Origin of the sequence: Azospirillum brasilense (genome assembly GCF_008365405.1) — a bacterium.
GTDB classification, from domain to species: Bacteria; Pseudomonadota; Alphaproteobacteria; order Azospirillales; family Azospirillaceae; genus Azospirillum; species Azospirillum brasilense_D.
The window spans coordinates 112,406-225,882 of record NZ_QOKV01000006.1; the positions used below are offsets into that span (position 1 = coordinate 112,406).

Consider the following 113,477-nt stretch of genomic DNA (forward strand, 5'->3'; position numbering starts at 1 on the left):
CCCGACCAAGGCGCTCCTGCGCTCGGCCGAGGTGCTGCGCAACGCCAAGCACGCCGCGGAGTACGGGCTGGTCATCCAGAACCCGTCCTTCGACCTGGACAAGGTCGTTCAGCGGTCCCGCAAGGTGGCGGGGCAGCTCAACGGCGGCGTCAAGCACCTGCTGAAGAAGAACAAGGTCGCCGTCATCGAGGGCGAGGCCAAGCTGCTCGGCAAGGGGCAGGTGGCCGTGACCAAGGGTGGTGCGGCGGTCGGCACCTTCGGGGCGAAGAACATCATCATCGCCACGGGCGCCCGCGCCCGCACCCTGCCGGGTCTGGAGGACGACGGCAACCTCGTCTGGACCTACCGCAAGGCGATGACCCCGAACACGACGCCGAAGTCGCTGCTGGTCATCGGCTCCGGCGCCATCGGCATCGAGTTCGCCAGCTTCTACAACGAGCTGGGCGCCAAGGTGACGGTGGTCGAGGTGATGGACCGCATCCTGCCGGTCGAGGACGAGGAAATCTCGACCTTCGCCCGCAAGCAGTTCGAAAAGCAGGGCATGCGAATCATCACCAACGGCAAGGCCGGCAACCTGCGCAAGGGGGCCGACAGCGTGACGGTGGCGGTGGAAGCCAACGGCAAGACCGAGGACATCACGGTCGATCGCGTGATCCTCGCCGTCGGCATCGCGCCGAACACGGAGAATCTGGGCCTGGAGAACACCAAGGTCCAGACCGACCGCGGCCACATCAAGACCAACGCCAACTGCCAGACCGACGAGCCGGGCGTCTACGCCATCGGCGACGTGACGGGGGCTCCCTGGCTCGCCCACAAGGCCAGCCACGAGGGCGTCATCGCCGTCGAGCACATCGCCGGCAAGCACCCGCACGCGCTGGACGTCCGCAACATCCCGGGCTGCACCTACTCGCACCCGCAGATCGCGTCGGTCGGTCTGACCGAGAAGAAGGCGAAGGAGGCGGGCTACGAGGTCCGCGTCGGTCGTTTCCCCTTCATCGGCAACGGCAAGGCCATCGCGCTGGGCGAGGCGGACGGCATGGTGAAGACCGTGTTCGATGCCAAGACCGGCGAATTGTTGGGTGCCCACATGGTCGGCGCCGAGGTGACGGAGCTGATCCAGGGCTACACGGTCGCCAAGACCATGGAGACCACCGAACAGGAACTGATGCAGACGGTGTTCCCGCATCCGACCCTGTCGGAGATGATGCACGAGTCGGTTCTTGATGCCTACGGCCGGGCCATCCACTTCTAAGTGGCGAGTCTGATCGACGGTCGTTTCCTCCCTCGCCCTTCCGGGCGGGGGAGCAACGATTCCGACCCCGCCATCAAATTGGCGGTGTTGTTTCGTCGCGGCCGATAATCAGACTTGACCGGTCGGTCATTCCGGCCTATCCGGCGGGACCGTGTCCGCCGGCCTTGCGCCGTCCCTTGCGCCGTCGGCGGCGCGTTACCGTTCAGCATCGGCGCTGCCACCGGGCAGCCCGTGGGAGCACTTCAGACCATGACCGTGGCCGATCACCCCGAGAAGCTTCGCCATCCCGAAAAGGCCCACAAGCCCGACAACCCGATCCAGCGCAAACCGGGCTGGATTCGCGTCAAGGCGCCGACCAGCCAGGAATACAACGAGACGCGCAACCTGATGCGCGGGCTCAAGCTCAACACCGTGTGCGAAGAGGCGGCCTGCCCGAACATCGGGGAGTGCTGGAAGCACAAGCACGCGACCTTCATGATCCTCGGCGCCGTCTGCACCCGCGGCTGCGCCTTCTGCAACGTCGGCACCGGCCGCCCCGACCAGCTCGACCCGCACGAGCCGGACAATGTGGCGGAGGCGGTGGCCCAGCTGAAGCTCAGCCATGTCGTTGTGACCTCGGTGGACCGCGACGATCTGGAGGACGGCGGGGCGGAGCATTTCGCCCGGACCATCCGCGCCATCCGCGCGGCGTCGCCGGACACCACCATCGAGATCCTGACCCCCGATTTCCAGAAGAAGAAGGGTGCGGTGGAGGTGGTGGTCGAGGCGAAGCCCGACGTCTTCAACCACAATCTGGAAACCGCCCCTCGCCTCTACCCGACGATCCGTCCGGGTGCGCGCTATTTCACCTCGCTGCAGCTGCTGGCGCGGGTGAAGGAGCTGGACCCGTCGATGTTCACTAAGTCCGGCGTGATGGTCGGGCTGGGCGAGACGCGCGAGGAGGTCGGGCAGGTGATGGACGATCTGCGCGCCGCCGATGTTGACTTCATGACGATCGGCCAGTACCTCCAGCCGACGCCCAAGCACGCGGCGGTGGACCGGTTCGTGACTCCGGAAGAATTCCAGAGCTACGCAACACTTGGCCGCGGCAAGGGTTTCCTGATGGTGGCCTCGACGCCGCTGACCCGCTCCAGCTATCACGCGGGGGCGGACTTCGCGATGCTGCGCGAGGCTCGCCTCCGCAAGCTCGCGGCAGCGGTGGGCTGAGAGGCGGCCGAAAGAGAAACGGAGCGGGTATGCCGACGCACGCGGAAAAGAAGGTTCTTCCCTACACGCCGGAGCAGATGTACCGGCTGGTCGCCGATGTGGAGAAGTACCCGGAGTTCCTGCCCTGGTGCCTCGCTGCCCGCATCCGCCGCCGCGAAGGCGACGTGATGTTCGCGGACCTCGTCATCGGCTTCAAGATGGTCCGCGAACGCTTCACCTCGCGCGTGGAACTGGACGAGGCGAACCGCCGCATCAATGTCCAGTACACCGAGGGGCCGTTCCAGTACCTGAACAACCACTGGATCTTCACCCCGCACGAGGGCGGTGTCTGCGTGGATTTCTACGTGGACTTCGAGTTCCGCTCGAAGATGCTGCAGAAGATCATGGGCGTGCTGTTCAACGAGGCGGTGCGCCGGATGGTGCAGGCCTTCGAGACCCGCGCCAACCAGCTCTACGGTGCCGGCGCCGCCCGGCCCGCCGCGGCGCGGACCGCCTGAGACCAGCCCCCTCAGCGAATCGCGGTTTCCGGGCGGGCCGTTCGCAGCCGCTCCAGCGCGGTCTGAACGGTCGCCAGCCGCACTGCTTCGCGGTCGCCGGGGAAGGTGTATTCCTTGTGCTTGGCGGTTCCGCGGCGGACGGCCGTGGCGATGTAGACGCGCCCCACCGGCTTTTCCGGCGTTCCGCCGCCGGGACCGGCGACTCCGGTCACCGCCACCGTCACGTCGGCCTTCGACTTGGCCAGGGCGCCCACCGCCATCGCCACCGCCACCTCCGGGCTGACCGCGCCGTGGGCGTAGATCAGGCTGGGCGGCACGCCGAGCATTTCGGACTTGGCGACGTTGGAGTAGGTGACGAAGCCGCGATCCACCACCTTGGACGACCCCGCAATGTCGGTCAGAGCCCCGGCGATGAGGCCGCCCGTGCAGGATTCGGCGGTCGCCAGGGTGTAGCCGGCCAGTTCGTACTCGGCGAGCAGCTTGGCGGCGAGTTCGCGGATGTGATCGGGAAACATGCGGGTCCCTTTCGTCGTGCAAAATCCCCCCTCCCCAGAAGAGAGAGGGTTAAGAACACCTATCCCGGCAGGCGGACCGTCGTCACCGCCTGCGCCGCGATGCCCTCGCCGCGCCCGGTGAAGCCCAGCCGCTCCGTCGTCGTCGCCTTCACGCTGACCCGGTCCACCGGTATGCCCAAAATTTCGGCAACGCGTGCGGTCATCGCCTCGCGGTGCGGGCCAACCTTCGGGCGCTCGCAGATGATCGTCACGTCGACGTGGGCGATCCGCCCGCCGCGCGCCGTCACCAGTTCCGCCGCGTGTTTCAGGAACAGCGCGCTGTCGGCGCCGCGCCATTGCGGGTCGCTGGGCGGGAAATGGCTGCCGATGTCCCCGGCGCAGAGCGCGCCCAGGATGGCATCGGTCAGCGCGTGCAGCCCGACGTCGGCGTCCGAATGGCCGTCCAGCCGGTGCGTGTGCGGAACCCGCACGCCGCAGAGCGTGACGTGATCGCCCTCGGCGAAGCGGTGCACGTCGAAGCCCGAGCCGGTCCGGATGTCGGACAGGGCGGAGTCGAGCGCGCGGGTGGCGCGGGTCAGGTCGTCGGGGGTGGTCACCTTGAAATTCTCCTCCCTGGCGGGCACCAGCGCGACCGGCAGCCCGGCGCGTTCGGCGACCGCCGCGTCGTCAGTCAGCTCCAGCCCGGCGGCGGCGCGGTGCGCGGCCAGAATCTCGGGAAAACGGAAGCCCTGCGGGGTCTGGGCGCGCCACAGGCCGCTGCGGTCCACCGTGCCGGCCACCAGCCCATCCTCGCCGCGCTTCAGCGTGTCGGCGACCGGAACGGCGGCCAGCGCCGCAGGGTGGGTGTCCAGCGCCGCGATCACGGCGTCGATGGTGTCGGAATCGATCAGCGGGCGGGCCGCGTCGTGGATCAGCACGCAGTCCGGGGCCGAGTCGGCCAACGCCTCCAGCCCGTTGCGGACCGAATCCTGGCGGGACGCCCCGCCGGTCACCGGCTCGGGCAGGTCCAGCCCCGCGACCGCCGCATCGTAGAGATCGCGAAACGCGGGATTGATGACCACGCGCACCGCGCTCACCTTGGGATGGCGCCGAAAGGCCTCGACCGTGCGGCGCAGAACGGACTGGCCGGCGAGATCGAGATACTGCTTGGGCCGCTCGGCGCCGAACCGCTGGCCGCTTCCGGCGGCGACGATCAGCGCGATACAGGAAGACGCGTTCAAGGAAGACGCGTTTAAGGAAGACATGGGGCGTTTCCCCGCCGTTTGGGCTATGGTATCCGCGCTTGACGGGCCGTCCGCGTGACGCTTACGTCATGGCGGCCGGACGCAGCGGAGCCTAGCCGCTCACCGGCGTTCCGCCAAGAGCTTCAGAGACTTGATCGCCAGCGACTTTGGGTTTCCGCAGAGGGAAGGGCACGGGTCCGCCGCATGTCGCAGAACATCGTCTACAGCCTGACCGCGCTGATGGCGCTGCTGCCGGCGTCCCTCTACCCCTATCACCGGATCGCGGGGCAGGGGGCGGACGGGCGGTCCGCCTATTTCTGGGGCGCCCTGGCGCTGGGCTTCGCTGGACCGGCGGCCTGGGCGCTGACCCAGGTGGCGGGACGCTGGCACACCGGCCTGTCCACCGCGCTGTGGATCACCATCGCCGCCTGCATGCTGCTGTTCATGGCAATGAGCGCGCTGACCCGATCGGCGTGGCGGCTGTCGCCGCTGCTGCTGCCCTACCTGCTGACCGTCGGCGCCTTCGCGACGCTGGCCCAGCAGGCCCCAGCGCCGGTGCTGCGTGGCGGGGCTCCGGGCATCTGGATCGACCTGCACATCGCCGTTTCGGTCATCACCTACGCGCTGCTGACCATGTCCGCCGTGGCGTCGCTCGCCGCCTTCCTTCAGGAGCGGGCGCTGAAGTCGAAACGGCCGACGCCGCTGACCCGTTTCCTGCCTCCGGTGGCGGAAAGCGAGCGGATGCAGCTCCACCTTCTCGCCGCGTCGGAAGCGGTCCTGGGGGCTGGTCTCGCCACGGGAATGGCGGTGCTCTATTACGAAACCGGCGCGCTGTTGCGCGCCGACCACAAGACGCTGCTGTCGGTTGCCAGCTTCGTCGTCATCGGCGGGTTGCTGCTCGCCCACGCCCGCACCGGCGTGCGCGGGCGGATGGCCGCGCGTCTCGTGCTGATCGCCTATCTGCTGCTGACCCTCGCCTATCCGGGCGTCAAGTTCGTCACCGACGTCCTGCTCGGCTAGCTGCTGCGCATGACGGCCACCGTGGCGCTCGCGGTATGTGCACTTGCAACATGCCGAAACGCTGTGCTACTGTGCACAAATTCTCATCATATCGCAGATGTGCCCATCATGTGGGCAGGTGAACATGGCCATTCAGATCGGCACCATCTCGCTTGAGGGTCCGGTGATCCTCGCCCCTATGTCCGGCGTCACCGACCTGCCGTTCCGGCGGCTGGTGAAGCAGTCGGGCTGCGGACTGGTCGTGTCCGAGATGGTCGCGAGCCAAGCGATGATCCGCGAGAACCGGCAGACGCTGCGCATGGTCGAGTGCGAGCCGGAGCAGTTCCCCATGGCGGTCCAACTCGCCGGCTGCGAGCCTGACGTGATGGCCGAGGCGGCGAAGCTGAACGAGGACCGCGGGGCGGCCGTCATCGACATCAATTTCGGCTGCCCGGTGAAGAAGGTGGTCAACGGCCACGCCGGCTCCTCCCTGATGCGCGACGAGGTGCTCGCCGCCCGCATCCTGGAGGCCACGGCAAAGGCGGTCTCGATCCCGGTGACGCTGAAGATGCGCAAGGGGTGGGACGACAGCAGCCTCAACGCGCCCCGTCTGGCGCGCATCGCCGAGGAGTGCGGGATCAAGCTGGTCACCGTCCACGGCCGCACCCGCGAGCAGTTCTACAACGGCACCGCCGACTGGTCCTTCGTCCGCTCCGTGAAGGAGGCGGTGTCGATCCCGGTGGTGGTCAACGGCGACATCACCTCCTTCGACGCCGTGGACCGGGCGCTCGCCGAGTCCGGTGCTGACGGGGTGATGATCGGGCGCGGCGCCTACGGGCGGCCGTGGTTCCCCGCCCAGGTGATGCATTACATCCGCACCGGCGAGCGGTTGCCTGACCCGCCGCTCCACGAGCAGCTCGACACGCTGCTGGAGCATTACGACGCCATGCTGACCCATTACGGCGTCGAGGGCGGGCTGCGTGTCGCCCGCAAGCACATCTCCTGGTACTCCACGGGCCTGCGCGACTCCGCCGAATTCCGGTCGGAGGTCAACCGCATGTCCGATCCCGAACGAGTGCGCGGCTTCATCCGCGACTTCTACGCCCCGGCGATCGAAAGGATGGCTGCCTGATGGCCCGTGCATCTGCCGCTGCTCCATTGCCCCGCCGCCAAGCGCGGCCCCGTGCGCCCTCCGGTTCCTATCGCCCCGTCCGCCCCTGCATCGATCCGTCCGTCATGCTGAACGCTCTTCCGGACCCCGTTCTGGTCGTCGATGGCGCCGGCGACATCCGCTACGTGAATCTGGAGGCGCAGGAGTTCTTCGGCCTGTCCGCCGCCATGATGGAAGGCATGCCTCTGGCGGAGCTTTTGCCGCCCAACAGCCCGGTCAGCCAGCTGATCGAGCAGGTTCAGCAGGGCCGCCACCGCGCCTCCCAGGAAGGGGTCGTCATCGACACGCCGCGCATCGGCCCGCACCACGTCACCGTGCGGGTGACCGCCCTGGGCGAGCCCGCCGACCATGTGCTGCTGACGGTCAACGAGCGCACGCTGGCCCGCAAGATCGACAACTCCCTGACCCACCGCAACGCCGCCCGCTCGGTCACCGCCATGGCGTCGATGCTCGGGCACGAGGTCAAGAACCCGCTGTCGGGCATCCGTGGCGCCGCCCAGTTGCTGGAGGAGAACTGCAGCGAGTCCGACCGCGTGCTGACCCGGCTGATCTGCGACGAGGCCGACCGCATCGTCGCCCTGGTCAACCGGATGGAGGTTTTCTCCGACCAGCGCCCGCTGGAGCGCGACGCGGTGAACATCCACACCGTTCTGGAGCATGTCCGCAAGGTCGCCCAGAGCGGCTTCGCCCGGAACATCCGCTTCGTCGAGCGCTACGACCCGTCGCTGCCTCCGGTTTATGGCAACCGCGACCAGCTCATCCAGATTTTCCTCAACCTGATTAAAAATGCGGCAGAAGCTGCACCGGAATCGGGCGGCGAGATCATTCTCAGCACATCTTATCAGCACGGCGTCCGCATGGCCTTGCCCGGAGGCGACACCCGGCTGCACCTGCCGTTGCTGGTGTCCGTTCAGGATAATGGGGACGGCATACCCGACGACCTGCGCTCCAACCTGTTCGATGCCTTCATCACGACGAAGGTCAATGGGACTGGCCTAGGGCTTGCATTGGTAGCCAAAATCGTCGGCGACCACGGCGGCGTCATCGAATTTGACAGCCAGCCCCGCCGCACCGTCTTCAAGGTCTCGCTACCCATGTTCGATGAAGCGCAGATGAGCGGCGATCCTGCACCGGCCAGAGGCATCCGAGGGGCCATCGGATGAGTGCAGCCACGATCCTGGTTGCGGACGACGACCGCGCCATCCGCACCGTTTTGACCCAGGCGCTCGCCCGCCTCGGGCACGAGGTGCGCACCACCGGCAACGCCTCCACGCTTTGGCGCTGGGTGGCGGACGGGCAGGGCGACCTGATCATCACCGACGTGGTGATGCCCGACGAGAACGGGCTGGATCTGATTCCGCGGATCAAGAAGATCCGGCCCGACCTGCGCATCATCGTGATGAGCGCGCAGAACACGCTGATCACCGCCGTGAAGGCGGCGGAGCGCGGCGCCTTCGAATATCTGCCCAAGCCCTTCGACCTGAAGGAGCTGGTCTCGGTCGTCGAGCGGGCGCTGAACTCCAACACACCGCCGGCGGCTCTTCCCGCCGACGCTGGCGAGGCGGACGAGCAGCTTCCCCTGATCGGCCGTTCGCCGGCCATGCAGGAGATCTACCGCGTCCTTGCCCGTTTGATGGGCACCGACCTGACGGTGACGATCACCGGCGAGTCGGGCACCGGCAAGGAGCTGGTGGCCCGTGCGCTTCACGATTACGGCAAGCGGCGCAACGGCCCCTTCGTCGCGATCAACATGGCGGCCATCCCGCGAGAACTGATCGAGTCCGAGCTGTTCGGCCACGAGAAGGGCGCCTTCACCGGAGCCACCAACCGGTCGACCGGCCGGTTCGAGCAGGCGCAGGGCGGCACCCTGTTCCTCGACGAGATCGGCGACATGCCGCTGGAAGCGCAGACCCGCCTGCTGCGCGTGCTGCAGGAGGGTGAGTACACCACCGTCGGCGGACGTACACCGATCAAGACGGACGTACGCATCGTCGCCGCGACCCACCGCGACCTGCGCACCCTGATCCGCCAGGGGCTGTTCCGCGAGGACCTGTTCTACCGCCTGTGCGTCGTCCCCATCCGTCTGCCGCCGCTGCGCGAGCGTACGGAGGACGTGCCGCTTCTGGTCCGCCACTTCCTGAACCAGTGCTCGGCCCAAGGGCTGCCGGTGAAGAGCATCGACCAGCCCGCCATGGACCGGCTGAAGCGCTACCGCTGGCCGGGCAACGTGCGCGAGTTGGAGAACCTCGTCCGCCGCCTCGCCGCGCTCTATTCGCAGGAGGTCATTGGGCTGGACGTGGTGGAGGCGGAGCTTGCCGACACCACGCCCGCTGCCCAGCCGGTGGAGGAGCCGCAGGGCGAGGGGCTGTCCGCCGCCGTGGAACGGCATCTGAAGGACTATTTCGCCGCGCACAAGGACGGCATGCCGTCGAACGGCCTGTACGACCGGGTGCTGCGCGAGGTGGAGCGGCCGCTGATCGCGCTCAGCCTCTCGGCGACGCGGGGCAACCAGATCAAGGCGGCGCAACTGCTCGGCCTCAACCGCAACACGCTGCGCAAGAAGATCCGCGACCTCGACATCCAAGTGGTGCGCGGGTTGAAATGATCCGACGCCCGGCGGTTCGGCCGGGCGTCGCCGCAATCCCACAGCGTGGTGTTTTTGCGACAGGCTTCCGGTGCCTCTGCCATTCGCAATGCTCCTTAGGGACTGTGCGAAAGGCAGAGGGGTTGCCGCTTGGCAGGACGGCAACAGCTCGTGTATCATTCTGGCAACAGACTGGTTGCCGGATTGATGTCGCCCACACCTCCTGAAACCGCCACGCCGCTTTGGCAACAGTTCCTTCGCTGGGCAACCCGGGTCGGGTTGGCGAAGCGGCTTGCCTTTGCGCTGTCGTTGGCCGCTCTGGTGGCGGGCTTCGCGACCTACACGGCGCTGACGGAGAGCGCGCCCTTCGGGGAAACCAACCCGCGCACCGTCACGTGGCTGCTGACCCTCGATCTGGCGCTCCTGCTTCTTCTCGGCGTGCTGATCGCGCGGCGCATCGTCTATCTGTGGATCGGACGGCGCCGCGGTCTGGCCGGGTCGCAGATGCATGTGCGTCTGGTCGCGGTGTTCAGTCTTCTCGCCGTCGCCCCGGCCATCATCATGGCCATCTTCTCCACGGTCTTCTTCTATGTCGGCGTGCAGTCCTGGTTCAGCGAGCGGGTGCGCACGGCGGTGAACGAATCGCTGGCGGTCGCCAGCGCCTATCTCCACGAGCACCAGCAGAACATCCGCGCCGACGCGCTCGCCATGGCGAACGACCTGAACCAGGAGGCGGCGCGTCTCGCCAGCGACCCGGAGCGGTTCGAGCAGGTGGTCGCCACCCAGGCGATGCTGCGCGCCCTGTCGGAGGCCATCGTCTTCAACGGGACGACCGGCGCCATCGTCGCGCGCTCCGGCTACACCTTTGCGCTCGAGTTCGACCCGATCCCCGATGACAAGCTCGCCACTGCCCGCCGCGGCGAGGTGGCGATGATCGTCAGCGAGAACGACGACCGCGTGCGCGCCCTGGTCCGGCTCGACCGCTTCGCCGACACCTATCTCTATGTCGGCCGCATGGTCGAGCCGCGCGTGCTCTCCCACATGGCCTCTGCGGAAGGGGCGGTGCGGGAATTCGGAGCGCTGGAAAGCCAGCGCGGCAGCCTGCAGATCACCTTCACCCTGATCTTCCTCGTGGTCGCCCTGCTGTTGCTGCTGGCGGCGGTATGGGCGGGGCTGATCTTCGCGACGCGGCTGGCGCGGCCGATCAGCGCCCTGATCGGTGCCGCGGAGCGGGTGCGCGCCGGCGATCTGACCGTGCGGGTGACCGAGCCGCCTGCCGAGGACGAGCTTGGCCTGCTGTCGCGCGCCTTCAACCGCATGACGACGGAGATCGAAAGCCAGCGGCACGAGCTTCTCTCGGCCAACCGCCTGATCGACGAGCGCCGCCGCTTTACGGAAACGGTGCTGGGCGGCGTGTCGGCAGGCGTCATCGGGTTGAACGCCGAAGGGCGCATCACCCTGCCCAACTTCTCGGCCGCGCGCCTTCTCGGCGTCGAGGACGCGGAAAGCCTGATCGGGATGAAGCTGGCCGAACTGTCGCCGGAGATGGGGGAGCTTCTGGACCACGCTCCGGGCCGACCCGGCCGGGTGGTGCAGGACCAGATCCAGATCCGCCGTCCCGGCACGACGCCGCTGACCCTGCTCGTCCGCATCTCCACCGAAGGGCGGGGCAGCGGGGAAATCCGCGGCTATGTCGTCACCTTCGACGACATCACCGAACTGGTCTCCGCCCAGCGCAAGGCCGCCTGGGCCGATGTCGCCCGCCGCATCGCCCACGAGATCAAGAACCCGCTGACGCCGATCCAGCTCTCCGCCGAACGGCTGCGCCGCAAGTACCTGAAGGAGATCACCAGCGACACCGAAGTCTTCACCATGTGCACGGACACGATCGTCCGTCAGGTGGATGACATCCGGCGCATGGTGGACGAGTTCTCGGCCTTCGCGCGCATGCCGCAGCCGGTGATGAAGCCCTGCAATCTCAACGACCTCGTCCGGCAGGCGGTGTTCCTGCAATCCAGCGCGCACGCCGGGAAGATCAAGTTCGACATGGGGCTTCCCCAGGGGCCGCTGACCGTGCCCTGCGACAGCCGGCAGATCAGCCAGGCGCTGACCAACCTGCTGCAGAACGCCGCGGACGCCATCGAAGGGCGCCCGCCGCCTGCCGAGGGTATGGAACTGCCGCCCGGCCACGTGTCCATCCGGGTCGAGGCCGATGCCGAGCGCATCGCCGTGATCGTCGAGGACAATGGCAAGGGTCTGCCGACCGAGGAGCGCGACCGGCTGACCGAGCCCTACGTGACGACGCGCGCCAAAGGCACGGGACTGGGGCTGGCAATCGTCAAGAAGATCATGGAGGACCACGGCGGCGTGCTGACCCTGGAGGACCGCGAAGGCGGCGGGGCGCGCGTCGGTCTGGTCATCCCCAACACGTCCACCAGCTCCGGCACGGCCGCGGGCGACGCCTCCGGCGGCGTTGGCACGCCGGCGGAGACCGGTGAAGAGAAGAGGCACGCAGCCCATGGCGCATGACATTCTGATCGTCGATGACGAAGCGGACATCCGGATGCTGATCGCCGGCATCCTGAACGACGAAGGCATGAAGACGCGCGAGGCCGCCGACGCCGACCAGGCGTTCGCCCAGGTTTCCGCTCGCCGACCGAGCCTCGTGGTTTTGGACATCTGGCTCCAAGGCAGCCGGCTCGACGGGCTTCAGATTCTCGAACAGCTCATGCGCGATCACCGGAATCTGCCGATCATCATGATCTCCGGCCACGGCAACATCGAGACCGCCGTTTCGGCGATCAAGATCGGCGCCTACGACTTCATCGAGAAGCCCTTCAAGGCCGACCGGCTGCTGCTGATGGTGGATCGTGCCATCGAGGCGGCCCGGCTGAAGCGCGAGAACGAGGAGCTGAAGCTGCGGGCCGGCGGCGAGGTGGAACTGATCGGCCGGTCCACCGCCGTCAACCACGTCCGCCAGAGCATCGAGAAGGTGTCGCCTACCGGCAGCCGCGTCCTCGTGACCGGCCCCGCCGGCTCTGGCAAGGAGGTGGTGGCCCGGTTGATCCACGCGCGGTCGCGCCGGGCCGGCGGTCCCTTCGTCGGGCTGAACTGCGCCACCATGCGTCCCGACCGGCTGGAGATGGAGCTGTTTGGAACGGAAGCCGGGGTGGACGGCGGCGGGCGCAAGATCGGCACTTTCGAGCAGGCGCACGGCGGCACGCTGCTGCTCGACGAGGTCGCGGACATGCCGTTGGAAACCCAGGGCAAGATCGTCCGCGCCCTGCAGGAGCAGGTGTTCGAGCGGGTCGGCGGCGGCCAGCGGGTCGAGGTGGACGTGCGAGTCGTCGCGACCTCCAACCGCGACCTCCAGGCGGAGATCGACCAGGGCCGCTTCCGCCAGGACCTGTTCTACCGCCTCGCCGTCGTGCCGATCCGCGTGCCCTCGCTGGCCGAGCGGCGCGAGGACATCCCGCTGCTGGCCCGCCATTTCATGCAACGCTCCGCCGAAGCCGCCGGCCTGCCGGCCCGCGACTTCGGCGAAGACGCCATGGCCGCGCTTCAGGCCTACGACTGGCCGGGCAACGTGCGGCAGCTGCGCAACGTCGTGGATTGGCTGCTCATCATGGCGCAGGGCGACCCCAAGGAGCCGATCCGCGCCGACCAGCTTCCGCCGGAGATCGGCGCCATCACCCCCACGGTCCTGAAATGGGACAAGGGTGGCGAGATCATGGGCCTGCCGCTCCGCGAGGCGCGCGAGGTGTTCGAGCGCGAGTATTTGCTGGCCCAGGTGACGCGCTTCGGCGGCAACATCTCCCGCACCGCCTCATTCGTGGGGATGGAGCGCTCCGCCCTGCACCGCAAGCTGAAATCGCTCGGCGTGCACGGCAGCGAGAAGGGCAAGCTGTTCGTGGAATGAGCGCGTCGGCGACGCCGGCAGGGCAGGGAAGGGTGCAAAGGCCGTGAAGGTCATCGTATGCGGAGCCGGGCAGGTCGGCTCGAACATCGCGCGCTATTTGGCGTCCGAGGGCAACAACGTCACGGTGATCGACCATTCGCCGGAGCTCATCCAGCGGATCAGCGACACGCTCGACGTGCAGGCGATGGTCGGCCACGCCTCGCACCCCGACGTTCTGGAGGCGGCGGGGGCGGGCGAGACCGACATGATCATCGCGGTCACCCAGATCGACGAGATCAACATGGTCGCCTGCGAGGTCGCGCACGCCCTGTTCAAGGTGCCGACCAAAATCGCCCGCGTCCGCAACCAGAGCTATCTGAAGCCGATCTGGGCGGACCTGTTCAGCCGCGATCACATGCCGATCGACGTCATCATCTCGCCGGAGATCGCGGTGGCGCGCGCCATCGCCCGCCGGCTCCAGGTGCCGGGCGCCTTCGACATGATCCCGCTGGCGGACGGCAAGGTCCGCGTCGTCGGCGTGCTGTGCACGGAGACCTGTCCGGTGCTGCACACGCCGCTGCGCCAGTTGACCGGCCTGTTCCCCGATCTCGGGCTGGAGGTGGTGGCGATCATCCGCAACGACCGGTCCTTCATCCCCGGCGGCGACGACCAGATGCTGCCTGGCGACGAGGTCTATTTCGCCTGCGACAACCGCCACCTGAACCGCGCCATGGCCGCCTTCGGCCACGAGGAGGTGGAGGCCCGCCGTATCATCATCCTGGGCGGCGGCAACATCGGGCTGTGCCTGGCGGAGGAACTGGAGGCCAAGTACCCCCAGGTCAGCGCCCGCATCATCGAGATGAACCGCAGCCGCGCCCAGTATGTGGCGCAGCGCCTGTCGCGCACCATGGTGCTGCATGGCGACGGGCTGGACCCGGAGATCCTGGAGGAGGCCAACGTCCGGGCCACCGAAACGGTGGTCGCCGTGACCAACGACGACGAGGGCAACATCCTGTCCTCGCTGCTCGCCAAGCGGCATGGGGCGAAGCGCGCCATCACGCTGATCAACAAGGCGTCCTACACCTCGCTGGTGTCGCCGCTGGGAATCGACGCGGTGGTCAGCCCGCGCGCCATCACCGTATCGAACATTCTCCAGCACGTCCGGCGCGGCCGTATCCGCGCGGTGCACAGCCTGCGCGACGGCTTCGCCGAAGTGATCGAGGCGGAGGCGCTGGAGACCTCCGCGGTGGTGAACACGCCGCTGCGGGAGGTGAAGCTGCCCTCCGGAGTCATCGTCGGCGCGATCGTGCGCGGCGACGAGGTCATCATCCCGCGCCCGGCCACGGTGATCCGCCCGAAGGACCGCGTCATCATCCTCGCCACCGCCGGTCAGGTGAAAAAGGTGGAGAAGATGTTCGCCGTCCGGCTTGAATTTTTCTAAGCGCCTCCCGTATCGTTTATTTTACCAACAAAAAGAATCTCCATGGCTCGATGGGCATACGTCAATGGCCGTTACCTGCCGCACCGGCAGGCCGCGGTCCATGTGGAAGACCGCGGCTTCCAGTTCGCCGATGGCGTCTATGAGGTGGTCACCCTCCTCGACGGGCGCTTCGCGGACCTGGACGGCCATATGGAACGTCTGGGCCGCAGCCTGTCGGAACTGCGCATGGATTGGCCGGCGGCGCCCCGCGTCGTCACGATGATCGCCCGCGAATTGGTGCGGCGGAACGGCGTCCGCAACGGCTCGCTGTACATCCAGGTTACCCGCGGCGTCGCGCCGCGCGACTTCAAGTTCCCGGCGGACATCCCCGCGACCCTGGTGATGACCGTCAAGCGGGTCACCGCCTTCGCCAAGCCGGAGCAACTCGAACAGGGTGTGGCCGTGGTGACGGTGCCCGACATCCGTTGGGGCCGGCGCGACATCAAGACGGTCGGCCTCCTCGCGCCCGTGCTGGCCAAGCAGCAGGCCGCCGAATCGGGCGCCTACGAGGCGTGGCTGATCGACCCGGACGGTACCGTGACGGAAGGGTCCTCCTCCAACGCCTGGATCGTCACGCAGGACGGTGTGCTGGTGACCCGCGCCCCCTCGCAGAAGATCCTGAACGGCATCACCCGCCTGTCGCTCCTGCGGCTGGCCGGCGAGCGGGGCATCCCGGTGGAGGAGCGCAGCTTCACCGTGGAGGAGGCGCTCGCCGCCCGCGAGGCCTTCGTGTCCTCCGCCGGCACCTTCGCGCTGCCGGTGACCCGCATCGACGGGAAGCCGGTGGGCGAGGGCAGGCCGGGGCCGGTCACCCAGACGCTGCGTCAGGCCTATTTGGATTATGTGGCCGCCGGTGTGCCGTCATGAGCGACGCCACCGCCGTCATCGACCGTCTGCCGGTCCTGCCGCGCGCCGTCCTCTACGACTGGGACAACACACTGGTCGATAATTGGGGCACCGTGCGCGCCGCGCTGAACCATGCGCTGCTCACCTTCGGCCATCCGGCCTGGACGGAGGAAGAGGCACGTGAGCGCATCAAGCAGTCGCTGCGCGACAGCTTCCCCCGCATCTTCGGGGAACGCTGGACCGACGCGCGCGACCTGTTCTACGCCTATTTCGAGGCGCATCACCTGGAGCATCTCCGGCCCTTGCCGGGTGCCGAATCCCTGCTGCGCGGCTTCGCCGAACGCGGAATCTATCAGGCGGTGGTGTCGAACAAGACCGGCCGCTTCCTGCGGGCGGAGGCCGACGCGCTGGGCTGGACCGGCTATTTCGGCCGTCTGGTCGGCGCCCAGGACGCCGAATTCGACAAGCCGCACGGCGCACCGGTGCTGATGGCGCTGGAACCGGCGAACATTCCGCCGGGCCCGGACGTCTGGTTCGTGGGGGACGCCGACATCGACATGGAATGTGCCCATGGCGCAGGAATGGTCCCGGTGCTAATAGGGGCGGGCGAGGGCAGCGGCTTCACCCGCTTTCCTCCGGCCCATCGGTACGACACGTGCCATGCATTGTGCGGGTTGGTGGGCGGCGGTGGTGACACCATATCGGATGACCAGTAGTCGAGACGGTTGCGACCAACCATACCTTATCGCTGCAGGGGGCGGGCTTCTAACAAGGAGCCCCAAAAAACACTGAAGAAGGGGGCGACATAAAATGTCTGAAAAAAGCCAAAATGTGCAGGACGTGTTCCTCAACCACGTCCGCAAGAACAAGACTCCCGTAACCGTGTTCCTCGTGAACGGTGTTAAACTTCAGGGAATCATCACCTGGTTCGACAACTTCTCGGTACTGCTGCGGCGCGACGCGCATTCGCAGCTCGTCTACAAGCACGCCATCTCCACCGTGATGCCCGCGCATCCGATCCAACTTTTTGAGCCGCCCAAGGAAGGTGAAAACGTCTGATCTTTCGACCAATGGCAACGGCCGGACGCCTGATGCCTCCGGCCGCGCCATCGTGGTCCACCCCGTTCTCCGCAATGAGGCGGACGGGGTCCTGCGCCATCCCGAATCCTGCCTGGACGAGGCGGTGGGCCTTGCCCGCGCCATCGATCTGGAGGTCGTGCACGCCGAATGCGCGCGGGTCAACCGCCCGCAGCCTTCGATCCTTCTCGGGTCGGGGACGGTGGAGCATTTCGCCCAGATCGTGGAGGAGACGGAGGCATCCCTCGTCATCCTCGACCACGCGCTGTCGCCGGTGCAGCAGCGCAATCTGGAAAAGGCCCTCAAGGTCAAGGTCATCGACCGCACCGGTCTGATCCTGGAGATCTTCGGTGCCCGCGCCCGCACGCGCGAAGGCATGCTCCAGGTCGAGCTGGCCGCCCTGACCTACCAGAAATCGCGCCTCGTCCGCTCCTGGACCCACCTGGAACGCCAGCGCGGCGGCTTCGGCTTCCTCGGCGGTCCCGGCGAATCCCAGCTTGAGATGGACCGCCGGCTGATCGGCGACCGCATCGTCAAGATCAAGAAGGAACTGGAGGAGGTCCGCCGCACCCGTGGCCTGCACCGCAAGGCGCGCGCCAAGGTGCCGTACCCGGTGGTGGCGCTGGTCGGCTACACCAACGCCGGCAAGTCGACGCTGTTCAACCGGCTGGCCAACGCCGACGTCTTCGCCAAAGACCTGCTGTTCGCCACGCTGGACCCGACGATGCGTCAGGTGACCCTGCCGTCCGGGCGCAAGGTGATCCTGTCGGACACGGTGGGTTTCATCTCCGACCTGCCGCACGGCCTGGTCGCCGCCTTCCGCGCCACGCTGGAGGAGGTCGACGCCGCCGACATCATCCTGCATGTCCGCGACGTGTCCCACCAGGACAGCGAGGCCCAGAAGGCCGACGTGCACGAGGTCATGAGCGACATGGGCATCGACCCGGAGGCTGACGACCGCGTGATCGAGGTGCTGAACAAGATCGACGCGCTGGACGAGGAGTCCCGCGAGGCGATCCTGGCCCAGACCGCCCGCAACCCCCGTGCCGTCGCGGTGTCCGCCCTGTCGGGGGCGGGGATCGCCGATCTGGACCGGTTGCTCGACCAGCGGATGAACGCCCACCGCCATGTGGTGGACCTGTCTGTCGAACTGGGGGATGGGGCCGCGCTCGCGTGGCTCTATGAAAAAGGTGAGGTGCTGGAACGGCGGGACGACGAGGCCCAGGCCCACATCCAGGTGGCCATCGACCCGGCGGATCTGGCCCGTTTCGAGAAACGGTTCGTGCACGGCTGATCTTTCGCCATACAGGGATCGGGCGCGTCATAATTCGTTCGTGCACGTGCGACGACATGACGCGCCCGATTTCAGCCCCGTCCTACGACGTCCGAGGTGTAGCCTTTTCCCAACGCGCCCCCGATATTTGAGCCGGGGAGCCGATGGGTTATCCCCGGGAGGAGGCCCGCCTATGCGTTTGCAGACCGATCCAACACACTTTTCGATCACCGCCTTCCTGGCCGATCAGGTGACCCTGGTCGCCCGGCAGGAGCAGTTGTCGCCCGGTGCCGCGGTGCTGCGCATCCAGGAACTGTCGCGCGACAACGCCGGTCGCGCCCGTCTTCTGGAAATCATCAGTGACGCCTGGCGCAAGGAAACCAACCCGACGGAAAGCAGCAAGATTGCCGCCCTGCGGTCCGAACTGGCCGCCTGGGCGCTGCACGCCACCCCGAGCGACAGCCTGCCGCGCTCCTGACGGAGGCGAGGGTGCCGGGACAAGGATTTGTCCGTGGCTATGCAGCGGGCAGGGCGCCATAATGGGTGCTCGGCCCGCTTCTTTTCTTTTTCGGATTCCCTTGCGCGTCCCGATCGCTCTCCTGTCCCTGGCGTTTCTGGCCTTCGCGGGCACCGCCGCCGCCGCCGAGCGGGTGTTGCCACCGGGATTCGTGGAGGAGCCGCCGGTCGCGCCGGAAGATCCCCTGCCGCCTGAGCCCGCGGAGTTTCCTCCCGCCCCGTTCAGCCCGCTGGTCGTGGCGCCGGACCCGAAGGAACTTCTGAAAGCCTGCAAGGAAGCCACCTTCACCGACTGTTTCCGCCTGTGGCGTCCGCCCCCGCCGCCGCCCAAGGAGGAGACGCGGGAAGCGCGCGACGTGCCGCAGCCTCCGCCCGATCCGAACGCGCCGCGCAAGCCGCCGGAACCCGGCCCGCTGACCGGCACGCCGCCGGCCCCGAATCCGACTGCCGATCAGGCCACCTATGATGCGCTGGTCAAAGCGTTGAAAGACAGTGGTTTGGACGGCAAAGTCATGCTGCCGGAACCGCCGAAGGATGGCGGAACGGTTCTGAGACTCGACCCCCGATCCAACAAAGCGGCACCGAAACCGTGACGAATTTTCCGATTCCTGACGTCGACCGCGTCTCCGCGATCATCCGCGAGGTCGCGGAGAGCGAGATTCTTCCCTATTTCCGCGATCTGGCGAACGCCGGCATCCGCGAGAAGACCGGGCCGGCTGATCTGGTGACCCTGGCCGACGAGGCGGGCGAACGCGCCCTGACGCCGCGCCTGCTGGACCTGCTTCCCGGCAGCACCGTGGTTGGGGAAGAGGCCGTTTCCGAGGACAAGTCGCTGCTCGACCGCATCCATGGCGACGCGCCGGTCTGGATCATCGACCCGATCGACGGCACCCTGAACTTTGCGAACGGGCGCCCGCTCTTTGCCGTGATCATTGCCTTGGCCTGCCGCGGCGAGACGGTGGCTGGCTGGATCTACGACCCGTGCGACGGGCGCATCGCCACGGCGGTGAAAGGGCAGGGCGCTTATCTGAACGGCAAGCGCGTCACGGTCGCCCCGGCGGTCCCCTTGGCCGAGATGACCGGAGCCCTGTCGACGCGCTTCTGCGCGGAGGATCTGGGACGCCAACTCGACGAGCGCGGACGCTCCCTCGGCCCTCGCGTCTGCCTGTCCAGCGCCGCGCAGGAGTATCTGCGCCTGCTCGACGGCCGGGCGCATTTCTCGATGTACCACCGTCTGATGCCCTGGGATCACGCGGCGGGCGTCCTGCTCCACGCGGAGGCCGGCGGCTACAGCGCGCTGTTCGACGGCTCGCCCTATCGTCCGACCGCACTCGACGGTGGGGTGATGCTGACCCCCGACCGCGCGAGTTGGGAGGCAATGCACCGGCATCTGTTCGGCTAAGGCGAGGGCGCACCGGACTACCGCACACGTCCTCCGGCGGGGACCGGATTCGGCGGGAACTCCGCGAGCACGGCGGCCTTATAGTGCCAGGATGCCGGAAACGGCCGCCGTGAGGCTTGCGGAGCGCCCGAACATGAAGGCCATTGCCCTGAAGCGCGTGCTGTTGGTGGCGTCTTTGCTGGCGCCCACGGCCTGCGCGGAGCGGATCGCCGATTGTCAGCCCGCAGGCGGGACGGCTTTGGCCGCCGGTTCGGCGCTATGCTCCACAGACGCCGATACCGCGGATGTTGCTTTGGAGCATGAGGAGGTTCGCGCAATCGACGCCGAGCCGGTGCTCAGCGTGGCGCCGCCGCAGCGCCGGAAGGCGCGGCCCGCAACGCACGCGCATTCCATAGAGTGAAATGGCCCGCGGTCCTTCGGAACCTGCAATCGCCAATGTGTGTTGGACCAACGCAACAACGGCGGGTGATCCATGCAGACGGCCAATATCCATGATCCCTTGAGCATCGAGAGCGTCTATCCACGAAGCGCCTTCGACAACGATGCGCGGCAGAACGCGCGGGACAAGGAGGCAGTGGAGCATGGCGTGATGATCCTGTCGATGCCGGACGCCGACGGGAATTTCTCGCTGAAGCCTTCCCAACGTCATGTCGGCGAGCCGGACACGACGACCCATTCGATTTTTCTGTCGCCGACGCTGGAAAGCTCGGAGTATGGAGCGCTCATTCCGAGCGACACCGGCTATGACGGGCCGATCGAACCGGCGGAGGCTCCCAAGACCTCCGGCGATCCTTACCGGTCCTTCGTGGAATCGCTGATCCAGGCCGCCCGTGACGCGGATTTTCCACCACAGCCGCCCGCAGAAAGCCTGAAGGGGTTTCGCGGCGGCTGAGGCAGCGAGGAACGGAGGGTGACCAGCCGCCTCTCCTTACTCCTCCGAGTATGTTTTCCATAATCTCACTTATATGATTTCTGCCGACGGGCGAGGTCTGTCTTCTTTTCTCACTGCCATGGGTCGGCTAAGGTCGCCTTCCCGTCCCATCCCGCTGCCGAAGAAGACTCTCCCATGGCCCGCAACATCGACCGCTTGATCGACGTCATGGCCCGCCTGCGCGACCCCAACGGCGGATGCCCGTGGGATCTGGAGCAGACCTACGCCACCATCGCGCCGCACACGATCGAGGAAGCCTACGAGGTGGCCGACGCCATCGAGAAAGGCGACATGCCGGCGTTGCGCGAGGAGTTGGGCGACCTGCTCTTCCAGGTGGTCTACTACAGCCAGATGGCCCGCGAGGAGAATCGGTTCGATTTCGACGAGGTCGCCGGCGTCATCGCCGACAAGATGATCCGCCGCCACCCCCACGTCTTCGGCGCCGAGGAGGTCAAGGGCGCCGACATGCAGACCTCGCGCTGGGAGGACCACAAGGCCGCCGAGCGCGCCGCCAAGGCCGCCGATGAGGGCCGCGCCCCGTCCGCCCTGGAAGGCGTGATCGCCGGCCTCCCTGCCCTCACCCGGGCCCTCAAGCTGCAGAACCGCGCCGCCCGTGTCGGCTTCGACTGGACCGACGCGCGGGACATCCTCGACAAGATCGAGGAGGAGGTTCGCGAGTTGCGGCATGAGATGGACAGCGGCTCGGCCCCGGACCGGGTGGCCGACGAGCTGGGCGATCTTCTCTTCGCTCTGGTCAACCTTGCCCGCCGCCTGAAGGTCGAGCCGGAATCGGCGCTGCGCGGCACCAACGCCAAGTTCGAACGGCGCTTCCACCGCATCGAGGCGCTGCTGTCCGAACAAGGCCGCACGCCCAAGGATGCGACCCTGGACGAGATGGAAGCCTTCTGGCAGCAGGCCAAGCGCGAAGAACGCGGGGAAGCCTGACCCGTCTTCAGCGCGCCGCGCTGGTCTCCAGCAAGGCCAGCAGGCCGGCCAGCAGATCGGTCGGCCGCGGCGGGCAGCCGGGAATGCGCAGGTCCACCGGAAGCACCTCCTCCACCGGACCGACGCAGGCGTAGCCGCCGGCGAACAGCCCGCCGCTGACGGCGCAGTCGCCGCAGGCCACCAGCCATTTCGGGCCGGGGGTGGCGTCCCAGGTGCGGACCAGCGCCTCGCGCATGTTGCGGGCGACCGGGCCGGTGACCAGCAGGACGTCGGCGTGGCGCGGCGAGGCGACGAAGCGGATGCCGAAGCGCTCCAGATCGTAGATCGGGTTGTTCAGCGCGTGGATTTCCAGCTCGCAGCCATTGCAGGACCCCGCGTCGACCTCGCGGATCGACAGGCTGCGGCCCAGCCGGGCCTTGGCGGCCTTGTCCAGTTTCCCGGCCAGTTCCGCCAAAGCCGGATCGGCGGGGGCCGGGGCGGCTTCGGTGACCGGGCCGCCGGTCAGGGAGGTCAGGATGTGCTTCAGCATCGGCAGCCTCCTTACAGGTCGTGTCCGGCGTAGGAACAGTTGAACGACTTGTTGCACAGCGGGAAGTCGGCGACGATGTTGCCGCCGATGGCCGCCTCCAGCAACGGCCACTGGAACCAGGACGGGTCGCGCGGGTGGCATCGGGTGACGACGCCCTCCCCGTCCAGCCGCACCCAGGTCAGAATCTCGCCACGGAAGGATTCGACCAGGGCCATGCCCTCCCCGCCCCGGCCGGCCAGCGGGACCGACGGATGGTCGAGGCCGCGCGAGATCGCCGGCAGGCGGGCTACGATCTGCTCGATCAGGGACAGGGACTGCTCCACCTCGCGGATGCGGACCCAGACGCGGGCGTTCACGTCGCCCTCGGTCAGCACCGGCACCTCGAAACTCAACTCGTCATAGGGCGCATAGCCGGGGCTGCGGCGGGCGTCCTGGTCGCGGCCTGAGGCCCGCCCGACATGGCCGCCGGCACCGAAGCGTGTGACCAGTTCCGCAGGCACGATCCCCGTCGTGACCGTGCGGTCCTGCAAGGACGCTTTACCGTCATAGATGGCGACCAGCGGCGGGAAGCGTTTGCGCAGCTCCGCCACCAGCTCCTGCAGCAGGCCCGCGCCGCGCTCCGGCAAATCGGTGGCGACGCCGCCGGGGATCACCCGGTCCATCATCAGCCGGTGCCCGAAGCAGGCGTCCGCGGTGCGCAGCACGCGCTCCCGCAACTGGCTGGTCTGGGCCAGCATGAAGGCGAAGGCGGCGTCGTTGCAGATGGCCCCGATGTCGCCCAGATGGTTGGCGATCCGCTCCAGCTCCGCCATCAGGGCGCGAAGCCACACCGCCCGCGCCGGCACCTCGACGCCGAGCGCCGCCTCCACCGCGCGGGCGAAGGCGAGGCTGTGCGCCACCGTCGCGTCGCCGGAGATGCGGGCGGCCAGTTTCGCCGCCTCCGCCACCGGCCTGCCCTGCATCAGCCCCTCCACCCCGCGGTGGACGTAGCCGAGCCGCTCCTCCAGCCGAACGACGGTCTCACCATTGGCGGTGAAGCGGAAATGGCCGGGCTCGATGATGCCGGCATGGACGGGGCCGACCGGAATCTGGTGCAACCCCTCGCCCTCCACCGGCAGGAAGGTGTAGGGGCCGGGGTTGGGCGCCGCTGCCGCCGGCTGTTCGGACAGGGGACGGCGCACGCCCCAGGCGTCGTGGTCCAGCCAGGGGCGCGGATCGGTCGTGCGCTCCGCCGTCAGGCCATAGAGGTCGTGGGCGGCGCGCTCCAGCCGGTTGGCGGCGGGACGCACGGCGCTCAGGCTCGGGAAACGGCCTTGCGGGCAGTCGAGGCTGACCACCGCGACGTCGCCGGAGAAATCCTCGCGGAAGGCGGCGTGGACCGCCCTCGGCTCCCCCCACAGGCCGAGCAGGCTCCAGGCGTTGCCCGCCAGTTCCTCGATCAGGCGCAGCCAGCCGTCGCGACCCAGCCGGTAGCGCGGCCAGGGCCGGTGGCCCTCGACCGGCGTGCCGATGCGGTTCAACAGGCCGAACAGCGGTTCTTCCCCGTACATGCAGCCCCCTACCCCAGCAACGCCGCGACGGTCTGGAACCACGCGACCAGCGGTCCCGGCAGCCAGACCCCCGCCACCAGAACCAGCGCCAGATGCGCGTAGAGCGGAACCAGCGTTCCCTCCAGCGGCACCGTCGCCACTGGAACGTCGCTGCCGTCCACGGTGCCGGGCGCGCCGAAGCACAATTGCTGGACCCGCAGCACCAGCGCCCCGAAGGCGACCAAGATGCCGAGCACCAGCGGCAGGGCCAGCAGCGGCTCCCGCGCGAAGGTGCTGGTGACCAGCAGGAATTCGCTCATGAAGACGCCGAAGGGCGGCAGACCGGCGATGGCCACGACCCCGGCCAGCAGGCCCCAGCCGAGCGCCGGATGGCTGACCGTCAGGCCGGAAATCCGCTCGATCCGCTGCGTGCCCGTCACCTGCACCGCGTGGCCGACCGCGTAGAAGATGGCCGACTTGGTGAGGCTGTGCATCGCCATGTGCAGCAGCCCGGCGAAGTTGGCGAGCGGCCCGCCCATGCCGAAGGCGAATGTGATGATGCCCATATGCTCGATGGAGCTGTAGGCGAAGAAACGCTTCACGTCGCGCCGCCGGTAGAGCATCAGCCCGGCCAGCAGCAGCGAGGCCAGCCCCATGGCGATCATCAGCGGCCCCGGCGCGATGGCCTGCCCGTTCGCCGCCAGCAGCATCTTGAAGCGCAGCACGGCGTAGAGCGCCACGTTCAGCAGCAGCCCCGACAGCACCGCGGAGATCGGCGTCGGCCCCTCCGCGTGGGCGTCCGGAAGCCAGGCGTGCAGCGGCGCCAGCCCGACCTTGGTGCCGTAGCCGATCAGCAGGAAGACGAAGGCGAGATTGAGGATCGCCGGGCTGATCTTGGCGACGTGGCCCATCAGCTCCGTCCAGGTCATCGCCGCCATGCCCGGCCCCATCACCGGCTGGGCGGCCATGTACATCAGGATGGTGCCGAACAGGGCGAGCGCGATGCCGACGCCGCACAGGATGAAGTACTTCCACGCCGCCTCGATGCTGGCCGCGGTGCGGTACAGGCTGACCATCAGGACGGTGGTCAGCGTCGCTCCCTCCACCGCCACCCACATGACGCCCAGGTTGTTGGCCGACAGGGCCAGCAGCATGGTGAACATGAAGGCCTGGTACATGGCGTGGTAGAAGCGCAGCTTGCGCTCGTCCAGCTTCCCCACCGCGATCTCGTGCGCGATGTAGCCGGCGGAAAAGACACTGGTGGTCAGTCCGACGAAGGCGGTGAGCGCGATCAGGTAGATGTTGAAGGCGTCCACCACGAACAGCGCGCCGCTCGACGGCTCCAGCCCGAACAGGACCAGGGACACCAGCAGCGTGACGGCGGAGAACCCGATGTTCAGCCGCGCCCCCAGCCGGTGGCCGGGAACCAGGGCAAGGACGGCGGCGCCGATCAGCGGGGTGGCGACGATGACGGCGACGGCGCTCAATCGCTTTCCCCCCGGAAGCTCTCGATCTTCTGCATGTCGAGCGTGTCGAACCGCTCGCGGATGTGGAACAGGAAGATCCCGAAGATGATGAAGGCGACCATGACGGAGAAGGCCACCGACATCTCGACCACCAGAGGCATGCCGGCCACACCGACCGCCGCCAGGATCAGCCCGTTCTCGATCGACATGAAGCCGACCACCTGGCTGACCGCGTTGCGCCGGGAGATCATCATCAGCAGGCCGAGCAGGACGACCGACAGCGACAGCGCCAGATTCTCGCGGGTCAGGGCGGTGGCGTCGGCGGTCACCGGCAGAACCAGCAGGATCGACAGGGTGACCAGCGACACGCCCGCCACCATGGTCAGCCCGATGCCCAGCGCCGGCTCGATGCTGCGGTGGATCTTCATCTTCACGATGATGCGGTGCAGCGCCACCGGGATCAGAATGGCCTTGAGGACCAGCGTCAGCAGGGCGGTGATGTAGAGGTGCGGCTCCCCGTGGGAATAGGCCTGCCACGCTGCCGTCGCGGTCAGGGCGAGCGCCTGCATGGTGAAGACGTTGAGCAGGGAGAACAGTCGCCGCTGATAGAGCAGAGCGAAGCTCATCAGCAGGACGACCGCCCCCAGCATGTGCGCGGCGTCATAAGCCAGGTCGCTCATCTCACACCCCCCGCGACACGTAGAGGAAGATAGCGCCGAGCAGGCTCAGCAGCAGGGCGCCGCCGAGGAACTCGCCGACCCGGAAGACGCGCATCTTGGCGATGGAGGTCTCGAACAGCGCCAGCAGAACCCCGCCGAAGGCGAGCTTCGTCACGAAGATCAACACGCCCCCCAACGCCGCCATGACGCCTGATCCGGCGGTCGCCATGCCCCAGGGCGCGAAGACGCAGGCGATCAGCGCCATGTAGAGCAGCAGCTTGAGCATGCTCGCCGCTTCGACCAGAGCGAGGTGACGTCCGGAATATTCCAGCACCATGGCTTCGTGCACCATGGTCAACTCCAGGTGCGTGGCCGGATTATCGATGGGAATGCGCGCGTTCTCGGCAATCGCCACCATGACCAGCGCGATCAGCGCGAGCGCCAGGGAGATGCGCAGCCCGACCGCGCCGGACATCATGAAATCAGCGATCTCGGCGAGCGAGGTGCTGCGGACCAGGATCGCCACCGAGAAGACGATCATCAGCATCGCCGGCTCCGCAAGCGCCGCAATCATCATCTCGCGCGACGAGCCGATGCCGCCGAAACTCGTCCCCGTGTCCATTCCGGCGAGCGCCAGGAAGAATCGCGCGGAGCCGAGCAGAGCGATCAGCGCGATCAGGTCCGCTGTCGGGGCGAGCGCCAGTTGCGTGGTGAAGACCGGAACCAGCCCGGCGGCCAGCCAGATCGCCGTGAACATCATGTAGGGCACGGAGCGGAACAGCCAGGAGGCGTTGCGGGCCAGCACCACCTCCTTGCGCAGCAGCCGCAGCAGGTCGCGGTAGGGCTGGAGCACGGACGGCCCCCGCCGCCCGACCAGCCGCGCCTTCACCAGCCGCACCCAGCCGGTCAGCAGCGGCGCCAGGGCCAGCACCAGCAGCATCTGCAGGATCTGATAGAGGGTGGCAAGCAGCAGCGTCATCGTTGCGTCACCGCCACCATCACCAGCAGCACGACCAGCGCCAGGAACATCAGGGTCAGGTAGCGGCGAATGGTCATGAACTGCAACCGGTTGGCCCGGTCGGCCAACCAAGTCACCGCGCGGGACAGCGGCTCCACCACCACGAGCCAGGCCGGGTCGGTCCAGGTCACCGACAGGCGGGCGGGGCGCGTGTCGCCCGGTGCCGGCATGTCCACATGGTCGCGGGCGCGGAACACCGTGCTGCCGAAGGCGCGGCGGATCGGTTGCCCGAAGCTGGAGGCCGTGTATTGGGTGACCGCCGCCGGGTCCGGCCCGTCGAAGCCGCAGCCCCAGGGGATCGACCAACGCACCCGGTCGCTCGCTTTGCGGTGAATGCCCAGCACCAGCACGACCGACAGCAGCGCGATCACCACCAGCATGATCAGGCCGTTGTAGGAGTTGCCGATGGCCGAGGTCGGGGCCAGCCAGAACCAGGGCTGGTAGGCGCGGCCATCGAACGGCCCGGCCTCGACCAGCAGGCGCAGCGCCGGCTCGAACAGGCGGATCAGCGGAGTCGGCAGGACGCCGAGAACGACGCAGAGCACCGCCGGAACCGCCATGCCCAGCCGCATCGCCCGCCCGACCTCCACCGCTTCCGCGGCGGCGCGCGACCGCGGGCGGCCCAAGAAGGCGATGCCGTAGAGCCTCACGAAGCAGGCGCCGGCGAGCGCGGTGGCGAGGGCCAGAGCGGCACCGACCACGGCGATCTCGATCTTCAGCGACCATTCCGACAGGGCCGGGGCGTTCAGGATGGCCTGGAACAGCAGCCATTCCCCGACGAAGCCGTTCAGCGGCGGCAGGGCCGAGATCGCCGCGGCGCCGATCAGAGCGAGGACCGCGGTGGTCGGCATCCGGTGGATCAGCCCGCCCAGCCGGTTCAGGTCGCGCGATCCCGTGGCGGTCAGCATGGCGCCCGCCGCGAAGAACAGCAGGCTCTTGAACAGGGAATGGTTGACCACATGCAGCAGCGCCGCCGCCAGGGCGAGCGCCGCGATCACCGGCGTGTGGGCGGCCTTGAAGACCAGCGCCAGCCCCAGCGCGATGACGATGGCCCCGATGTTCTCCACCGTCGAATAGGCGAGCAGCCGCTTCACGTCGTCCTGCATCAGCGCGTAGAGCACGCCCATCACGGCGGTCAGCGCGCCGAATCCCATGGTCACGCCGCCCCACCACCACTCCGGCTCGCCCAGCAGGTCGAACAGCACGCGGATCATCGCGTAGACGGCGACCTTGGTCATCACGCCGGACATCAGGGCCGACACGTGGCTGGGTGCGGCCGGATGGGCCAGCGGCAGCCAGACATGCAGCGGCACCAGCCCGGCCTTCGACCCGGCCCCCAGCAGGATCAGCACCACGACCAGCGCCGCGGCTCCCGCCTCCGGCGCGTGGGCGCGGATGGCGGCGAAGCTGTAGTCGCCGTGCGCCGTCGCCAGCACCCCGAAGGCCAGCAGCAGGCAGGCCGTGCCGAAGCTCGCCATGAGGAGGTAGAGGCGCGCGGCCTTGGGCGTGTCCGGCTCCCGGTGGGTGGACAGAACCAGCAGCCAAGAGGCCAGCGACATGAACTCCCAGGACAGCAGGAAGGTGAAGGCGTCGGCGGCGATCAGCACCATGTTCATGCCCGCCAGGAACAGCGGGTAGAGCGGCAGGACCGGGCCATCCTGCGATCCGGCATGGCTGTCGTGATGCGCCCGTTCGTACCCCCAGCCGAACAGGCTGGCGGTGATGCCGCCCAGATTGACGACGATCAGGAAAACGGCGGACAGCGCGTCGGTGCGCAGATGGGCCTGAATCCAGGGCAGCCCGATCGGCAAAATCATCGTTGCATCCGGCCCGCCTCCGGCCAGCCCGACCGCCGCCCACAGCGCGATCAGCGCGCAGGCCCCCGCCGTTCCGCCATAGACGACCGTGGGCGCTTGCGGCAGCCGCTTCGCCGCGGCCCCGGCGACGGCCACAGCGAACAGCAAGGCGATTGCCGAAACGACCAGTCCCAAGGTTGCGAATCCACTTGGATTAGACCCACAATCAGTAAGGATGTTTCTCCCGACGAACGCAAGGGGAAAAACTCTGTCGTGTTCATCTCGCGGATGCGCGTGCTTTGGGCGCCACGCGCACAGAAAAAAGGCGGCTCACCAAATGGGGAGCCGCCGAAGTCTGTTCGGGAGGAAACGCAACCAAGTTGCAGGGGAAGATATGCGTCCGTTAAGGTTAACGGCGCGTAAAGGGCGCTGGGTTTTTCTTTGACTATACTTTTTCGCAAGGGCCGGGCTGCGAATTCGCGCGTCCACTCCGGACCGGTCTCCCTGCCCTCTCCCAGATCGGCACTGGCCGGGCAGGCCCGCTTCGCGCTATAGGAGGCCCCCTTCCCTTTCACCAGTCACCGGTCCTCCATGCCGTCCACGTCCATCAGCCAACGCATCGCCGACGAGCTTTCGGTCCGCGAATCCCAGGTCGCCTCGGCCGTCAAGCTGCTCGACGAGGGATCGACCGTTCCCTTCATCGCCCGTTACCGCAAGGAGGCCACGGGCGGGCTCGACGACACGCAGCTGCGTACGCTGGAGGAACGGCTGTCCTACCTGCGCGAGCTTGAGGACCGGCGCGAGGCGATCCTGTCCTCCGTCCGCGAGCAGGACAAGCTGACGCCGGAGCTGGAGCTGCAGATCCGTCAGGCCGACACCAAGACGCGCCTGGAAGACCTCTACCTGCCTTACAAGCCGAAGCGCCGCACCAAGGCGCAGATCGCCCGCGAGGCCGGGCTGGAGCCGCTGGCCGACCGGCTGCTCGCCGACCCGTCCCGCCAGCCGGACGCCGAGGCCGCCGGCTTCGTCAGCGCCGACAAGGGGGTGGCCGATGTCAAGGCGGCGCTGGACGGCGCCCGACACATCCTGGTGGAGCGCTTTGGCGAGGACGCCGAACTGGTCGGCAAGCTGCGCGCGTCGATGGCCGACAAGGGCGTGGTGACCTCCAAGGTGATCGAGGAGAAGCGGGCGGAGGGCGCCAAATTCTCCGACTATTTCGAATTCGACGAACCCTGGGCGAAGGTGCCCTCGCACCGCGCGCTGGCGCTGTTCCGCGGCCGGACGCAGGGCGTGTTGGACATCCGGCTTGACCTGCCGGTCGAGGAGGGCCAACCCCACCCGGCGGAGCGCACCATCGCCGTCCACACCGGCATCCGCGACCAGGGCCGCCCGGCCGACAAGTGGCTGTCCGACGTGGTGCGCTGGACCTGGAAGCTGAAGATCGGCCCGCACGTCGAGACCGACCTGATGGGCGACCTGCGCGAGCGCGCGGAGGACGAGGCCATCCGCGTCTTCGCCCGCAACCTGCACGACCTGCTGCTGGCCGCCCCGGCCGGCCCGCGCACCACCATCGGCCTCGACCCCGGCATCCGCACCGGCGTGAAGGTCGCCGTGGTCGACGCCACGGGCAAGCTGGTCGACACCGCCACCGTCTATCCGCACCAGCCGAGGAACGATTGGGACGGCTCGATCGCCGCCATCGCCGCCCTGGCGGTGCGCCACAAGGCGGAGCTGATTTCGATCGGCAACGGCACGGCGAGCCGCGAGACGGACAAGCTGGTCGCCGACCTGTTTAAGCGCCATCCGGAGCTGAAGCTCACCAAGCTGGTGGTCAGCGAGGCCGGCGCGTCGGTCTATTCGGCCTCCGAGACCGCGGCGGCGGAGTTCCCGAAGCTGGACGTCAGCCTGCGCGGCGCCGTCTCCATCGCCCGCCGCCTTCAGGATCCGCTGGCCGAGCTGGTGAAGATCGAGCCGAAGTCCATCGGCGTCGGCCAGTACCAGCACGACGTGTCCGGCGGCAAACTCGCCCGCTCGCTGGACGCGGTGGTTGAGGATTGCGTGAACGCGGTCGGCGTGGACCTGAACATGGCGTCCGTCCCCCTGCTCACCCGCGTGTCCGGCCTGAACGAGACGATCGCCCGCAACATCGTGGAGCACCGCGACCGCAACGGCGCTTTCCGCTCGCGCAAGCAGCTGCTCGACGTGGCGCGCCTCGGCCCGAAGACGTTCGAGCAGGCCGCCGGCTTCCTGCGCATCCGCGAGGGCGACAACCCGCTGGATACCTCCGCCGTCCACCCCGAAGCCTACCCGTTGGTCGAGCGCATCCTGAAGAAGACCGGCAAGGATCTCGGCAGCGTCATCGGCGACGCCCGATTCCTGCGCGGGCTGAACGCCGAGGATTTCACCGACGAGCGGTTCGGCGTGCCGACCGTCGAGGACATCCTTAAGGAACTTGAGAAGCCGGGCCGCGACCCCCGCCCCGAATTCAAGACCGCCACCTTCCAGGAGGGGGTCGAGGAGTTGAAGGACCTCCAGCCCGGCATGGTTCTGGAAGGGGTGGTGACCAACGTCACCGCCTTCGGCGCCTTCGTGGACATCGGCGTGCACCAGGACGGTCTGGTCCACATCTCGCAGCTGTCCACCAGCTTCGTCAAGGACCCGCACACCGTCGTGAAGGCCGGTGACATCGTGAAGGTCAAGGTGATGGAGGTGGACATCCCGCGCAAGCGCATCGGCCTGACCATGCGCCTGACCGACGCCGCCCCGCGCCCGGAGAAGGGGCAAGGCCGGGGAGAGGGGCAGCGGGGAGAGGGGCAGCGTGGCGATGACAAGCGACGGGACGACCGCCGCGGCCCGCCGCCCGGCAAGAGCGGCTCGGCTCCGAAGCCGGCCCCCAAACCGGTGAAGGCCCCCGAGCCCATCAACAACGCTTTCGCCGAAGCCTTCGCACGGGCGCAGGCCGGCAAGAAGCGGTAGGCTCCTCACACATGGGGAGCGTCCCGCCACACGCCGGCACTCTCCCCATGGACGGTTCGCGCGCCAAAGGCTAGTGTGCACCGACGCCAACCGCATAGGCGCCCATGCTCTCTTCGGCAACCCGAATCGTCGGCCTGTACACGGGCCTCGCCACCGCCTGGGTGGTGGGGTCCGACCGCTTTTTGGACGCCGCCGGTCTGGGCGAGGTGGTGCTGATCCAGAACGTCAAGGGCACCGCCTTCGTCCTGTTCACTGCGCTGGTCTTGTGGGGCTTCCTGCGCCAGGAGTTCCAGCGCCGAACCCGCTCGGAGGACGCCTTGCGTTCCACGCTGGACCGGCTGGCGCAGTCGGAGGCCGATCTCCGCTCGGTCATCGAGAAGTTGCCGGATGCCTTTTTCCGCACGGATCTCGATGGGCGGATCAGCATGGCCTCCCCGCAGTTCGCGCGGGAATTCGGGCTGACACCCGAGGCGGTGATCGGCACCCGCATCGCCGACCATTACGTGGAGGAGGACGGGCGCGCCAAGTTCCTTGCGGCGCTGGAGGAATCGGACGGCGAAGTCCGCGACCACCGCATGCCGATGCGGCGACAGGACGGCACCACCTTCTGGATTTCCGCCAACGCCTACATTCGCCGCGACCCCGCCGGGCGTCGCATCGGCATCGAGGGAATCGCCCGCAACACCACCGCACAGCACCATCTGGAGGAACGGCTGCGCTACCTCGCCGGGCATGACGCGCTGACCGGGCTGTGCAATCGCATCCGCTTCGAAGACCGGCTGGAACACGCCATCACCCGCGCCAAGCGGGAGGACAAGAGCTTCGCCCTGCTTTTCCTCGACCTCGACGGCTTCAAGGAGGTCAACGACACCCACGGGCACCACAAGGGCGACGAGGTGCTGGTGACCACCGCCCAACGCCTGTCCGGCGCGCTGCGCAACAGCGACACCACCGCCCGCATCGGCGGCGACGAATTCGCCGTCCTTCTGGAGGGGGACATCTCCGTCGAGGACGCCCGGGCCGTGGCGGAAAAAGTCATCGACTCCATCGACCGGCCCCTGCCCGGCCTTGACCTGTCGGTGTCGGCCAGCGTGGGCATGGCCTTCTTTCCATCGGACGGCGCCGATGCCGGTGTTCTGCTGCGCTGTGCCGATCAGGCCATGTACCGCGCCAAGCGTCTGGGCAAGAATCGGCTGGAACTGGGCACCGCCTGAGCGGGACTGCGGACGTCAAGACGGCTTGGCCGCGTCCATCACCAACCGAATGCCCAGCGCACCGATGACCGAGGCCGCCAGCCGGTCGATCCACGCCTTGGACCGCAGATAGGCGGCGCGGGGGCGGCCGGCGGAGAAAGCCACGGCGACGATGGCGTACCAGCCCGTCTCGACCAGGAACACGGCGGGCGGCAGGGCCAGCAGAATCCAGGCCGGCGGGGATACCGGCAGAAGGGCGGCGAAGATGCTGGCGTAGACGACGGCGGTCTTCGGGTTGCTGATCTGCGTCGCCAAACCGATCCCGAAGGAGCGCAAGGTGCCGTGGGAATTGGCGGGCCCATCCGGAACGCGTATCGGCTCCGCCGCCCCCCGCCAGATTCGCACCGCCAGATGAACGAGATAAAGGCCGCCAGCGACCTTCAGAATCAGATAGAGCCACCCGACCTGGATCAGCAGGGCGTTCAGACCGAGGAGGGCCAAGGTGGCAAAGGCGACGCCGCCCAAGCCCATGCCGAGGGCGGAGGCGAGCCCGGCACGGCGCGACACGGCGATGGAGGTGCGCGCCACCAGGACGAAGCTGGGACCGGGACTGATGGCGCCGATGGCCAAGGCGCCGAGGATGCTCAAAAGGGCAAGAACGGACCCATCCATGGCTGCGGCTCCGCTGTTCGGGGAAACCGCAGTTTATGAGTGGTGAACGGGATCGTCAGCCGACAAAATGGTCGCGGCGCCCCGCCCGCTCACTCCGCGGCCATCAGAAAGCTCGCGCCGTGGTGGGTGCGCGGGGGCATGTCAGGGAGACCGATCGTCCGCCCGACCTCTTCGGTCGTCGGCTGACGCCGGTAGGTCTCCACATAGCGGTCGAGGGCGGCGAGGCACTCGGCGATCGAACCGGAACCGACGGCCCGGCAGTCCTCGAAGGCATGCGGGTCGGGGCGGAACCAGTGGGTGATGTAGCCGTCCTCGGTCCCGTTCAGGGTGAGTGTCAGGGCAAAGCGTCCCTCATGCCCGATCCGGGCGTGGGCCGCGCGCAGCCGGGACTGGACCTCTTCGATGGTCATGGCGCGTGCTTCCTTCTAAACATCAGGCGGCCTTTCGATCACGCGGCGTGGCGGAGCAGCCGGTCTTCCAGGCTGCGCGCCCATTCGGCGTCGTGGGCCAGCGATTCCACCAGCAGGCGGGCCGGGCCGGCCGCGTCCGCCGGGGTATCGGGGCGGAGCAGCCCGGCCAGCCGCATGGCCAGCGATTCCGCCTCCGCCTCGACCCAGCGGGCATAGTGCTTGCGGCGTTCCGCCTCGTTCCAATACCAGCGCGGAAGCTGGGGGTGGCTGCGCTCCATCTCGCCTTCCCAGGCGCTCATGCGGAACAGACCGCTGGGGGAGCGTTCGGTGGTAGTGCTTGTTGCGGGTGTCATTCAGGGCTTCTCCCTTCCACGCCGCAGAGTAGCGTGGCTCAGGCGGCCTCCAGATCGCCGCCCTCGTCGTCGTCTTGCTCGAGGATTTCCGCCTTCTTCTGGGCGAACAGGCTGGTGATGCGGTGCTGGGCCGTGCGGTCCACCGTGCCGATCTCACGCAGGCGGGTGCCGGCGCCGGTGCGCCACAGCTCCTCCAGGTCGTCCAGGTCCAGGCAGGCGCCGAGCCGCTTGCGGATCTCCTCCTCGAAGGCGGCGATGGCGGTCGGCTGAAGGTCCGGGTTGGACTTGGCGGCATAGAAGGCCTCGGCCTCCTCCCGGTACTTGCTGTCGTCGAACTGGCCCATATGCACGTCGGCGGCGAGACCGAGTTGGACGAGGCATTTGCCCACCGCGTCGGTCATCGACATTTTGAAGCACTCGTCATCGGGCGCCTCGATGCCGTTGCGGCGGCGGACCATCTCCGTGCCGCCCCACTGCGGGCCGGTCCAGCATTTCTCGCCCGTTTCCGGGTCGAGGTACCAGACGCGAGCGCAGATGAAGATCATGCGTTCGGCGATGGTCCAATCCATCTGCTCATAGCCCCAACCCTTGCCGACCGGACCGAACACCTCGGTCATCATCATCAGCCGCCAGGTCGGGTCGATCTGCGTGCCGCGGAAGCCGCCGGAGCGGGTGAAGGGCTTGGTCGCCTTCGGGTCCGTCCGCTTCAGCCGGTTCCACAAATGCATGGGGTCCGGGGCGGCGGGGCCCACGGTGGCGGTCTGGGAACCCGCGATCTTCGGAGCGGCCGTGCTGACGGTCTTCTCGGTTTCGGCAACGGTGTCGGTCTTGCTCATGCGTCCCATGGTCGTCGGGTTCCCCTTTTGGCAAGCATTTTGGTCAGTAGCGTTCGTCTCTCCCCTCACCCCAGCCGCCGCTGAGCACAGCGTCCAGGGTCGGGTCAGGGGACGGATCAGCCGTGGCGGGCTGCCACGGTTCGGCGGTGTCGAGCGCCCGCCGTGGCGGCGCGCCGTAGCGCAGCGACAGGCGTCCCTCGCGGTCACGGGCGAGGTAAAGGCCGCGGCCCGGCTCCTCCCCGGCCACAAAGGCGATGCGCGCGTCGGCGGGCATCAGCGCCTTCAGGGCGGTCTCCGCCTCGCGGACGACGAGGGCGGCGGCGCGGCGGTCCACCAGCTCCGCGGCCAGGGCGGCGAAGCGGTTGTGCCGGGCCATGTCGACCACCCGTCGGGTCTCGTAGGATGGCGCGTCCGCAGGCAACGGATCGCCGGGCTCAACATCGTTGGCGACGTGCCACCAGAAGGCGTCCAGCGTCGCCATCAGCCGCCCGCAATCCGCTTCCCGACGCGGAACGCGGACAAGCGCGTGGCCGGTGGGGCGCAGGATGGACAGCATCGCCCGATCCAGCCCGGTGACCACCAGTTGGTGCTGGACCTGCCAGTGGTAGCGTTGGGCCAGCTCCGCATCCGTTTGGAAGCCGCCGGTGAATTTCGCCTCCACCAGCGTGTCCGGCGCGCCGCTGTCCGTGTCGCCCTCCCAGGTCAGGAAATCCGGGTGAGCAACCATCCAGTCATGCTCCGGATGGACCCAGGTCCGTTCCGCCGGCACGCAGCGAAGGCCGGTGACCTTCTCCACGAAGCGCGGGTGAAGATGCTCGGTCGCGATGCCGATCTGCACCGCGGCGACGAGGCCCAGATCGGCGGGAGCCGACCGTCCCGTCTTCTCGCGCCACAGGTTCAGCCAGTCGCCCGCCATGATGCGGGTGGCGTCGGAAGACCCGATCCGCCCTGCCCGCGCGGCGCGCTGCGCGTCCGTAATCGCCATTCCCCTGCCGGCCCCCAGCCGTTTCTCTGCGTCTCTGGCTTCGAGTCGATGCGTCTTCGCAGCGCCATCGCCGTTAACCATAAACCGTATCGTGAATATGGGCTGCGAACACGCAGGATTCAAGAACAAAAAGAGAACCTGCGGCTTGGCCGTAGGATCGAATCTTCGAACCTTTTCAAAAAACTAAGTAGAATGCAGCGCGGCCGCGGTCTCGCTGTGACCGAATCGGGCGACTCGGCACAAATGGTTATGGATTCGTGGCGTCAAAGGGGGTTGTAAAAAAGAATTTCACCGCCGGGATTGGCGGCTTTTCTTCCAGATTCCCGCCAAATACACGCGATCAGGCGCGCAGGCAGCGCGTGATGTGAACCGCGACCCCCGCGACGTTGGCGCGCTCGATGGGCGTCGGGCGGCAGCCGGGGTCGGTGCTGACCGGCAGCAGATGGGGCGGGAAGAAGCGGTAGCCGCACACCGTTCCGTCGCCCACCGTAACCACCACGTCGCCGGCTTGCGGGGCCAGCACGTCCAACGGTTCCAGCACCACGCAGTCGTCCGGCAGGACTCCGGCGGCGTTGAGGCTCGAGGAGGCGATGGTCAGCGCGAAGGCGCGGCGCGACGCCGGACGGTCCACGGCAATGCCTCGCGCCCCGCCCGTCAGGGCTGCGGCGATGAAGGCTTCCCCGGCCCTTCGCCCCAACTCCAGAAAGTCATGCACCTGTTCGACGGACAGCAGAGGCACCCGTGCCACGGCGGGATAGGCGGCCTCATCGAGAAAGCGCGGCTCGGAACCGGCGACGCGGGCCAAGCGGCCCAGGGTTTCCGCGCTGGGAACGCTGCCCCGCGCCGGGTCGCGCAGGAAGCGCGTGATGTTGGTCGGCGTGACCTCGGCCAGCCGCGCCCAGGCCCCGGCGCTCCAGCCCTGGGCCTCCATCACGCCGGTCATCCAGCGCAGGATCGCCCGCCGCGTGTCGTCCATACTGCCGTCCTCCCGCCGAAAGAGCGCCCTTATAAGAGAGAACGTTGAAGGAACGCGCAAGGTTTCTTCGCTTATGTCGCAATTTCGCCGAGGATGCGCTGCGATTTCGCAGTATCGCGTCCGACTCCCCTCATCTCCCGCTGCGCCCTTTCCCCACCCATTGCGACACGCCGTGCGCGCCGCCATCTGGAAGGCGCGAAACCACATCCGGAGGAACCGATGATCGTCACCAGCACCGACACCGTCGAAGGCCGTCGCATCACCCAGTATCTCGGCATGGTCGCGGGCGAAGCGATTCTGGGCGTGAACATGTTCCGCGACCTGTTTTCCGGCATCCGCGACATCGTCGGCGGTCGGGCCGGCGGTTACCAGAACGCGCTTCGCGACGCCCGCGAAGCCGCTTTCGCCGATCTTCAGGAATCGGCGCGGGCGCTCGGAGCGGACGCGATCGTCGGCGTGGACATCGATTACGAGGTGTTGGGCAAGGAGAACGGCATGCTGATGGTTTCCATCAATGGAACCGCCGTCCGGCTGGGCTGAGTTCCCCCAACCGTTTAGGCCGATTGCCCGCCTGGACGGACGGTCGCACCCCCTTACACTCCCTCCCCGCATCGATAGGGACCTGAGAAACGGGAGGGACGACATGCGTTCTCTGGCGAAACGGCTCGGCGGCCTGGCCCTGGCTGCCGGGCTCTTCTGTGCGGCGCCAGGCCTGGCCTTCGAGGGCCTCGTGGAGAAGAAGGTGTTCGAGATGCCGTCCTACACCACGGTGGGCGGCGGCACGATCAAGAACGTCCGCATCGGCTGGGAAAGCTACGGCAAGCTGAACGACGCCAGGGACAACGTCATCCTCGTCACCCATTTCTTCAGCGGCAACAGCCACGCCGCCGGCAAGTACAAGATGGAGGACCCGGCCCCCGGCTATTGGGATTCCATCATCGGGCCGGGCAAGCCGCTGGACACCGACAAGTTCTTCATCATCAGTTCCGACACGCTGGTGAACCTGTCGCCGAAGGACCCGACCGTCGTCACCACCGGCCCGGCCAGCGTCAATCCCGACACCGGCAAGCCCTACGGCATGAGCTTCCCGGTCGTCACCATCCGCGATTTCATCAATGTTCAGAAGGCATTGCTGGACAGTCTTAATGTAAAGTCACTGCACGCGGTGATGGGCGGGTCCATGGGATCGCTCCAGGCGCTGGAATGGGGGGCTTCCCATCCGGAGCTGGTCAAACGCGTGGTCGCGGTGATCGGCGGGGCCGAGGCCGACCCCTTCCTGATCGGCTGGCTGAACCTGTGGGCGGCCCCCATCCGCGTCGATCCGAACTGGCAGGGCGGCGATTACTACGGCAAGGCGGAGCCCAAGGCCGGGCTGACCGAGGCGTTGAAGCTGGTGACCCTGCACGCCCGCCACTGGAAATGGGCGGACGCCACCTTCGGCCGCGGCTGGGCGGAGGAAGGCAAGGACCCCGCTGCCAGCATGAACAACCAATACGCCATCGAAGCGTGGCTGGACAAGGCGGCGGCGGCCCGCGCCGCGGTCAGCGACGCCAACCACTTCCTGTATCTGGTGAAGGCCAACCAGACCTTCCTGGTGGGCGGCGGCGGGGCTCTGGACGAAGGGTTGGCGAAGATCAAGGCGCCGGTGCTGCTGATCCCCTCCGCCGACGACCTCGTCTTCCCGCCGGAGCGCGCCATGCATCCGCTGAAGGAGCGGCTGGAGAAGCAGGGCGTCGCGGTCACCTACACCGACGCGATCACCACCAGCCTCGGCCATCTCGACGGCATTGCCAACATCGCCAAGGCCGGCGACACGATAGCGTCCTTCATGGCACAGTAAAGAAACCTGCCGCCCCGCCCGGCACGGACCGTCAGGCGGGGCCTTTTCCATTTGTTCTCATGGGCCGACGTAATGCGGCATCAGCTTGGCCTGATCGCCGACATAGACGTTGCACCGGCTGTCTTGGCCGTCGAAGAAATACACCTGACCGGTCTTCCGCTTGTTCTGCGGGTCGGACAGGTTTGCCCCACCGGAGAAGGCGACGCCATAACGCCTGTCCGGCGTCCGAGCCCAGTAAAAGCCGTCCATCTCCTGCCCAAAGGCACCCCGTTGACACAGGTGCGACAGAGCGGCGTCGTAACGGGTCAACCCGTCCAGACCCTTCGGCAGGTTATAAACCGCCTGGCTGCGCACATGGCGGGTGCGGGGCGGAATGACCTCCTGCGGAAGGGATGAGCGATTCAAGGCACGCAAATGGCCGGGATCGGTCCGCTCGACCCGCATCGGGTCCGCCGCCGCGGGCACAGCCAGCAGCACAAGAAACAGCGGAACGGCGGCGATGACCTTCATGGGCTGAGCGGTGAAACGGCCAAGAACGACAGGACTATAGCACGGCCTGCCCGCCGGTGAGGAGCAGTCGCCGACCAAGGAGACAGCGGGAGCTGATAAATTCGTTTCTTTTCAAATGATTAAGGTTGTTTTCCAACTTCCTTTATCAAGAAACTTAGGCTCTCTGATTCTTAAAGTTATGCGTTGTAAAAATAACCTAATTGTCTGTTTTTAAATGGGTTCATATCCGCTCCCCCTTGCCATCCAGATAGCGGGTGATCGTAGCCAGGAAGTCTTTCGGCTGGATCGGCTTGGGCACATGCCCGTCGAACCCGGCGCTGGAAAAGCGCAGCATGTCCGTGGGTGTGGACAGGTTGGTGACCGCAACGACCAGCGTGCGCGCCAACGCCCGGTCAGCACGGATCAGCCGCATCAACTCGACGCCGGACAGGCTGGGCATCACCACGTCCATGATCACCAGATCGGGTTTCAACGCGCGCATCAGATCCAGCACGCCCCGCGGGTCGTCCGTCTCCACCACGCGGTGTCCGCCCTCCTCAAGGCAACGAACCAACAGTTTGCGCATCAGTGCGTTGTCATCGACAACGAGGATGGTCCGCGTCCGGTCCGAAGAATGGGCGTCCATGGATTCGGCCTCCCCCTGGTCACGGCGCCTTGCGTGCGCCGGCGGACGAGGCGTCCGACAGCCACCAAGCGTCGAAAGAGAGCGAATAGGGCGGCACGGTGTCGGGGCGCTTCAACCGGTTCCAATAGGCGACGCGGTAGACGCCGGAGTACCAGTGCGGCACCACGTAATGGTTCCACAGCAGCACCCGGTCCAGGGCCGACACCGCGGCTTTCAGATCCTCCTGGCTGCCGGCGCGGACGATCTCGCCGATCAGGTGATCGACCGCCTCGCTGCGCACCCCGGCCAGATTCTGGCTTCCCGGACGGTCGGCGAAGGCCGATCCCCAATAGCCGGTCTGCTCGTTCCCCGGCGACAGGGATTGCGGCCAGACATGGACCACCATGTCGAAATCGAAGTCGCGCGTGCGGTTCTCGTACTGGGTCGTGTCCACCGTGCGGATGCTGGCCCGGATGCCAAGCCGCTTCAGATTCTCGATGAAGGGCAGCGTCACCCGCTCGAAGGTCGGGCTGTCGAGAAGGATTTCGAAGTCCAGCGGCTTGCCGGTCGCGACGTCGACCCGCACCCCGTTGCGCACGTCGGTCCCCGCCTCGTCGAGCAGCCGCTTGGCCTCCAGCAGGTTGCGGCGCAGCCCGTTCTGGCCCTCCGTGCTGGGCGGATGGTAGGTCTTCTCGAAGACCTCGGCGGGGATCTTCCCGCGCAGCGGCTCCAGAATCGCCAGTTCGCGGCCCTGCGGCAGGCCCCTGGACTGGAGCGGCGAGTTCTCGAAATAGCTCTCCGTCCGCTTGTAGGCGCCGTAGAACAGGGTCTGGTTCGTCCACTCGAAGTCGAAGGCATAGGCGATGGCCTGGCGCACCTTGGGGTTCGCGAAGACCGGGCGGCGCGTGTTGAACACGAAACCCTGCATGCCCGCCGGCACCTCGTTGGCGATCTCCTCCTTCACCACCTTGCCGTCGCGCACCGCGTCGAAGTCGTAGCCGGTGGCCCAGGTCTTGGCGACGTTCTCCTGGCGGAAGTCGTACAGCCCGCCGCGGAAGGCCTGAAGGGCGACGCTGGCGTCCCGGTAATACTCGTAGGCCATACTGCCGAAATTGTTCCGCCCGACATTCACCGGTAGGTCCCGGCCCCAATAGTCAGCGACCCGCTCGTAGGTGATGCCGCGGCCCGGATCGAACGACGCGATTCGGTAGGGGCCGCTGCCCAGCGGCGGCTCCAGCGTGGTCGACTGGAAGTCCTTGCCCTCCCAATAATGCTTCGGCAGCACCGGCAACTGGCCGACGATCATCGGAAGCTCGCGGTTGTCGCCCGGCTTGAAGGCAAAGCGGACGCGGCGCTCCCCCTCCGCCTCGACCTTATCCACGGCGCCGTAATAGCTGCGGTAGAAGGGGTGGCTCTCCGTCAGGATGGTGAAGGAGAACACCACGTCATCCGCGGTGACCGGCTTTCCATCATGCCACCGCGCGCCGGAGCGCAGGTTGAAGGTGATGGAGGAACGATCCTCCGGCATCTCCACGCTTTCGGCGAGCAGGCCGTATTCGGTGAAGGGCTCGTCCGCCGACCCGGTCATCAGCGTGTCGTAGATCAGCGTCGCCCCCGCCGCGGGCACGCCGCGTAGCGTGAAGGGGTTCAGCGTGTCGAAGGAGCCGATGGCCTGGAGGGTCACCTTGCCGCCCTTCGGGGCGTCCGGGTTGACGTAATCGAAATGCCGGAAGTCCGGCCCGTATTTCGGCTCGCCATACAGCGCCATGCCGTGCCGCGCCATGCCGTCCTGCGGCTGCGCGCCCGCCGATCCGGCCACGGCGGCGGCGATCAGCCCGATCAACAGTCCAGCGGCCACACGGCGCATGCCCCATTCTCCCATCGTTCGCTCCGGAGCGCTCGGCCCCGGTTCCGCTCTGATAACATGTGGGTGGGGTGAAGCGGTGCGAAACCCCCTTCCCTCCCCCCGCGGCATCGCGCCCCCGCGATTTGCTCTGGTGTCCCGGCGGGCTTGCGGTCATGGTTTTCGGCAATCCGCGCCGATAAGCGCGACCAGCATGGAGGGTTCTTCGACCGTGTCCGCCGAATTCACCGTCTACGGCAATGTCAATTCACAGCCCGCCACCCGCGTCGTCCTGTTCCTGTCGATGGCCGGCGTGCCCTACGCCTACCGCCATGTCGACCTGCGCGGCGGCCAGCAGAAGTCGGCGGACTACCTCGCCATCAACCGCTTCGGCCGGGTGCCGACCCTGGTCCACGGCGGCCTCAGCATTTCCGAATCGGGCGTCATCCTGACCTACCTCGCCGAGAAGACCGGCCGGTTCGGTGGGCGGGACGAGGCGGAGCGGATCAAGCTGGCGGAGTGGCTGTCCTGGCTGGCCGACGTGCTGCTGCCGGTCCAGCGCGCCCGCGCGGTGCGCAAGTTCCATGGCGACGCCAACGCCCTGCCCTGGATCGACGCCGCGGCGGCCGGCGGGCTCGCCCAGTTCGACCGCCATCTGGCGGGGCGAACCTTCATCGAGGCCGAACGGCTCAGCATCGCCGACATCTTCGCCTTCCCGTGGATCGACCTCGTGGAGGAGTCGAACATCGACATCGCCACCTATCCCAATGTCCAGGCGTGGCACGCCCGCATGCTGGCCCAGCCCGGCGCCAAGCGCCAAATGGAGCTGATGCCGCAGCAGGACGTCGGCTGATCCCAAAAGAAAAGGCCCCCCGCGCGATGCGGATGGGGGCCTTTCTTTAAGCGGACGCTCTTACTTCTTGGTGCCAGCCGACGCCACGAAGCTGTCGTAGGGCAGCTCGGCGACGCGGAACCAGAGCTGGGTCTCGTCCAGGAACGGCTTCCAGCTCTCGTAGATCGTCTTGAAGTTCGGGTTGGTCTTCGCCAGCTCGTCGTAATACTCAAAGGCGATCTTGTGCGCCTGCTCCATCAGGTCGCGCGGGTAGGCGCGCAGGATGGTGCCCTTGGCGACCAGACGCTTCAGAGCCTTGGCGTTCTCCGAATCGTAACGGGCGATCATGTAGGTGTTCGCCTCGGCGCAGGCGGCCGTCAGGATCGACTGATAGGACTTGGGGAGCTTCTCCCACTCCTGCAGGTTGACGTAGAGCGAGACGTTCGGCCCGCCTTCCCACCAGCCCGGGTAGTAGTAGTACTTGGCGACCTGATGGAAGCCCAGCCGCTCGTCGTCGTAGGGGCCGACGAATTCGGTTGCGTCGATGGTGCCCTTTTCCAGCGCCGGATAGACGTCCGCGCCGGCGATCTGGGTCGGGGTGGCGCCCATCTTCGACATGATCTGGCCGGTGATGCCGGCGATGCGGATCTTCAGGCCCTGGAAGTCCGCCGCGGTCTTGATTTCCTTGCGGTACCAGCCGCCCATCTGGGCTCCGGTGTTGCCCGCCGGGAACTGGATGACGTTGTGGTTCTTCATGAAGGCGCGCATCAGGTCGAGGCCGCCGGCCTGGAACCAAGCGGTGGTCTGGCGCGCGTTCGGGCCGAACGGAATGGCCGTATCGAAGGCGAAGGTCGGGTCCTTGCCGACATAGTAGTAGCCGCAGGTGTGGCCGCACTGGACCGAACCGTTCTGCACGGCGTCGAGCACCTGGAGGCCGGGCACCAGCTCACCACCCGGGAAGGCGCGGATCTGGAACTTGCCGTCCGTGCTCTCGGCGACGCGGCGGGCGATCAGCTCCGAAGCGCCGAACAGGATGTCGGTGCTCTTCGGGAAGCTCGACGCCAGGCGCCACTGGATTTCCGGCTGCGACTGCGCAATGGCCGGCGCGGCCACGCCGGCCACCGCCAGCCCCGCACCCGCGGCCGCAGCGCCCGCACCCGCCGACTTCAGAAACGCACGTCTTTTCACGATTCTTCTCCCGTGGACTCCGCCTTCCCTTTTCGTTTCAAGCGGCCCGTCGGACCACTTGTTGCGAGGGAATTTTCACAACTGTAACAAAGCAGCGTTTTCGTTCCGATTCATCGCACAAAAGCGCATGACAGGTCTACCCTGGTCCTACGGATTAGGCGACCGCCTCAGCCGCGCCGCCCCAGGAAGGCGGAGAGCGGCGGCAGGACCAGCGTCCGCCCGTCCGCCGTGACCTCGGGAACCGGCGCGCCCGGCGGACGCGGCAGGTCGAGTGCCGCCATCGGCGGCTTGCGCTTCAGCGCGTATTCCGCCGGCTGGTCGGACAGGTTGAAGACGGCCAGCAGGTCTTCGCCCTCCGCCGCCCGTTCGAAGGCCAGGACGCTGCCGGCCTCTTCCACCGCCGCGACGCCGCCCTGGGTCAGCGCCGGATGACGGCGGCGCAGGCGCAGGGCGCCCCGCCAGACGTCGAGCGGGCTGCCGGGGCGCCGCTCCTGCGCGTCCACGGCCAGGGCGTGGTGGGATTCCGCCACCGGCAACCAGGTCTCGACCGCGCTGGAGAAACCGGCGTTGGCGGCGGCGGACCGCCAGGGCATCGGCGTGCGGCTGCCGTCGCGCCCCTGGAAGTCGGGCCAATAGGCGATGCCGAAGGGGTCGCGCAGATCCTCCGGCTCCAGCACCGCGTTGGGCAGCGCCAGTTCCTCCCCCTGGTAGAGGCAGACGGTGCCGGGCAGCGCAGCGAACAGGGTGGCCAGCAGGGCGTTGAAGCGCTCCGGATCGGCGCCGGGCGGCAGCCAGCGGCTGGCGGCGCGCTCGACGTCGTGGTTGGAGAAGCTCCAGCAAATGGCCTCCGGCTGCGGCGTGCCGGTCAGCGCCCCGGCGAAGTTCCGCGCGGTGAAGGGCTGCTTGGCCAGCGACAGGGTGTAGGCGGCGTGCAGCCCCTGCGGCCCGCAATAGGCGGCGATGCGCCGCGCCGCGCCCGGCTGGCTCGACAGCTCGCCCAGCAGCACCCGGTCGGGATAGCGGTCGACCACCGCGCGCAGCCGGGCCAGCACGCTGTGAATGGCCGGGTGCATCATGTCGTAGAGATGCTGTTGCAGGGCGAACAGCTTGGCCGGCGGTTCCGCCCCGCTCCAGGCCGCCGCTGGATTGGAGCGAAGCTGCGGGTCATGGGCGAAGAAGTCCACCGCGTCGATGCGGAAGCCGTCCACCCCGCGCTCCAGCCAGAAAGCTGCGGTGTCGCCGAGCGCCTGGAGCACCGCCTCGTCGTGCAGGTTCAAGGCGGGCTGGCTGGACAGGAAATGGTGCAGGTAATACTGGCGCCGCCGCGGCTCCCACGTCCAGGCGGGGCCGCCGAACACCGACAGCCAGTTATTGGGCGGCGTGCCGTCGGGGCGCGGGTCGGCCCAAACGTACCAATCCGCGAAGTCCCCGCCACGCGACCGACAGCTGTCGCCGAACCAGGGGTGCGCGTCCGAGGTGTGGCCGCAGACCAGATCCAGGATGACCTTCAGCCCGTGGCCATGCGCCGCCTCGATGATGCGGTCCACCGTCTCCAGCCGGCCCATGCGCGGATCCACCGCCCGGTGGTCGGTGATGTCGTAGCCGAAATCCTTCTGCGGCGACGGGTAGAAGGGGCTGATCCACACCCCCTGCACGCCGAGCGACGCCACATGGCCGATGCCGTCCAGCACGCCGTCCAGATCGCCCCAGCCATCGCCGTTCCGGTCGAGGAAGCTGAGGGGATAGATCTGGTACAGCGCGGCACCGCGCAGCCACGAAGACGCCTGGGACATGAGGACCCTCCACACGAGACTCGTGCAAAGGGTCCGCCCATAGCACTAACGATCGGTTACCGGGCTGCGATTGGTCACGGCTTCCGCGTCGGCGTCAGGCGCAGCCAGGGCGCCCACACCTGCCGCATGGCGTCGCTCCACATCCGCATCGGCGCCGCCCACGGGGCCAGCCACGGGGCCAGCATCGGGTTGGCGTTGGCGAAGGCCGGGTTGAGCAGCGGGTTGGCAGAGGCCAGCAGCGCCGGCCCCATCATCCCGCGCAGCGCGTCGAAGGACGGCGTGGCGGTGATCTGGATGGCGATCGTCTCGGCCCCGCGCTCCGGATCGTCCCGGTGCAGGATCTGGATGTCCAGGTTCGGCAGGGCGGCGGTCAGCTTGGTCTCTTCCATCGTCATCTTCCCTTCGGTGCCGGCGGGCATCACGGCCGAAGCCATGGTCGCCGAACGGCGCGACCGCCGCAACCATGCAACCAAAACGCGGCGCCGATGTTTCCCGCAGGCAGCCGATGGGCTGGCAACCGATGGGATTCCAGCATGGACGGACTGACGGTCACCGATCCCCGCCCCGACGCGGAAGAGGCCGCGGCCTGCGCCGGGCTGAGCTATGTCTGCGACGACGAGCCGGGCATCCGGCGGCGGCGCGCCGGCAAAGGCTTCTCCTATCGGTGGCCCGACGGCACCCGGGTGACCGAGGAGGACACGCTGGAGCGCATCCGCAAGCTGGCGATCCCGCCGGCCTACCGCGGCGTCTGGATCTGCCCGGACCCGGACGGCCACCTCCAGGCCACCGGCCGTGACACGCGCGGGCGCAAGCAGTACCGCTACCATCCCCGCTGGACCGAGATGCGCGAAGGCACGAAGTTCGGGCGGATGCTCGACTTCTGCCACGCCCTGCCGGCCATCCGCCGTCAGGTGGACAACGACCTCGCCCGCCGCGGCCTGCCGCGGGAAAAGGTGTTGGCCGCCGTGGTCCGGCTGCTGGAAACCACGCTGATCCGCGTCGGCAACGAAAGCTACGCGCGGGAGAACAGCAGCTACGGCCTCACCACCCTACGCGACGACCACGCGGACATCGAAGGGACGGAGATCCGCTTCACCTTCAAGGGCAAGTCCGGAAAGGAATGGAACGTCGCGCTGAAGGACCGCCGCCTTGCCCGCGTCGTCGGCGCCTGCCGCGACGTGCCGGGGGACGAGCTGTTCCAGTACATCGACCGCGACGGTCAGCGCCACGCGGTGAGTTCCGGCGACGTGAACGAGTATCTGCGCGCCGCCACGGGACAGGACTTCACCGCCAAGGATTTCCGCACCTGGGCCGGCACCGTTCTGGCCGCCATGGCGCTGCGCGAGTTCGAGACCTTCGACAGCGCCGCCAAGGCCAAGCGCAACGTCACCCACGCCATCGAGCAGGTGGCCGCCCGGCTCGGCAACACCGCCAGCGTTTGCCGCAAGAGCTACGTCCATCCCGAGATTCTGGACGCCTATCTGGAGGGCAACCTGCTGGACTCCCTGACCCGCGAGGTGGAGACCGAGCTGCGCGAGGAGCTTTCCGAGTTGGAGGCCGAGGAAGCCGCCGTGCTGGCCTTCCTGCGCGGCCGGCTGGAGCGCGAACAGCGATCCCGCGCCAGCGAGAGCCGGCGGCGGCGGCGCGCGGCGTAGAGCCTATGCTTCCGGCTGGTCCTGGGCGGACAGGCCGTCGCCCCAGTCCAGCCGGCGGGCGGCCTTGAAGGCGGCGCCGTCGCGCTTGCCGAGAATCCGTTCCGTCCGGGCGCCGTCCCGGCCGCAGAGCTTGAAGCCGATCCGTCCGTTTCCGGCGTTCCAGGGCGGCGCGATGATGCGGGCGTCGGGGCCGGCGCCGGGCTGGCGGGAGGCGGCGAGGTAGACGAACTTCTCGTCCTCCCACGGCACCTCCGCCCCCTTGGCCATGCGGTGCAGGCGGGAACGGGCGACCCGGCGGGAAAAATGGCACCAGTCCGGTGCCGCCAACGGACAGGCGGCGCTGTGCACGCAGGGCGCCACCAGATGGGCGCCGGCGGCGACCAGCCTCTGCCGCGCCCGGACGATGCGCGCCCAGCCGGCGGGCGTGCCGGGCTCGACGATCAGCAGCGTCGCGGCGGTGAGCGACCACAGCCGGTCGACCAACCGGTCGCGCGCCGGCTCCGCCAACTCGTCCAAAACGTAGGCCAGCGTCACCAGATCGCGCGGCTCCAGATCGGGCAGGTCACCCGTGGCGTCGCCGGCCCGCCATACGATCCGGGTGGGCGACGCCGCTTGCGACAGCGTCTCGCCGACCGCGCGGATGGCCGGGCTGCCCTCGATCAGCAGGGCGTCGTCCAGGCTGGCCCAGCAGTCCGACGCCGCCCACAGCGCCGTCCCCGGTCCCGCCCCGACGTCCAGAGCGGTGACCGGCGCGAAATCGGGAAGCGCCTCGGCCACCGCGTCCATGCTGGACCGCACGGCGGCGAAGGTGGCCGGCAGGCGGGTCGCGAGATAGGCCCGCGCCGCCAGATCGTCCGACAGGTGGAAGCGCCCGTCCCGCACCTCCGCCCGGTAGCGTTGGGAGAGGCGGTCCGCCGCGCGCTTAAGGTCGGACAGGGCGATGCCGTCGAGCGCGCGGTCCACCGCGTGGCGGAGCGAAATGGGGAGTTCCATGGGTCCGAAAAAGTGCAGGCGTGGTCGTCGTCCAGCCTGTTAGCACGCCGCCCGCCCCGGGCAAACGGACAAAACAGGGAACGGGCGGCTACGCCCGCACCTGCCGCAGGAAGTCGTCGACCGCGCCGTTCAGGGTGCCGGCCAGCTCCGACAGGCGGTCGGCGGCCCCCATCATGGCGTCGGCGGAACGCCCGGTGTCCACCGCCACCCGGCTGACGTCGCCGATGTTGGACGACACGTCGGTGTTCATGCACTCCACGATGCGCACGTTGTGGGTGATCTCCGAGGTCGCCTGGCGCTGCTGCTCGACCGCCGCGGCGATGCCGGACACGCTTTCGCCGATGACGGCGATGGTCGAGCCGATGCGGGCGATGGCCTCCACCACCCCCATCGTCGATTGCTGGATGCCGTGGACCAGCGTGGCGATCTCCTCCGTCGAGGAGGCGGTCTGGGAGGCGAGCGCCTTCACCTCGGTGGCGACGACGGCGAAGCCCTTGCCGGCGTCGCCGGCCCGCGCCGCCTCGATGCTGGCGTTGAGCGCCAGGAGGTTGGTCTGCTGGGCGATGGCCGTGATGATGGCGACCACCTCCCCGATCTTCTGGGCGGAGTCCGACAGGCCCTTGGTCAGGCCGTCGGCGCGCCGGGATTCGGCGATGGCGTCCTCCGCCACGTTGCGCGACTGGGCAATCTGATGCCCGATCCCATCAATGGAGGCGGAGAGCTGTTCGCTGGCCGAGGCCACGGCGCCGACATTGCTGGTCGCCGTGCCGGCGGCGTCCGCGGCGGCGCGGGTGCGCTGTGCGGTGTCCGACGCCATGCCGGCCACGGCACGGGCGGAGCCGGTGACCTCCGCCGCCGCCACGGACAGCGACCCCGCCACCGCCTGCACGCTGCGTTCCAACCCGTCCGCCAGCGTCGCCATCAGGGCGCGGCGTTCCTCCTCCGCCCGCCGTTCCTGGTCGCGGCGGGTCTCCTCTGCGCGCTGGCGGGCGTCGAGCGCGTCGCGGAAGGCCTCGACCGCACCGTGGATGTCGGCGATCTCGCGCAGCGGGGAGGGGCGCAAGGGCACAGCGCTATCGCCACGGGCCAACGCCTGGAGCGCTTGGCTGGCGTCGCGGACCGGCTGCATGATGAAGCGGTAGCCCAACAGCATGTTCAGGCCGCCGATCAGCCCGATCACCAGGAAGGCGCCCAGCGCGATCAGCGTCAGCCGGTCGAGCACCGCGGTCAGAGCCGCAGCGCCCTCCTGGCTGCGCGCGGTCACCGCGTCGGAGGCGGCGTTCATCCCCTGCACCAGCCCGTCGACCAGCGTCCGGACCTCCTGGTTGTGGGCGTGGGCGTCGGTGGTCAGGCGCAGCGTTTCGGTGCGCTGCGCGAAGGCCTCGTCGAGTGCGGCGAAGGACGCGATGTCGTCGGCAACACTCTCGAACTCGTCGGCGGCCGGCAGATGCCGGCGCAGCTCCATGGCCTTGGCCATGTGCTCGCGAAACTGGCGCAGGTCGTTGCCGACCGCCGGCGGGTAGAGCTGGGACGGCAGGCGGGTCAGCAGGAACTTGGCGTCGCGGATCGTCGAGAAGAGCGTGGCGAGCGCCTGCTCGTCCGCCGGTTGCGTCGTCGCGCGCATCGCCGCCGACAGGCCACGGGCGATGTCGCCCGACAGGCTTTCCGCGCGGCTGATGTTGAAGCCGAATTTCTTGTCCAGCGCGTCGACCTTGGCGCCGATGGCCGCGGCCTCCCGGCTGGCCTCAACCGCCTTGGCGACGGTCTGCGCGATCTCCGGCGCGGCGTTGGCCGACATCCGCGCGGCGTGGGCGTCCAGGCTGGTCAGCGCGTCGCCGCGCGTCGCCTCGTCCCCGCTGGCGATCACCGCCTCGCCCAGCTTGGCGAGCCGTTCGGCCTCCAGCGCGATCCTCTGGTTCTCGGCCACCCGCTGCGCCAGCTCGGCGTTGCCGTCGGCGATCCGCGTCGCTTCCATGGCGGTCATGCCGCCGAACACCGCCAGGGCGGCCACCACGACGCCTGCTATCAGGCAATCCACCACAACGACTTGAAAGGTCGAGCGTTTCGCCCGCTCACCAGCACCGGCTACCATCTCCGCACCTCATCTGCAGCGTTCCCCCGAACTCTTCGTTCTTCCGGATGGGCCGCGCGGGGCGGTTCCTCCGGGGCTTTATTGTTCGAGTACCTATATGCTCGGGGACGCGGGGATGAGGCTATTGTGGAAAACCGAAGACGGCGCCCGACCGTCCGGTGGCGCCGTCTCTGGTTGTTGCCGATGCTGAAAAACGGGAGCGGACGAGGCCGTTACAGGCCCGCGCCTTCCCCTCCGGCCAGGGCGACGCAGACGCGGTCGCGGCCCTCCAGGCTGCCGCAGCCGCCGCTGCGCTGGGACACGAAGCGGATGACCACCCGTTCCCCCTTGCCGACCGCGTGGGGCGGCAGCATCGCCTCGGCGACCAGGGTTTCCACCGTGCGCGACGGCGTCCGTCCTGAGCGGGCAGCGACCGGCGCATCCCGGTCGGTGGCGGCGACGAATTCCGTGGGCGGGCGGACGTCGCCGCGACCCATGGGCTCCACCACCAGAGGCGCCGGGCGTGGCTCCAGAGCGGCCACGGCGACCGGCGCCGGGGTGACCGGGGTTTGCGGCACCGGCGCCACTGGTTCCGGGACCACCGCGGCGACGGCGACCGGTTCCGGAGCCGCCGGCTTGACGGCGGGCTTGGCGGCCACCGCCGCAGACTGCGTCGCGGGGGCGCTCGCCGGAACGATGGCGACCTCGATCGCGCTTGCGCCCGCCGCCTGCGACGGCTCGCGCGGCGCCACGCCGCGCAGGTTCGGCGTCAAGGCCGCGATGTACATCCGGGTTTCCCGCGGCAGCCTCTGCTTGCCCGCAAGGTGCGAGGCGTAGCAGGCCGGGCCGCAATTGTAGGCGGCGAGGAAGCCCGGCGCGCCGAACAGGTCGTACATCTCGCGCAGATAGGCGGTGCCGGCCAGGATGTTGTCGCGCGGGTCCGACGGATCGGAGCCCAGCCCGTATTGCGTGCGCATCATGTCGTAGGTGCCGGGCATCACCTGCATCAGCCCGATGGCGCCGGCATGGCTGGTGATGGTGCGGCCGTTCACGACGGAACGCCCGCCGCTCTCGCGCATCATCACGGCCCTGATCCACTTCTCCGGCACGTCGAACCGCTCCGACGCCTCGCGCATGTGGGGGACCCAGCGGCCAAGCGGGTCGTTCGGATCAATCGGGACGACGGCCACCTCCGGGGCCTTGACGGCAAGCTCCGCCGTTTCCGGAGCGTTCGAGGCGCAACCCGCCAAGCCGAGGGCGAGAATCAGGGCGGCACCGGCGGTGCGAGCCGCGGTGAAGTCACGATAAGCCACGAGGAGGGGTCCGTGCTGATTGCACAAAGATCGAAAGCGTTACCCTCTCTTTGCGATGTAATGGTGCCCGCTGTCAAGCAACAAGGCGGGTGTAATGTCCTGATTCCACGGCCTTTCCCTTTTTCATAGCCCATTGGAATGGTTTTCAGGCAAATGCTGTTCATCCGTATTGGCCCTTTTTCTGTCCCAATCGACACTGTGGCGGTCTTTGGCGATGCAGGCGAGAGACCTATTCCTGTCACGCCCTGAACTTGCAGGGCTGACTTCCGCCGCCCCGCAACCACTTGACTTTTCAGAGACCATTCCATATTGAATGAACGTTCATTTATAGCCACGAATCGATGCCGGACAGCTCTCCCCTTCCCCCGTCGCGCCGGTCCCGGCGCAAGGAGGCCCGCCCCGCCGAGGTGATCGAGGCGGCGCGCGACCTGTTCATCTCGCGCGGATTTGCCGCAACCAAGCTGGAGCATGTCGCCCGCCGGGCCGGAGTCAGCGTCGGGCTGCCCTACCTCTATTTCGAGAACAAGGAAGGACTGTTCAAAGAAGTCGTCCGTCAGTCCATCCTGCCGCAGTTCCAGATGGGCGAAGACCTGCTGGACAGCTTCACCGGCAGCAGCGAGGAGTTCCTGCGCATCCTGACCCGCGGCTTCTGGGAGATGGAGCAGAGTCCCAACGCCGGGCTGTCGAAGCTGGTCATCGCCGAAGCGCAGAACTTCCCCGACCTCGCCCGCTTCTACATGGAGGAGGTCGTCCTGCGCGGCCGCCGCTTCTTCGCGCGCATCCTGCGCCGCGGCATCGAGCGCGGAGAATTCCGGCCCGTCGACGTGGAGCAGATGGCCCGCGTCATCGCCGCCCCGCTCAGCATGCTGTCGCTGTGGAACCACTCGCTGCGCCCCTTCGAGCCGGACCCCGCCGCGGCCTCCGCCGAATCCTACCTCGACGCCTATCTCGACCTCGTCCTCAACGGGCTGAGGGTCGACCCCAAGGACCGCATCCCATGATCGACGCCGCCCGTTCCGATGGTTCCGCCGCCAAGCCGCGACGCCTCCTCCTGCTGCCCCTGCTGATCGTCGGGGCGCTGGCCGCGGGTGGTGTCGCGTGGAAGACCATGGGCCACACGGACGCGGTGCCTCCCGCCGCGGCCAGCCTGCCCCCGGCGGAACGGGCGGTGGAGCTGTCGCCCGTCGAGCTGACCCGCATGGCGCCGCGCCGCCTGACCGAACTGGTGCGGCTCAGCGGCTCCGTGAAGCCGATGGAGCAGTCCATGGTGAAGTCGGAGGTCGCCGCCCGCCTGGTCGAGGTGCCGGTGCGCGAGGGCCAAGCCGTCCGGAAGGGCGAGGTTCTGGCCCGCTTCGACACGCTGGAGCTTCAGGCCAAGCTGGACGAGAAGCTGAGCAATCTGGAGGGCGCCAAGGCGCAGCTCGTCCTGGCGGACAAGACGCGCGCCAAGAATCTGGCGCTGCGCCAGAAGGACATCGTGTCCGAAACCAACATGGACCAGGCGCAGAGCACTTTCCGCTTCCAGCAGGCCGCCGTCGCGGCGCTGGAGGCCCAGGTGGACCTCGCCCGCAAGGCGCTGCGCGACGCGGTGGTGGCGAGCCCCATCGACGGAACGGTGGCCGAACGGGCGGTCAACCCCGGCGAGACGCTGGCCATCAACGCCAAGATGTTCTCCGTCGTCGATCTCAGCCGCGTCGAGGTCGAGGCGGCGGTGCCCGCCGACGACGTGGCCCGGCTGAAGCCCGGGCAGACCGTGCGGCTGCGCGTCGAGGGCTTCGGCGAGCGGGACTTCGTCGGCCGGATCGCCCGCATCAACCCGATGGCCCGCGCCGGCACCCGCGCCATCCCCGTCTACATCGTCCTGGACAACGCCGACGGCAGTTTGCGCGGCGGCATGTTCGCTGCGGGCGACGCCGTCGTGGACGAGGTGGAGGGCGCCTTCGCCCTGCCCCCGGCCGCCGTCCGCCACGACCAGGACGGCGACTTCGTGCTGGTCGTCTCCGGGGGACGGGTGGAGCGCCGCAAGGTCGAGGTGCTCGGCACCTGGGCGCGCGGCGACCTCGTGCAGGTGCGCGGGCTGGCCGACGGCGATCTGGCGGTGACCGCCCCCCTGCCCGGCCTGACCGCCGGGCGGGCCGTCACGGTCGTGGGTTCGTAAGGGAGCGGGCCGCGCCATGCCGATCACCCGCATCAGCGTCGACAACCCCGTTTTCGCCACCATGATGATGGTGGCGCTGATGGTGCTGGGCCTGTTCTCCTACAACCGGCTGGGCGTCGACCAGTTTCCCGATGTGGATTTCCCGCTGGTCGTCATCTCCACCGAGTACCCCGGCGCAAGCCCGGAATCGGTCGAGACCGACGTCACCCGTCCCGTCGAGGACGCGGTCAACACCATCGCCGGCATCAAGACTCTGACCTCCCGCTCCTACGAGAGCCAGTCGGTGGTGATCGCCGAGTTCGACCTGAAGACCGCCTCCACCCAGGCGTTGCAGGACGTGCGCGAGAAGGTGTCGGCCCTGCGTCCCAAATTCCGCGACGAGGTGAAGGACCCGCAGATCACCCGCTTCAACCCGGACGACCAGCCCATCCTCTCCCTCGCGGTCAAGTCGGACATCCGGTCCCTGCGCGACCTGACCACGATGACCGACCAGATCGTCCTGAAGCGCCTGCAGAACGTGCGCGGCGTCGGGCGGGCGACCATCGCCGGCGGGGTCAAGCGGCAGGTCCAGGTGCGGCTGCGCCCCGAACGGCTGGAGGCGCTGGGCGTCGGCGTCGATCAGGTCCTCAAGGCGATCCGCGACGAGAACCAGGACATTCCCGCCGGCACCGTCTCGGGCAACGGGGCGGAGCGCGTCGTCCAGGTCGATGGCCGCGTCATCAACCCGCGGGAGCTTCTCGACATCATCGTGACGCGCCGCGGCGGCGAGCCGGTGCGGCTGCGCCAGGTCGCCGAGGTGCTGGACGGCCAGGAGGAGCAGGAGTCCGTCGCCCTGTTCAACGGGCAGCCGGCGCTGGCCGTCGACGTGGTGAAGATCCAGGGTTCCAACACGGTGGAGGTGGCGCGCGGCCTCTACAAGGCGCTGGACGAGCTGCGCCGCGACGGCTCCCTGCCCTCCGACGTCGCGCTGGAGGTGGTGCGCGACACCTCGCGCGGGATCACCAACTCGCTCACCAACGTGCAGCGCACGCTGGTCGAGGGCGGCGTGCTGACCATCGCCATCGTCATGGTCTTCCTGGGGTCCTGGCGCAGCACGGTGATCACGGCGCTGACCCTGCCGGTGGCGGTGATGGGCACCTTCGGCGTGCTCGCGGCCTTCGGCTTCACCCTGAACACCATGACGCTGATGGCGCTGTCGCTGGCCATCGGCATCCTGATCGACGACGCCATCGTGGTGCGCGAGAACATCATGCGCCATCTGGCCAAGGGCCAGGAGCACCGGCAGGCGGCGCTGGACGGCACCAAGGAGATTGGTCTGGCCGTCCTGGCGACCACGCTGACCATCGTGGCGGTGTTCCTGCCCGTCGCCTTCATGGGCGGCATCATCGGGCGCTTCTTCCTGCAATTCGGCATCACCGTGTCGGCGGCGGTGCTGATCTCGCTGTTCGTGTCCTTCACGCTGGACCCCATGCTGTCCAGCCTGTGGTACGACCCGGCGGCCCACGGGCGGCATGGGCGCGGCGTCTTCGGGCGCTTCGCGGCAGGCTTCCAGGGCGCCTTCGACGCGCTGGCGCGGATCTACGGCCGGACGCTGCGCTGGGCGCTGCGCTGGCGCTGGCTGGTCCTGCTGATGGCGCTCGGGATCTTCGTCGGCAGCTTCTTCCTGGTGCCGCGCATCGGCGTCGAGTTCGTGCCCGCCGCCGACCTCGGGGAATCCATCGTCGATGTGGAAACGCCGGTCGGCTCGTCCCTCGACTACACGGCGGCCAAGCTGCGGCAGGTGGAGGCGGCGATCCGCGAATTTCCGGAGGTCGCCTACACCTACTCCACGGTCAACACGGGCGCGTCGGTCGGCAAGAACCGGGGCAGCGTCTATGTCCGGCTGAAGCCGATCGACCAGCGCACGCGCACGCCCAACACCCTGGCCCCGCCGCTGCGCGAGCGGCTGTCGGCGATCCCCGGCGTCCAGATCGGCATCGGCATCCCCGGCGTCGGCGGCGTGCAGAAGCAGATCCAGGTGTCCGTCCAGGGCCGCGACATCGCGGAGCTGGACCGCATCGGCAAGCAGGTGACCGCCGCCATGGCCGGCATCCGCGGCTTCGTCGACGTGGACGTCAGCCTGAAGGCCGCCAAGCCGACCCTGTCGGTGCGGCTGGAGCGCGATCTGGCGAGCGACCTCGGCGTCGGCACGGCGCAGGTGGCGAACACGCTGCGTCCCCTCTTCGCCGGCGACAAGGTGTCCACCTGGAAGGCCCCGGACGGCGAGACCTACGACGTGCTGGTGCGCCTGCCGGAAAACGACCGGGTGGGCCGCGCCGACCTCGACCGCATCTACCTGACCGGCTCCAACGACGCCGAGGGGGCGCCGCGCATGGTGCCGCTGTCGCAGGTCAGCCGGGTCGAGACGACGCTCGGCGCCTCGCAGATCAACCGCCGCGACCTGTCGCGCGAGGTCAACGTCCAGGCCAACGTGCAGGGCCGCCCGGCGGGCGACGCCGGCAAGGAGCTTCAGGCGGCCATCGCGGAGATCAAGCTGCCGCCGGGCTACCGCATCGTCTTCGGCGGCTCGACCAAGGACATCGCCGAGACGTCCGCCTACGCCACCCAGGCGCTGCTGCTGGCGGTGATCCTGATCTACCTGATCCTGGCCTCGCAGTTCGGCAGCTTCCTGCAGCCCATCGCCATCATGATGTCGCTGCCGCTGTCGCTGGTCGGGGTGTTCCTGGGTCTTCTGGTCGCCGGCTCCACCCTGAACATCTTCAGCGCCATCGGCTTCATCATGCTGATGGGGCTGGTGACCAAGAACGCGATCCTGCTGGTCGACTTCGCCAACCAGGCCCGCGCCCGCGGGGTGGACCTGCGCGACGCGGTGGTGGAGGCCGGCATCATCCGCCTGCGCCCCATCGTGATGACCACCATGGCGATGATCTTCGGCATGATCCCGCTGGCGCTCGGCATCGGCGAGGGCGCTCAGCAGCGGGCGCCCATGGCCCACGCGGTGATCGGCGGCCTCATCAGCTCCACCCTGCTCACGCTTCTGGTGGTTCCGGTGATCCTCACCTACCTCGACGCGCTGTCCCGGCGATTCAAGCGCTGGTTCGCCCACAAGGACCCGGACGCCGTGGCGCACGGCACGGCTGCGGAGTAAGTCACCTCAGGTGCTCCAGCATCAGGAACAGCCCGAGCGCGAGCAGGCCGAGGAAGAAACAGCGCCGGAACACCTCCGCCCGCACCCGCCGGCGGAGGCTCTGGCCGAGCGCCATCCCGGCCAGGGCCGGCAGCAGCGAGGCCAATGAGCCCCAGGCCAGCGTGCCGTCGAACAGCCCGTGCTGCGCCAGCCCGGCGGCCAGAGCCAGCGTGGACACCGTGAAGGACAGGCCGAGCGCCTGGATCAGCCGGTCCCGCTCCAGCTCCAGTGCCTGGAGGTAGGGCACGGCGGGGATGACGAAAACGCCGGTGGCCGCCGTCACCACTCCGGTCGCCACGCCGACAAGAGGCGACAGCCAGGATTCCGCCGGCGGCGGCACGCGCAGCGGCAGTTTCACCAGCCCGACCACCGCGTAGAGCGCCAGCGCCCCGCCCAACGCCGCCGCGGCCTGCCCCGACGAGGCGCCCGCCAGCAGCCCCGCCCCGGCCCAGGTGCCCAGCGTGATCCCCAGCATCATCGGCCAGAACCGCTCGATGGTGGCGCCGAGGCCGGGGCCGAAGGCCAGCTGCCAGAGATTCGTCACCAGCGAAGGCACGATGAGGATCACCGCCGCCTCGGCGGGCGGCATGACGAGGCCGAGCAGACCCATGGCGACGGTCGGCAGGCCCAGGCCGATCATGCCCTTGACGAACCCAGCCAGCAGGAAGGTCAGGGCCATGGCGGCGACGATGAGGAGGGGAAGGTCGGTCATCACGGCAACCTCATGCCAAATCCCCTCTCCCGCCTCGGGAGAGGGAAGGGGCCCACGCAATGCGTGGGAAGGGTGAGGGTGCCGCCGAGGATGAATTCCTTGATCCTTGCGCGACCCTCACCCGCCCGCTTCGCAGGCACCCTTTCCCGGGACGGGAGAGGGATCTGATGCCACTTGAAGCTCTGCCGAGCAGTACGGCAATGTGGATGTCACGCAGTCAGCCTTCGGGATGGACGAAGGCTGATGCTCCGCCGGAGACCCCGCCCATGCGCTTCGACCTGACCGACCTGCGGCTGTTCCTGAACGTGGCGGAGGCGGAGAGCATCACCCATGGCGCGGAGCGCACGCACCTCGCCCTCGCCTCGGCGAGCGCGCGCATCCGCGGGATGGAGGAGACGCTCGGCGTGCCGCTGCTGGAGCGCGGGCGGCGGGGCGTCCGTCCGACCCCGGCGGGGGAGGCTCTGGTCCACCACGCCCGCCTCCTCCTCCAGCAGGTCGAACGGATGCGCGGCGAACTGGGCGATTACGCCAAGGGGCTGAAAGGGCATGTCCGCTTGCTGTCCAACACCGCCGCCCTGGCCGAATTCCTGCCCGAGGCCCTGGGACCCTTCCTCGCCGCTCACCCCAACATCGACATCGACCTGGAGGAACGGCCCAGCCACGAGATCGTGCGGGCGGTGGCGGAGGGGCTGGCCGACGCCGGGGTGGTGTCCGACCACGCCGACCTGTCGGGACTGGAGGTCTTTCCCTTCCGCACCGACCGCATGGTGCTGGTCACGCCGCACGGCCACCCGCTGGCCAACCGCCGCAGCGTCGCCTTGCGCGAGGTTCTGGAGGAGGATTTCGTCGGACTCGCGGCGCGCAACGCCCTTCAGCAGCACATCAACGAGCACGCCATCCGCGCCGGCCGCCCATTGAAGCTGCGCGTCCGCGTGCGCGGCTTCGACGGGATCTGCCGGATGGTCGAGCAGGGGGTGGGACTCGGCATCGTCCCGGAAGCCTCGGCGAAGCGCTGCCGCCGCTTCACGAAGATCCGCGCGGTGCGCCTGACCGACCCCTGGGCGGTCCGCTCGCTGGTCGTCTGTGTCCGCCGGCTGGACGCGCTGCCCAGCCACAGCCGCGAGCTGGTGACACGGCTGGCGGGCGGCGCCACCTAGCCTTCGCCCCTTATTCCGCGCCCGGCACCGGATGCGGCGCCTCCGGCGCGGCGGCGGACCGGCGCTTCCACAGACGGGAGACGGCGTTGCCGGCGTCCTCCATGTACAGATACAGCACCGGCGTGATGTAGAGCGTCAGGATCTGCGACACGCACAGGCCGCCGACCACGGCAAGGCCCAGCGGTTGGCGAAGCTCCGCGGCGGCGCCATGGGCGACGGCGATGGGCAGCGTGCCCACGATCGCCGTCACCGTCGTCATCATGATCGGGCGGAAGCGCAGCAGGCAGGCCTGCTCGATCGCCTCGCGCGGCGACATGCCCTGGTTGCGCTGCGCGTCGATGGCGAAGTCGATCATCATGATCGCGTTCTTCTTCACGATGCCGATCAGCATCAGGATGCCGATGATCGCGATGACGCTCAGCTCCTGCCCGAACACCATCAGCGTCGCCAGCGCCCCGATGGCCGCGGAGGGCAGGCCGGACAGGATGGTCAGCGGGTGGATGAAGCTCTCGTACAGCACGCCGAGCACGATGTAGATCACCAGCACCGCGGCCAGCAGCAGCAGCCCCTGGCTCTTCTGCGCGTCCTCGAACACCTGGGCGGTGCCGGCGAAGCCGGTGGTGATGCCCGGCGGCAAGGCCATCTCCACCTCCGCCTGCCGGATCATGTCCACCGCCTCGCCGAGCGAATGACCCGGCGCCACGTTGAACGACACGGTAACGGCGGGCAACTGGCCCTGATGGTTGACCGTCAGCGGCCCGGCGGTGCGCTGCACGCTGGCGAAGGCGTCCAGCGGCACCAGCTTGCCGGAACCGGAGCGCACGTAGATGCGCGACAGGGCGTTGTCGTCCTGCTGGTACTTCGGCGCCAGCTCGATCAGCACCTGATAATCGTTGGTGGGCGTGTAGATGGTGGAGACCTGCCGCTGGCCGAAGGCGCTGTACAGCGTCGAACGCACCTGATCGACACCGATGCCCAGCGTGGCGGCCTTTTCCCGGTCCACATGGACATAGGCCTGCGGGCTGTTGAGCTGAAGGTCGCTGGTCACGTCCTGAAGGATGGAAATGTCGTTCAGGGCGCGCTCCAGCCGCCCGGACCAGACATACAGCTCCTCCGGGTTCAAGCCCTGGATGGTGTACTGGTACTGGCTCTTGGAGGACCGCCCTCCGATGCGCAGATTCTGGATCGGCTGCATGTAGACCGCGAAGCCCGGTATGCCGGACAGCTGGCGGCGCAACTGCTGGATCACCTCGCCCGCCGGCGGCCGCTCGCTGCGGGGCTTCAAGACGACGAACATGCGGCCGGTGTTGACCGAATTGCCGCCGATGGCGACCGCCGACGTCATGTCCGCCACCGCCGGGTGCGCCGCGACGATCCGCGCCGCCTCCTGCTGCCGTTCGGCCATGGCCGGGAAGGAGATGTCGGGTGCGGCCTCCGTCGAGACGGTGATCTGGCCGATATCCTCCGTCGGGAAAAAGCCCTTGGGAATCGCCTGGAACAGCAGGGCGGAGCCGACCACCGTGGCGATCATGACGAGCCCCATCACCGGGCGGTGCCTCAACGCCAGCCGCAAGGTCGACGCATAGCCGCGGTGCATGGCGCTGAACCCACCCTCCAGGATGCGCCCGAACCACCCCTCCTTGGGCTTATGCGTCTCGTGGGTCAGCAGGCGGGCGCACATCATCGGCGTCAGCGTCAGGGCCACGAAGGCCGACGCGCTGATCGACATGGTCACCACGAGCGCGAAGGAGTGGAAGACCCGCCCGACGACGCCGCCCATCAGCAGGATCGGGATGAAGACGGCCACCAGCGACACGGTGATGGAGATGATGGTGAAGCCGATCTCCCGCGAGCCTTTGATGGCGGCCTCGAAGGGCGGCATCCCTTCTTCGACGTAGCGGACGATGTTCTCCATCATCACGATGGCGTCGTCGACGACGAGGCCGACCGCCAGCGTCAACGCCATCAGCGAGATGTTGTCGATGGAGAAGCCCATCAGATGCATTCCGCCCGCCGTCGCGATCAGCGACACCGGAACGGTCAGGGCCGGGATCATGGTGGCCGTCAGGCGGCGCAGGAACAGGAAGATGACCAGCACGACCAGCGCGATGATCAGGCCCAGCGTGAACTGCACGTCCTCCACCGCCTCGCGGATCGAGGTGGAGCGGTCGTTCACCACATCCACCTTGGCGCTGGGCGGAAGCTGCGCGCGGAAGGTGGGCAGCAGGTTGCGCACCCGGTCGACCACGTCCACCGTGTTGGCGTCGGGCTGGCGCTGCACCGCCATCACGATGGCGCGGGTGCCGTTGTGCCAGCTCGCCGTGCGGGCGTTCTCGACGCTGTCCAGGACGGTTGCCACGTCGCCCAGCCGGACCGGAGCGCCGTTGCGGTAGGCGACGATCAGGCCGCGGAAGGCGTCCGCGTCGGGAAGCTGCGGGTTGGCGGCCAGGACGAGCTGCTGGCGGGCGCCGGACAGCGTGCCGACCGGCGTGTTGGCGTTGGCGGCGGCCAGCGACCTCTGAAGCTCGTCGATGCCGATGCCGCGCACGGCCAGCGCGTTGGGGTCGACCTGGACGCGCACGGCGTATTTCTGCGCGCCGTAGATCTGCACCTGGGCGACGCCCGGCAGGGTGGCGACCTTGGGCTGGACCGCGGTTTCGGCGAAGTCGTTCAATGCCGACAGCGTCAGCGTCGGCGACGAGAGCGCCAGCATCAGCACCGGCTGGTCGGCCGGGTTCACCTTGCGGTAGCTGGGGGCGGTGGTCATCTCCGCCGGCAGGCGGCGCTGGGTGCGGGCGATGGCCGCCTGCACGTCCTGCGCGGCGGCGTCGATGTCGCGCTCCAGGACGAACTGGATGGTGATCGAGGTGTTGCCGAGGCTCGACGTCGAGGTGATCGTGTCGATGCCGGCGATGGTCGAGAATTCGCGTTCCAGCGGGCTGGCGACGGAGGCCGCCATGGTCTCCGGGCTGGCGCCGGGCAACGTTGCGGAGACGTTGATGACCGGGAAATCCACCCGCGGCAGCGCCGCGACGGGCAGTTGGCGGTAGGCGGCGAGGCCCCCCAGAACCAGCGCCGCCGTCAGCAGGATGGTCATCACCGGACGGCGGATGCACAGCTCCGAGAGGGTCATGACGCGCCTCCGGTGAGCGGAGCCTTGCCGTTGACGCCCTCCTTGCCGCCGTTCTTGGCGGCGGCGACCTTGGCGCCGGGATAGAGGCGGGACTGGCCGTCGACCACCACGCGCTCACCGGCCTGCACCCCGTCGGCGATGACCGCGATGCCCTCCTGGCTGCGCGCCACGGTGACGTTGCGGATCTCCACCGTGTCGTCCGGCTTGACCACATAGACGAAGCGGCCCTGCTGGCCGGTCTGCACCGCTTCCTGCGGCAGGGTCAGGGCCTGTGGCTCGACCCGCAGGGTCAGGACCACGTCCACGAACTGGCCGGGCCACAGCCGGGTGTCGGCGTTGGTGAACTGGCCCTTCACCAGGATCGTGCCGGTCTGCTGGTCGACCTGGCTGTCCACGAAATTCAGGACGCCTTCGGCGGGCGGCACGGCGGCGCCGGGAATGCCGGCGGTGACCGCCAGCCGGCTCGTCTCCATCGCCGCGCGGATGGTCGGCAGGTGGCGTTCCGGCACGTTGAAGGCGACGGTGATCGGGCGGAGCTGGGTCAGCGTGACCAGCGGCGTGGCGTCCGCCGCCCGCACCATCGTGCCGGGCTTGGCGTTCACCGCGCCGGTGCGCCCGTCCATGGGGGCGGCGATGCGGGTGAAGCTGAGCGAGACCTTGGCCGCCTCGATGGCTGCCTGCCCGGCCTTCACCGTGGCCTCCAGCGCATCGGCGGCGGCGACCGCGGCGTCGTACTGCTGGCGGGCCACGGTGTTGGAGCGTACGAGCTGCTCGTAACGCTTCACGTCGCCGCGGGCCTTGTCGAGATTGGCACGGTCGCGCTCCAGATTCGCCTGGGCCTGACGGAGCTGCGCCTCCAGCGCGCGGGAGTCGAGGGTGAACAGCAGGTCACCCGCCTTTACCTCCTGCCCCTCGGTGAAGTGGACCGTCTCGACCACCGAATCGACACGCGCCTTGATGGCGATGGCGGCCACCGGCTGGACCGAGCCGATGGTGCCCAGCCGCTCCGGCACCGCGCGCTTCTCGACCGTCTGGATGACCACCGGAAGGGCGCGCGGTCCCGCCGGGGCGGCGGCCTTCGCCGTCTGCGCGTCGGCCCCGCCCGCCCGGTGCGTGTACCAATAGCCGCCGATCAGCGCGGCCAGCAGGAGCGCAAACAGCGCTATGCGTTTCGTCACATCGAACTCCCGGTGGGGCTGCCCGGTCCGGCCGGAGCGCGCCATCTTGCCATAAGGCAATGCGGCCCATTATCGCAGGTGAGGCTTTGCAGGTTAATGTCCATCCTACAGCCATTTGGTAACAGACTGTAACAACGGCTATGGGATGCGGGGCGATTCGGCGATGCTGGACCTGAAGAACCTGGAAGCCTTCGTATGGATCGCCCGTTTGGGCGGCTTCCGAGCCGCGGCGGGACGGCTGAACACCACCCAACCGGCCATCTCCGCCCGCATCGCCCAGCTGGAAAAGGAGCTGGGCGTCCAGCTGTTCAACCGCGGCACGCGGCGGGTGACGTTGACGCTGAAGGGCATGGAGTTGCTGGACCATGCCGAACGGATGCTGACGCTTCAGGCCGAACTGGTCCACGCGGTCGCCGAATCGACGACCCTGCGCGGGCTGATCCGGCTCGGCGTGGCGGAAACCATCGTCCACACGTGGCTGAGCCGCCTGATCGAACGGCTGCACAACCGCTTCCCTCTGGTCAGCCTGGAGATCGAGGTCGACACCTCCATCCATCTGCGCAACGGGCTGCTGGCGCACGACCTGGACATCGCCTTCATGTTGGGGCCGGTGGCCGAGCCGGACATGCGCAACGAGGCGCTGAGCAGCTACCCCATGGCCTGGGTGGCCAGCCCGTCGCTGGACCTGCCCGCCGGGCGGCTGGGGCTGGCCGATCTGGCGCGCTACCCGGTCATCACCTTTTCCCGCCAGACCAAGCCGTCGGTGGCCATCCAGCAGATGTTCAAGCGGCCCGGCCTGCCGCCGCTGCGCTTCTACGGCAACAGCTCGCTCGCCAGCATCGTGCGGATGACCCTGGACGGCATCGGCATCAGCGCCATCCCGCCCGCGGTGATCGAACGCGAACTGGCCGAGGGGTTGCTGCGGCTGATCCCGGCGGAAGACCCGCTGCCCGACCTGGACTTCACCATCTGCCACCCGGTGGACAGCGACAACCCTCTGGTGCCCATCGTCGCGGACATGGCGCTGGAAATCGTTCGGGCGCAACGGCACGGGGCGCCGACTGATAAACGCCGTTTATCGCAAACGATCAAAAATGAAAATTTGACGGATCGGACGGATGCGTGAACCTTTAGGACGCAACAGTTTGGTCACCGAGGTTTTGCCCGCCATGCAGTCCGTGACCCCAAGCACCGCTTTTCCGCCCGGCGCCCCATCCGCCGCCCTGCTGGCGCGTCTGGCGATCCGCCGGGGAGAGCATCGCGGGCCCACCGCCGGACTGGCGCCGGGCCATGTGCAGGCGAACCTCGCCATCGTTCCCGCCGAGGTCGCCTCCGCCTTCGAGCGCTTCTGCCGCGCCAACCCGGTGCCCTGCCCGTTGCTCGCCGTGTCGCAGCCGGGCGATCACCGCTTCGCGGAGCTTGGCGCGGACCTCGACCTGCGCACCGACTTCCCGCGCTACCGCGTCTACCGCGATGGCCGGCTGGCCGAGGAACCGGAGGATTTGCTGTCCGTCTGGCGCGACGATCTGGTCGCCTTCGCCATCGGCTGCTCCTTCTCCTTCGAAGAGGCGCTGCTCGCCGCCGGCCTGCCCGTCCGCCACATCGAGCGCGGTTGCAACGTGCCGATGTACGTGACGGACCGGGACTGCGTGGCCGTCCCGCCCTTCGCCGGCCGGATGGTGGTGTCGATGCGCCCGATGACGCCCGACCAGGCGGAACGCGCCGCCGCGGTGACCGGACGTTACGCCGCCGTGCACGGCGCGCCGGTGCACGTCGGTGATCCGGCGGCGCTCGGCATCCGCAACCTGTCGCAGCCGGAGTTCGGCGACGCCGTTCCGCTCGCCCCGGGCGAGGTCCCCGTCTTCTGGGCCTGCGGCGTCACTCCCCAGGTGGCGCTCGCCGCCGCCCGCCTGCCCTTCGCCATCGCCCACAGCCCCGGCCACATGCTGGTCACCGACCGGCTGAACGCCGAGCTGGAGGGCGTGTCCCCTTCGGTCGCGCAACTTTTCAGACAAGAACAGGGAGCTTCATGACATGACCGCGATCACCCTGCGGACCCGCCTCGCCGCCGCCGCCTTCGGCATCGGCCTCTGCGCTACCCCGGTCACGGCCTTTGCCGAGACTTGGGACATGCCGACCCCCTACCCCGACACGAACCTGCACACCATCACGGTGCGCCAGTTCGCCGAGGACGTGAAGGCGGCCACCAACGGCAAGATCCAGATCACCGTCCATTCCAACGGCTCACTGGTCAAGCATCCGGAGATCAAGCGCGCTGTCCAGTCCGGTCAGGCCCAGATCGGCGAGGTGCTCATCAGCTCCTGGGCCAACGAGGATCCGCTCTACGGCCTCGATTCCGTGCCCTTCCTGGCGACCGACTTCGCCGCCTCGAAGAAGCTCTACGAGGTATCCAAGCCCTACCTGGAGAAGAAGCTGGAGCGTCAGCGCCTGAAGCTCCTCTATTCGATCCCGTGGCCGCCGCAGGGCCTCTACGTGAAGCAGGAGATCGGCTCGGTCGCCGACCTGAAGGGGCAGAAGTTCCGCGCCTACAACCCGGCGACCACCCGCATCGCCGAGCTGGCCGGCGCCGTGCCGACCAAGATCGAGGCCGCCGAGGTGTCGCAGGCCTTCGGCACCGGCATCGTCACCGCCATGATGACCTCCGCCGCCACCGGCGTTGACACCAAGGCGTGGGACTTCGTGAACGTCTATTACGACGTGCAGGCTTGGCTGCCGCGCAACATGGTGTTCGTCAGCACCGAGGTCTGGAAGGGCCTGGACGACGCCACGAAGAAGGCCGTCGAGCAGGCTGCCGCCAAGGCCGAGGCCACCGGCTGGACCGAGTGGGAGAAGAAGACGGCGGAGCTGAACCAGACCCTGTCCGGCAACGGCATGAAGGTGCTGACCCCGTCTCCGGCGATCAAGGACGGCTTCGCCGCCATCGGCAAGACGATGACCGACGAGTGGACCAAGGCCGCCGGCGCCGACGGCGAGGCGATCGTTTCGGCCTTCCGGAAGTAAGCGGCGCCGCTTGCCCCCTTCCCAACCTCCCCCCGCTGCGCAGGGGGAGGAGATTTAAACTCCCTCCCCTGCGTTAGCGGGGGAGGGCCGGGGTGGGGGCAATACGCCCACCACCAAAAAAAACTCCCCCGCCCGCCCTACCCGGAGGTGGTCGCGCCATGCGCACCGCATTGACCTTCCTTTACCGCACCGCCGAGATCCTGGGCGCGGTGTTCCTGGTGCTGATCGCCGTGCTGATCGTGTCCCAGGTCTTCGCCCGGCTGGCCAGCCGCATGGTGCCGGGAGCCGACGAGCTGGCCGGCTACTGCATGGCCGCCTCCTTCTTCCTGATGCTCGGTCCGGCGCTGCGCCGCGGCGCGCACATCCGCGTCGGTGTGCTGGTGGACCGGCTGCGCGGCGGCCCCCGCCGTGTCGTGGAGTTGATCTGCCTCGGCTTCGGCACGGCGCTCAGCGGCTATTTCGCGTGGTACTGGCTGCGCATGACCTACGATTCCTACGATTTCGGCGATCTGGGACAGGGCGTTCTGCCCATCCCGCTGTGGATTCCGCAGGCTGCCATGGGCGTCGGGCTGGTCATTCTGGTGATCGCCTTCCTCGACGACCTGCTGGCGGTGATCCGGGGGCGCGAGGCGTCCTACCAAAGCGCCGGCATGCAGAGCGAGGGCTGACCCATGGACCAGACGACCGCATCCATCGTCGTCGTGGTGACGATGCTCCTGATGCTGGGGACCGGCATCTGGGTGGCGCTGGCGCTGGCCGGCGTCGGCTTCGTCGCCATGGCGCTGTTCACCACCCGCCCCGTCGGCATGGTCATGGCGACCAACATCTGGGGCGCCAGCACGAGCTGGACCCTGACCGCCCTGCCCCTGTTCATCTGGATGGGCGAGATCCTGTTCCGAACACGCATTTCGTCCGACATGTTCAAGGGGTTGGCGCCTTGGACGGGCTGGCTGCCGGGACGGCTGATGCACGTCAACATCGTCGGCTGCACGATCTTCGCCGCCGTCTCCGGCTCCTCCGCGGCGACCGCCGCGACCATTGGGCGGATGACCATCCCGGAGCTGACCCGGCGCGGCTACGACCCGATGATGATCGTCGGCTCGCTGGCCGGCGCCGGCACGCTGGGCCTGCTGATCCCGCCCTCGATCATCATGATCGTCTACGGCGTGGCGGCGGACGTGTCCATCGCCCGCCTGTTCATCGCCGGCGTCATTCCGGGCATCGTGCTGACTGGACTGTTCATGCTCTATGTGGGCGGCTGGTCGCTGTTGAACCCCAACCGGGTGCCGCCGCGGGAGGCGCGCCAGAGCTTCGCGGAGAAGATCCGCGACACCGGGTCGCTGATCCCGGTCATGCTGCTGATCGTCGGGGTGCTCGGCTCCATCTACGCGGGCATCGCCACGCCGACCGAGGCGGCGGGCATCGGCGTTCTGGGGTCGCTGGTGCTGGCCATGGTCACCGGCACGATGAGCTGGGCGACCTTTCGCGACAGCGTGATGGGGGCGGCGCACACCTCCTGCATGATCGGCTTCATCCTGGCGGGGGCGGCCTTCCTGACCGTCGCCATGGGCTACACCGGCATTCCGCGCCTGCTGGCGGAATGGATCACCTCCATGCAGCTCTCCACCGCGGCGCTGCTGGTCGTGCTGACCCTGTTCTTCATCGTCATGGGCTGCTTCCTCGACGGCATCTCGATGGTCGTGCTGACGACCTCGGTCATCCTGCCGATGGTGCAGAACGCCGGGATCGACCTGCTGTGGTTCGGCATCTACATCATCATCGTGGTGGAGATGGCGCAGATCACCCCGCCGGTGGGCTTTAACCTGTTCGTCCTGCAATCGATGACGGGCAAGAGCATCTTCACCGTCGGCAAGGCCAGCCTGCCCTTCTTCCTGATGATGATCGTCATGGTGGCCCTGCTCTGGATCTTCCCGGGCATGGTGACGTGGCTGCCCTCGCTGATGATTGGGTGAGGAGCGGCATCATGGACGTCCGTTTCACCACGGCGGGCGACACGGCCTTCAACGTGGAGTTCGGCGAGGGCATCGACCGCCCCACCAACGCCCGCGTCATGGCTCTGCACGCCCGCCTGAAATCCGCCGCCCCGCCGGGCCTGGTGGAGACGGTGCCGACCTTCCGCTCGCTCCAGGTCGTCTACGACCCGATCGCGACGAGCCGCCGGGAGATCCAGGCCGCCGTCGAGGCGGAACTGGCCCACGCCGATGAGGCGCCGACCGCAGGAACCCTGTGGCGCCTGCCCGTCTGCTACGACCCGGATCTCGGCCCGGACCTAGTGGAGCTGTCCGCGTCGCTCGGCCTGTCGGCGGAGCGGCTGATCGCCCTGCACGGATCGACGGAGTATTTCGTCTACATGCTGGGCTTCATGCCGGGCTTCGCCTACATGGGCGACCTGCCGGAGGAGCTGGAGAAACCGCGGCGCAGCGAGCCGCGGGTCCGCGTGCCGGCGGGCTCCGTCGCCACTGCCGGGCGGCTGACCACCGTCTATCCGTGGGAGAGCCCCGGCGGCTGGCATCTGATCGGGCGCTGTCCGGTGCCACTCTACGACGGCTCCCGCCCCTCCCCGGTCCTGCTCGCCGCGGGCGACCGGGTGCGGTTTGAGGCGGTGGACCGCGCCCGCTTCGACGCCCTGTCGGCCGAGGCCGCCACCGGCCGCTTCGATCCCGACACGCTGAGGGCCACGTCATGAGCGCTTCCCGCCTCACGCCCTGTCTCACCGTTGTCCGGCCGGGGTTGTTCGCCACCATCCAGGACCTCGGCCGCTTCGGCCACCAGGAACTCGGCATGCCGGTGGCCGGCGCGCTCGACCCCATCGCCCTGCGCCTCGCCAACGCGCTGGTCGGCAACCCGCCGGGCACGGCGGGGGTGGAGATCGCCCTGCTCGGCCCGGCGCTGAAGGTGGAGGCCGACGGCGTGCGCGTCGCCGTCGTCGGTCCCATGGCGCTGAGCCTGGAGCGCGAGGGGCAATCGCCCCAACCCCTGGAATCCCACCGCAGCCACACGCTGGCGCGCGGCGACGTGCTGAAGCTGGGCGCCGTCACCGGAGCGGCGGTCGCCTATCTGGCGGTGGCCGGCGGCTTCGCGCTGGAGCCGTTCCTGGGCAGCCTGTCCACCTATGTGCGCGCCGGCATCGGACCGCTCGGCGGCAAGCCGCTGGGCGACGGGACGCGCCTGCCGCTCCACCGCAACGACGCCCCGCCGGGCGCCGACGTGGAGTTGCCGGAGCCGCCGGATTACGACGGCGGGCCGGTGCGGGTGGTGCTCGGCCCGCAGGAGGACCGCTTCACGGCGGAGGCGGTGGAGACGTTCCTGTCCGCCGGCTACCGCGTCGGCAAGGACGCCGACCGCATGGGCCTTCGGCTCGACGGGCCGACGCTGGCTCACACCGGCTCCGCGGACATTCCGTCGGACGGGCTGGTCACCGGCTCGATCCAGGTGCCGGGCAACGGCCAGCCGATCCTTCTGCTGAACGACCACCAGACGGCGGGCGGCTACGCCAAGATCGCCACGGTGATCTCCGCCGACCTGCCCCGCGTCGGCCGGCTGAGCCCCGGCGGCGGCCTCAGCTTCCGCGCCGTCACGGTGGAAGAGGCGGAGGCCATCCGGCGGCGCCAGGAACAGACCATCGCCGCCTGGGTCCGCGCCATCCGACCGGTGCGCCCGGCGGGCGGCGTCGATCTGGAGGCGCTCTACGCGGAAAACCTGGTGTCCGGGGTCGTCGACATCGTCAACGGCAACGGCGACATTCTGAACCAAGAACAGATGTGCGGGAGGGCACCATGACCATCACCGTGAACCTGAACGCCGACCTGGGCGAAGGCTTCGGCGCCTACGATATCGGCGACGATGACTCCATGCTGGGCATCGTCGCCTCCGCCAACATCGCCTGCGGTTTCCACGCCGGCGACCCGCTGGTGATGACGCGGACCGTCCGGAACGCGGTTGCGAAGGGCGTCAGCCTGGGCGCCCACCCCTCCTACCCCGACCTCCAGGGCTTCGGGCGCCGCCCCTTGCGGATGTCGGCGGCGGAGGTCGAGGCGATGGTCGCCTACCAGATCGGCGCGCTGATGGGCATCGCCGCCACCGCCGGCGGTTCCGTCACCCATGTGAAGGCGCACGGCGCGCTAAACAACATGGCGGCGGTCGACGAGTCGCTCGCCCTGGCGATCGGCCGGGCGATCAAGGGCGTCGATCCCTCGCTGATCTACCTCGCCACCGCCGGCTCGGAGATGGCGCGGGCCGGGCGGACGCTGGGGCTTCCCACGGCGGAGGAGGTCTTCGCCGACCGCGCCTATGACGACAACGGAAACCTCGTGCCGCGCGGTCAGCCCGGCGCGATGGTCCACGACCCAGACGTGGCGGCCGCCAACGTCCTGCGCATGCTGGAGGAGGGCGTGATCCTGTCGGTCACCGGCACGCGCATTCCCTGCACCGTCCATTCCGTCTGCGTCCACGGCGACGAGCCGAGCGCAGTCGCCATGGCCGGCAACCTGCGCCGCACGCTGGAGGCCAAGGGGGTCCGCATCGTCCCCCTGCCGGAGTTGCGGGACCGCTTCTAGGAAAAGGCGATCATGCCGGCCGCAGCTTCGCCGCCTGGGCGAGGCTGGCGAGCGTGTCCAGGATGATCTGCGGGCTGACCGGCTTGCGCAGCACCACCAGCGGCTGCCAGCGATCGGACGTCAGGTCGTCCTCTCCCGCCTCCATCGACAGGAAGCCGGTCATCACCAGGATCGGCAGCCCCGCGGCCCTGATCCGCAACTCGCGGATCAGGGCGCGGCCGTCCATCCGCGGCATGCGCAGATCGGTGATGACGAGGTCGGCGGGATCGGCGCTGTAGCGCTCCAGCCCCTCCTGCCCGTCCTGGGCCAGGGTCACGCGATATCCCTTGCGGGACAGGAAATCCTCCAGCGCCATGGCGGCCAAGGCTTCGTCCTCGGCCACCAGAACATGCAACGGAGCGATGACGGGGTCAGGCATGAGCGCGCTCCACGTCCTGAACGGAGGGATGGGACACCGGCACAATGATGGTGAATCGGACGCCGCGGCTTCCGTTCTCGTGGGTCACGTTCGCCGCGTCGATCCGCCCGCCCATCGAATCGATGATGCCATAGCCGATGGACAGGCCAAGGCCGGAGCCCTTCCCGACCTCCTTGGTCGTGAAGAATGGATCAAAAATGCGCGGCAGTACGTTCGGGTCGATGCCGCCGCCGTCGTCGGTGATGGTGATGACCGCCCGCCCGGCGGTCATGTCGCAGCGCATACCCACCGCGATCCGTCCGGCGGCCGGCGACCCGTCGGGGTCAGCGCGCCATTCCAGGATGGCGTCGCGCGCGTTGGACAGCAGATTGACCAGCACCTGCTCCAATTGCAGGGGGCGGCCGCGCGTGACGCAGTCGACGGCCGGGACGTCGCTCACGACCTCGATGTTTTCCAAGGCGAACTGGTTGGACACCAACTCGACGGCGGAGCGGACGCACGCCGCAGGTTCGAAGCGCTGGGTGGCGCCGTCGCGGCGGCTGAAAGTGCGCATATGGTCGATGATGCGGCCCATGCGCTCCGCCTGTTCCGACATGATGGTCAGCACCTTGTCCAGGCGCGCGGTGTCGGTGTCGCCGTCGCGCAGGCGTGACAGGGCGTTCTCGGCCCAGATCCGGATGATGTTCAGGGGCTGGCTCATCTCATGGGCCATGCCGGCGGCGAGCGTGCCCAGCGTCGCCAGCTTGGAGGTCTGGACCAGCTCCTCCTGAAGCCTCTTGCGGTCGGTGATGTCGCGGGAGCTGCCGAGGATCTGGACCACCCGCCCATCCTCGCCGCGCACCGGCACCAGGACGGTGTGCCAGGTGCGCCGCCCGACGGGAAGCTCCAGCGTCTCCTCATAATCGACCGGTCCGCCCGCGGCGACGCAGGCGCTGTAGCGTTCGATCACCGCCGCGGCGGTTTCCGGGGGAACGGCGTCGCGGACCAGCCGACCACGGATGGTCTCCGGGTCGATCCCCGTCGCCCGCGCGTGGGCGGGGTTCAGCGTGTCGAAGGCGAAGTCCCCGTCCGGCAGCACCGTGACGACGAACAGCCCCTCCGCCAGATTGTTGAAGAAGCTGGCGTAGCGCAGTTCGGCCTGGCGCCGGATCTCGATCTCGCGCTGGAGAGCGCCGTTGGCGTCGGCGAGTTGGGTGGCGCTGGGCAGCGCAAGCGCCTTGGGCATCTGCACCCACAAGGCGACGGCGGTCAGCACCGACACCATCGCGGTCAGCGCCTTGACGATGCCCTCCACGGCATAGTCGGGATACCACAAGGTCCACAGGCTGAAGAAATGCGTCGTGCCGCAGGCCAGGATGAAGGCGGCGAACAGCCAGACGATCCAGGTGAAGGCAACGTCGCGGCGCTTGACTACGAAATAAAGCAGCGCCACCGGAATCGAGTAATAGGACAGTCCGGTCAACACATCGGACACGATGTGCAGGGTCAGGATTTCCGGACGCCAGAACAGGCATACGCCGTGAGGCAAGTACGCGCTGGTGTCGAAGAAGGCTTCCACGCCACCGAACATGCCGCCCCTCTTTTATTCGGTCACCGTCCGCGGTCCAGCCGGGTCCGGAAACGCCGCCGTTTCTCTGATCTTGCCACAAAGCTTTAAAGCACAACGCCTTGTGGCACCATGCCGCGATGGCTGCGTCAGCAAACGCTACTCGAATCAGACAGGAGGAGCAACACGCGGAACGCGATCCCAGCGAATGGTCAGCGCGCTCCGCATGGCTTTGTATGAATGTTACGCGGCCGTGTGCACCTTGCGGTTTTGCTCGCGGGTCTTCAGGAAGCGCAGGGCCGGGAAATCTTCCTGCGTGCGGTTCAGGTGCCAGGCGTTGCGGGCCAGGAACACCAGCGCCCCGTCATGGTCCTCCGCCGCCGCCGAGCGGTTGAGGTCGAGGAACTTCTTGAGCTGCTCCTCGTCGTCGGTCTCGATCCAGCGGGCGGCGTCCACCCCCGCCCCCTCGAAGCGGGCGGCGAGACCGTATTCCGCCTCGATGCGGGCGGCCAGAACCTCGAACTGCAGCTGGCCGACCACACCGACCACCCAATCCGCCCCGGTCAGCGGCTTGAACACCTGGGAGGCACCCTCCTCCGCGAAATGCTCCAGCGCCTTGCGCAGGTGCTTCACGCGCATCGGGTCTTCCAGGCGGACGCGCTGCAGCAGTTCCGGCGCGAAGCTCGGCACGCCGGTGAAGCGCAGATCCTCGCCCTCGGTCAGCGTGTCGCCGATGCGCAAGCTGCCGTGGTTGGGAATGCCCATGATGTCGCCGGGCCACGCCTCTTCCGCCAGTTCGCGGTCGCGGGCCAGGAACAGCACGGCGTTGTTCACCGCCATCAGCTTGCCCGAACGGACATGCTTCAGCTTGGCCCCACGCTTGAACTTGCCGGAGCAGATGCGCACGAAGGCGATGCGGTCGCGATGGTTGGGGTCCATGTTGGCCTGGACCTTGAACACGAAGCCGCTGAACTTGCCCTCGTCGGGCTGAACGGAGCGCTGCTCCGCCGGCTGCGGGCGCGGCGGCGGGGCGTTCTCGGCCAACCCCTGGAGAAGCTCGCGCACGCCGAAGTTGTTGATCGCGGAGCCGAAATAAATCGGCGTCAGGTGACCGGCGCGGTAGGCCTCCAGGTCGAAGGGCGGCATCAGCCCGCGGGCCATCTCCACCTCCTCGCGCAGCTTCGCCACCGCGTGGTCCGGCAGCAGCTCGTCGAGGCGCGGGTCGTCAAGGCCATTGCACTCGATGCCGTCGTCGATCTCGTCACCCTTGGTGCGATCCATCAGGATCAGGCGGTCGCGGATCAGGTCGTAGCAGCCCAGGAAGTCGCGGCCCATGCCGATCGGCCAGCTCGCCGGGGTGACCTCCAGCGCCAGCGAGCTTTCGATTTCGGAGATGAGGTCGAAGGGATCGCGCGCTTCGCGGTCCATCTTGTTGCAGAAGGTGATGATCGGCACGTCGCGCAGGCGGCAGACCTCGAACAGCTTCAGGGTCTGGCTTTCGATGCCCTTCGCCCCGTCGATCACCATGACGGCGCTGTCCACCGCGGTCAGCGTCCGGTAGGTGTCCTCCGAGAAGTCCTCGTGGCCCGGCGTGTCCAGCAGGTTGAAGGTGCGCCCCTCGTAATCGAAGGTCATGACGGAGGCGGTCACGGAAATGCCGCGCTCGCGCTCCACCTTCATCCAGTCCGACTTGGCGCGGCGCTGCTCGCCGCGGGCCTTCACGGCGCCGGCCATCTGGATGGCGCCGCCGAACAGCAGCAGCTTTTCGGTGAGGGTGGTCTTGCCGGCGTCGGGGTGCGCGATGATCGCGAAGGTTCGACGCCGGGAAACAGCGTCCAGAAGCTCGGACATGCGCGTTCCCGTAACTCAGCGGTGCAGACAACGGCGAAGAGGGCCGGGAGGCGGAACGCCCCACGGCCCTCTTCGTTCGGACCTATAGATAGCAGCGAAGACCGGCCTGTTCCAGCCTGCCTTACAGGCTCAGCTCGGCGATCTGGACGGCGTTGAGCGCCGCACCCTTCAGAAGCTGGTCACCGCAGACGAACAGGTCCAGGCCGTGGTCGCCGAAGATCAGGCTGGTGCGGATGCGGCCGACCTCGACGTCGAACTGGCCCGTGGCGTTCAGCGGCATCGGGTAGACGCCGTCCGCCGGCACGTCCTTCACCACCACGCCCGGCGCGTCGGCCAGGACGGCGCGGGCGGCGTCTGGGGTGACCGGCGACAGCGTCTCGACCGTGATCGCCTCGGAATGGGCGCGGTAGGTCGGGATGCGGACCGCGGTGCAGCTGACCGGCAGGTCCGGGATCTCCAGGATCTTCCGGGTCTCCCAGGTCACCTTCATCTCCTCCTTCGTGTAGCCGTTCTCCTGGAAGGCGTCGATCTGGGGGATCAGGTTGAAGGGGATCGGGTGGCGGAACACGCTGTTGACGACCGGCTTGCCATCGAGCTGGTTGCGGGTCTGCTCCTCAAGCTCGGCCATGCCCTCCGCACCGGCGCCGCTGGTCGCCTGATAGGTGGAGACGATGACGCGCTTCAGGCCGAAGGCCTTGTGCAGGGGCCCGAGCGCCACGACGGCGATGGCGGTCGTGCAGTTCGGGTTGGCGACCAGCTTGGCGTCGCCCATGGCGTGGGCGTTGATCTCCGGCACGACCAGCGGGACGTTGTCGTCGTAGCGGAAGGCCGAGGAGTTGTCGATCACCAGCGCCCCGCCCGCGGCGATGGCCGGCGCGTGTTCCTTGGCGAAATCACCGGACACGGCGAGCAGGACGATGTCGTAACCCTTCACCTTCTCGACGTCGAACGCCACGAGGGTCTTCTCGCCGAACGGGGTCTCGACCGTGCGGCCGGCGCTGCGCTCCGACGCGAACAGGCCGAGTTCCGCGACCGGGAACGAACGGCGGTGAAGAACATCGACCATCTCGCGGCCGACAGCGCCCGTGGCACCAACGATGGCAACGCGGCGGGGAGAAGGAGAAGAGGTGCTCATGGGTGTGGTCCGTCCTTTGGTCTTGCCCGGATCGAGCGTGGACGGCGGCCCCGGATGCACCAAGGCCCCGTCCGTGTCCGGCGGGGCCTTCGTGGTGGGTGAAGCGTCTTACTCGATCAACGCACGCCACCAGCCGACGGCCCGCCGGAGCGGGTCGTTTTGGTAGTGGTGGTGGTGATGGCGAGCGAGCGATTCATAACCCGGTAGATAAACGAAAGGCGCGGGACTTGTAAAGCGCCCGCGCCTTCGCAACACAATTTTTGTCCGGTACCCGACGGGGCCGCGTCAGGTCTCGGTTTCGGCGGGATGCTCCGGCTTCACGGGATGCACGTCCCAGATCTCCGTCGCGTATTCCATGATGGTGCGGTCGGACGAGAACCAACCCATGTTGGCCGTGTTCAGGATGGCCTTGCGGGTCCATTCCTCCTGGTCGCGGTACAGGTCCATGGCCGCCTGTTGCGCCTCGCAGTACTCGGCAAAGTCCGCCGTCACCAGGAAATGGTCGCCGCCGTCGGTCAGCGCCTGGAGGATCGGATGGTAGCGGTGGGGGTCGTCCGGCGAGAAGACGCCGGTGGAGATCATGTCCAGCGCCCGCTTCAGGCTGGGGTTGGAGGCGATGACGTCGCGCGGGTTGAAACCGCCGCTGGCCCGCAGGTCGTTCACCTCCTCGGCGGTCAGGCCGAAGATGAAGATGTTGTCCTCGCCCACATGCTCGCGGATCTCGACGTTGGCGCCGTCCAGCGTGCCGATGGTCAGCGCGCCGTTGAGTGCCAGCTTCATGTTCCCGGTGCCCGACGCCTCCATGCCCGCGGTGGAGATCTGCTCCGACAGGTCGGCCGCCGGCATGATGATCTCCGCCGCCGTGACGTTGTAGTTCGGCAGCAGCACGATCTTCAGGTTGTCGTGCACCGACGGGTCATGGTTCACCACCTTCGCCACATCGTTGATGAGCTTGATGATGAGCTTGGCCATGTGATAGCTCGGCGCCGCCTTGCCGGCGAAGATCTTGGTCACCGGCACCCAGGACACGGTCGGGTTGTCGCGCATCTCGTTGTACAGCGCGATCGCCTGGAGGATGTTCAGGAGCTGGCGCTTGTACTCGTGCATGCGCTTGACCTGCACGTCGAACAGGCTGTCGACCTGCACGTCCACCCCGGTCTGGCGCGCGATGTAGGCGGCCAGCCGCTTCTTGTTCTTGCGCTTGGCGCGGCGGAACTCCTCGCGGAAGACCAGATCGTCGGCCTTCTCGGCCAGCGCCTTGATCTGACTGAGGTCCTTGATCCAGCCATTGCCGATGCGGCTGGTGATCAGTGCGGCCAGCGGCTGGTTCGCCTGATGCAGCCAGCGGCGCGGAGTGATGCCGTTGGTCTTGTTGTTGATGCGCTCCGGGAATTCCGCGTGGAAGTCGGCGAAGACGGTCTGCTTCATCAGCTCGGTGTGCAGGGCCGACACGCCGTTGACCTTGTGCGAGCCGAGGAAGGCCAGATTGCCCATGCGCACGCGGCGGTCGCCGCGCTCGTCGATCAGCGACAGGCGGGACAGCCGTCCGTTGTCGCCCACCGCCCGCGCCTTGGAGCGGTTCAGGAACTTGGCATTGATCTCGTAGATGATCTGCATGTGGCGCGGCAGCACGCGCTCCATCATGCGCACCGGCCATGCCTCCAGCGCCTCCGGCAGCAGCGTGTGGTTGGTGTAGGAGAAGGTCGCGCGGGTGATGTCCCACGCCTTGTCCCAGGTCACGCCGTGCTGGTCCACCAGCAGCCGCATCAGTTCGGCGATTCCGATGGCCGGGTGCGTGTCGTTGAGCTGGATGGCCGCCTTGTCCGGCAGGCTGTCGAAGTTGGAATGATGCTGCAGATAGCGGCGCAGGATGTCCTGCAGCGAGGCGGAGGTGAAGAAATACTCCTGCTTCAGCCGCAGTTCCTTGCCGCCCTCCGTCGCGTCGTTCGGGTAGAGGACGCGGCTCAGATTCTCGGTCAGCACCTTCTGCTCGACCGCCTTCATGTAGGCGCCGTCGTTGAAGTGGCCGAAGTTGAAGTCGCGCGTGGCGCGGGCCGACCACAGGCGCAAGGTGTTGATCGTGTCCCCGCCGTAGCCGACCACCGGCGTGTCGTAGGCCATGGCCAGCACGCGCTCGGCGTCCACCCAGCGGTAGGCGCGCTCGCCCACCGAATCCCGGAACTCCTCGACGCGGCCGTAGAACTGGACCGGGTACAGAACCTCGGGACGCGGGAATTCCCACGGGTTGCCGAACTGCAGCCACTGCTCCGGATACTCGACCTGCCAGCCATGCTCGAAGCGCTGCTCGAACAGGCCGAACTCGTAGCGGATGCCGTAGCCGTAGCCGGGCAGCGCTTCCGACGCCATGCTGTCGAGGAAGCAGGCGGCCAAACGGCCGAGACCGCCGTTGCCGAGCGCGGCGTCCGGCTCCGCCTCCACCACGTCGTCGAGATTCAGGCCGATGCGGTCGAGCGCCTGACGACACTGGTCGGTGATGCCGAGGTTGGCGAGGCTGTTGGTCAGCAGGCGGCCGATCAGAAATTCCAGCGAGAGGTAGTAAACGCGCTTGGCGTCCTGCTGGTAATAGGTCCGCGTCGTGTCCATCCAGCGGTCCACGAGGCGGTCGCGCACGGCCAGCGCCACGGTGTGGAACCAGTCGCGCCGGGTCGCCGCCCGCGCGTCCTTGCCGACGGAATAAACCAGCCACTCCAGAAACGAGCGCTTCAGCCCGTCGACATCCAGACTGCGGCGTTCGATCTCGCGGGACTTATACCGAGCGTCCATGTCTTGACTTTCTTCTTTCCAGGGCCAACTGGAGCGGCGGTTTCTTAGCCGGTCTTCCATCGGCGGCAGTTTCCGGGGTCCTTGGTTAAGCAACGTTTAAGTCGCTGCGGCCAACCAGTCGAAACGGCTAGGCCGTTCGTCCAGAGCAACAGCCGGGGCTTGCCCTTGTGCCAGACGCGCTGTGTCAAAACGAAGGCCACCTCCGCAGCGCGCCCATACCGGTAATCGCTGCGAAGCCCCGCTGGAGGGAGTAAGATGGCGTCCGTGTCAGCCTCTTTGAACCTCCCGATGCTCGACAATACCGAATCTGCGGACTCCCGCCAGGAGCTGCCCGGCGACGCCACCATCCTGCTCCGTCAGGCCCAGCCGGCGGACATCCCTGCGCTGCTGGCCATCGAGGAGCGGTGCTTCGCCACCGACCGCCTGACCCGACGTAGTTTTCAATATTTGCTCACGAAAGCCAAGGCCACAGGCCTTGTGGAAGTCCACAGCGGCACGGTCGTCGGCTACGCCCTGGTGTCCTTCCACTCCGGCACCTCGCTCGCCCGGCTCTACTCCTTCGCCGTCGACCCCGGCCACCGCGGCCAGGGCGTCGCCAAGCGGCTGCTCGCCGCGGCGGAGCAAGCGGCCCGCTCGCGGGACTGCATCTACCTGCGGCTGGAGGTGCGGCGCGACAACGCCGCGGCGATCGATCTCTACAAGAAGGCCGGCTACCGCGAGTTCGGCGTCTACACCGACTACTATGAAGACCATATGGAGGCGCTGCGGCTGGAGAAGCGCCTCGGCCACAGCGGCCCCAGCGCCCCGCTCGGCGGCCCCCTCGTCCCCTACTACCAGCAAACCCTGGACTTCACCTGCGGCCCGTCGGCCCTGATGATGGCGATGAAGGCGCTGAAGCCCGCGGAGATCGAACTGGGGCGGAAGCTGGAGATCCGCCTATGGCGGGAATCGACGACCGTCTTCATGACCTCCGGCCATGGCGGCTGCGGCCCCTTCGGGCTGGCGCTGGCGGCGGCGCGGCGCGGCTTCGCGGTGGACATCCACATCAAGGACAACGCCACCCCCTTCCTGGACAGCGTGCGCAGCGACGAGAAGAAGGAAGTCATGCGCATCGTGCACGAGGACTTCCTCGACGAGTTGGAGGGCAGCGGCGCCACCGTCCGCCACAACACCCTGACCGCCCAGGACATGGCCGACGCGGTGGCGGGCGGGGCCATCCCCATCGTGCTCATCAGCTCCTACCGGATCTATCACGAGAAATTTCCGCACTGGGTCGTCGTGACCGGTGCCGACGACCGCTTTCTCTATGTTCATGATCCGCTTGTGTACGATCGTCACCACGCTCACATCGACCGGATGAACATGCCGATCCCGAAAGCCGACTTCGAGCGCATGGCCCGCTACGGCAAGGCCCAGTTGAAGGCCGCCCTGCTCCTCCGCCCCCAGTGCTCTGATCGGGCCGCCGATGGGTCCACCGATGGGTCCGCCCACTGATGCCCGCGCATCTCCTGGTCGTCGATCGCCGGGCGGATGTGAAATGGGCGAAGGATGGCCTTCCGGTGGTCAGCGCCCGCGACTACATCGCCCACCCGGAGCAGGCGCCGCGCGGCGCGCGGGTGCTGAACCTGTCGCGCAGCTACCGCTATCTGGGCACCGGCTACTACGTCTCGCTGCTGGCGGAGGCGCGCGGCGAGCGGGTGATCCCCTCCGTCCGGACCATCCTGGACCTGTCGCAGAAGACCTTCTACCGCGCCCAGCTGGCCGAGGTGGAGGAGGCGCTGCGCAAGACCATCAAGCGGATGGACCACCCGCCGGAAGCCTCCTTCAACCTCATGCTCTCTTTCGGACACGCCGACGACGCCCGGTTCCAGGAGATCGCCCGGACGGTCTTCGACCGGTTCCGCTGTCCGCTGCTGAAGGTTCAGGTGCGGCTGAAGGAGGGCTGGACCATCCACGCCCTGGAGCCGCTGTCGCTGGCCGAGCTGCGGCCCGACCAGGAGCCGCTGTTCCAGGTGGCGCTCGATGCCTACACCCGCACCTCCTGGCGGGAGCCGGCGGCGAAGGCGCCGCCGCGCTACACGCTGGCCATCCTGCACAACCCGAAGGAGGAGCTTCCTCCCTCCAGCCCGCGCGCGCTCCAGAAATTCGTCAAGGCTGGGGAAAGCCTGGGCATCGCGGTCGAGCTGATCGAGAAGAAGGACTACGCCCGCCTCGCCGAGTTCGACGCGCTGTTCATCCGCGAGACGACCAATCTCGACCACCACACCTATCGCTTCGCCAAGAAGGCGGCGACGGAAGGCATGCCGGTGATCGACGATCCGAACTCGATCCTGAAATGCACCAACAAGGTCTATCTGGCCGAGCTGCTGCGCGCCAACCGCATCCCGGCGCCGAAGACGGTGATCTTCGACAAGCGCGGCCTGGCGACGCTGGACCAGGAGATCCCCTACCCCATCGTCCTCAAAATTCCGGACGGCTCCTTCTCGCGCGGTGTCTTCAAGGTGCAGACCCGCAGCGAACTGGAGGCGACGGCCGAAAGCCTGTTCGAGCAGTCCGACGTGATCCTGGCCCAGGAGTTCATGTACACGGAGTTCGACTGGCGCGTCGGCGTGCTGAACCGGCAGCCGATCTATGTCTGCCAATATCTGATGGCGAAGAAGCACTGGCAGATCGTCAAGCACGGCGGCAACGGCCGGGCCGAACAGGGCTCCTCCCGCACGCTGGCCGTCGACGAGGCGCCGCGTGAGGTCATCGAGACCGCCGTGAAGGCGGCGGGATTGATCGGGGACGGCCTCTACGGCGTCGACGTGAAGCAGAACGAACGCGGCGTCTTCGTCATCGAGATCAACGACAACCCCAGCATCGACCTCGGCGTCGAGGACGCGAAGCTGAAGGACGGTCTGTACCGCCTCATCATGGGCGAATTCCTGCGCCGCCTGGAAGCGCGGCCGCGCAAACCCGGCTCTGGACCCTAATTCCCCCTTTTGGGCAGTTCCGCCATCCGTTTGGGCGACCCCCGGATTCCAAACACTTCTCCTCCTAAGATGTTTTCGGCTGTGGCCGCCGGGGAACAAGCCCCTTCCCCCCGCGTTATGAAATCAACGTCACCACGAACGGGAGCAACACCGAAGCGCATCAACGCTTTGGAGTTGCCCAGGCTGGAGAGCGGGAGACCGTTGATGACGACGAACTGCTCATTGTGCTGCGCCGGACCGACACCCGGACACTGCTAGGCAGCACCACCGCATTTTAAACCACCGACACGAATCGCAGAACCGGCGCGGCCACAGGACCGGCGCCGGAAGGGACCACACGTCGAAAAAGGGCGCGTCGAAAAAAGGCGCGTCGAATAAGGGATCGTCTCCCACCGAAGCCTCGGGAGTCGGAATCCCGGGAACTGAAATCTCGGGACGGGGGCGCCGTCACCACGGACCGGCAGCCCCGCCGAATGAAGAGAAGCTGGAGGAAGAGCAACAATGGCGTATTGTTTCGAATCCGAACTGATCCGTTGCATGCCGAACCTGCAGCGTTATGCCTGCAAGTTGACGCGCGACGTCAGCGCCGCCGAGGATCTGACCCAGGACTGTCTTGCCCGCGCCCTGTCCCGCCAGCATCGTTTCGAGCCCGGCACCAACATGCAGGCTTGGCTGACCACGATGCTCAAGAATTTGCATTTCAACAACCTCCAGCGTGAAAAGCACGTCACCAAGGTCGAGCTGTGGGACGGCGCCATGTCGGTCGAGGCCTCGCAGATCGCCCGGCTGGTCTTCCGCGACGTGGACCGCGCCTTCGGGGCGCTCACCCCCAGCCAGCGCAAGGTCGTGAAGCTGGTCGCCATCGAAGGCCGCCCCTACCAGGAGGCTGCGGAGAAGCTGAACGTCTCCATCGGCACCATCCGGTCCCGCCTGTGCCGCGCCCGCGAGCGTCTGAACAACCTGATGGCTGCCTAAGGCGTGGCGGGGAACGCGCCGTGGGGTATGGCAGCCGTACAACAGGTTGATTCTTCCATAGCGTCCGGACAATCCGGCACCGGAACAACCGATGGGAGCGGCTGTTACATCCCGCGTGCGAAACGAGTATGGCTGCTGCGGAGTGGCCGAGCATCCACGGGGAGCGATCGGATACGCTTTGCCAACCATTTGGCGGTATCGGCATCATCCCCATAAGAAGAGGTAAGACACCACTCCCGACGCCGTGCCCGCCGCACTATATTGAACTCTGCGTCGCGGATCGTTTCCGTCTCGGGGGGATGGCCTCCGGAGACGTTCCGGGATCAAAAGATATGAAGCGTGTGACGATGAACCATATCAACGCATATCTTGACGGTGCCTTGGACGACAAGGAGCGTCAGGAGTTCGAGCAGTCCGTAGAGGACGACGCCGACGCGAAGGCCGTGGTGACCTTCCACAGAAGCCATGTGGAGGAGCTTCACCGCCTTTACGATCCCGTGCTGGAAGAACCGGTACCGGCGCGCATGCTCGAGCTGCTGAGGCAGCGCCGCAAGAGCTAGCCCTCCGATTCCCGCGTTCCATCGTCACATGAGGGGCGACCGGACGACCCGGCCGCCCGCTTTTTTGTCCGCACCCTGGCTTTCCCACCAGCGTGGCGGGTTCTCCCGCATTTCCATGCGGCATCCCCCTTCGGATCAACGCTTGCCCCTTTTACAGACCGGCGGCTTTTCCCATAAACAGGAGCCGCGGAAACGGAAGCTGGGCCATGGGCGCCCGGACCGGCGGGAATGAAGAGGAAGAACAGCGTCCATGGCGCGCGGCAGGCCGGCACCGAACATCATTCTGGGTCCCGTCCTTTACTTCCGGGGAGAGCAAGGCGACCGCTGGTGGCTGTCCGCCCTCTTCGTGCTGGACGGCGACGCCGAACCCTACGATCTGCGGGTGGATGGCGTGACCCTCCCCGTTCCGCCCCGCCACCTCGCCCAATGGCGCAACCGGCACGTCTGGCGCTTCGATTTCGCCATTCCACGCGGCGCTCGCGATGTCGAGGCCGCCTATGGCTTCACCGATGGCGCATCGCCGGGACACACCTGGGCGGTGACGGTGCCGGGACGCGCCTCGTCGCCACGGATCGCCTACGTCTCCTGCAACGGGGCGGAGGATGAGGAAAAGATCGCCGGGCTGAACGCGCCGCGCAACGCCTTGTGGGGTGATCTGCGCCGCCGTCACGAGAGCGAACGCTTCCACCTGCTGCTGCAAGGCGGCGACCAGCTCTACGCCGATGCGGTGTGGCGTCAGCCGCCGCTGCTCAGCGCCTGGAAGAAGCGGACGGACGCCGCCCGCCTGGACGAGCCTTTCACCGCCGCGATGGCAAAGGAGGCCGAGGACTTCTACTTCGACCTCTACCTGCGGGTCTGGGGCCAGCCGGAAACCGCGGCGGTGACGGCGCGCATACCGTCGGTGATGATGTGGGACGACCACGACATCTTCGATGGCTGGGGCTCCCACCCGGACGAGGAGATGATGTCCCCGGCTTGGCGCGGCGTCTACGCGGCGGCCCGTCGCCACTTCTCGCTGTTCCAACTGGCCGCCATGGAGGACGCCCAGCCGGAATGCGTGTGGGGGGCGCCCTTGGACTCCTTCAGCCAGGGGTTCCGGCTCGGCGATGTCGGCGTTCTGGCGCTGGACATGCGCAGCGACCGCACGCCCCGCCGCGTTCTGTCGGACCGGGTCTGGGACGCCCTTCCGGAGTGGCTGGAGCGCTTCAAGGGTTGCCGGCACCTGATCCTGATGTCCAGCGTGCCGCTGCTCTACCTCGACACCGGGGTGATGGAGCGGGCGGTCGGCCTGTCGCCCGTCCGCGTCGGGATCGAGGACGATCTGCGCGACCAATGGCGCAGCCCGGCCCACGCCGAGGAGTGGTTGCGCCTGATCCTCCTTCTGGCGGAATTCTCGCGGCGCACCGGCTGCCGGGTCACCTCCGTGTCGGGCGAGATCCACGCGGGCGCGCGGGCGGTCCTGCGCGGCGGCGGCGTGGAGATCTGGCAGCTCATCGCGTCGGGGGTCGTCCACCCGCCGCCCGCCAAGGCCACCGCCTTCGCCCTGGAATGGCTGGCCGGCCGCAAGGAAACCTTGTCCAACGGCTATGTCTTCGAAATGCCGGCTTTTCCTGAATCGGGCAAGCGCATCATCCGGCAGCGCAATTGGCTGTCGCTGATCTTCGACGGCAAGGGCCAGATCCACGCCCGCTGGTCGGCCGAAGGCCAACCCAACCGCTACACCCAGGTGATCTGAACCCGAGTGATCCGAACCCGAGTGATCGGGCCGGAGGAGCCAAGCCGGCTCACTCCGACTGCGGCGACCGGCGGCGATTGCGCAGATTGAGCGCGTTGAGGAAGCTGGTGGCCTGCGCCGGTGTGGCCGGGCCGCCGGCTCCCGGCGCCTTGGCCGAGGTCGCCAGGAAGCCTCCGACGCGCGCGCGCAGCTCGACCGAATCGTGGGCCGCCTGATCGGCGGTCTCCGCCACCTGACGGCGCACGTCGGCGTCGAGGGTGTTGAAGGCGCGGGTGGCGAATTCAAAGGCCGGCTGGGACTTGGTGGCGATCACCTGCCGCAGCGCCTTGGAAACCAGAACCGTGTCCAGCCCGCCGGGGCCGTCCACCCCATCCAGAACGTCGGCCAGGATGCCGATGGCCTGCAGGGTCTGGTTGTCATCGAGCGAGATGGGCTCCAGGCCGTCCATGACACTCACTTCCGATGTGGTTTGCCGAAGCGTGGTTGAACCAGCGGACATCGCCGGATCTTTTGCCGGTGCGGGAAAGCATAGTCGGACCGCCCCGCCGAGGCAATGCGCACGGCGTCAAGCGGCGCGCCTGACACGGCGGTTGACGAGGGCGACCCCGGCGACCGCCAGCGCCATGCCGGACAGGGCCAGCAGCCCCAGCCGCTCCCCGAACATCGCCCAGGCGATCACCGCCGTGACCGGCGGAACCAGATAGAACAGGCTCGCCACGCGCGCCGCCGCACCGCGCCGGATCAACAGGAACAATAGGAAAATCGCTCCCACCGACAGCACGAAGCTGAGCCACAGCAGGGCGAAGACGAATTCGCCGGTCCAGTCGATGTGCATCGTCTCGAACAGCGGAGCCAGAACCGCCAGCACCGCTGCGGTCGCCGCGTACTGGATGGCGGTGCCGCTGCGCAGGTCCATCGCCGTGCCGTGACGCTTCTGGTAGAGCGTGCCGAAGGTGATGCCCAGCAGGGCGGCGAGCGCCAGCCCGATGCCCAGCGCGTCCGTCGAATCGAAGTGGAGCTTCTCGCCCACCACCAGCCCGACTCCGGCCAGCCCCATCAGGAAGCCCGCCCACTGCCGCCCGGTCACCCGCTCGCCCAGCAGCGGACCGGAAAGGGCGGCGGTCAGCAGCGGCTGGATGCCGACGATCAGCGCGGTCACCCCCGCCGGCATGCCCTTGGCGATGGCGCAGAACACGCCGGTCAGGTAAACACCATGCACCAGCAGCCCGGCCAGCGCGATGCGCCCGGCCTCGGCCCAGCTCTTCGGCCAGGGGGCGCCGGTGACCAGGGCGACGACGCCGAGGATCACCGCGACCAGCCCCAGCCGGACCAGCAGGAAGGTCAGCGGTTCCGCGTAGGGAAGGCCGTATTTGGCGCCGATGAATCCGGTGCTCCACAGCAGAACGAAGACACCCGGCATCAGGCGCACCCAATCGGGCCGCCCGCCCGCGGCGGCGGTGGTCGCTTGCACGGTCATCGCTTTTCCCCGACTCCTATCCCCGCGCCTGCGCGCTTTCCGCGGTTGGAACCTCGACCGCCAAGGGCGGGGCGTCCGGGGCGGACGCACCGCCGGACAGGTCCGGCTTCGGCGCCTCCACCGCACGCGCGTCCGCCACGGGCGTCACGGCCTCCTCCACAGGCTTCGGCGGCGGGTTGCGCCGCGCCTCGGCCACCGACTGGAGATGGGCGCGCAGGCTTGCGTCCTTCTTCACCAGCCGATGGAAGTCTCTCACATCCAGGACCAGCAGTTGGCAATAGCCCATCGCACGCACATCGGCGTTGCGCCGTTGGCGGGTCAACAGGGCCATCTCGCCGAACACCTCCCCAGTGCCGAGCTGGACCGGCTCGTCCAGACCCGGAACCAGCACCTCGACGGCGCCGGACGCGATGAAGAACATGGCGTCGCCGCGCTCGCCGCGCCGGACGATGGTCTCCCCGGGCAGCACCAGCCGCGGCTTCAGCAGGGTGGCGATGCCGCGCAGGCGGTCGCCCTCCAGCCCCTTGAACAGCGGCACCCGCCCGACGAGGTCCATCAGATCCAGCCGCAGATCGAGCTTCGGCAGGGCGTCGAGCGCGTGGCGGCGATCGTCCAGATCGCGCTGCAGGTCGCTCAGGATCTCCTGGCTGATGATCGATTCGGCGAAGAGCGCCCGGTAATCCGCCTCCTCCAGCCGCAGGGCGGCGCGACTGACGTAGCGGCTCTGAAGGATCAGCGCGTAGTCGGGATATTGCAGCTTCAGCGCCGCCAGGGCCTGCTCGACCATGGCGAGGCGCACCGTCAGGATGCCTTCCAGCTCGCAGGCGACGTCGGTGCCCAGCACCTGCCCCACCTTGTCGTTGATGAACTCCAGAAGTTCGCGCTGCACGGTGCGCACGCCCAGAAGGATCTCGAACCGGAAGGCGAGCCGGCGGGCCAGCGGCGCGTGGATGCCCAGCCGGCGGTGCAGCAGGCTGGCGACCCGCATCCAGGGCGTGAATGAGATGAAGGGCTCCTCGAAGGCGCGGTAACCGGCGCGCCCCTGGGTCTTCACCGCGTCGAGCAGGCGCCCGGTGCGGCGGTTCAGCAGCTCCGCCACCCCGCGCGACAGGATGCCTTCGCGGAAATGCTCGTAATACAGCTCCTCCTCGCGGTTCACCAGGATGACGAGGCCGATGGTCACGCGGTCCTCGTTGCTCAGCGGCGCTTCGGTCGACCGTTCCCGGACGATGGCGTCGAGCCGGTCACTGTATTGCGATACGATGGAACCGACGGCCTGCTCGTCGACCTCGTAGCGGTGGGCGAGCCCCTCCACCCGCTCGCGCACGCCGGCCAGCGACAGGGCGAGCGCGCGGTTGCGCATGGCGTGCTCGACCGGCGACAGCTTGTTCAGGCCGAGCAGGTTGATGACGGCGCGCAGCGTCGTGCCGTTGATGAACAGCGTGTAGAAGACGAAGCCGGTGACCAGCACGGCGACGAAGCCCTGCACCCGATCGGGCACGCGCCCGTTCTCGGTGACGGCCAGGGCCAACGTCAGCGACACCGCTCCACGCAGGCCGCCCCACAGCATCACCGCCTTATAGGGGTGACTGACACGTTGGGCCAGACCAGCACCGGAGAGCAGCGGCAGCAGGCCGAACAGCACCAGCGCCCGCGACACCGTCGCCGCCCCGACCACGACCAGCACCAGCCCGACGTCGCTCCAGCCGATGCCGCCGAGCAGCCGTGGCACCAGGAGCGCCGTCATCAGGAAGATCAACGAGTTCGCCCAGAAGCCGAGCTGCTTCCAGACATGCTCCAGCGCCCCCCAGGTGGCCGGGGAGATGCGCGTGCGCCCCACCGAGCCCACGACCAGCGCCGCCGTGACCACCGCCACGACGCCCGACGCGCCGACGTAATGCTCCGCCAGCACATAGCTGAGATAGGCGAGCGCCACCGTCAGCGTGATCTCGGCCATCGGCTGGTCGCGCACCGGCTCGACGATCATGCAGACCACGCGCCCGCACACGTAGCCGGTCAGCACGCCGCCGGCGAAGTCGCGCAGGAACTCCATCGCTGCTTCCGTCGCCCCGCCATGGGCGTTGCGGGTCAGCATGCCGAGCAGCAGCGTGAACAGCGCGATGGCCGCAGCGTCGTTCAGCAGGCTTTCGCCCTCGACCAGCATGGTCAGGCGGCGCGGAGCGCCGAGGTCGCGGAAGATGCTGACGACCGCCGCCGGGTCGGTGGTGGCGACGATCGCCCCCAGCAGCAGGCAGGCCACCAGCCCCATCGAGGTGAAGAGATTGAGCGCGTAACCGACCGCGAAGGTGCAGACGAACACCGCCACCACGGCCATCAGCAAGATTGGCCACACGTCGTCGAACAGCCGCCGCACGTCCACCGCCAGCGCCGTTTCGAACAGCAGCACCGGCAGGAAGACGTAGATCAACACCTCGGACGAGATGTCCATCTCCGCCAGGGAATTCAGGAAGTCATGGAAGGGGCCGGTGCCGCCCTGCCCGGCGAAGGTCTGGATCGCCAGCCCCAGGGCCACGCCGACAGCGGCCAGAAGCACCGTGTAGGGCATCCGCAGCCGGGCCGCCAAAGGCGGCAGCAGGCTGACCAGCGCCAGAAGGCCGGATACCGCGAGGACATAGATGACGATGACGTGCATGGGGCTGCCTTGCCCTTGGAGGGTCGCGGCGCACGGTATCGCCCGATTGGGGCGGGAGCAAGGTCAGGATAAGGGACAAAGCTCTTCCGTACGTGTGACCGGACGTACGGTCCGGCCACACCCGTACGGATGGGAACGTACAGGGCTTGCGCCCCGTCAGGCCACCGCCCCCATCAGGCCACCGCCAGCGTCACCGTCATGCGGAAGCCGCCGGTGGAGCGGTTCTCGGCGCGGACCTTGCCGCCGAACGCCTCGATGTTCCGCCGCACGATCCACAGGCCGATGCCGAAATGGGTCGCCTCGGCCTGGCTCTGGGCCGCCGCGTCCTCGGGCATGCCCCGTCCCGGCTCGCGCTGGGAGAAGTAGCGTTCGAAGATGCGCGGCAGGTTCGCCGGATCGACGCCCGGCCCCTCGTCCTCGACCACCAGTTCCGCCCAGGCGCCGTTGCGCGACAACCGCACGCTGACCGCGCCGTCCGGCGGGGAGAAGCTGACGGCGTTCTCCACCAGATTCTCGATGACGGTCTCCAGGATGTCCTCGCTGGCCCGCACGACCACCCCGGATTCGATGCGCGAGCGCATGTGAAGCTGCCGTTCGGCGAGCAGGCTGGTGTAGCCGCCGGCCATCCGTTCCACCAAATCGGACAGGTCCACCCGGCGGCGCGGCGGCACCAGAAGATCGGCGGCGGCCTCGTCCATACGCCGCCCGAAGGAGACCAGGCCGTCGAGCTTGTCCACCGACTTCTCGATCATGGTCAGGGCGCGCTGGCTGCGGTTGTCCTCGGCGGGGAGGGAACGGCGCAGCGGCTCCACCGATTGGCGGATGACCGCGATGGGCGTCTTATAGGCGTGGGCATTGTCCTCCGCCGCGCGGCGCAGCGACCGGGCGCTTTCGCGCAGGGTATCGACCAGCCGGTCGAAATCCTCGGCCACCCCGGACAATTCCGGCACGGTGTTGCGGTTGGTGAAGGACCCCTGCCCGCTCTCGCCGATGCCGCCCGACACGATGTCGCGGGCCAGATCGCCGAAACGGTGCAGGTTGCGCCAGACCCCCAGCAGAACGGCCATCACCAACGCCGCCATGACGATGTAGATCATCGCCGCGGCCTGGACGACCGGCGTGCTCCAGTAGGGGCGTCCCAGGGAGGAGTCCAGATAGCCGCCGGCGGTGTGGCTGGTCACCAGCGCCCAGCAGCCGAAGGCCGTGTTGATCGGCGTGACCGAGGTCAGAATCTCGTAGCCACCGGATGCGCGCGGCAGGCGCAAGGCCAGCGGCTCGTTTCCGGCACAGGAGGCGCCCAGCCGGTCCAGCACCCCCTGTTCGAGGAGCTGGTGCCGCTCGGCGTCCAGATCGTCGGTGGGCACCGACGGGGCGGCGGCGACATAGTAGAAGCCGTCGCTGCCCATCAGGTTGTTGCCGGCCAGGGCGCGCGGCCGGACCAGCAGCTTCAGCCGCGTGTTCCCGTCCGCGAAGCGGCGCAGGATGGGGCCGAGCTGCGGCAGGGCCGCGCGGTTGGCGCGGGACAGGTCCGGCTCCAGCGCGCGGGCGATCAGCTCGCCCTGCCGCTGCGCGCTTTGCAACAGCAGGGTCTGCGTCGTGGTGTCGGCGCGCTGGAACTGATCGTAGATCAGCACCGGGACCGCCAGGAAGACGATGGTCAGCAGCGCCAGCCGGCTGGCCAGCGAGTGCCACAGCCACCGCAACCGGCCGCCGGGGAAACCCGCCATGGAGAAGCCTCCCTTGGTGAGTTCCGCACCGTCCCGGGCGCCGTCGGGCCCCTCGCCAAGCACCCCCGCGGACCCGCGGGCCTCAATCGGCAGCAGCGCCATCGACCATCACATCCGCGTCGTCGTCGCGCGTGCGCCCCGTGCCTCCGGTGCCGTTGCCCCAGCGGTAGCCGAAGCCCGGATAGTTCTCGATGCAGTCGAAATCGGAGTCGACCACGCGGAACTTCTGGCGGATGCGCTTGATGAAGGCGCGGACGTTGGCGCGGTAGCCCGACGGGCCGTAACCGGCCAGGAAGCCCTTGCCATGCACCAGATCGTAGATCTCGCGGTAGGACACGTCCTCTTCCGGACGGGTCGCCATCAGCTTGACGATGTTGAACTCGGTCAGCGTCAGGTCGATGCGCTTGCCGTTCCACAGGGCGCGGCTGTTGTCCAGGCGCAGGTCGAGGTTGCCCAGTGCGTAGACGGACTCCTTCGGCCCTTCGGCCTCTTCCGGCGTGCCTTTGGAGCCGTCCACGATGAGGCGCATGCGCTTCAGCAGGATCGACAGGCTGCGCGACTTCTCCACGAAGTCGAGCGCGCCGCCGGCCAGGGCGGCCTCTTCGTAAATCTGGTCCGACAGCACGGTGAGGAAGATCACCGGCAGGTCGATGCCGCGGGAGCGCATCTGGCGAAGGACGTCGATGCCGTCCATCTTCGGCATGCGCCAGTCCAGTAGGACGATGTCCACCGAACCGCCTTCGGCGAAGAAGTCGAGCGCGGGTTCGCCACGGTCGAAGGTGACGACCTCATACCCCTCGTCGGCGAGGTTGAGGCTGAGGGATTCGCGGAACAGGTCGTCGTCGTCGACCAGCGCCACGCGGGCGACGGCGGCCTCAGTCATTGCGGACATCCCAGCCTTGGGCAAGGAGTTGAGCGAAGCATCGTTTATCGACATCTGGGACATTTTCGCTGCTCTTCATATCGTAGGAAAGGGCACGGAAGTCCTGGGAGGACGTCATGTCCATGAAGAAGAAGACTTTGAGCGAGCAATCGCCCTTAGCGTAATGCCACACCTTTGCAGGTGGCGCCTCTTCCGTTGCGGCAGGGGTGCCCAGGAGACGCCGGGTCTGGACTTGGTCCAGGCCGACGAGCGTTTCGGGGGACAGGGTGGCAGGCGGGCTGGCGCCGCCGAACGGTACCGGGGGCAGCCCCGCCACTTCTGTCCCAGCCATGGCGATGACCTCGGCGGCGGGACCGGTCCCCGGACCGTTCACCGCCGGCGTGGCCGCCTGATCCTTGCCCGCGGCCTTGACGCGCGGAGGAGCAGGTTTCGTCTTCGGCACCGGAACGGCCATGGCGGTCGGTCCGGCGGTCTGTGTTTCGAGAGGAACCGTGGTGCCGGGGCACCCGGCCAGCAGAAGAACCGCCAGCACAAGGCCCGCCTTCCGCCGCCGGCACCCCACTCCGGCATTGGTTCCAGCCACTTCGCATATGGTACCCGTCATCGTCATCGTCGGGCCTTTCAAGCATCGTGGTTGAATTCGCGGGCGGTGTTGCTGGCCCCATGCCTGCACTTGCCGCCTCCGTGAGATCAAGGTCAGTCCAGTCTGGTTAATGTGGCGTTAAACCCCTGTTTGATACCCCCTTTTTGCGCACATTTGCGGCCAATTTTTGTTCCTACTCCTATCGATAGGTCGGATTTCGAACTAATTTGCCTATTTGGAGGTTAGGTGGGAGGGTGCCGATCGCCTCAAATACCCATACTTCCCTTTGGCTTATCCTCTGACGGGAAAAGCGCGGGGAGGCCTTGCGCACGGCGCGTGGCACCGCGCGCCCTTGGGCGCGAAAACCGGCGGCTGGGAAGGGAAAAGGAAAGGGCGAAAAAGAGCCCCAAAAACAATCGGCGGCAGAGCCACCCGGGTATGGCCCCACCGCCGGTCAGCCGGACGGGCAACAGTATCGGTAAGATGAGAGCGCCGCACAGGCGTCTCACGGGATGTTGCCGCTTGAACTCCAGCCTTCTATCCGACCGTCGTTACCGCCGGTCGGCGCTGTGCGTACAATGCTTTTCGAGCATCAACCTTCACGCCAATGATCCTGCGCCTGTCTGGCGCCGTCGTCAAGACCGCTTCGACTGCGAAATGGGCTGGATTACCCAGATGGCGATACTTCCGAAGGCGGCCCACTCACGCGCGCGAAGGGGGTGTCCTCCCCATCGGCGCACCGACGCTTCTACGCGAGCAGATTGACCGAACCGGCGAGGGCCGGCATCCCCAAATCCATCCCACCCAGAGCCGATACGCTGTCGACCGAAGGCGTGATCGCGGCATCCTCGCCGGTGCCTTCCGGATCGCCGGAAATGTTGTCCGTGCCGTCCGGGTCGGTCATGGCCTCCACAAAGTCCTTCAGCGTCGTACTGGACCCGAAGGCCGCCTGACGCAGTTCGTTGACGTTGTCCTGCGCCTCCTCGACGATCTTGTCGTAATCCTTGAAGGACTCCCGCCGGGCCTTGCGCCGCTCTTCGGCCTGATCCAGTTCGTTGGCGGCCTTCGCCTCGGCGATGATCGACTTCGCCTCGGCGAGCACGACTTCCACCCGGCGCCCGAACTCGTCAGCCTCGCGATAGCGCGACATCTTCAGATCGTTGTCGGCCATCATCCGCTGGATGAAATTGCGCATCCTGTCGCCCTGCGGGGCATTGGGAGCGGCGTTCAGGCTGGGCGCCATGTCCTTCATCCACCGCTCAAGGTCGCTCCCCTGCCCTTCCATGGCTCCTGCGTTGGCCTTTTCTTCGGCCTCTGCCCTTTCCTTTTCTTCGTCCGTCTTCTCTGTGGCGGTCTTGCCCTCTTCAGACGGTTTGCCATCCGACACCACGCCTTGAGCGTTGGCCTGCCCGGCCAGACCAGCAGCCTCCGCTGCCACCGCCTCGGCGGACAGCGCCTCGCCATCGTCCGCCGCTGCTTCGCCCGCCGCCATGCCCGCCGCCGTGGCGGCGCCCTCTGCGGCCGCGTCATCGACCGGTAGCGGCGAGGGCTGCGCGGCCGCGGCCGGCGGCGCCCCTGCGGCGAAAGCACCATCCGCAGGCGCGCCGTCCTCACGGATGGTCATCGTCACATCGACGGCGATCTCCGTCTGAACGACGGTGACGGAGGTGCGGGTGATCGTCCGCTCGATGGTGATGCCACCAATGGACGGCGCTCCCGCCCCACCGGGAAGCCCCATCTCCGCAGCGGCGGCCACGCCGGCGCCATACTCCTTCGCCGCCCGTCCCGCCTGCTTGGCGAGGATCGCGGCCTCCCGCGCCAGTTGCACCAGCTTTTCCCGGTCGCCCTGGTTGTGGCGCATCATCATCTTGAGTTCGGCGATCTTGCGTTCGACCTCCTCCAGCCGTTGCGCGGCGACAGCCTTCGGCCCCCCGACACGTTTGGCCTCCTCCAGCGCGTTGACCACGGCGGTGAAGTTCTTCTGCTGTTCCGGAGTCATGGCGAACGGCAGCTTCGCCTGTTCGGCCTTTTCGGTAAGGCGCTGCGTGGCGTCCTTACCGTCCATGGCGTCCATCGCCCGCTCCCAGTCCTTCTTGGCCTTCTGGAGCTGGAAAAGGCTGTTTTGGCCGTTGGAGAGAACCGAAAAGATGCCGTTCACGACCCCCTCCTCCGGTTCATCGGAACCATCAAATTCGCGGAGAAGTTTAGCACAGTTTCGTTTCCCGTCCATTTCCGACAGCGGTGTTGGAATCGGCGCCAGCAACTCCGCGTTGCTCCGCAGGAACGCAATACACACGCCGGAACTCCGATGCCGATGAGAGTGTTTGCTTTCCGACATCGGACGCCGCAGAGCGCGGCGAATTGCCGCAGGCTGCTGCCGGGACAGACCCGCAGCCGATCCGGAGGAGGAAAACAGATGGCAGACCGCGATACGTTGGGCACCGGCGAACCGAACCGCAAGTCGCCGGACCCGATGGCGAACCGTGGGGCGAACACGGGAATGGGCGGTGATCGTTCGCAGAACAAGGGTTCCTCGGACGATCTCAACCGAATGGCCGGTGAGGCCACCGATGCCGGCCGCGACACCATCGACGCCGCCCAGGGCCGCATCCGTTCGCTTCTTGAGATGCAAACGGGGCGCGCCGCCGACCAGTTGGGCAGCGTCGCCAACGCGCTGCACAAGGCCGCGGAGCAGTTGAACGAGGAGAACAACGGGACCGCCGCCCATTACGCCGGTCAGGCCGCCGACCGGGTGGAACGGGTGGCCGACATGCTCCGCAACTCCACCGTGGACGACATGGTCGGCCAGGTGGAGCGTTTCGCGCGGCGTCAGCCGGAGGTGTTCGTCGGCGCCGCCTTCGCCGTGGGCTTCCTGTTCGCCCGCTTCGTCAAAAGCTCTGGAGAACGGCGATTTCGCGGCGCGTCGTCATCGCATTTGACCGGCGGCTACAGCCGGTACGACCGTGGCCATCGTGACCATGACCATCACGATTACCGCGATTTCGGCCTGCGTGGCGCCGACCGCGCCGGGCAGGAGGCTCTCCGCACCGACCGGGACCTTGCCGGTCACAGCCGTGGCATGGCTGGCGGAAGCGCCGGCTCGGCATCCATGGAAAGCTCGATGGCGCCGCATCCAAGGTCCGGCCTGTCGTCCGGCATCGCTTCTTCCAGCATGACCTCGACCAGCCTGACGCCGGCGGGGGGCGGGATCGGCCGGAACCAGGAGAGCCCGCGTCCGCTGAACGCCGCAACCGCGGCGACGAGCGCGGCGCGCACCCGTGACGCGGCCGAATTGGTGGCTGGCACCACGCCCACCACCACGCCCAACACCATGTCGGGCGCCACCTCCGACACCAAGCCGGTTTCCGGCACGCCGATCCAGGGGATCAAACCATGAGCGCTGCGGAGGACCGTTCCTACGATCCGCGGCAAGACCGACCCATCGCCGGCCTGTTCGCCGATCTGGCACGGGAGACCACAAACCTTGCCCGCACCGAGATCGAGCTGGCCAAGGCCGAGCTGACCGAAAAGGCCGGACAGGCGGCGGGCGGTGCGGCCTACGTCGTCGCCGGCGGCTTGATCGCCTTCGCGGGCGTTCTGGTCCTGCTGGCCGCGGCGGTGCTGGCCCTGTCGAAGGTGGTCGAACCCTGGCTGGCCGCCGTCATCGTCGGTGCCGTCGTGCTCGTCATCGGCGGCGTGCTGGCGATGCTCGGCAAGAAGCGGCTCAGCCCGGAGAATCTGCAGCCGCAGCGCACCATCGAGACGCTGCGGGACGACAAACGCTGGGCCCGCTCCCAGCTCGCCCGATGAGCGGCCCAAGGAGCAAGGGGCCGATGAACGACGGTGAGAAGGGGCGCGCAACGCCCCGCGACTACGACGCGATGCAACGGGAGATCCGCGAACGCCAAGCCCGGATCGGCGACACGATCCAGGTCCTGAAGCGCAAGACCGCGCGGCTCGCTCCCCGTCACCTGATGGAGCAGACCATGAACCGGATGCACACCACCACCGGCGGCTACGGCGAACGCGCCCAGGACCGCTACTACGAGCCGATCCGCAACCAGACCCACCAACGGTCCCATTCGGTCGGCGAGACCATGCGCAGCAACCCGATCCCGCTCGCCATGATCGGCATCGGGCTGGGCTGGCTGGCTCTGACCGCCTCGGGCTACGACCGGCGCATCGCACGCAGCGGAGCGATGCACAACGTTCGCGACCGCGCCGGCAGCGCCGCGCAATACGCCCGCGACACCTTCTACAGCGCCGGCGGCAGCGTGCGCGACGCCGCAAGCCACGCCTACGAGCGGGCCAGCGATGCCGCGGGCCACGTCTACGAACGGGCAAGCGACGCCGTCGAGGAGGCCGGCGACCGCGTGCGCGGCCTGACCGACCACGCCCGCGACCGGGCTCACGACATGCGCCGGGACATGAGCAGCCGCGTGGACAGCCATATCGGCAATCATGGCAGCGCCAGCCACCTGCGGGCGTCGGACCGGCTGCACAGCGCGACCGGTCGATTCTGGGAGATGGTGGACGACCACCCGGTGGTGGCCGGTGTGATGGGCATCGCCCTGGGCGCCGCGCTGGGTGCCAGCATTCCGACCTCCCGCTACGAGGACCGCTGGGTCGGCGACTACGCCGACGAGGCGACCAACCGCGCCAAGGAAATGGCCCGTGACGCCATGGACCGCGGCACCCGCGCCGCCCGCGCGGCGGTCGAAGCCGCCAAGGAAGAAGTCGGCGATGCGGTGAGCGCGGCCAGCGACGCGGCTCGGGAGGAAGCGCGCAAGCCGGGCTAATCCGGTTTTGCTCACGGCTCCCCTCGGCTCCCTTCGGGTTCCACGCTGACTGCACCGGCCCCGCGGCCACAACCGCGGGGCCGGTTTTTCATTGTCCGACTGCAGCGCAGGGTTTCCCGCGGGTGGAGACCGTCCGCGACAGTTCGCCGCAGCGTGCGCCGCGTGCAGTCCTGCCATCCTTATACCCGAGTGTTTTTCCCGGTTATCCCGCTCCGGTTCCGCTTGACAAAGGTCCTATGATGGCCACTTAATCAGGACCAATTTAGTCCTGTATCGGGGTGGTCATGATCCGGCTGAGCAAGCTGACCGACTACGCCATCGTCGTGATGAGCGAAATGGCGCGCCATGTGGGCACGGTTCACACCGTCTCCCATCTGGCGGAGCGCACGGGCGTGCCCTCCCCCACGGTCGCCAAGCTCATGAAGACGCTGACCCCGGCGGGCCTCACGACCTCGCACCGCGGCGCCGCCGGTGGTTATGCGCTCAGCCGCGCCGCCGACGCAATCTCTATCGCCGAGATCATCACGGCGCTCGACGGCCCGATCGCGCTCACCGCCTGCGTGGAGGGCGGCGACAGCCAGTGCGGCGTGCAGCGCCTGTGCCCGATGCGCGGCGGCTGGGAAAAGGTCAACAGCGCCATCCGCGGCGCGCTCGAACAGGTGACTCTGGCCGACATGATGGGACCGCCCGCCTGGGCGGAGGGCCCACCCGGCCCGCTCGACAGCATTGGAGCCGGCCCAGGTCCGGCACGGCGCGCCGCCGTCTGACGTTTCGGCGCCTTCATCGGAAACGCTTTCAGGGAACGAGAGACAAGCATGGCCGCCACGACCGAAACCGTCGAACAGGTCCGCGCCGTCACGGAGCAGAAGTACAAGTACGGCTTCACGACGGACATCGAATCGGATGTCGCGCCCAAGGGCCTGAACGAGGACATCGTCCGCTTCATCTCCGCCAAGAAGGAGGAGCCGGAATGGCTTCTCGAATGGCGCCTGAAGGCGTTCCGCGTCTGGCAGGAGATGGAGGAGCCGCGCCACTGGGCGAAGCTGTCCTTCCCGCCGATCGACTATCAGGACGCGCACTACTACGCCGCGCCCAAGATGAAGGATCGCCCGAAGTCGCTGGACGAGGTCGATCCCGAATTGCTGAAGACCTACGAGAAGCTGGGCATCCCGCTGCGCGAGCAGGAGATTCTGGCCGGTGTCGAGGGGGCCGAGGGCAAGAGCCCGGCCATCGCCGTGGACGCCGTGTTCGACAGCGTGTCGGTCGCCACCACCTTCAAGGCCAAGCTGGAGGAGATGGGCATCATCTTCTGCGCGATCTCCGAGGCCGTGCACAAGTGTCCGGAGCTGGTCCAGAAGTATCTCGGCTCGGTCGTGCCCTACACCGATAATTTCTACGCGACGCTGAACTGCGCGGTCTTCACGGACGGCAGCTTCGTCTACATCCCGAAGGGCGTTCGCTGCCCGATGGAGCTGTCCACCTACTTCCGCATCAACCAGGCCAACACCGGCCAGTTCGAGCGGACGCTGATCATCGCCGACGAGGGCAGCTACGTCAGCTATCTGGAAGGCTGCACAGCGCCCCAGCGCGACGAGAACCAGCTGCACGCCGCGGTGGTCGAACTGGTCGCTCTGGACGACGCGCAGATCAAATACTCGACGGTCCAGAACTGGTATCCGGGCAACGCGGAGGGCGTCGGCGGCATCTACAACTTCGTGACGAAGCGCGGCGCCTGCCGCGGCCGCAACTCCAAGATCTCCTGGACCCAGGTGGAAACCGGATCGGCCATCACCTGGAAGTACCCGAGCTGCATCCTGCAGGGCGACAATTCGGTGGGCGAGTTCTATTCGGTCGCCATCACCAACAACTTCCAGCAGGCCGACACCGGCACCAAGATGATCCACATCGGCAAGAACACCCGTTCGACCATCGTGTCGAAGGGCATCTCCGCCGGGCGGGCGCAGCAGACCTACCGCGGGCTGGTGAAGATCCTGCCGAAGGCGGATGGCGCGCGCAACCACACCCAGTGCGACAGCCTGCTGATCGGCGACCAGTGCGGCGCCCACACGGTGCCCTACATCGAGAACCGCAACCGCACCGCCCGCGTCGAGCACGAGGCGACGACCGCCAAGATCAGCGAGGACCAGCTGTTCTACTGCCGCCAGCGCGGTCTGTCGGAAGAGGACGCCGTGTCGCTGATCGTCAACGGCTTCTGCAAGGAAGTGCTGAAGGAGCTGCCCATGGAGTTCGCCGTGGAAGCCCAGAAGCTCGTCGGCATCAGCCTCGAAGGCAGTGTGGGGTGATGCTCATCGCTGTTTTCACCCGTCACCCCCGCGAAGGCGGGGGTCCAGGAAACTCCGCAGGTAAGCACTTGAACGGACTGGATTCCCGCCTTCGCGGGAATGACGGATTGGAATGGCGGTAAAACGCAGGGTAAGTGCGGGGATGACGAAGCGAGCAGGACTGGAATGGATAAGAAGTTCTACGTCTATATCCTCGCCAGCCGCCGGAACGGGACGCTCTACGTGGGCGTGACGTCAGACCTCGCGCGACGGGTCGAAGAACACAAATCGGGAGCGGTTCCAGGGTTCACGAGCGATTACGGCGTCAAGGCCCTGGTTTACTACGAGGTCTACGACGACGCGGAAAACGCCATCCTTCGGGAGAAGCGGCTCAAGAAATGGAACCGCGAATGGAAGCTGAATTTGATCGAGAAGGACAATCCGAACTGGCGTGATCTGGCGGAGTTGCTGAATTGCTAGGTTCTGGTTCCCCGCCTGCGCGGGGATGACGCTGATTTGAGAGCATGCGCTTCCGGGGATCGTCATCCCCGCGAAGGCGGGGAACCAGAAAACTCCGATACGCCGGTGGTTGCGGACAGGAAGGAACGGAAGAAACGATGATCGAGATCAAGAACCTGCACGCCACGGTGGACGGCAAGGAAATCCTCAAGGGCATCGACCTGACGATCAACCCGGGCGAGGTGCACGCCATCATGGGGCCGAACGGCTCGGGCAAGAGCACGCTCAGCTACGTGCTGGCCGGCCGCGACGGCTATGAGATCACCGAGGGCTCGGTGAGCTTCTTCGGCAAGGACCTGCTGGAGATGGAGCCGGAGGAGCGCGCCGCCGCCGGCCTGTTCCTGGCCTTCCAGTACCCGGTCGAGATCCCCGGCGTCGCCAACACCACCTTCCTGAAGTCCGCCCTGAACGCCATCCGCAAGCAGCGCGGCGAGCCGGAGCTGGACGCCATGCAGTTCCTGAAGCTGGTGCGTGAGAAGACCAAGGCGCTGAACATGACCGACGAGATGCTGAAGCGCGCGGTCAACGTCGGCTTCTCGGGCGGCGAGAAGAAGCGCAACGAGACGCTCCAGATGGCCGTCCTCCAGCCGACGTTCGCCATCCTCGACGAGACGGACAGCGGCCTGGACATCGACGCGCTGAAGATCGTGGCCGAGGGCGTGAACGCGCTCCGCTCGCCGGAGCGGTCGATGCTGGTCATCACCCACTACCAGCGCCTGCTCGACTACATCGTGCCGGACCATGTGCACGTGCTGGCCTTCGGCAAGATCCAGCGTTCCGGCGGCAAGGAGCTGGCGCTGGAGCTGGAGAAGAACGGCTACGCCGAGTTCGGCGTGAACGAGGCGGCCTGACCATGGCGACGACGACCCTCACCAAGGCGCCGCGGGGCTACGACTCGGCGGCGGCCAAGCCCTTCCTGGAGCAGTTCAACCGGGTCAAGGACGGCCTGCCCGGCGGCGGCCTGTCCTGGCTGACCGACCTGCGCAGCCAGGGCCATGACCGCTTCGCCACGCTCGGCCTGCCGACCGTGAAGAACGAGTCCTGGCGCTACACCAACCTGCGCGCGCTCGACAAGCTGGCCTTCCAGCCGGCCACGGACGCCGGCGAGGCTGTCCGCTTCGACGTGCTGCCGACCGTGCGCGCGAACGGCGCGACCGGCCCGCGTCTCGTCTACGTGGACGGACGTTTCCGGGCGGAGCTGTCCTCCACCGCCGGTCTGCCGGCGGGGGTCGAACTGCTGAACCTCGCCGACGCGCTGACGCGCAAGCCCGATCTGGTCGCCGAGCATCTGGGCCGCATCGCCGGCCCCGACGATCAGCCCCTGGTCGCGCTGAACACCGCCTTCCTGGCCGACGGGCCGGTCCTGCATGTGCCGCGCGGCGTCACGGTGGAGGAGACCATCGAACTGGTCTTCGTCTCCGTCGGTTCCGAGGCGCAGCCGACCGCCTTCCACCCGCGCGGCCTGATCGTCGCGGAGGCGGAGTCCCGCGCCGTGATCGTCGAGCATCACGTCGGCCTGGGCTCCTGCACCACCCTGTCGAACGGCGTGACCGAGGTCTTCGTCGGCGAGGGGGCGTCGGTCCACCATTACAAGGTCCAGCGCGAGCACACGGAGTCCTTCCACCTGTCGCACACCGCGGCGAAGGTGGCCGGCAAGGGCGTGTACGACAACTTCATCCTGACCATCGGCGCCAAGCTGTCGCGCAACGAGGTGAACAGCGTCCTCGACGGCGAGGAAGGCGACACGCATGTCAGCGGCGCCTACATGGTGCGCGGCGGCCAGCATGTCGACACCACGACCTTCATCGACCATGCCAAGCCCTGCTGCACCAGCCGCGAGGTCTACAAGGGCGTGATCGACGATCAGGCCCGCGCCGTCTTCCAGGGCAAGATCATCGTGCGCCCCAACGCGCAGAAGACCGACGGCTACCAGCAGAACCGCGCGCTCCTGCTCTCCGACACCGCGGAGATCGATGCGAAGCCGGAGCTGGAGATCTACGCCGACGACGTGAAGTGCAGCCACGGCGCCACGGTGGGCGAGTTGGACGACGACCAGCTCTTCTACCTGCGCGCCCGCGGCATCGACAAGGATACGGCGCGCGGCCTGCTGATCGGCGCCTTCCTGTCCGAAGCGCTGGAGGAGATCGCCGAGGAGAGCGTCCGCGACGCCTTCCAGAGCTACGTCGCCAACTGGCAGAACGCGCGCTGAGGAGGGACCCGGATATGGACACCCAAATCACGGATACCCTCTCCACCTTTGACGTGGAGCGCGTGCGCGCCGACTTTCCCATCCTGGCGCGCACCGTGCACGAGCGGAAGGGCAAGCCCGGCAAGCCGCTCGTCTATCTCGACAGCGCCGCCTCCGCGCAGAAGCCGCGGCAGGTCATCGACGCCATGACCCGCTTCCTGGAGGAGGATTATTCCAACATCCACCGGGGCGTCCATTTCCTGTCGCAGACCGCGACCGACCAGTTCGAGGAGGCCCGCCGCAAGGTCGCCCGCTTCCTGAACGCCCCGTCGGAGCGCAACATCGTCTTCACCCGCAGCGCGACCGAGGCGTTCAACCTCGTCGCCCACAGCTATGGCCGGACCTTCCTGTCGGAAGGCGACGAGATCATCGTCTCGGTCATGGAGCACCACGCCAACATCGTGCCGTGGCAGCTCCTCCAGATGGACAAGGGCATCCGCATCCGCGTCGTCCCGGTGGACGAGCACGGCGTGCTGGACCTGAACGCCTTCGAGGACCTGCTGTCCGACCGCACGAAGCTGGTGGCGGTGACCCACTGCTCCAACGTGCTCGGCACGGTGACGCCGGCCAAGATCATCGCCCGCATGGCGCACGAGCGCGGCGTGCCGGTGCTGTTCGACGGCAGCCAGGCCGCCGTCCACGGGGTGGTGGACGTGCAGGACATCGACGCCGACTTCTACATCATGACCGGCCACAAGCTGTACGGCCCGACCGGGACCGGCGTGCTGTACGGCAAGTATGAGCTGCTGAAGAAGATGCCCCCCTACCAGGGCGGCGGCGATATGATCGAGAGCGTCAGCTTCGAAGGCACCACCTTCAAGGCCCCGCCGGCCCGCTTCGAGGCCGGCACTCCGGCGATCACCGAGGTCATCGGGTTGGGCGTGGCGCTGGACTACATGGAAAAGCTGGGCCGCGAGGCCATCGCGGCGCACGAGCACGACCTGCTCCAGTACGCCACGCAGCAGCTTTCCCAGATCGACGGCCTGCGCGTCTACGGCACTGCGCCGGGCAAGGGTCCGATCATCTCCTTCACGCTGGAGGGCGTGCACCCGCACGACCTCGGCACCATCGTGGACCAGTACGGCGTCGCCGTGCGCGTCGGCCGCCACTGCGCGGAACCGCTGATGGACCGTTTCGGCGTCGGCGCCACGGCGCGGGCCAGCTTCGCCCTTTACAACACGCGGGCGGAGGCCGACGCTCTGGTCAATTCGGTGATCGCGGTGAAGGAGTTCTTCGGAGCATGATGGACGAACTGCGCGAGCTGTACCAGGAAGTGATCCTGGACCACGGCAAGAACCCCCGGAACTTCCGGCATCCCGACGATGCCAATCGGGAGGCCAAGGGCGAGAACCCCATGTGCGGCGACCGCTTCATGGTCTATCTGAAGCTGAAGGACGGGGTGGTGGAGGACGTGGCCTTCCAGGGCCGCGGCTGCGCCATCTCCACCGCCAGCGCGTCCATGATGACGGAGGTCATCAGGGGGAAGACCGAGGCGGAGGCCAAGGCCCTGTTCGAGACCTTCCACGACCTGTGCACCAAGGACGACCACGACCACGGCCACCACGGCCCGGTGGACGAGGACGCCATGGAACGGCTGATGGTGCTGTCCGGCGTCCGTCAGTTCCCGGTGCGCGTGAAATGCGCCACCCTCGCCTGGCACGCGATGAACGCGGCCATCGAAGGCGAGGACAAGGCGAGCAGCGAGTAAGTTGCAGGAAACGGTGAAACGCGATGCCCGATGACGCGATCTCCAAGGAAGCCGACGCCGCGGAGGCCAAGCCGATGAACCAGACCGAAGCGGACATGGCTGCGGCCAAGGCCGCCTACGACCCGCGTGCCGCGCTGAGCGAGGCGGTGATCTCGGCGCTGAAGAGCTGCTACGACCCGGAAATCCCTGTGGACATTTGGGAACTGGGGTTGATCTACCGCGTCGACATCGGCCCGAACAACGAGGTCGAGATCGACATGACCCTGACCAGCCCGATGTGCCCGGTGGCCGGCGAACTGCCGATGCAGGTGCAGCAGGCGGTTGCGTCCGTCGAGGACGTCACCACATGCAAGGTGGAACTGGTTTGGGAACCGCCCTGGCGCCAGGACATGATGTCCGAGGTCGCGCGGGTCCAACTGGACATGTTTTAAGGAGGCGAAGATCCCCATGGCTATGGCTTCTCTCCCCAAGGCCCTTTCCATCACCGACGCCGCTGCGGAGCGGGTGCGGCTGCTGATGGCCAAGGCGACCGACGATTACATCGGCCTGCGCATCGGCGTGAAGGCAAAGGGCTGCTCCGGCCTCAGTTACGACGTGCAGTATGCCAAGGAAAAGATGAAGTTCGACGAGGTGGTGGAGGACAAGGGCGTCACCGTCCTGATCGACCCCGCTGCCGTGATGTTCCTGATCGGCAGCGAAATGGACTACGTCGACGACAAGTTCCAGACCGGCTTCGTCTTCAAGAACCCGAACGAGAAGGGTCGCTGCGGCTGCGGCGAGAGCTTCCACGTTTGAGTGGTGATGGCGGGGAAGCGCCTTATTCCTTGGCCGGCGCAGGCGCTCCCCGTTCCCGATAGGACAGCAGATCCGGCGCTGAATCCGGCGTGGGATTGCGTTCCAGATCGGCGATGAGAGCCTTCATCTCGCCGATCTCCCGCACCTGAGCCTCGATGATCCGATCCGCCAGTTTGCGCACGCGCGGGTCGCGGATGTGGGCGCGCTCGCTGGTCATGATCGCGATGGAATGGTGCGGGATCATCGCCTTCATGTAGGACATGTCGTCCACGCTCTCCTGGCTGCGCACCAGCCACAGCGCCCCGGCGAACACCAACGTTCCCGCCACCACGATGCCGAGGTTGGCGGCGGTTATCCTGTACATGGTCCACATGAAGGCGATCATGATGATCGCCATTGTGGCCCCCATCACCACGGCCATCCAGGTCCGCGTCTGGCTGTAGAACACATGGTCGAGGGCATAGGTGTTCAAATACATCAGCCCAAACATCACGACCGTCGAGACCGCGATCATCGCCGAAAAGCGCCAATAGCTCATGACCTCTCGCTCCGCCGTCAAGCCGCATGACTGCGAACAGCGAACGGCAATCATCGTCCCGCCGAAAATGGCGCCCCTGTCCAACGCCCCTTCCCGTCCCCACTCTCCATGCTAGAGTCCGTCCCCGCGACGCCGACACGGCCAAAACAAGGTTAGAGAAAAACCCCATGGACAAAGGCACGCCCAAGGCCATCCGCCTGCAGGACTACCGCCCGCCCGCGCACCTGATCGACACGGTCGATCTGTTCTTCGACCTCGGCGAGGAGGTGACCACGGTCCGCGCGCAGCTCGGGCTGCGGCGCAATCCGGCGCGCGACGACGCGGCGGCGCTGCCGCTGACGCTGGACGGGCAGCGGTTGGAACTGGTGTCCGTGGCGCTCAACGGCCAGCCGCTGGGCGATGCCGACTACACCGTCACGCCGGACCATCTGACCGTCCACAGCGTGCCGGAGACTTTCACGCTGGAAACCGTCGTCCGCATCAAGCCGCAGGAGAACACCGCGCTGGAGGGGCTCTACAAGTCCTCCGGCAACTTCTGCACCCAGTGCGAGGCCGAGGGCTTCCGCAAGATCACCTATTTCGCCGACCGGCCCGACGTGATGGCCCGCTACACCACCACGATCACCGCGGACAAGGCGCGCTACCCGGTGCTGCTGTCCAACGGCAACCTCATGGAATCCGGCGACCTGCCCGACGGGCGCCACCGCGCGGTGTGGGAGGACCCCTTCCCCAAGCCCTGCTACCTGTTCGCCCTGGTCGCCGGCACGCTGGTGCACCAGGAGGACCGCTTCCGCACCGCGTCCGGCCGCGACGTCACTCTGCGCATCTATGTCGAGCCGGGGAACGAGGACAAGGTCGATCACGCCATGCGCTCACTCGTCAAGTCGATGCGCTGGGACGAGGAGGTGTTCGGGCTGGAATACGACCTGGACATCTTCAACATCGTCGCGGTCGGCGACTTCAACATGGGGGCGATGGAGAACAAGTCCCTCAACGTCTTCAACACCAAATACATCCTGGCGAAGCCGGAGACCGCCACCGACCAGGACTTCCTGGGCATCGAGGCGGTGGTGGCGCACGAGTATTTCCACAACTGGACCGGCAACCGCGTCACCTGCCGCGACTGGTTCCAGCTGTCGCTGAAGGAAGGGCTGACCGTCTTCCGCGACCAGGAATTCTCCAGCGACATGAACTCGCGGGCGGTCAAGCGCATCGCCGACGTGCAGCGCCTGCGCACCGTGCAGTTCCCCGAGGACTCCGGCGCCATGGCGCACCCCGTGCGCCCGGACAGCTATGTGGAGATCAACAACTTCTACACCCCCACCGTCTACGACAAGGGGTCGGAAGTCATCCGCATGTACCACACACTGCTGGGCGCGCAGGGCTTCCGCAAGGGCATGGACCTGTATTTCCAGCGCCACGACGGGCAGGCGGTGACCTGCGACGACTTCGCCGCGGCGATGTCCGACGCCACCGGGGTGGACCTCAGCCAGTTCAAACTCTGGTACCGGCAGGCCGGCACACCGGAACTGGACGTGAGCGGCGCCTATGACGACGCCGCGAAGACCTACCGGTTGACCGTCCGGCAGACCGTGCCGCCCACCCCCGGCCAGCCGGTGAAGGAGCCGATGCACATCCCGCTGGTCATGGGCCTGCTCGGTCCGGACGGGGCGGACCTGCCGCTGCGCCTGACCGGCGAGGCCGAGGCCGCCAGCACCAGCCGCACCCTGCACATCACCGAGGCCGAACAGACCTTCACGTTCGTCGACGTGCCGGCCCGCCCGGTGCCGTCGCTGCTGCGCGGTTTCTCCGCCCCGGTGAAACTGCGGGCCGACCTGACGGACGGCGACCTGACCTTCCTGATGGCCAATGACAGCGACGCCTTCAACCGCTGGGAGGCCGGGCAGACGCTGGCCACCCGGCTGCTGCTCTCCCTCGTCGCCGACCGTCAGGCCGGGCGGGATCTGGCGCTGCCCCAGAGCTTCATCGACGCGGTGGGCGCCGTCCTCAAGGACGCCGACCAGGACCCGGCCTTCGCCGCGCAGGCCCTGGTGCTGCCGACCGAAAGCTACCTCGGCACGCAGATGGAGGTGATCGACCCCGACGCCATCCACGCCGTGCGCGAGTTCGCCCGCCGCCGACTGGCCGAGGCGCTGCGGCCCGGCTGGCTGGACACGCACCGCCGCAACGCGGGCAACGAGCCCTTCTCGGTGGACGCCGCGGCCATCGGACGGCGGGCGCTGAAGAATCTCTGCCTCGCCTACCTGATGGCGCTGGAGGACGAGGAGGCGCTGGACCTCTGCCTCGGCCAGTATCGCGGCGCCCAGGCGATGACCGACGTGATGGCGGCGCTCCAGTTCCTCAGCAATTCCAGCGCACCGGAGCGGGACGAGGCCATCGCCGGCTTCTACGAACGCTGGAAGGGCGAAGCGCTGGTGGTCGACAAGTGGTTCGGCGTGCAGGCGACCTCGCACCGGCCCGACACGCTGGAGCGGGTGACGGCGCTGCTCGCCCATCCCGCCTTCGAAATCCGCAACCCGAACAAGGTCTACGCCCTGATCGGCGGCTTCGCGGGCGGCAACCCGGTGCGCTTCCACGACACCAGCGGGGCGGGCTATCGCTTCCTGGCCGATCAGGTGCTTCGGCTCGACCCGATGAACCCACAGGTGGCGGCCCGCATGGTCGGTCCCTTCTCGCGCCTGCGCCGCTACGACGCGACGCGACGCGCCCTGATGAAGGCCGAGTTGGAGCGCATCGTCGCCACGCCGGGCCTGTCGCCCGACGTCTTCGAGGTGGCGAGCAAGAGCCTGGAAGCGGCCGGCTGACCGACAAAGGCCAGTTGCAAAAGGAAAGGGCCGGAGGGTTTCCCCTCCGGCCCGTCCTTACCCCCGCGCCGAAACGCGGGCGTCTTTACTTCTGCTCGCCCAGGAAGGCGATCAGATCGTCCACCTTGCCGGCGTCCTTGATGCCCGCGAAGGCCATCGTGCCGCCCGGAACGACTTCCTTCGGGGCGGTGATGTAGGCCTTCAGGTTGTCCGGGGTCCAAGTCAGACCGCCGGCGGCCTTCTCCTGCATCGGCTTGGAATACTTGAAGCCGTCGATGGCGGCGGCCGGGCGGCCGACGACGCCGAACAGCGACGGGCCGACCTTGTTCTTGCCCTGCTCGGCGGTGTGGCAGGCCATGCACTGCTTGAAGACGTCCTTACCGGCGGCGGCGTCAGCGGCCTGCGCGGCGCCCGCGCCCATGGCAATGCCGGCGATCAGGGCGGCGCCCAGGATATGCTTGTTCATTGGTCAGATTCCCCCTTCCGGATGAGGCCGGCGTTCGGATGCCGGCAGGTTCGGGCGCAGCATACACATTCTGTGGTTAAGGCCAACCCCCCAACGTGTCGCGCCCACAGCACAAACACCAAATACGGGTTATTTCATCCAAGCGAGAACAATGACCAGAACGGCCACGGCGATCAGCGCCGCCCAGGGCACGTAGAAGCCGCCCCGCCCCCGGGCGGCGGGAAGCGGGATGGGGATTTCCGGAACTGGGGCCGCAACGGCGGGCATCACCGGTTGAGGAGCCGCGGCGCTCCGCGCCACAGGCTCCGCAACCGTTTCGGGAACCGGCTCGGTGACCGGTTCGGGCGGCGGCCCGCCGACCACCGCCGTGAAGCGGTTGAAGAAATCGTCCGCCATCTTGCGCGCCGTGGCGTCCACCAGGCGCGAACCGATCTGCGCGAGCTTGCCGCCGACCGTGGCGTGGGCGGTGTAGGACAGCACCGTCGCCGCCTCCCCGTCCGGTTCCAGCGAGACCTTGGCGCCACCCTTTCCGAAACCGGCGGCCCCGCCCGAGCCTTCGCCGGTGATGGTGTAGCCGTTGGGCGGGTCGAGATCCGACAGCGTCACCTTGCCGGAAAACTTGGCGCTGACCGGACCGACCTTGGCCACCACCTTCGCGGTGAATTCCGTGTCGGAGGTCTTCTGCACCTCCTCGCAGCCGGGAATGCACTGGCGCAGGATGTCCGGATCGTTCAGCGCCGCCCAAACCTTGTCCCGCGGGGCCGTGATGCGCTGGCTGCCGCTCATGTCCATGACGTGGTCTCCCTGCCTTTGTTCACAGCCAAGCCATAGCCGGACGATACGGCAAGGCCGCAACCGGCGACAGTCCCCCTTTCAGCCAGGACGGGACGGTTCAGCGCGGGGCCGGCGGAACGCAGTTCTGGACGATCGGCGTGCAGGCGGACAGCGAGGCGTTGCCGGGATAGGAGACCTGCTCCACCACCCCCTCAGGCCCCAGGACGAAGGTGGCCTCGCACATGCCGGGAGACGAGGAACCGAGCGGAAGCCCAAATCCCAGCCCGACGCCGACACCGCTGGAACCGCCACCGCCGAAGCCGCCGACGCCAATGCTGCTGCCACCCAACGGGCTGACCGCCACTCCGAGATCGGAGACATAGGTGTAGTATTCCCGACCGCCGGCCTGGGCCTGCCGCGTCGGCACCCCGGCGCAGGAAAGCAGCCGTTCCTTCGGCATGCCGACCAGTTCGGTCTGGGCGCGCCGGGCGATCTGCGGGTCCGGCCCCGTGGCGCAGGACGCCAGGAGCGCCCCGGCCAGACCCAGAAGCGTTGCCGTCCCGACATGCCGAACCGTCATGACCATCCCCTCCGATGCAGCATCTCACGACTGGCACAACCCCGTCCGCCGCTTGCGGTTCCCGGAGAAAGCCGGCTACCTAAACCGGAGCGTGCTCCATGCCGGCCCTTTCAACGTGACGAAGGGGCGGTTTCGACTGTGACGGCGTCGCCGTCCGACGCTTTGACGGTTGAAGGAACGGAGGATCATGGTATGACTGACGAGGGTTTGGTTTCGACTAGCGACGGTTCAGCGATGACCACGGTCTACCTTGCGCTCGGCAGCAATCTGGGCGACCGCGCCGCCAATCTGGCGGCGGCACAGCGGCGTCTTGCTCCGCAGGTGCGGGTCACGCTGGCATCGCCCGTCTACGAGACCGCCCCGATGTACGTGACCGACCAACCGCCCTTCCTGAACATGGCGCTGCGCGGCCAGACGTCCCTCGGTCCGTGGGAGCTTCTGCGCCATGTCAAGAACATCGAGGCGGAGATGGGCCGCGATCTGGAAGGCGGCCTTCGCTTCGGGCCGCGTCCCATCGACATCGACATCCTGCTCTATGGCGAGTTGGTGATGTACGCGCCTGAGTTGGAGATCCCTCATCCCCGCATCGCGGAGCGCGCCTTCGTCCTGGCCCCGCTTGCCGATATTGCGGGCGGCCTTCAGCATCCGGCCATCGCGCGAAGCGTCGACGATCTTTTGGCCGCCGTGCCGGGGCGCGATACCGTGGTCCGCACTGTTACGGACCTGTCGGTGGCGGTCTGAGGCTGTTGACGGTCTGGCGTATTGATGCTCTGACCTTGCCGAAGGGGCTGGCGCCTGCGCTATAGTGGGCGTGGCGCAGCGACGAGGCGGCCGCCCCGGACCGGGGCATCGATCAGGGCCGCCGCCCGCCAGGAGATGTCTTTTTTGGCCAACGATCCTGTTTCCCGACACACCGGCTCCAATTCCCCCGGCGCCGCGGCGACTTACACCATCCTGTTGCGCGATTTCACCGCCACCGTGTCGCTCGCCGGGCGCTCCGGACGTCACACTGTCCATATCAGCTTGGAGTTGAAGGTCAGCCACCCCGGCCAGGGCTTTCCCGACGACATAACCGCGGTCATGTCCTACGAGGACATCGTGGAGGATCTGCGCCGGCTGTGCGCCGAGGAAACGGTGCCCGGCCCTGATTATCTGGCCGACCGCACCGCGGCGTTCTGCATGGCCCAACCGAAGGTCCGCCATGTGCGCGTCGACGTGGAATTGCCGTCCCTGCTTCCCGACACGGCTGGGGCCGGCGTCACGATCATGCGGAACCGCGACGCGGACCGCTGACCCCGCCACCCCCCATCGTGGTAACTCCTTTACCGGTATAGGCATCATACTGGTGTTCAGGCATGAACACTCAGCGCCTTTCTACTCTTACACTGTCTGTGATAGTTTATTTCGCGGCGCAGCATTGTTGCGAAATACCGTATCTTGCGTACAATGGAAACGACGCGGCCTAAGGCCGGCCTGAATGAACAGGGAGGGTAACATGGACCAATTGACGGCTCCGACCCTGTCGGAAATCCTGGACGAACCGATCATCGTCGCCCTGATGAAGCGGGATGGCATGACCGCCGAGACTCTGCGGCAGCTTCTCGAACAGGTCGGCCGCAATTTGCGCGACCGCGAGGAACGGCTGGCCGCCTGATCGGCGGAATTGGGCGGCGGATCCGGACAAGGCGGTCCGCCGTGCGTTGCTGGCCGGTCCTCAGCGGACGGAAACGACGCGGAAGGGGCGCTGCTCACCGTCATGTTCGGTGATGGAGATGTATTCCCCCTCGACCAGGGTGTGGCGGTCGAAGCGGAAGATCGTCTCGTCGTCGTCGCTGTCGTCGGCATCGTAATCGAACAGCCATCCCTTACCCCGATGGATGAGGTGGCCGGTCTGCTCGTCCTCGCCGCGCCAGAAGCGGCGGACCGTGCAGGCCGCCTTGTGGCCGCGCCATTCCTCCAAGTCGAGATGGCCGTCCGCGGTCAACGGGGCCTTGAACTCATAACCATGCTCAGCGCTGCCTTCCGGGTGGTCGGCGGTGCGGGCCAGTTCGAGGCGGATCGTCTTCAAGGGCATTGGCGTTCGTCCTTTGGCTGGCAGCGGAGCAAGACAGCGCGTCGCTGTGGTCCGACGGTTGGGGGAGCGCGCCATTCGCGCTCCCCGCCGTCCCCCCGACGCGATCCCGCCAATGCCAACCGGACGGGGGGCCGGTTGTTCCGCACCTCCCCGCCCCCAGGCGCACCGTTACGGTGCGTGTGGGGCATTCCTTCCCATCGCCGTCTCGTGTTGCTGGCTCCCATCGCAAGTCCGGGCTACAGGGCCGGGTGCTGATGCACGAAGCCGTCCAGGACGACGGTCAACTGGCGGGCGTGAACGGTCTGCCCATGACTGCGGGCCCGGTCGATGTCCTCGCGGATGATGCGGGCGATCCGGCGGATGCCTTCGGCGTCGTGGGCAAGGCAGCAACCCAGTTCCACCGCCAGGATTTCCGGCAGATGCTCATGCTCCGCGATGGCGTCGATTTCCTCTTCGGTCAGATCGCTGAGCGCGATGCAATCGTCGATCGTCAACATGGCGCGTTCCTTCCCGATTGCCGGGCCTTGCCCGGACCGGAGTCCGGGTGGCCCTTGTGGTTGAAAACCATCGGCGTGGAGGGCGCCCGTCGTTGCGGCGCCGCGCGTCGGATCGGAGAAGCCCGGCCTTTCAAAAGAGAGGCCCTGTCGTCAGTGGGCCATCAGCACGGGCAGGCTGGCGTGATTCAGCACGTAGCGGGTCACGCCACCCAGGATCATTTCCCGCATCCGGCTGTGTCCGTAGCCCCCCATCACGAGGAGGTCGGACCCAAGCTCCGCGGCCTTGTTGATGATGGCTTGGCCGACGGGTTCCGATCCCGGCTTCAATATGGTTACCTGAACGTTAACACCATGCCAAGCGAGATATTGGGCAATGCGACGCCCTGTCGCAGCCTGGGTGTTCGATGTCTCGGCGGTCAACACATGAACGGTGTCGGCGCCGGTCAGGAAGGGCATCGCCCCGGTCAGGGCGCGCACCGATTCGGGGCTGCCGTTCCAGGCGAGCGCCACTGTGCGCCCGATCTCTTCCGGCATCGTGGCAGGTGCCAACAGCAGCGGGCGGGCCGCCCCCAGCAGCGCGCTTTCCACCGTCGCGTAAGCCTGGGTGTTGCTGTCCAGAGTGGTGTGGGCGAAGACCAGCAGGTCGGCCAGCCGCCCTTCGCGGGGCACCACCTCCTCGACACGCCCCGTCTCCTCCCGCCACTGGGCGGTCGGCGCCTCGACTCCGGTTGGGATGTCGCGCAGTTCGATGCCCGCGGCACGGACCACGTCGTCGAAGGTGCGGCGGGCGGTGTGCAGGTGGGTCTTCGACTCCCCTTCGGCGGCGCGCATGATCTCCTCGACCATCGCGCCGGACATGCCCTCGCCCAGCATGGGCACGGCGTCGCGCGGGTCCAGCGACACGAACAGGGCATCGATATGGGCGTCGAATTCGCGCGCGATCTTCAGCGCCGCGTTCAAAGCCACCGTGTCGCCGTCGAGGCCGGCCAGCGGCACAAGGATCGTCTTGAGTGACATGATCTCCCCCCGGGCCGTTTCCGCCGGCCCATCTTATGGACGGTGCCTGTCGGAACAGCGGCTGGATGCACCGTT

At 67.7% G+C, this 113,477-nt stretch carries 104 protein-coding genes (1 of these 104 cut by a window edge); 59 read left to right on the forward strand and 45 right to left on the reverse strand.

Translation table 11 applies throughout. The features are described 5' to 3' along the window. The 3 genes from lpdA to DS837_RS12190 all read left to right on the forward strand — a co-directional run. Positions 1-1,252 carry the 3' portion of a dihydrolipoyl dehydrogenase gene (lpdA, locus tag DS837_RS12180; RefSeq protein WP_109069446.1) on the forward strand. It extends 146 nt beyond the left edge of the window, so 1,252 of the gene's 1,398 nt are visible here — the last part of the coding sequence; the start codon falls outside the window, past its left edge; it ends in the stop codon at positions 1,250-1,252. 249 nt (positions 1,253-1,501) lie between these two features. Beyond that, the gene (gene lipA / locus DS837_RS12185; RefSeq protein WP_149164998.1) at positions 1,502-2,458 is read left to right on the forward strand and encodes a lipoyl synthase; all 957 of its coding nucleotides are present in this window, start codon (positions 1,502-1,504) and stop codon (positions 2,456-2,458) included. Between the two features lie 29 nt (positions 2,459-2,487). Further along, positions 2,488-2,955, forward strand: a complete 468-nt coding sequence (locus DS837_RS12190; protein WP_149164999.1) for a type II toxin-antitoxin system RatA family toxin — start codon at positions 2,488-2,490, stop codon at positions 2,953-2,955. 11 nt (positions 2,956-2,966) lie between these two features. On the opposite strand, the gene DS837_RS12195 is transcribed toward DS837_RS12190, so the two are convergent. Beyond that, positions 2,967-3,470 (reverse strand): CinA family protein, encoded by a 504-nt coding sequence (locus tag DS837_RS12195; RefSeq protein WP_149165000.1) that lies wholly within the window; start codon positions 3,468-3,470, stop codon positions 2,967-2,969. Between the two features lie 59 nt (positions 3,471-3,529). After that, positions 3,530-4,714 carry a bifunctional 2-C-methyl-D-erythritol 4-phosphate cytidylyltransferase/2-C-methyl-D-erythritol 2,4-cyclodiphosphate synthase gene (locus DS837_RS12200; RefSeq protein ID WP_149165001.1) on the reverse strand — a complete coding sequence of 395 codons (1,185 nt, stop codon included), beginning with the start codon at positions 4,712-4,714 and terminating at the stop codon, positions 3,530-3,532. A 183-nt stretch (positions 4,715-4,897) separates the two neighbouring features. Between DS837_RS12200 and DS837_RS12205 the strand changes: the two genes are divergently transcribed. The 17 genes from DS837_RS12205 to mazG all read left to right on the forward strand — a co-directional run bounded on the left by DS837_RS12205 (position 4,898) and on the right by mazG (position 21,815). Further along, positions 4,898-5,713 (forward strand): cytochrome C assembly family protein, encoded by an 816-nt coding sequence (locus DS837_RS12205; RefSeq protein WP_149165002.1) that lies wholly within the window; start codon positions 4,898-4,900, stop codon positions 5,711-5,713. Positions 5,714-5,837: 124 nt separating this feature from the next. Continuing rightward, entirely contained in the window at positions 5,838-6,824 is a 987-nt protein-coding gene (gene dusB / locus DS837_RS12210; protein WP_149165003.1) for a tRNA dihydrouridine synthase DusB, read from the forward strand. Beyond that, positions 6,824-8,026, forward strand: coding sequence for a two-component system sensor histidine kinase NtrB (locus tag DS837_RS12215; RefSeq protein WP_149165004.1), 1,203 nt, complete (start codon positions 6,824-6,826; stop codon positions 8,024-8,026). The genes dusB and DS837_RS12215 overlap by 1 nt, the downstream gene beginning before the upstream one ends. Then, positions 8,023-9,468 carry a nitrogen regulation protein NR(I) gene (ntrC, locus tag DS837_RS12220; RefSeq protein WP_145623526.1) on the forward strand — a complete coding sequence of 482 codons (1,446 nt, stop codon included), beginning with the start codon at positions 8,023-8,025 and terminating at the stop codon, positions 9,466-9,468. Before DS837_RS12215 ends, ntrC begins: the two co-directional genes overlap by 4 nt. 186 nt (positions 9,469-9,654) lie before the next feature. Then, on the forward strand, positions 9,655-11,976 hold the full coding sequence (locus DS837_RS12225; protein ID WP_149165005.1) for a sensor histidine kinase NtrY-like: 2,322 nt from the start codon (positions 9,655-9,657) through the stop codon (positions 11,974-11,976). After that, positions 11,966-13,366 carry a nitrogen assimilation response regulator NtrX gene (gene ntrX / locus DS837_RS12230; protein ID WP_149165006.1) on the forward strand — a complete coding sequence of 467 codons (1,401 nt, stop codon included), beginning with the start codon at positions 11,966-11,968 and terminating at the stop codon, positions 13,364-13,366. Before DS837_RS12225 ends, ntrX begins: the two co-directional genes overlap by 11 nt. Positions 13,367-13,409: 43 nt before the next feature. Continuing rightward, positions 13,410-14,786 (forward strand): Trk system potassium transporter TrkA, encoded by a 1,377-nt coding sequence (gene trkA / locus DS837_RS12235; RefSeq protein WP_149165007.1) that lies wholly within the window; start codon positions 13,410-13,412, stop codon positions 14,784-14,786. A gap of 42 nt (positions 14,787-14,828) precedes the next feature. Then, on the forward strand, positions 14,829-15,692 hold the full coding sequence (locus tag DS837_RS12240) for a D-amino-acid transaminase (protein WP_149165008.1): 864 nt from the start codon (positions 14,829-14,831) through the stop codon (positions 15,690-15,692). Then, the gene (locus DS837_RS12245; RefSeq protein WP_149165009.1) at positions 15,689-16,387 is read left to right on the forward strand and encodes an HAD family hydrolase; all 699 of its coding nucleotides are present in this window, start codon (positions 15,689-15,691) and stop codon (positions 16,385-16,387) included. The genes DS837_RS12240 and DS837_RS12245 overlap by 4 nt, the downstream gene beginning before the upstream one ends. Positions 16,388-16,481: 94 nt before the next feature. Beyond that, positions 16,482-16,730 (forward strand): RNA chaperone Hfq, encoded by a 249-nt coding sequence (gene hfq / locus DS837_RS12250; RefSeq protein ID WP_035675971.1) that lies wholly within the window; start codon positions 16,482-16,484, stop codon positions 16,728-16,730. 52 nt (positions 16,731-16,782) lie between these two features. Continuing rightward, positions 16,783-18,042: a GTPase HflX gene (gene hflX / locus DS837_RS12255; protein ID WP_149165112.1), complete on the forward strand. Its 1,260-nt coding sequence runs from the start codon at positions 16,783-16,785 to the stop codon at positions 18,040-18,042. A gap of 172 nt (positions 18,043-18,214) precedes the next feature. After that, complete coding sequence (locus DS837_RS12260; RefSeq protein ID WP_035675976.1) at positions 18,215-18,499, forward strand: hypothetical protein; 285 nt, start codon at positions 18,215-18,217, stop codon at positions 18,497-18,499. Positions 18,500-18,599: 100 nt separating this feature from the next. Then, on the forward strand, positions 18,600-19,130 hold the full coding sequence (locus DS837_RS12265; RefSeq protein ID WP_247889894.1) for a hypothetical protein: 531 nt from the start codon (positions 18,600-18,602) through the stop codon (positions 19,128-19,130). Continuing rightward, entirely contained in the window at positions 19,127-19,939 is an 813-nt protein-coding gene (locus tag DS837_RS12270; protein WP_149165011.1) for an inositol monophosphatase family protein, read from the forward strand. Before DS837_RS12265 ends, DS837_RS12270 begins: the two co-directional genes overlap by 4 nt. A 133-nt stretch (positions 19,940-20,072) precedes the next feature. Then, the gene (locus DS837_RS12275) at positions 20,073-20,339 is read left to right on the forward strand and encodes a hypothetical protein (RefSeq protein WP_247889895.1); all 267 of its coding nucleotides are present in this window, start codon (positions 20,073-20,075) and stop codon (positions 20,337-20,339) included. Positions 20,340-20,411: 72 nt separating this feature from the next. Beyond that, the gene (locus DS837_RS12280) at positions 20,412-20,831 is read left to right on the forward strand and encodes a hypothetical protein (protein ID WP_149165013.1); all 420 of its coding nucleotides are present in this window, start codon (positions 20,412-20,414) and stop codon (positions 20,829-20,831) included. A gap of 174 nt (positions 20,832-21,005) precedes the next feature. Further along, positions 21,006-21,815 (forward strand): nucleoside triphosphate pyrophosphohydrolase, encoded by an 810-nt coding sequence (mazG, locus tag DS837_RS12285; protein WP_149165014.1) that lies wholly within the window; start codon positions 21,006-21,008, stop codon positions 21,813-21,815. Positions 21,816-21,822: 7 nt separating this feature from the next. On the opposite strand, the gene DS837_RS12290 is transcribed toward mazG, so the two are convergent. Genes DS837_RS12290 through hyfB form a run of 6 tightly spaced genes read right to left on the reverse strand, consistent with a single transcriptional unit; the run spans position 21,823 to position 29,007 of the window. Further along, entirely contained in the window at positions 21,823-22,344 is a 522-nt protein-coding gene (locus DS837_RS12290) for an NADH-quinone oxidoreductase subunit B family protein (RefSeq protein WP_035676043.1), read from the reverse strand. Between the two features lie 11 nt (positions 22,345-22,355). After that, positions 22,356-23,894, reverse strand: coding sequence for a hydrogenase large subunit (locus DS837_RS12295; RefSeq protein WP_149165015.1), 1,539 nt, complete (start codon positions 23,892-23,894; stop codon positions 22,356-22,358). An 8-nt stretch (positions 23,895-23,902) separates the two neighbouring features. After that, complete coding sequence (locus tag DS837_RS12300; RefSeq protein WP_149165016.1) at positions 23,903-25,360, reverse strand: hydrogenase 4 subunit F; 1,458 nt, start codon at positions 25,358-25,360, stop codon at positions 23,903-23,905. Then, on the reverse strand, positions 25,357-26,019 hold the full coding sequence (locus DS837_RS12305) for a hydrogenase-4 component E (RefSeq protein WP_149165017.1): 663 nt from the start codon (positions 26,017-26,019) through the stop codon (positions 25,357-25,359). Before DS837_RS12305 ends, DS837_RS12300 begins: the two co-directional genes overlap by 4 nt. 1 nt (position 26,020) lies before the next feature. Continuing rightward, positions 26,021-26,977 carry a respiratory chain complex I subunit 1 family protein gene (locus DS837_RS12310; RefSeq protein ID WP_211102198.1) on the reverse strand — a complete coding sequence of 319 codons (957 nt, stop codon included), beginning with the start codon at positions 26,975-26,977 and terminating at the stop codon, positions 26,021-26,023. Beyond that, the gene (gene hyfB / locus DS837_RS12315; RefSeq protein WP_149165018.1) at positions 26,974-29,007 is read right to left on the reverse strand and encodes a hydrogenase 4 subunit B; all 2,034 of its coding nucleotides are present in this window, start codon (positions 29,005-29,007) and stop codon (positions 26,974-26,976) included. The genes DS837_RS12310 and hyfB overlap by 4 nt, the downstream gene beginning before the upstream one ends. A 396-nt stretch (positions 29,008-29,403) precedes the next feature. On the opposite strand from hyfB, the gene DS837_RS12325 reads away from it, so the two are divergent. Both DS837_RS12325 and DS837_RS12330 read left to right on the forward strand, forming a co-directional pair. Then, positions 29,404-31,788, forward strand: a complete 2,385-nt coding sequence (locus tag DS837_RS12325; protein WP_149165020.1) for a Tex family protein — start codon at positions 29,404-29,406, stop codon at positions 31,786-31,788. A gap of 104 nt (positions 31,789-31,892) precedes the next feature. Beyond that, positions 31,893-33,002: a diguanylate cyclase domain-containing protein gene (locus tag DS837_RS12330; RefSeq protein WP_149165021.1), complete on the forward strand. Its 1,110-nt coding sequence runs from the start codon at positions 31,893-31,895 to the stop codon at positions 33,000-33,002. A gap of 15 nt (positions 33,003-33,017) precedes the next feature. Here DS837_RS12330 and DS837_RS12335 read toward each other — a convergent pair whose 3' ends face one another. The 6 genes from DS837_RS12335 to DS837_RS12360 all read right to left on the reverse strand — a co-directional run bounded on the left by DS837_RS12335 (position 33,018) and on the right by DS837_RS12360 (position 37,213). Next, positions 33,018-33,653 carry a LysE family translocator gene (locus DS837_RS12335; RefSeq protein WP_149165022.1) on the reverse strand — a complete coding sequence of 212 codons (636 nt, stop codon included), beginning with the start codon at positions 33,651-33,653 and terminating at the stop codon, positions 33,018-33,020. A gap of 89 nt (positions 33,654-33,742) precedes the next feature. Then, on the reverse strand, positions 33,743-34,063 hold the full coding sequence (locus tag DS837_RS12340) for a hypothetical protein (RefSeq protein WP_149165023.1): 321 nt from the start codon (positions 34,061-34,063) through the stop codon (positions 33,743-33,745). A 38-nt stretch (positions 34,064-34,101) separates the two neighbouring features. Then, positions 34,102-34,416 (reverse strand): hypothetical protein, encoded by a 315-nt coding sequence (locus DS837_RS12345; protein WP_247889896.1) that lies wholly within the window; start codon positions 34,414-34,416, stop codon positions 34,102-34,104. A 38-nt stretch (positions 34,417-34,454) separates the two neighbouring features. Then, on the reverse strand, positions 34,455-35,252 hold the full coding sequence (locus tag DS837_RS12350) for a hypothetical protein (RefSeq protein ID WP_247889897.1): 798 nt from the start codon (positions 35,250-35,252) through the stop codon (positions 34,455-34,457). A 43-nt stretch (positions 35,253-35,295) separates the two neighbouring features. Then, positions 35,296-36,237, reverse strand: coding sequence for a YqaJ viral recombinase family protein (locus DS837_RS12355; protein ID WP_149165025.1), 942 nt, complete (start codon positions 36,235-36,237; stop codon positions 35,296-35,298). Positions 36,238-36,577: 340 nt separating this feature from the next. Further along, a complete protein-coding gene (locus DS837_RS12360) occupies positions 36,578-37,213 on the reverse strand; it encodes an XRE family transcriptional regulator (protein ID WP_149165026.1) in 636 nt (211 codons plus the stop codon). Between the two features lie 219 nt (positions 37,214-37,432). Here DS837_RS12360 and DS837_RS12365 point away from each other — a divergent pair, with 219 nt between their 5' ends. Both DS837_RS12365 and DS837_RS12370 read left to right on the forward strand, forming a co-directional pair. Next, positions 37,433-37,753, forward strand: a complete 321-nt coding sequence (locus DS837_RS12365; protein ID WP_149165027.1) for a heavy metal-binding domain-containing protein — start codon at positions 37,433-37,435, stop codon at positions 37,751-37,753. 103 nt (positions 37,754-37,856) lie between these two features. Beyond that, positions 37,857-39,053, forward strand: coding sequence for an E22 family MetX-like putative esterase (locus tag DS837_RS12370; protein ID WP_149165028.1), 1,197 nt, complete (start codon positions 37,857-37,859; stop codon positions 39,051-39,053). Between the two features lie 57 nt (positions 39,054-39,110). Here DS837_RS12370 and DS837_RS12375 read toward each other — a convergent pair whose 3' ends face one another. From DS837_RS12375 to DS837_RS12385, 3 genes are all read right to left on the reverse strand, one after another. Then, entirely contained in the window at positions 39,111-39,563 is a 453-nt protein-coding gene (locus DS837_RS12375; protein WP_149165029.1) for a hypothetical protein, read from the reverse strand. 220 nt (positions 39,564-39,783) lie between these two features. Further along, positions 39,784-40,188 (reverse strand): response regulator, encoded by a 405-nt coding sequence (locus DS837_RS12380; protein WP_149165030.1) that lies wholly within the window; start codon positions 40,186-40,188, stop codon positions 39,784-39,786. Positions 40,189-40,207: 19 nt separating this feature from the next. Beyond that, the gene (locus DS837_RS12385) at positions 40,208-42,034 is read right to left on the reverse strand and encodes an extracellular solute-binding protein (RefSeq protein ID WP_149165031.1); all 1,827 of its coding nucleotides are present in this window, start codon (positions 42,032-42,034) and stop codon (positions 40,208-40,210) included. A 208-nt stretch (positions 42,035-42,242) separates the two neighbouring features. Between DS837_RS12385 and DS837_RS12390 the strand changes: the two genes are divergently transcribed. Then, a complete protein-coding gene (locus tag DS837_RS12390) occupies positions 42,243-42,863 on the forward strand; it encodes a glutathione S-transferase family protein (protein WP_247889898.1) in 621 nt (206 codons plus the stop codon). A 60-nt stretch (positions 42,864-42,923) separates the two neighbouring features. Here DS837_RS12390 and DS837_RS12395 read toward each other — a convergent pair whose 3' ends face one another. From DS837_RS12395 to DS837_RS12405, 3 genes are all read right to left on the reverse strand, one after another. After that, on the reverse strand, positions 42,924-44,030 hold the full coding sequence (locus tag DS837_RS12395; RefSeq protein WP_145623558.1) for a TRAP transporter substrate-binding protein: 1,107 nt from the start codon (positions 44,028-44,030) through the stop codon (positions 42,924-42,926). Between the two features lie 167 nt (positions 44,031-44,197). Further along, positions 44,198-45,823 carry an alpha-amylase family glycosyl hydrolase gene (locus DS837_RS12400; protein WP_149165033.1) on the reverse strand — a complete coding sequence of 542 codons (1,626 nt, stop codon included), beginning with the start codon at positions 45,821-45,823 and terminating at the stop codon, positions 44,198-44,200. Positions 45,824-45,897: 74 nt separating this feature from the next. Then, positions 45,898-46,212: a hypothetical protein gene (locus DS837_RS12405; protein ID WP_149165034.1), complete on the reverse strand. Its 315-nt coding sequence runs from the start codon at positions 46,210-46,212 to the stop codon at positions 45,898-45,900. A gap of 144 nt (positions 46,213-46,356) precedes the next feature. Here DS837_RS12405 and DS837_RS12410 point away from each other — a divergent pair, with 144 nt between their 5' ends. After that, positions 46,357-47,478, forward strand: a complete 1,122-nt coding sequence (locus tag DS837_RS12410; protein ID WP_149165035.1) for a DNA topoisomerase IB — start codon at positions 46,357-46,359, stop codon at positions 47,476-47,478. Positions 47,479-47,481: 3 nt separating this feature from the next. Here DS837_RS12410 and DS837_RS12415 read toward each other — a convergent pair whose 3' ends face one another. From DS837_RS12415 to DS837_RS12425, 3 genes are all read right to left on the reverse strand, one after another. After that, positions 47,482-48,471: a small ribosomal subunit Rsm22 family protein gene (locus tag DS837_RS12415; protein ID WP_149165036.1), complete on the reverse strand. Its 990-nt coding sequence runs from the start codon at positions 48,469-48,471 to the stop codon at positions 47,482-47,484. An 88-nt stretch (positions 48,472-48,559) separates the two neighbouring features. Beyond that, positions 48,560-50,563, reverse strand: coding sequence for a methyl-accepting chemotaxis protein (locus tag DS837_RS12420; RefSeq protein WP_247889899.1), 2,004 nt, complete (start codon positions 50,561-50,563; stop codon positions 48,560-48,562). Positions 50,564-50,775: 212 nt separating this feature from the next. After that, positions 50,776-51,855 (reverse strand): lytic transglycosylase domain-containing protein, encoded by a 1,080-nt coding sequence (locus DS837_RS12425; RefSeq protein WP_149165037.1) that lies wholly within the window; start codon positions 51,853-51,855, stop codon positions 50,776-50,778. A 341-nt stretch (positions 51,856-52,196) separates the two neighbouring features. On the opposite strand from DS837_RS12425, the gene DS837_RS12430 reads away from it, so the two are divergent. The 3 genes from DS837_RS12430 to DS837_RS12440 are packed head-to-tail and all read left to right on the forward strand — an operon-like array spanning position 52,197 to position 57,161. Then, complete coding sequence (locus tag DS837_RS12430; protein ID WP_149165038.1) at positions 52,197-52,856, forward strand: TetR/AcrR family transcriptional regulator; 660 nt, start codon at positions 52,197-52,199, stop codon at positions 52,854-52,856. Next, positions 52,853-54,013, forward strand: a complete 1,161-nt coding sequence (locus DS837_RS12435) for an efflux RND transporter periplasmic adaptor subunit (RefSeq protein WP_149165039.1) — start codon at positions 52,853-52,855, stop codon at positions 54,011-54,013. Before DS837_RS12430 ends, DS837_RS12435 begins: the two co-directional genes overlap by 4 nt. A gap of 16 nt (positions 54,014-54,029) precedes the next feature. Further along, positions 54,030-57,161 carry an efflux RND transporter permease subunit gene (locus DS837_RS12440; protein ID WP_149165040.1) on the forward strand — a complete coding sequence of 1,044 codons (3,132 nt, stop codon included), beginning with the start codon at positions 54,030-54,032 and terminating at the stop codon, positions 57,159-57,161. Position 57,162: 1 nt separating this feature from the next. Here the strand turns inward: DS837_RS12440 and DS837_RS12445 are convergent, their stop codons facing one another. After that, positions 57,163-57,912: a sulfite exporter TauE/SafE family protein gene (locus DS837_RS12445; protein ID WP_149165041.1), complete on the reverse strand. Its 750-nt coding sequence runs from the start codon at positions 57,910-57,912 to the stop codon at positions 57,163-57,165. Positions 57,913-58,178: 266 nt separating this feature from the next. On the opposite strand from DS837_RS12445, the gene DS837_RS12450 reads away from it, so the two are divergent. Further along, positions 58,179-59,069 (forward strand): LysR family transcriptional regulator, encoded by an 891-nt coding sequence (locus tag DS837_RS12450; RefSeq protein ID WP_149165042.1) that lies wholly within the window; start codon positions 58,179-58,181, stop codon positions 59,067-59,069. A 10-nt stretch (positions 59,070-59,079) separates the two neighbouring features. Here DS837_RS12450 and DS837_RS12455 read toward each other — a convergent pair whose 3' ends face one another. Both DS837_RS12455 and DS837_RS12460 read right to left on the reverse strand, forming a co-directional pair. Further along, positions 59,080-62,202 (reverse strand): efflux RND transporter permease subunit, encoded by a 3,123-nt coding sequence (locus DS837_RS12455; protein WP_149165043.1) that lies wholly within the window; start codon positions 62,200-62,202, stop codon positions 59,080-59,082. Continuing rightward, a complete protein-coding gene (locus DS837_RS12460; protein WP_247889900.1) occupies positions 62,199-63,380 on the reverse strand; it encodes an efflux RND transporter periplasmic adaptor subunit in 1,182 nt (393 codons plus the stop codon). Before DS837_RS12460 ends, DS837_RS12455 begins: the two co-directional genes overlap by 4 nt. Before the next feature lie 163 nt (positions 63,381-63,543). Between DS837_RS12460 and DS837_RS12465 the strand changes: the two genes are divergently transcribed. From DS837_RS12465 to DS837_RS12500, 8 genes are all read left to right on the forward strand, one after another. Further along, positions 63,544-64,506: a LysR family transcriptional regulator gene (locus tag DS837_RS12465; RefSeq protein WP_145623572.1), complete on the forward strand. Its 963-nt coding sequence runs from the start codon at positions 63,544-63,546 to the stop codon at positions 64,504-64,506. Between the two features lie 43 nt (positions 64,507-64,549). Then, positions 64,550-65,413, forward strand: a complete 864-nt coding sequence (locus DS837_RS12470; RefSeq protein ID WP_149165045.1) for a putative hydro-lyase — start codon at positions 64,550-64,552, stop codon at positions 65,411-65,413. Position 65,414: 1 nt separating this feature from the next. After that, entirely contained in the window at positions 65,415-66,401 is a 987-nt protein-coding gene (locus DS837_RS12475) for a TRAP transporter substrate-binding protein (RefSeq protein ID WP_149165046.1), read from the forward strand. A gap of 158 nt (positions 66,402-66,559) precedes the next feature. Next, positions 66,560-67,069: a TRAP transporter small permease gene (locus tag DS837_RS12480; protein WP_149165047.1), complete on the forward strand. Its 510-nt coding sequence runs from the start codon at positions 66,560-66,562 to the stop codon at positions 67,067-67,069. 3 nt (positions 67,070-67,072) lie between these two features. Then, entirely contained in the window at positions 67,073-68,374 is a 1,302-nt protein-coding gene (locus DS837_RS12485; protein WP_149165048.1) for a TRAP transporter large permease, read from the forward strand. Positions 68,375-68,385: 11 nt separating this feature from the next. Then, the gene (gene pxpB / locus DS837_RS12490; protein WP_149165049.1) at positions 68,386-69,108 is read left to right on the forward strand and encodes a 5-oxoprolinase subunit PxpB; all 723 of its coding nucleotides are present in this window, start codon (positions 68,386-68,388) and stop codon (positions 69,106-69,108) included. Further along, a complete protein-coding gene (locus DS837_RS12495; RefSeq protein WP_149165050.1) occupies positions 69,105-70,202 on the forward strand; it encodes a 5-oxoprolinase subunit C family protein in 1,098 nt (365 codons plus the stop codon). Before pxpB ends, DS837_RS12495 begins: the two co-directional genes overlap by 4 nt. Next, positions 70,199-70,978, forward strand: a complete 780-nt coding sequence (locus tag DS837_RS12500; protein ID WP_149165051.1) for a LamB/YcsF family protein — start codon at positions 70,199-70,201, stop codon at positions 70,976-70,978. The genes DS837_RS12495 and DS837_RS12500 overlap by 4 nt, the downstream gene beginning before the upstream one ends. 10 nt (positions 70,979-70,988) lie before the next feature. Here the strand turns inward: DS837_RS12500 and DS837_RS12505 are convergent, their stop codons facing one another. The 5 genes from DS837_RS12505 to DS837_RS12525 all read right to left on the reverse strand — a co-directional run bounded on the left by DS837_RS12505 (position 70,989) and on the right by DS837_RS12525 (position 78,712). Next, complete coding sequence (locus tag DS837_RS12505; protein ID WP_170295840.1) at positions 70,989-71,396, reverse strand: response regulator; 408 nt, start codon at positions 71,394-71,396, stop codon at positions 70,989-70,991. Beyond that, a complete protein-coding gene (locus DS837_RS12510; protein WP_149165052.1) occupies positions 71,389-72,966 on the reverse strand; it encodes a sensor histidine kinase in 1,578 nt (525 codons plus the stop codon). Before DS837_RS12510 ends, DS837_RS12505 begins: the two co-directional genes overlap by 8 nt. A gap of 219 nt (positions 72,967-73,185) precedes the next feature. Continuing rightward, a complete protein-coding gene (locus DS837_RS12515; RefSeq protein ID WP_149165053.1) occupies positions 73,186-74,793 on the reverse strand; it encodes a peptide chain release factor 3 in 1,608 nt (535 codons plus the stop codon). Positions 74,794-74,914: 121 nt separating this feature from the next. Further along, complete coding sequence (locus DS837_RS12520; RefSeq protein WP_149165054.1) at positions 74,915-75,928, reverse strand: aspartate-semialdehyde dehydrogenase; 1,014 nt, start codon at positions 75,926-75,928, stop codon at positions 74,915-74,917. Between the two features lie 285 nt (positions 75,929-76,213). Next, positions 76,214-78,712 (reverse strand): glycogen/starch/alpha-glucan phosphorylase, encoded by a 2,499-nt coding sequence (locus DS837_RS12525; protein ID WP_149165055.1) that lies wholly within the window; start codon positions 78,710-78,712, stop codon positions 76,214-76,216. A gap of 288 nt (positions 78,713-79,000) precedes the next feature. Between DS837_RS12525 and rimI the strand changes: the two genes are divergently transcribed. The 5 genes from rimI to DS837_RS12555 all read left to right on the forward strand — a co-directional run bounded on the left by rimI (position 79,001) and on the right by DS837_RS12555 (position 84,957). Continuing rightward, positions 79,001-80,206: a ribosomal protein S18-alanine N-acetyltransferase gene (gene rimI, locus DS837_RS12530; RefSeq protein WP_247889901.1), complete on the forward strand. Its 1,206-nt coding sequence runs from the start codon at positions 79,001-79,003 to the stop codon at positions 80,204-80,206. After that, positions 80,206-81,687, forward strand: a complete 1,482-nt coding sequence (locus tag DS837_RS12535) for a RimK family protein (protein WP_149165056.1) — start codon at positions 80,206-80,208, stop codon at positions 81,685-81,687. Before rimI ends, DS837_RS12535 begins: the two co-directional genes overlap by 1 nt. Before the next feature lie 537 nt (positions 81,688-82,224). Further along, the gene (locus DS837_RS12545; RefSeq protein ID WP_237906122.1) at positions 82,225-82,662 is read left to right on the forward strand and encodes a sigma-70 family RNA polymerase sigma factor; all 438 of its coding nucleotides are present in this window, start codon (positions 82,225-82,227) and stop codon (positions 82,660-82,662) included. A gap of 332 nt (positions 82,663-82,994) precedes the next feature. Beyond that, positions 82,995-83,222, forward strand: a complete 228-nt coding sequence (locus DS837_RS12550) for an anti-sigma factor family protein (RefSeq protein ID WP_246653896.1) — start codon at positions 82,995-82,997, stop codon at positions 83,220-83,222. Positions 83,223-83,472: 250 nt separating this feature from the next. After that, positions 83,473-84,957, forward strand: a complete 1,485-nt coding sequence (locus DS837_RS12555; RefSeq protein ID WP_149165057.1) for an alkaline phosphatase D family protein — start codon at positions 83,473-83,475, stop codon at positions 84,955-84,957. A gap of 49 nt (positions 84,958-85,006) precedes the next feature. Here DS837_RS12555 and DS837_RS12560 read toward each other — a convergent pair whose 3' ends face one another. From DS837_RS12560 to DS837_RS32660, 7 genes are all read right to left on the reverse strand, one after another. Further along, positions 85,007-85,405 carry a hypothetical protein gene (locus DS837_RS12560; RefSeq protein WP_014197122.1) on the reverse strand — a complete coding sequence of 133 codons (399 nt, stop codon included), beginning with the start codon at positions 85,403-85,405 and terminating at the stop codon, positions 85,007-85,009. 117 nt (positions 85,406-85,522) lie between these two features. Next, positions 85,523-86,434 carry a DMT family transporter gene (locus tag DS837_RS12565; RefSeq protein WP_149165058.1) on the reverse strand — a complete coding sequence of 304 codons (912 nt, stop codon included), beginning with the start codon at positions 86,432-86,434 and terminating at the stop codon, positions 85,523-85,525. Positions 86,435-86,450: 16 nt separating this feature from the next. Next, positions 86,451-89,087, reverse strand: coding sequence for a cation:proton antiporter (locus tag DS837_RS12570; RefSeq protein WP_149165059.1), 2,637 nt, complete (start codon positions 89,085-89,087; stop codon positions 86,451-86,453). Between the two features lie 173 nt (positions 89,088-89,260). Then, positions 89,261-90,814: a sensor histidine kinase gene (locus tag DS837_RS12575; protein ID WP_247889902.1), complete on the reverse strand. Its 1,554-nt coding sequence runs from the start codon at positions 90,812-90,814 to the stop codon at positions 89,261-89,263. Positions 90,815-90,896: 82 nt separating this feature from the next. After that, entirely contained in the window at positions 90,897-91,697 is an 801-nt protein-coding gene (locus DS837_RS12580; protein WP_170295841.1) for a response regulator transcription factor, read from the reverse strand. After that, entirely contained in the window at positions 91,690-92,229 is a 540-nt protein-coding gene (locus DS837_RS12585) for a hypothetical protein (protein WP_149165062.1), read from the reverse strand. The genes DS837_RS12580 and DS837_RS12585 overlap by 8 nt, the downstream gene beginning before the upstream one ends. 799 nt (positions 92,230-93,028) lie before the next feature. Next, entirely contained in the window at positions 93,029-94,576 is a 1,548-nt protein-coding gene (locus DS837_RS32660; RefSeq protein ID WP_247889903.1) for a MerR family transcriptional regulator, read from the reverse strand. 120 nt (positions 94,577-94,696) lie between these two features. Between DS837_RS32660 and DS837_RS12595 the strand changes: the two genes are divergently transcribed. From DS837_RS12595 to DS837_RS12650, 12 genes are all read left to right on the forward strand, one after another. Next, the gene (locus DS837_RS12595; RefSeq protein WP_149165063.1) at positions 94,697-95,677 is read left to right on the forward strand and encodes a hypothetical protein; all 981 of its coding nucleotides are present in this window, start codon (positions 94,697-94,699) and stop codon (positions 95,675-95,677) included. Further along, on the forward strand, positions 95,674-96,090 hold the full coding sequence (locus DS837_RS12600; protein WP_149165064.1) for a phage holin family protein: 417 nt from the start codon (positions 95,674-95,676) through the stop codon (positions 96,088-96,090). The genes DS837_RS12595 and DS837_RS12600 overlap by 4 nt, the downstream gene beginning before the upstream one ends. Before the next feature lie 23 nt (positions 96,091-96,113). Continuing rightward, entirely contained in the window at positions 96,114-97,079 is a 966-nt protein-coding gene (locus tag DS837_RS12605) for a hypothetical protein (protein WP_247889904.1), read from the forward strand. A gap of 284 nt (positions 97,080-97,363) precedes the next feature. Continuing rightward, positions 97,364-97,846 carry an SUF system Fe-S cluster assembly regulator gene (locus DS837_RS12610; protein ID WP_149165066.1) on the forward strand — a complete coding sequence of 161 codons (483 nt, stop codon included), beginning with the start codon at positions 97,364-97,366 and terminating at the stop codon, positions 97,844-97,846. Between the two features lie 48 nt (positions 97,847-97,894). Beyond that, positions 97,895-99,382 (forward strand): Fe-S cluster assembly protein SufB, encoded by a 1,488-nt coding sequence (sufB, locus tag DS837_RS12615; RefSeq protein WP_149165067.1) that lies wholly within the window; start codon positions 97,895-97,897, stop codon positions 99,380-99,382. A 165-nt stretch (positions 99,383-99,547) separates the two neighbouring features. Further along, positions 99,548-99,841, forward strand: a complete 294-nt coding sequence (locus DS837_RS12620) for a GIY-YIG nuclease family protein (protein WP_149165068.1) — start codon at positions 99,548-99,550, stop codon at positions 99,839-99,841. A gap of 137 nt (positions 99,842-99,978) precedes the next feature. Beyond that, positions 99,979-100,731: a Fe-S cluster assembly ATPase SufC gene (gene sufC, locus DS837_RS12625; RefSeq protein ID WP_119507052.1), complete on the forward strand. Its 753-nt coding sequence runs from the start codon at positions 99,979-99,981 to the stop codon at positions 100,729-100,731. A gap of 2 nt (positions 100,732-100,733) precedes the next feature. Continuing rightward, the gene (sufD, locus tag DS837_RS12630) at positions 100,734-102,089 is read left to right on the forward strand and encodes a Fe-S cluster assembly protein SufD (protein ID WP_149165069.1); all 1,356 of its coding nucleotides are present in this window, start codon (positions 100,734-100,736) and stop codon (positions 102,087-102,089) included. Positions 102,090-102,103: 14 nt separating this feature from the next. After that, positions 102,104-103,372 (forward strand): cysteine desulfurase, encoded by a 1,269-nt coding sequence (locus DS837_RS12635; RefSeq protein ID WP_149165070.1) that lies wholly within the window; start codon positions 102,104-102,106, stop codon positions 103,370-103,372. Next, a complete protein-coding gene (gene sufU / locus DS837_RS12640; protein ID WP_149165071.1) occupies positions 103,369-103,836 on the forward strand; it encodes a Fe-S cluster assembly sulfur transfer protein SufU in 468 nt (155 codons plus the stop codon). Before DS837_RS12635 ends, sufU begins: the two co-directional genes overlap by 4 nt. 23 nt (positions 103,837-103,859) lie before the next feature. Continuing rightward, positions 103,860-104,267, forward strand: a complete 408-nt coding sequence (locus DS837_RS12645) for an iron-sulfur cluster assembly protein (protein WP_149165072.1) — start codon at positions 103,860-103,862, stop codon at positions 104,265-104,267. Between the two features lie 16 nt (positions 104,268-104,283). Continuing rightward, positions 104,284-104,631, forward strand: a complete 348-nt coding sequence (locus DS837_RS12650; protein ID WP_425599247.1) for a HesB/IscA family protein — start codon at positions 104,284-104,286, stop codon at positions 104,629-104,631. Between the two features lie 22 nt (positions 104,632-104,653). Here DS837_RS12650 and DS837_RS12655 read toward each other — a convergent pair whose 3' ends face one another. After that, complete coding sequence (locus tag DS837_RS12655) at positions 104,654-105,253, reverse strand: DUF305 domain-containing protein (protein WP_247889905.1); 600 nt, start codon at positions 105,251-105,253, stop codon at positions 104,654-104,656. 83 nt (positions 105,254-105,336) lie between these two features. Between DS837_RS12655 and pepN the strand changes: the two genes are divergently transcribed. Further along, positions 105,337-107,994, forward strand: a complete 2,658-nt coding sequence (gene pepN / locus DS837_RS12660; RefSeq protein WP_149165073.1) for an aminopeptidase N — start codon at positions 105,337-105,339, stop codon at positions 107,992-107,994. An 85-nt stretch (positions 107,995-108,079) separates the two neighbouring features. Here the strand turns inward: pepN and DS837_RS12665 are convergent, their stop codons facing one another. The 3 genes from DS837_RS12665 to DS837_RS12675 form a co-directional block, all read right to left on the reverse strand. Continuing rightward, positions 108,080-108,460 (reverse strand): c-type cytochrome, encoded by a 381-nt coding sequence (locus DS837_RS12665; RefSeq protein WP_149165074.1) that lies wholly within the window; start codon positions 108,458-108,460, stop codon positions 108,080-108,082. Between the two features lie 129 nt (positions 108,461-108,589). Beyond that, on the reverse strand, positions 108,590-109,252 hold the full coding sequence (locus tag DS837_RS12670; protein ID WP_149165075.1) for an SRPBCC family protein: 663 nt from the start codon (positions 109,250-109,252) through the stop codon (positions 108,590-108,592). Positions 109,253-109,352: 100 nt separating this feature from the next. Beyond that, entirely contained in the window at positions 109,353-109,814 is a 462-nt protein-coding gene (locus tag DS837_RS12675) for a hypothetical protein (protein WP_149165076.1), read from the reverse strand. 234 nt (positions 109,815-110,048) lie between these two features. Here DS837_RS12675 and folK point away from each other — a divergent pair, with 234 nt between their 5' ends. The 3 genes from folK to DS837_RS32060 all read left to right on the forward strand — a co-directional run bounded on the left by folK (position 110,049) and on the right by DS837_RS32060 (position 111,468). Then, positions 110,049-110,555 carry a 2-amino-4-hydroxy-6-hydroxymethyldihydropteridine diphosphokinase gene (gene folK, locus DS837_RS12680; protein ID WP_149165077.1) on the forward strand — a complete coding sequence of 169 codons (507 nt, stop codon included), beginning with the start codon at positions 110,049-110,051 and terminating at the stop codon, positions 110,553-110,555. Positions 110,556-110,690: 135 nt separating this feature from the next. Further along, positions 110,691-111,107, forward strand: a complete 417-nt coding sequence (locus DS837_RS12685; RefSeq protein ID WP_149165078.1) for a dihydroneopterin aldolase — start codon at positions 110,691-110,693, stop codon at positions 111,105-111,107. A gap of 202 nt (positions 111,108-111,309) precedes the next feature. After that, on the forward strand, positions 111,310-111,468 hold the full coding sequence (locus DS837_RS32060) for a hypothetical protein (RefSeq protein ID WP_170295842.1): 159 nt from the start codon (positions 111,310-111,312) through the stop codon (positions 111,466-111,468). Between the two features lie 60 nt (positions 111,469-111,528). On the opposite strand, the gene DS837_RS12690 is transcribed toward DS837_RS32060, so the two are convergent. The 3 genes from DS837_RS12690 to DS837_RS12700 form a co-directional block, all read right to left on the reverse strand. After that, positions 111,529-111,888 carry a hypothetical protein gene (locus tag DS837_RS12690; protein WP_149165079.1) on the reverse strand — a complete coding sequence of 120 codons (360 nt, stop codon included), beginning with the start codon at positions 111,886-111,888 and terminating at the stop codon, positions 111,529-111,531. 236 nt (positions 111,889-112,124) lie between these two features. Then, entirely contained in the window at positions 112,125-112,385 is a 261-nt protein-coding gene (locus tag DS837_RS12695; protein ID WP_014197158.1) for a hypothetical protein, read from the reverse strand. A gap of 150 nt (positions 112,386-112,535) precedes the next feature. Further along, positions 112,536-113,402: a universal stress protein gene (locus DS837_RS12700; protein WP_149165080.1), complete on the reverse strand. Its 867-nt coding sequence runs from the start codon at positions 113,400-113,402 to the stop codon at positions 112,536-112,538. Positions 113,403-113,477: the final 75 nt, after the last annotated feature.

What these genes read in the sequence shown, in the direction of transcription:
- lipA (WP_149164998.1), top strand. Translation starts at nt 1,502, where the DNA reads ATGACCGTGGCCGATCACCCCGAGAAGCTTCGCCATCCCGAAAAGGCC.
- DS837_RS12190 (WP_149164999.1), top strand. Translation starts at nt 2,488, where the DNA reads ATGCCGACGCACGCGGAAAAGAAGGTTCTTCCCTACACGCCGGAGCAG.
- DS837_RS12195 (WP_149165000.1), bottom strand. Translation starts at nt 3,470, where the DNA reads ATGTTTCCCGATCACATCCGCGAACTCGCCGCCAAGCTGCTCGCCGAG.
- DS837_RS12200 (WP_149165001.1), bottom strand. Translation starts at nt 4,714, where the DNA reads ATGTCTTCCTTAAACGCGTCTTCCTTGAACGCGTCTTCCTGTATCGCG.
- DS837_RS12205 (WP_149165002.1), top strand. Translation starts at nt 4,898, where the DNA reads ATGTCGCAGAACATCGTCTACAGCCTGACCGCGCTGATGGCGCTGCTG.
- dusB (WP_149165003.1), top strand. Translation starts at nt 5,838, where the DNA reads ATGGCCATTCAGATCGGCACCATCTCGCTTGAGGGTCCGGTGATCCTC.
- DS837_RS12215 (WP_149165004.1), top strand. Translation starts at nt 6,824, where the DNA reads ATGGCCCGTGCATCTGCCGCTGCTCCATTGCCCCGCCGCCAAGCGCGG.
- ntrC (WP_145623526.1), top strand. Translation starts at nt 8,023, where the DNA reads ATGAGTGCAGCCACGATCCTGGTTGCGGACGACGACCGCGCCATCCGC.
- DS837_RS12225 (WP_149165005.1), top strand. Translation starts at nt 9,655, where the DNA reads ATGTCGCCCACACCTCCTGAAACCGCCACGCCGCTTTGGCAACAGTTC.
- ntrX (WP_149165006.1), top strand. Translation starts at nt 11,966, where the DNA reads ATGGCGCATGACATTCTGATCGTCGATGACGAAGCGGACATCCGGATG.
- DS837_RS12240 (WP_149165008.1), top strand. Translation starts at nt 14,829, where the DNA reads ATGGCTCGATGGGCATACGTCAATGGCCGTTACCTGCCGCACCGGCAG.
- DS837_RS12245 (WP_149165009.1), top strand. Translation starts at nt 15,689, where the DNA reads ATGAGCGACGCCACCGCCGTCATCGACCGTCTGCCGGTCCTGCCGCGC.
- hfq (WP_035675971.1), top strand. Translation starts at nt 16,482, where the DNA reads ATGTCTGAAAAAAGCCAAAATGTGCAGGACGTGTTCCTCAACCACGTC.
- DS837_RS12260 (WP_035675976.1), top strand. Translation starts at nt 18,215, where the DNA reads ATGCGTTTGCAGACCGATCCAACACACTTTTCGATCACCGCCTTCCTG.
- DS837_RS12275 (WP_247889895.1), top strand. Translation starts at nt 20,073, where the DNA reads ATGAAGGCCATTGCCCTGAAGCGCGTGCTGTTGGTGGCGTCTTTGCTG.
- DS837_RS12280 (WP_149165013.1), top strand. Translation starts at nt 20,412, where the DNA reads ATGCAGACGGCCAATATCCATGATCCCTTGAGCATCGAGAGCGTCTAT.
- mazG (WP_149165014.1), top strand. Translation starts at nt 21,006, where the DNA reads ATGGCCCGCAACATCGACCGCTTGATCGACGTCATGGCCCGCCTGCGC.
- DS837_RS12290 (WP_035676043.1), bottom strand. Translation starts at nt 22,344, where the DNA reads ATGCTGAAGCACATCCTGACCTCCCTGACCGGCGGCCCGGTCACCGAA.
- DS837_RS12295 (WP_149165015.1), bottom strand. Translation starts at nt 23,894, where the DNA reads ATGTACGGGGAAGAACCGCTGTTCGGCCTGTTGAACCGCATCGGCACG.
- DS837_RS12305 (WP_149165017.1), bottom strand. Translation starts at nt 26,019, where the DNA reads ATGAGCGACCTGGCTTATGACGCCGCGCACATGCTGGGGGCGGTCGTC.
- DS837_RS12310 (WP_211102198.1), bottom strand. Translation starts at nt 26,977, where the DNA reads ATGACGCTGCTGCTTGCCACCCTCTATCAGATCCTGCAGATGCTGCTG.
- DS837_RS12325 (WP_149165020.1), top strand. Translation starts at nt 29,404, where the DNA reads ATGCCGTCCACGTCCATCAGCCAACGCATCGCCGACGAGCTTTCGGTC.
- DS837_RS12330 (WP_149165021.1), top strand. Translation starts at nt 31,893, where the DNA reads ATGCTCTCTTCGGCAACCCGAATCGTCGGCCTGTACACGGGCCTCGCC.
- DS837_RS12335 (WP_149165022.1), bottom strand. Translation starts at nt 33,653, where the DNA reads ATGGATGGGTCCGTTCTTGCCCTTTTGAGCATCCTCGGCGCCTTGGCC.
- DS837_RS12340 (WP_149165023.1), bottom strand. Translation starts at nt 34,063, where the DNA reads ATGACCATCGAAGAGGTCCAGTCCCGGCTGCGCGCGGCCCACGCCCGG.
- DS837_RS12345 (WP_247889896.1), bottom strand. Translation starts at nt 34,416, where the DNA reads ATGACACCCGCAACAAGCACTACCACCGAACGCTCCCCCAGCGGTCTG.
- DS837_RS12350 (WP_247889897.1), bottom strand. Translation starts at nt 35,252, where the DNA reads ATGAGCAAGACCGACACCGTTGCCGAAACCGAGAAGACCGTCAGCACG.
- DS837_RS12355 (WP_149165025.1), bottom strand. Translation starts at nt 36,237, where the DNA reads ATGGCGATTACGGACGCGCAGCGCGCCGCGCGGGCAGGGCGGATCGGG.
- DS837_RS12360 (WP_149165026.1), bottom strand. Translation starts at nt 37,213, where the DNA reads ATGGACGACACGCGGCGGGCGATCCTGCGCTGGATGACCGGCGTGATG.
- DS837_RS12365 (WP_149165027.1), top strand. Translation starts at nt 37,433, where the DNA reads ATGATCGTCACCAGCACCGACACCGTCGAAGGCCGTCGCATCACCCAG.
- DS837_RS12370 (WP_149165028.1), top strand. Translation starts at nt 37,857, where the DNA reads ATGCGTTCTCTGGCGAAACGGCTCGGCGGCCTGGCCCTGGCTGCCGGG.
- DS837_RS12375 (WP_149165029.1), bottom strand. Translation starts at nt 39,563, where the DNA reads ATGAAGGTCATCGCCGCCGTTCCGCTGTTTCTTGTGCTGCTGGCTGTG.
- DS837_RS12380 (WP_149165030.1), bottom strand. Translation starts at nt 40,188, where the DNA reads ATGGACGCCCATTCTTCGGACCGGACGCGGACCATCCTCGTTGTCGAT.
- DS837_RS12385 (WP_149165031.1), bottom strand. Translation starts at nt 42,034, where the DNA reads ATGCGCCGTGTGGCCGCTGGACTGTTGATCGGGCTGATCGCCGCCGCC.
- DS837_RS12400 (WP_149165033.1), bottom strand. Translation starts at nt 45,823, where the DNA reads ATGTCCCAGGCGTCTTCGTGGCTGCGCGGTGCCGCGCTGTACCAGATC.
- DS837_RS12405 (WP_149165034.1), bottom strand. Translation starts at nt 46,212, where the DNA reads ATGGAAGAGACCAAGCTGACCGCCGCCCTGCCGAACCTGGACATCCAG.
- DS837_RS12410 (WP_149165035.1), top strand. Translation starts at nt 46,357, where the DNA reads ATGGACGGACTGACGGTCACCGATCCCCGCCCCGACGCGGAAGAGGCC.
- DS837_RS12415 (WP_149165036.1), bottom strand. Translation starts at nt 48,471, where the DNA reads ATGGAACTCCCCATTTCGCTCCGCCACGCGGTGGACCGCGCGCTCGAC.
- DS837_RS12420 (WP_247889899.1), bottom strand. Translation starts at nt 50,563, where the DNA reads ATGGTAGCCGGTGCTGGTGAGCGGGCGAAACGCTCGACCTTTCAAGTC.
- DS837_RS12430 (WP_149165038.1), top strand. Translation starts at nt 52,197, where the DNA reads ATGCCGGACAGCTCTCCCCTTCCCCCGTCGCGCCGGTCCCGGCGCAAG.
- DS837_RS12435 (WP_149165039.1), top strand. Translation starts at nt 52,853, where the DNA reads ATGATCGACGCCGCCCGTTCCGATGGTTCCGCCGCCAAGCCGCGACGC.
- DS837_RS12440 (WP_149165040.1), top strand. Translation starts at nt 54,030, where the DNA reads ATGCCGATCACCCGCATCAGCGTCGACAACCCCGTTTTCGCCACCATG.
- DS837_RS12445 (WP_149165041.1), bottom strand. Translation starts at nt 57,912, where the DNA reads ATGACCGACCTTCCCCTCCTCATCGTCGCCGCCATGGCCCTGACCTTC.
- DS837_RS12450 (WP_149165042.1), top strand. Translation starts at nt 58,179, where the DNA reads ATGCGCTTCGACCTGACCGACCTGCGGCTGTTCCTGAACGTGGCGGAG.
- DS837_RS12455 (WP_149165043.1), bottom strand. Translation starts at nt 62,202, where the DNA reads ATGACCCTCTCGGAGCTGTGCATCCGCCGTCCGGTGATGACCATCCTG.
- DS837_RS12465 (WP_145623572.1), top strand. Translation starts at nt 63,544, where the DNA reads ATGCTGGACCTGAAGAACCTGGAAGCCTTCGTATGGATCGCCCGTTTG.
- DS837_RS12470 (WP_149165045.1), top strand. Translation starts at nt 64,550, where the DNA reads ATGCAGTCCGTGACCCCAAGCACCGCTTTTCCGCCCGGCGCCCCATCC.
- DS837_RS12475 (WP_149165046.1), top strand. Translation starts at nt 65,415, where the DNA reads ATGACCGCGATCACCCTGCGGACCCGCCTCGCCGCCGCCGCCTTCGGC.
- DS837_RS12480 (WP_149165047.1), top strand. Translation starts at nt 66,560, where the DNA reads ATGCGCACCGCATTGACCTTCCTTTACCGCACCGCCGAGATCCTGGGC.
- DS837_RS12485 (WP_149165048.1), top strand. Translation starts at nt 67,073, where the DNA reads ATGGACCAGACGACCGCATCCATCGTCGTCGTGGTGACGATGCTCCTG.
- pxpB (WP_149165049.1), top strand. Translation starts at nt 68,386, where the DNA reads ATGGACGTCCGTTTCACCACGGCGGGCGACACGGCCTTCAACGTGGAG.
- DS837_RS12495 (WP_149165050.1), top strand. Translation starts at nt 69,105, where the DNA reads ATGAGCGCTTCCCGCCTCACGCCCTGTCTCACCGTTGTCCGGCCGGGG.
- DS837_RS12500 (WP_149165051.1), top strand. Translation starts at nt 70,199, where the DNA reads ATGACCATCACCGTGAACCTGAACGCCGACCTGGGCGAAGGCTTCGGC.
- DS837_RS12505 (WP_170295840.1), bottom strand. Translation starts at nt 71,396, where the DNA reads ATGCCTGACCCCGTCATCGCTCCGTTGCATGTTCTGGTGGCCGAGGAC.
- DS837_RS12510 (WP_149165052.1), bottom strand. Translation starts at nt 72,966, where the DNA reads ATGTTCGGTGGCGTGGAAGCCTTCTTCGACACCAGCGCGTACTTGCCT.
- DS837_RS12515 (WP_149165053.1), bottom strand. Translation starts at nt 74,793, where the DNA reads ATGTCCGAGCTTCTGGACGCTGTTTCCCGGCGTCGAACCTTCGCGATC.
- DS837_RS12520 (WP_149165054.1), bottom strand. Translation starts at nt 75,928, where the DNA reads ATGAGCACCTCTTCTCCTTCTCCCCGCCGCGTTGCCATCGTTGGTGCC.
- DS837_RS12525 (WP_149165055.1), bottom strand. Translation starts at nt 78,712, where the DNA reads ATGGACGCTCGGTATAAGTCCCGCGAGATCGAACGCCGCAGTCTGGAT.
- rimI (WP_247889901.1), top strand. Translation starts at nt 79,001, where the DNA reads ATGCTCGACAATACCGAATCTGCGGACTCCCGCCAGGAGCTGCCCGGC.
- DS837_RS12535 (WP_149165056.1), top strand. Translation starts at nt 80,206, where the DNA reads ATGCCCGCGCATCTCCTGGTCGTCGATCGCCGGGCGGATGTGAAATGG.
- DS837_RS12545 (WP_237906122.1), top strand. Translation starts at nt 82,225, where the DNA reads ATGCCGAACCTGCAGCGTTATGCCTGCAAGTTGACGCGCGACGTCAGC.
- DS837_RS12550 (WP_246653896.1), top strand. Translation starts at nt 82,995, where the DNA reads ATGAAGCGTGTGACGATGAACCATATCAACGCATATCTTGACGGTGCC.
- DS837_RS12555 (WP_149165057.1), top strand. Translation starts at nt 83,473, where the DNA reads ATGGCGCGCGGCAGGCCGGCACCGAACATCATTCTGGGTCCCGTCCTT.
- DS837_RS12560 (WP_014197122.1), bottom strand. Translation starts at nt 85,405, where the DNA reads ATGGACGGCCTGGAGCCCATCTCGCTCGATGACAACCAGACCCTGCAG.
- DS837_RS12565 (WP_149165058.1), bottom strand. Translation starts at nt 86,434, where the DNA reads ATGACCGTGCAAGCGACCACCGCCGCCGCGGGCGGGCGGCCCGATTGG.
- DS837_RS12570 (WP_149165059.1), bottom strand. Translation starts at nt 89,087, where the DNA reads ATGCACGTCATCGTCATCTATGTCCTCGCGGTATCCGGCCTTCTGGCG.
- DS837_RS12575 (WP_247889902.1), bottom strand. Translation starts at nt 90,814, where the DNA reads ATGGCGGGTTTCCCCGGCGGCCGGTTGCGGTGGCTGTGGCACTCGCTG.
- DS837_RS12580 (WP_170295841.1), bottom strand. Translation starts at nt 91,697, where the DNA reads ATGACTGAGGCCGCCGTCGCCCGCGTGGCGCTGGTCGACGACGACGAC.
- DS837_RS12595 (WP_149165063.1), top strand. Translation starts at nt 94,697, where the DNA reads ATGGCAGACCGCGATACGTTGGGCACCGGCGAACCGAACCGCAAGTCG.
- DS837_RS12600 (WP_149165064.1), top strand. Translation starts at nt 95,674, where the DNA reads ATGAGCGCTGCGGAGGACCGTTCCTACGATCCGCGGCAAGACCGACCC.
- DS837_RS12605 (WP_247889904.1), top strand. Translation starts at nt 96,114, where the DNA reads ATGAACGACGGTGAGAAGGGGCGCGCAACGCCCCGCGACTACGACGCG.
- DS837_RS12610 (WP_149165066.1), top strand. Translation starts at nt 97,364, where the DNA reads ATGATCCGGCTGAGCAAGCTGACCGACTACGCCATCGTCGTGATGAGC.
- sufB (WP_149165067.1), top strand. Translation starts at nt 97,895, where the DNA reads ATGGCCGCCACGACCGAAACCGTCGAACAGGTCCGCGCCGTCACGGAG.
- DS837_RS12620 (WP_149165068.1), top strand. Translation starts at nt 99,548, where the DNA reads ATGGATAAGAAGTTCTACGTCTATATCCTCGCCAGCCGCCGGAACGGG.
- sufC (WP_119507052.1), top strand. Translation starts at nt 99,979, where the DNA reads ATGATCGAGATCAAGAACCTGCACGCCACGGTGGACGGCAAGGAAATC.
- sufD (WP_149165069.1), top strand. Translation starts at nt 100,734, where the DNA reads ATGGCGACGACGACCCTCACCAAGGCGCCGCGGGGCTACGACTCGGCG.
- DS837_RS12635 (WP_149165070.1), top strand. Translation starts at nt 102,104, where the DNA reads ATGGACACCCAAATCACGGATACCCTCTCCACCTTTGACGTGGAGCGC.
- sufU (WP_149165071.1), top strand. Translation starts at nt 103,369, where the DNA reads ATGATGGACGAACTGCGCGAGCTGTACCAGGAAGTGATCCTGGACCAC.
- DS837_RS12645 (WP_149165072.1), top strand. Translation starts at nt 103,860, where the DNA reads ATGCCCGATGACGCGATCTCCAAGGAAGCCGACGCCGCGGAGGCCAAG.
- DS837_RS12650 (WP_425599247.1), top strand. Translation starts at nt 104,284, where the DNA reads ATGGCTATGGCTTCTCTCCCCAAGGCCCTTTCCATCACCGACGCCGCT.
- pepN (WP_149165073.1), top strand. Translation starts at nt 105,337, where the DNA reads ATGGACAAAGGCACGCCCAAGGCCATCCGCCTGCAGGACTACCGCCCG.
- DS837_RS12665 (WP_149165074.1), bottom strand. Translation starts at nt 108,460, where the DNA reads ATGAACAAGCATATCCTGGGCGCCGCCCTGATCGCCGGCATTGCCATG.
- DS837_RS12670 (WP_149165075.1), bottom strand. Translation starts at nt 109,252, where the DNA reads ATGGACATGAGCGGCAGCCAGCGCATCACGGCCCCGCGGGACAAGGTT.
- DS837_RS12675 (WP_149165076.1), bottom strand. Translation starts at nt 109,814, where the DNA reads ATGACGGTTCGGCATGTCGGGACGGCAACGCTTCTGGGTCTGGCCGGG.
- folK (WP_149165077.1), top strand. Translation starts at nt 110,049, where the DNA reads ATGACCACGGTCTACCTTGCGCTCGGCAGCAATCTGGGCGACCGCGCC.
- DS837_RS12685 (WP_149165078.1), top strand. Translation starts at nt 110,691, where the DNA reads ATGTCTTTTTTGGCCAACGATCCTGTTTCCCGACACACCGGCTCCAAT.
- DS837_RS32060 (WP_170295842.1), top strand. Translation starts at nt 111,310, where the DNA reads ATGGACCAATTGACGGCTCCGACCCTGTCGGAAATCCTGGACGAACCG.
- DS837_RS12690 (WP_149165079.1), bottom strand. Translation starts at nt 111,888, where the DNA reads ATGCCCTTGAAGACGATCCGCCTCGAACTGGCCCGCACCGCCGACCAC.
- DS837_RS12695 (WP_014197158.1), bottom strand. Translation starts at nt 112,385, where the DNA reads ATGTTGACGATCGACGATTGCATCGCGCTCAGCGATCTGACCGAAGAG.
- DS837_RS12700 (WP_149165080.1), bottom strand. Translation starts at nt 113,402, where the DNA reads ATGTCACTCAAGACGATCCTTGTGCCGCTGGCCGGCCTCGACGGCGAC.